Origin of the sequence: Chryseobacterium camelliae (assembly GCF_030818575.1) — a bacterium.
In the GTDB taxonomy this organism is placed as follows: Bacteria; Bacteroidota; Bacteroidia; order Flavobacteriales; family Weeksellaceae; genus Chryseobacterium; species Chryseobacterium camelliae_A.
In genome coordinates this window covers 403318-518660 of sequence record NZ_JAUTAL010000001.1, presented here as the reverse complement: position 1 = coordinate 518660, position 115343 = coordinate 403318, and the positions used below count along the sequence as shown (strand labels likewise).

Annotated in this window: 104 protein-coding genes and 1 riboswitch (2 of these 105 only partly in view); of the genes, 43 read left to right on the top strand and 61 right to left on the bottom strand. The window is 41.0% G+C overall.

The features are described from left to right. From QE404_RS02375 to queG, 11 genes are all read right to left on the bottom strand, one after another. Positions 1-3392, bottom strand: partial view of a CusA/CzcA family heavy metal efflux RND transporter gene (locus QE404_RS02375; RefSeq protein WP_307446001.1) — the 5' portion only. The gene continues 952 nt to the left of window position 1, outside the view; the window shows 3392 of its 4344 coding nt (coding positions 1-3392); it begins with the start codon at positions 3390-3392; the stop codon falls past the left edge of the window. 141 nt (positions 3393-3533) lie between these two features. Next, entirely contained in the window at positions 3534-3905 is a 372-nt protein-coding gene (locus QE404_RS02370; RefSeq protein ID WP_307453326.1) for a hypothetical protein, read from the bottom strand. 230 nt (positions 3906-4135) lie between these two features. Continuing rightward, a complete protein-coding gene (locus QE404_RS02365; RefSeq protein WP_307445999.1) occupies positions 4136-5437 on the bottom strand; it encodes a cryptochrome/photolyase family protein in 1302 nt (433 codons plus the stop codon). Then, entirely contained in the window at positions 5370-6116 is a 747-nt protein-coding gene (locus QE404_RS02360; RefSeq protein WP_307445997.1) for a lycopene cyclase domain-containing protein, read from the bottom strand. The genes QE404_RS02365 and QE404_RS02360 overlap by 68 nt, the downstream gene beginning before the upstream one ends. A gap of 1 nt (position 6117) precedes the next feature. After that, positions 6118-6576, bottom strand: coding sequence for a sterol desaturase family protein (locus tag QE404_RS02355; RefSeq protein ID WP_307445994.1), 459 nt, complete (start codon positions 6574-6576; stop codon positions 6118-6120). A gap of 5 nt (positions 6577-6581) precedes the next feature. Next, positions 6582-7043 carry an SRPBCC family protein gene (locus QE404_RS02350; protein ID WP_307445992.1) on the bottom strand — a complete coding sequence of 154 codons (462 nt, stop codon included), beginning with the start codon at positions 7041-7043 and terminating at the stop codon, positions 6582-6584. Between the two features lie 25 nt (positions 7044-7068). Then, on the bottom strand, positions 7069-7905 hold the full coding sequence (locus QE404_RS02345; RefSeq protein WP_307445990.1) for a phytoene/squalene synthase family protein: 837 nt from the start codon (positions 7903-7905) through the stop codon (positions 7069-7071). Position 7906: 1 nt separating this feature from the next. Beyond that, entirely contained in the window at positions 7907-9379 is a 1473-nt protein-coding gene (locus QE404_RS02340) for a phytoene desaturase family protein (RefSeq protein ID WP_307445988.1), read from the bottom strand. A 12-nt stretch (positions 9380-9391) separates the two neighbouring features. After that, complete coding sequence (locus QE404_RS02335; protein WP_307445986.1) at positions 9392-10069, bottom strand: MarR family winged helix-turn-helix transcriptional regulator; 678 nt, start codon at positions 10067-10069, stop codon at positions 9392-9394. A 301-nt stretch (positions 10070-10370) separates the two neighbouring features. Then, positions 10371-11048, bottom strand: a complete 678-nt coding sequence (locus QE404_RS02330) for a TIGR02117 family protein (protein ID WP_307445985.1) — start codon at positions 11046-11048, stop codon at positions 10371-10373. A gap of 222 nt (positions 11049-11270) precedes the next feature. Beyond that, positions 11271-12236 (bottom strand): tRNA epoxyqueuosine(34) reductase QueG, encoded by a 966-nt coding sequence (gene queG / locus QE404_RS02325; RefSeq protein WP_307445982.1) that lies wholly within the window; start codon positions 12234-12236, stop codon positions 11271-11273. Positions 12237-12347: 111 nt separating this feature from the next. On the opposite strand from queG, the gene QE404_RS02320 reads away from it, so the two are divergent. Next, positions 12348-12647 carry a rhodanese-like domain-containing protein gene (locus QE404_RS02320; RefSeq protein ID WP_307445980.1) on the top strand — a complete coding sequence of 100 codons (300 nt, stop codon included), beginning with the start codon at positions 12348-12350 and terminating at the stop codon, positions 12645-12647. A gap of 31 nt (positions 12648-12678) precedes the next feature. Then, positions 12679-13296 (top strand): HD domain-containing protein, encoded by a 618-nt coding sequence (locus QE404_RS02315; protein ID WP_307453686.1) that lies wholly within the window; start codon positions 12679-12681, stop codon positions 13294-13296. Between the two features lie 40 nt (positions 13297-13336). Here QE404_RS02315 and QE404_RS02310 read toward each other — a convergent pair whose 3' ends face one another. The 17 genes from QE404_RS02310 to QE404_RS02230 all read right to left on the bottom strand — a co-directional run bounded on the left by QE404_RS02310 (position 13337) and on the right by QE404_RS02230 (position 34430). Next, entirely contained in the window at positions 13337-14110 is a 774-nt protein-coding gene (locus QE404_RS02310; protein ID WP_307445976.1) for an alpha/beta fold hydrolase, read from the bottom strand. An 8-nt stretch (positions 14111-14118) separates the two neighbouring features. Beyond that, positions 14119-15063, bottom strand: coding sequence for an NAD(P)H-dependent flavin oxidoreductase (locus tag QE404_RS02305; protein ID WP_307445974.1), 945 nt, complete (start codon positions 15061-15063; stop codon positions 14119-14121). Positions 15064-15202: 139 nt separating this feature from the next. Beyond that, complete coding sequence (locus QE404_RS02300; protein ID WP_307445971.1) at positions 15203-16570, bottom strand: peptidylprolyl isomerase; 1368 nt, start codon at positions 16568-16570, stop codon at positions 15203-15205. Between the two features lie 87 nt (positions 16571-16657). Next, a complete protein-coding gene (locus QE404_RS02295) occupies positions 16658-17581 on the bottom strand; it encodes a PfkB family carbohydrate kinase (RefSeq protein ID WP_307445969.1) in 924 nt (307 codons plus the stop codon). 30 nt (positions 17582-17611) lie between these two features. Beyond that, positions 17612-18169, bottom strand: a complete 558-nt coding sequence (gene gldD / locus QE404_RS02290; RefSeq protein ID WP_307445967.1) for a gliding motility lipoprotein GldD — start codon at positions 18167-18169, stop codon at positions 17612-17614. Positions 18170-18213: 44 nt separating this feature from the next. Beyond that, on the bottom strand, positions 18214-19248 hold the full coding sequence (gene mutY / locus QE404_RS02285; protein ID WP_307445964.1) for an A/G-specific adenine glycosylase: 1035 nt from the start codon (positions 19246-19248) through the stop codon (positions 18214-18216). A gap of 37 nt (positions 19249-19285) precedes the next feature. Then, positions 19286-19738: a hypothetical protein gene (locus QE404_RS02280; RefSeq protein ID WP_307445962.1), complete on the bottom strand. Its 453-nt coding sequence runs from the start codon at positions 19736-19738 to the stop codon at positions 19286-19288. Between the two features lie 81 nt (positions 19739-19819). Next, entirely contained in the window at positions 19820-21181 is a 1362-nt protein-coding gene (locus QE404_RS02275) for a DUF5458 family protein (protein ID WP_307445960.1), read from the bottom strand. 21 nt (positions 21182-21202) lie between these two features. Beyond that, entirely contained in the window at positions 21203-21751 is a 549-nt protein-coding gene (locus QE404_RS02270; protein WP_371935110.1) for a hypothetical protein, read from the bottom strand. A 154-nt stretch (positions 21752-21905) separates the two neighbouring features. Then, positions 21906-24002, bottom strand: a complete 2097-nt coding sequence (locus QE404_RS02265) for a M13 family metallopeptidase (protein WP_307445956.1) — start codon at positions 24000-24002, stop codon at positions 21906-21908. A 202-nt stretch (positions 24003-24204) separates the two neighbouring features. After that, positions 24205-26262, bottom strand: coding sequence for a M13 family metallopeptidase (locus tag QE404_RS02260; RefSeq protein WP_307445954.1), 2058 nt, complete (start codon positions 26260-26262; stop codon positions 24205-24207). Positions 26263-26331: 69 nt separating this feature from the next. Then, positions 26332-29739 (bottom strand): polysaccharide deacetylase family protein, encoded by a 3408-nt coding sequence (locus QE404_RS02255; RefSeq protein WP_307445952.1) that lies wholly within the window; start codon positions 29737-29739, stop codon positions 26332-26334. 88 nt (positions 29740-29827) lie between these two features. After that, complete coding sequence (locus tag QE404_RS02250; RefSeq protein WP_307445950.1) at positions 29828-31078, bottom strand: CinA family nicotinamide mononucleotide deamidase-related protein; 1251 nt, start codon at positions 31076-31078, stop codon at positions 29828-29830. Positions 31079-31251: 173 nt separating this feature from the next. Then, positions 31252-31794, bottom strand: a complete 543-nt coding sequence (locus tag QE404_RS02245; RefSeq protein WP_307445949.1) for a lipocalin family protein — start codon at positions 31792-31794, stop codon at positions 31252-31254. Positions 31795-31947: 153 nt separating this feature from the next. Continuing rightward, positions 31948-32541 (bottom strand): IS1096 element passenger TnpR family protein, encoded by a 594-nt coding sequence (locus QE404_RS02240; RefSeq protein WP_307445947.1) that lies wholly within the window; start codon positions 32539-32541, stop codon positions 31948-31950. Positions 32542-32673: 132 nt separating this feature from the next. Further along, positions 32674-33705 (bottom strand): sensor histidine kinase, encoded by a 1032-nt coding sequence (locus tag QE404_RS02235; RefSeq protein WP_307445945.1) that lies wholly within the window; start codon positions 33703-33705, stop codon positions 32674-32676. A 47-nt stretch (positions 33706-33752) separates the two neighbouring features. Next, on the bottom strand, positions 33753-34430 hold the full coding sequence (locus QE404_RS02230) for a response regulator transcription factor (RefSeq protein WP_307445943.1): 678 nt from the start codon (positions 34428-34430) through the stop codon (positions 33753-33755). Positions 34431-34623: 193 nt separating this feature from the next. Here QE404_RS02230 and QE404_RS02225 point away from each other — a divergent pair, with 193 nt between their 5' ends. Beyond that, on the top strand, positions 34624-37416 hold the full coding sequence (locus QE404_RS02225; protein ID WP_307445941.1) for a TonB-dependent receptor: 2793 nt from the start codon (positions 34624-34626) through the stop codon (positions 37414-37416). A gap of 44 nt (positions 37417-37460) precedes the next feature. Further along, entirely contained in the window at positions 37461-38885 is a 1425-nt protein-coding gene (locus QE404_RS02220) for a hypothetical protein (RefSeq protein WP_307453683.1), read from the top strand. A 107-nt stretch (positions 38886-38992) separates the two neighbouring features. Here QE404_RS02220 and hemL read toward each other — a convergent pair whose 3' ends face one another. The 4 genes from hemL to QE404_RS02200 form a co-directional block, all read right to left on the bottom strand. Continuing rightward, positions 38993-40276, bottom strand: a complete 1284-nt coding sequence (gene hemL / locus QE404_RS02215; protein ID WP_307445937.1) for a glutamate-1-semialdehyde 2,1-aminomutase — start codon at positions 40274-40276, stop codon at positions 38993-38995. A gap of 134 nt (positions 40277-40410) precedes the next feature. Continuing rightward, on the bottom strand, positions 40411-41469 hold the full coding sequence (locus QE404_RS02210; protein ID WP_307445935.1) for a glucosaminidase domain-containing protein: 1059 nt from the start codon (positions 41467-41469) through the stop codon (positions 40411-40413). Positions 41470-41482: 13 nt separating this feature from the next. After that, a complete protein-coding gene (locus QE404_RS02205; protein WP_307453323.1) occupies positions 41483-42385 on the bottom strand; it encodes a 1-aminocyclopropane-1-carboxylate deaminase/D-cysteine desulfhydrase in 903 nt (300 codons plus the stop codon). Positions 42386-42431: 46 nt separating this feature from the next. Continuing rightward, positions 42432-42758, bottom strand: coding sequence for a hypothetical protein (locus QE404_RS02200; RefSeq protein WP_307453320.1), 327 nt, complete (start codon positions 42756-42758; stop codon positions 42432-42434). 40 nt (positions 42759-42798) lie between these two features. On the opposite strand from QE404_RS02200, the gene QE404_RS02195 reads away from it, so the two are divergent. The 3 genes from QE404_RS02195 to QE404_RS02185 all read left to right on the top strand — a co-directional run bounded on the left by QE404_RS02195 (position 42799) and on the right by QE404_RS02185 (position 45286). Then, positions 42799-42981 (top strand): DUF5522 domain-containing protein, encoded by a 183-nt coding sequence (locus QE404_RS02195; RefSeq protein ID WP_307445933.1) that lies wholly within the window; start codon positions 42799-42801, stop codon positions 42979-42981. Between the two features lies 1 nt (position 42982). After that, on the top strand, positions 42983-43507 hold the full coding sequence (locus tag QE404_RS02190; protein WP_307445931.1) for a DUF4136 domain-containing protein: 525 nt from the start codon (positions 42983-42985) through the stop codon (positions 43505-43507). Positions 43508-43747: 240 nt separating this feature from the next. Further along, complete coding sequence (locus QE404_RS02185; protein ID WP_307445929.1) at positions 43748-45286, top strand: endonuclease; 1539 nt, start codon at positions 43748-43750, stop codon at positions 45284-45286. Between the two features lie 69 nt (positions 45287-45355). Here the strand turns inward: QE404_RS02185 and QE404_RS02180 are convergent, their stop codons facing one another. From QE404_RS02180 to QE404_RS02170, 3 genes are read right to left on the bottom strand one after another with little or no spacing between them, the layout of a single operon-like run. Continuing rightward, positions 45356-45688: a CCC motif membrane protein gene (locus QE404_RS02180; RefSeq protein ID WP_307445927.1), complete on the bottom strand. Its 333-nt coding sequence runs from the start codon at positions 45686-45688 to the stop codon at positions 45356-45358. 17 nt (positions 45689-45705) lie between these two features. Then, positions 45706-46002 (bottom strand): DUF2752 domain-containing protein, encoded by a 297-nt coding sequence (locus QE404_RS02175; RefSeq protein WP_307445925.1) that lies wholly within the window; start codon positions 46000-46002, stop codon positions 45706-45708. 24 nt (positions 46003-46026) lie between these two features. After that, positions 46027-47079, bottom strand: coding sequence for an NADH:flavin oxidoreductase/NADH oxidase (locus tag QE404_RS02170; RefSeq protein ID WP_307445923.1), 1053 nt, complete (start codon positions 47077-47079; stop codon positions 46027-46029). A 106-nt stretch (positions 47080-47185) separates the two neighbouring features. Between QE404_RS02170 and QE404_RS02165 the strand changes: the two genes are divergently transcribed. The 3 genes from QE404_RS02165 (at position 47186) to QE404_RS02155 (ending at position 50980) form a co-directional block, all read left to right on the top strand. After that, the gene (locus QE404_RS02165) at positions 47186-47668 is read left to right on the top strand and encodes a cytidine deaminase (protein ID WP_307445921.1); all 483 of its coding nucleotides are present in this window, start codon (positions 47186-47188) and stop codon (positions 47666-47668) included. A 219-nt stretch (positions 47669-47887) separates the two neighbouring features. Then, positions 47888-48063, top strand: a riboswitch (cobalamin riboswitch). A gap of 31 nt (positions 48064-48094) precedes the next feature. Next, a complete protein-coding gene (locus tag QE404_RS02160) occupies positions 48095-49921 on the top strand; it encodes a TonB-dependent receptor plug domain-containing protein (protein ID WP_307445920.1) in 1827 nt (608 codons plus the stop codon). Between the two features lie 12 nt (positions 49922-49933). Then, positions 49934-50980, top strand: coding sequence for a hypothetical protein (locus tag QE404_RS02155; RefSeq protein WP_307445918.1), 1047 nt, complete (start codon positions 49934-49936; stop codon positions 50978-50980). Positions 50981-51212: 232 nt separating this feature from the next. Here the strand turns inward: QE404_RS02155 and QE404_RS02150 are convergent, their stop codons facing one another. The 9 genes from QE404_RS02150 to gldB all read right to left on the bottom strand — a co-directional run bounded on the left by QE404_RS02150 (position 51213) and on the right by gldB (position 58261). Continuing rightward, positions 51213-52634: a CCA tRNA nucleotidyltransferase gene (locus tag QE404_RS02150; RefSeq protein WP_307445916.1), complete on the bottom strand. Its 1422-nt coding sequence runs from the start codon at positions 52632-52634 to the stop codon at positions 51213-51215. 108 nt (positions 52635-52742) lie between these two features. After that, positions 52743-53291, bottom strand: coding sequence for an L-threonylcarbamoyladenylate synthase (locus QE404_RS02145; RefSeq protein ID WP_307445914.1), 549 nt, complete (start codon positions 53289-53291; stop codon positions 52743-52745). A 200-nt stretch (positions 53292-53491) separates the two neighbouring features. Then, on the bottom strand, positions 53492-53917 hold the full coding sequence (gene tnpA, locus QE404_RS02140) for an IS200/IS605 family transposase (protein WP_307445912.1): 426 nt from the start codon (positions 53915-53917) through the stop codon (positions 53492-53494). Positions 53918-53996: 79 nt separating this feature from the next. After that, entirely contained in the window at positions 53997-54377 is a 381-nt protein-coding gene (locus QE404_RS02135; RefSeq protein ID WP_307445910.1) for a hypothetical protein, read from the bottom strand. 71 nt (positions 54378-54448) lie between these two features. Beyond that, positions 54449-54952 carry a DinB family protein gene (locus tag QE404_RS02130; RefSeq protein ID WP_307453681.1) on the bottom strand — a complete coding sequence of 168 codons (504 nt, stop codon included), beginning with the start codon at positions 54950-54952 and terminating at the stop codon, positions 54449-54451. A 61-nt stretch (positions 54953-55013) separates the two neighbouring features. Further along, the gene (locus tag QE404_RS02125) at positions 55014-55460 is read right to left on the bottom strand and encodes a GNAT family N-acetyltransferase (protein ID WP_307445906.1); all 447 of its coding nucleotides are present in this window, start codon (positions 55458-55460) and stop codon (positions 55014-55016) included. A gap of 71 nt (positions 55461-55531) precedes the next feature. Continuing rightward, a complete protein-coding gene (locus QE404_RS02120) occupies positions 55532-56671 on the bottom strand; it encodes a cystathionine gamma-synthase (protein WP_307445904.1) in 1140 nt (379 codons plus the stop codon). Between the two features lie 84 nt (positions 56672-56755). After that, the gene (gene gldC / locus QE404_RS02115) at positions 56756-57082 is read right to left on the bottom strand and encodes a gliding motility protein GldC (protein WP_307445902.1); all 327 of its coding nucleotides are present in this window, start codon (positions 57080-57082) and stop codon (positions 56756-56758) included. Between the two features lie 198 nt (positions 57083-57280). Continuing rightward, positions 57281-58261 (bottom strand): gliding motility lipoprotein GldB, encoded by a 981-nt coding sequence (gene gldB / locus QE404_RS02110; protein WP_307453680.1) that lies wholly within the window; start codon positions 58259-58261, stop codon positions 57281-57283. A 467-nt stretch (positions 58262-58728) separates the two neighbouring features. Between gldB and nadE the strand changes: the two genes are divergently transcribed. From nadE to QE404_RS02085, 5 genes are all read left to right on the top strand, one after another. Further along, positions 58729-59520, top strand: coding sequence for an NAD(+) synthase (gene nadE / locus QE404_RS02105; protein ID WP_307445898.1), 792 nt, complete (start codon positions 58729-58731; stop codon positions 59518-59520). 79 nt (positions 59521-59599) lie between these two features. After that, positions 59600-60100 carry a ribonuclease domain-containing protein gene (locus tag QE404_RS02100; protein WP_307445896.1) on the top strand — a complete coding sequence of 167 codons (501 nt, stop codon included), beginning with the start codon at positions 59600-59602 and terminating at the stop codon, positions 60098-60100. Beyond that, complete coding sequence (locus QE404_RS02095; RefSeq protein ID WP_307445894.1) at positions 60100-60735, top strand: matrixin family metalloprotease; 636 nt, start codon at positions 60100-60102, stop codon at positions 60733-60735. The genes QE404_RS02100 and QE404_RS02095 overlap by 1 nt, the downstream gene beginning before the upstream one ends. A 1-nt stretch (position 60736) precedes the next feature. Continuing rightward, the gene (locus QE404_RS02090; protein ID WP_307445892.1) at positions 60737-61024 is read left to right on the top strand and encodes a barstar family protein; all 288 of its coding nucleotides are present in this window, start codon (positions 60737-60739) and stop codon (positions 61022-61024) included. Between the two features lie 191 nt (positions 61025-61215). Next, positions 61216-61812, top strand: coding sequence for a Crp/Fnr family transcriptional regulator (locus tag QE404_RS02085; protein WP_307445890.1), 597 nt, complete (start codon positions 61216-61218; stop codon positions 61810-61812). A 50-nt stretch (positions 61813-61862) separates the two neighbouring features. On the opposite strand, the gene pafA is transcribed toward QE404_RS02085, so the two are convergent. Then, positions 61863-63509 (bottom strand): alkaline phosphatase PafA, encoded by a 1647-nt coding sequence (pafA, locus tag QE404_RS02080; protein ID WP_307445888.1) that lies wholly within the window; start codon positions 63507-63509, stop codon positions 61863-61865. A 137-nt stretch (positions 63510-63646) separates the two neighbouring features. Between pafA and QE404_RS02075 the strand changes: the two genes are divergently transcribed. Continuing rightward, complete coding sequence (locus QE404_RS02075; protein ID WP_307445885.1) at positions 63647-64216, top strand: GNAT family N-acetyltransferase; 570 nt, start codon at positions 63647-63649, stop codon at positions 64214-64216. Between the two features lie 68 nt (positions 64217-64284). Here the strand turns inward: QE404_RS02075 and QE404_RS02070 are convergent, their stop codons facing one another. Further along, complete coding sequence (locus tag QE404_RS02070; protein WP_307445883.1) at positions 64285-64653, bottom strand: winged helix-turn-helix transcriptional regulator; 369 nt, start codon at positions 64651-64653, stop codon at positions 64285-64287. Between the two features lie 99 nt (positions 64654-64752). Between QE404_RS02070 and QE404_RS02065 the strand changes: the two genes are divergently transcribed. From QE404_RS02065 to QE404_RS02040, 6 genes are all read left to right on the top strand, one after another. Further along, positions 64753-65301: an NAD(P)H-dependent oxidoreductase gene (locus tag QE404_RS02065; protein ID WP_307445881.1), complete on the top strand. Its 549-nt coding sequence runs from the start codon at positions 64753-64755 to the stop codon at positions 65299-65301. A 69-nt stretch (positions 65302-65370) separates the two neighbouring features. Continuing rightward, positions 65371-65496 carry a bacteriocin-like protein gene (locus tag QE404_RS02060; RefSeq protein ID WP_294216642.1) on the top strand — a complete coding sequence of 42 codons (126 nt, stop codon included), beginning with the start codon at positions 65371-65373 and terminating at the stop codon, positions 65494-65496. A 964-nt stretch (positions 65497-66460) separates the two neighbouring features. After that, entirely contained in the window at positions 66461-66877 is a 417-nt protein-coding gene (locus QE404_RS02055; RefSeq protein WP_307445879.1) for a MarR family winged helix-turn-helix transcriptional regulator, read from the top strand. A gap of 1 nt (position 66878) precedes the next feature. Further along, positions 66879-67220: a hypothetical protein gene (locus QE404_RS02050; protein ID WP_307445874.1), complete on the top strand. Its 342-nt coding sequence runs from the start codon at positions 66879-66881 to the stop codon at positions 67218-67220. Between the two features lie 30 nt (positions 67221-67250). Beyond that, positions 67251-67772, top strand: coding sequence for an NADPH-dependent FMN reductase (locus QE404_RS02045; RefSeq protein WP_307445872.1), 522 nt, complete (start codon positions 67251-67253; stop codon positions 67770-67772). Positions 67773-67776: 4 nt separating this feature from the next. Then, entirely contained in the window at positions 67777-68661 is an 885-nt protein-coding gene (locus QE404_RS02040) for an NmrA family NAD(P)-binding protein (RefSeq protein ID WP_307445870.1), read from the top strand. 148 nt (positions 68662-68809) lie between these two features. Here the strand turns inward: QE404_RS02040 and QE404_RS02035 are convergent, their stop codons facing one another. Further along, positions 68810-69568 (bottom strand): amidohydrolase family protein, encoded by a 759-nt coding sequence (locus QE404_RS02035; RefSeq protein WP_307445868.1) that lies wholly within the window; start codon positions 69566-69568, stop codon positions 68810-68812. 1286 nt (positions 69569-70854) lie between these two features. Here QE404_RS02035 and QE404_RS02030 point away from each other — a divergent pair. Next, positions 70855-71622 (top strand): hypothetical protein, encoded by a 768-nt coding sequence (locus tag QE404_RS02030; RefSeq protein WP_307445866.1) that lies wholly within the window; start codon positions 70855-70857, stop codon positions 71620-71622. A 1609-nt stretch (positions 71623-73231) separates the two neighbouring features. Here the strand turns inward: QE404_RS02030 and acnA are convergent. Beyond that, positions 73232-76009, bottom strand: coding sequence for an aconitate hydratase AcnA (acnA, locus tag QE404_RS02025; protein ID WP_307445864.1), 2778 nt, complete (start codon positions 76007-76009; stop codon positions 73232-73234). 763 nt (positions 76010-76772) lie between these two features. After that, positions 76773-78026: a phage integrase SAM-like domain-containing protein gene (locus QE404_RS02020; protein ID WP_307445862.1), complete on the bottom strand. Its 1254-nt coding sequence runs from the start codon at positions 78024-78026 to the stop codon at positions 76773-76775. A gap of 709 nt (positions 78027-78735) precedes the next feature. On the opposite strand from QE404_RS02020, the gene QE404_RS02015 reads away from it, so the two are divergent. The 7 genes from QE404_RS02015 (at position 78736) to QE404_RS01985 (ending at position 84661) form a co-directional block, all read left to right on the top strand. Next, positions 78736-80949: a tail fiber domain-containing protein gene (locus QE404_RS02015; RefSeq protein WP_307445861.1), complete on the top strand. Its 2214-nt coding sequence runs from the start codon at positions 78736-78738 to the stop codon at positions 80947-80949. 318 nt (positions 80950-81267) lie between these two features. Then, entirely contained in the window at positions 81268-81885 is a 618-nt protein-coding gene (locus tag QE404_RS02010; RefSeq protein ID WP_307445859.1) for a hypothetical protein, read from the top strand. A 31-nt stretch (positions 81886-81916) separates the two neighbouring features. Then, complete coding sequence (locus tag QE404_RS02005) at positions 81917-82438, top strand: hypothetical protein (protein ID WP_307445856.1); 522 nt, start codon at positions 81917-81919, stop codon at positions 82436-82438. Between the two features lie 730 nt (positions 82439-83168). Then, positions 83169-83378, top strand: coding sequence for a hypothetical protein (locus QE404_RS02000; RefSeq protein ID WP_307445854.1), 210 nt, complete (start codon positions 83169-83171; stop codon positions 83376-83378). Positions 83379-83408: 30 nt separating this feature from the next. Beyond that, positions 83409-83855 carry a transposase gene (locus tag QE404_RS01995; RefSeq protein ID WP_307445852.1) on the top strand — a complete coding sequence of 149 codons (447 nt, stop codon included), beginning with the start codon at positions 83409-83411 and terminating at the stop codon, positions 83853-83855. An 80-nt stretch (positions 83856-83935) separates the two neighbouring features. Then, positions 83936-84217: a helix-turn-helix domain-containing protein gene (locus QE404_RS01990; RefSeq protein ID WP_307453678.1), complete on the top strand. Its 282-nt coding sequence runs from the start codon at positions 83936-83938 to the stop codon at positions 84215-84217. A gap of 129 nt (positions 84218-84346) precedes the next feature. Beyond that, positions 84347-84661, top strand: coding sequence for a hypothetical protein (locus QE404_RS01985; protein ID WP_307445848.1), 315 nt, complete (start codon positions 84347-84349; stop codon positions 84659-84661). Between the two features lie 462 nt (positions 84662-85123). Here QE404_RS01985 and QE404_RS01980 read toward each other — a convergent pair whose 3' ends face one another. The 8 genes from QE404_RS01980 to QE404_RS01945 form a co-directional block, all read right to left on the bottom strand. Further along, on the bottom strand, positions 85124-86167 hold the full coding sequence (locus QE404_RS01980; protein ID WP_307445846.1) for a hypothetical protein: 1044 nt from the start codon (positions 86165-86167) through the stop codon (positions 85124-85126). Positions 86168-87194: 1027 nt separating this feature from the next. After that, complete coding sequence (locus QE404_RS01975; protein ID WP_307445844.1) at positions 87195-88106, bottom strand: helix-turn-helix transcriptional regulator; 912 nt, start codon at positions 88104-88106, stop codon at positions 87195-87197. Positions 88107-89019: 913 nt separating this feature from the next. Next, the gene (locus tag QE404_RS01970) at positions 89020-90321 is read right to left on the bottom strand and encodes a HAMP domain-containing sensor histidine kinase (RefSeq protein WP_307445842.1); all 1302 of its coding nucleotides are present in this window, start codon (positions 90319-90321) and stop codon (positions 89020-89022) included. Between the two features lie 3 nt (positions 90322-90324). Continuing rightward, positions 90325-91002, bottom strand: coding sequence for a response regulator transcription factor (locus QE404_RS01965; RefSeq protein WP_307445840.1), 678 nt, complete (start codon positions 91000-91002; stop codon positions 90325-90327). 2 nt (positions 91003-91004) lie between these two features. Beyond that, the gene (locus tag QE404_RS01960; RefSeq protein ID WP_307445838.1) at positions 91005-91670 is read right to left on the bottom strand and encodes a hypothetical protein; all 666 of its coding nucleotides are present in this window, start codon (positions 91668-91670) and stop codon (positions 91005-91007) included. 70 nt (positions 91671-91740) lie between these two features. Then, positions 91741-92448 (bottom strand): hypothetical protein, encoded by a 708-nt coding sequence (locus tag QE404_RS01955; protein ID WP_307445836.1) that lies wholly within the window; start codon positions 92446-92448, stop codon positions 91741-91743. A 1576-nt stretch (positions 92449-94024) separates the two neighbouring features. Then, positions 94025-94927 (bottom strand): hypothetical protein, encoded by a 903-nt coding sequence (locus QE404_RS01950; RefSeq protein ID WP_307445834.1) that lies wholly within the window; start codon positions 94925-94927, stop codon positions 94025-94027. An 85-nt stretch (positions 94928-95012) separates the two neighbouring features. Further along, the gene (locus QE404_RS01945; protein ID WP_307453676.1) at positions 95013-95915 is read right to left on the bottom strand and encodes a hypothetical protein; all 903 of its coding nucleotides are present in this window, start codon (positions 95913-95915) and stop codon (positions 95013-95015) included. A 1022-nt stretch (positions 95916-96937) separates the two neighbouring features. Between QE404_RS01945 and QE404_RS01940 the strand changes: the two genes are divergently transcribed. The 7 genes from QE404_RS01940 (at position 96938) to QE404_RS01910 (ending at position 104408) form a co-directional block, all read left to right on the top strand. Continuing rightward, complete coding sequence (locus QE404_RS01940; protein WP_307445831.1) at positions 96938-97507, top strand: DUF4840 domain-containing protein; 570 nt, start codon at positions 96938-96940, stop codon at positions 97505-97507. Between the two features lie 84 nt (positions 97508-97591). Beyond that, positions 97592-98080, top strand: a complete 489-nt coding sequence (locus tag QE404_RS01935; protein WP_307445829.1) for a hypothetical protein — start codon at positions 97592-97594, stop codon at positions 98078-98080. Between the two features lie 171 nt (positions 98081-98251). Then, complete coding sequence (locus QE404_RS01930) at positions 98252-98875, top strand: RNA polymerase sigma factor (RefSeq protein WP_307445827.1); 624 nt, start codon at positions 98252-98254, stop codon at positions 98873-98875. Next, the gene (locus QE404_RS01925; protein WP_307445825.1) at positions 98865-100241 is read left to right on the top strand and encodes an outer membrane beta-barrel protein; all 1377 of its coding nucleotides are present in this window, start codon (positions 98865-98867) and stop codon (positions 100239-100241) included. Before QE404_RS01930 ends, QE404_RS01925 begins: the two co-directional genes overlap by 11 nt. 798 nt (positions 100242-101039) lie before the next feature. Next, complete coding sequence (locus QE404_RS01920) at positions 101040-101636, top strand: DUF6134 family protein (RefSeq protein WP_307445824.1); 597 nt, start codon at positions 101040-101042, stop codon at positions 101634-101636. A gap of 457 nt (positions 101637-102093) precedes the next feature. Then, on the top strand, positions 102094-103344 hold the full coding sequence (locus QE404_RS01915; RefSeq protein WP_307445822.1) for a hypothetical protein: 1251 nt from the start codon (positions 102094-102096) through the stop codon (positions 103342-103344). Then, complete coding sequence (locus QE404_RS01910) at positions 103335-104408, top strand: glycosyltransferase family 2 protein (protein ID WP_307445820.1); 1074 nt, start codon at positions 103335-103337, stop codon at positions 104406-104408. Before QE404_RS01915 ends, QE404_RS01910 begins: the two co-directional genes overlap by 10 nt. A gap of 47 nt (positions 104409-104455) precedes the next feature. On the opposite strand, the gene QE404_RS01905 is transcribed toward QE404_RS01910, so the two are convergent. The 3 genes from QE404_RS01905 to QE404_RS01895 all read right to left on the bottom strand — a co-directional run bounded on the left by QE404_RS01905 (position 104456) and on the right by QE404_RS01895 (position 109157). Next, complete coding sequence (locus QE404_RS01905) at positions 104456-105025, bottom strand: Crp/Fnr family transcriptional regulator (RefSeq protein ID WP_307445818.1); 570 nt, start codon at positions 105023-105025, stop codon at positions 104456-104458. Between the two features lie 143 nt (positions 105026-105168). Continuing rightward, positions 105169-108339: a bifunctional cytochrome P450/NADPH--P450 reductase gene (locus QE404_RS01900; protein WP_307445816.1), complete on the bottom strand. Its 3171-nt coding sequence runs from the start codon at positions 108337-108339 to the stop codon at positions 105169-105171. Between the two features lie 281 nt (positions 108340-108620). Then, positions 108621-109157 (bottom strand): hypothetical protein, encoded by a 537-nt coding sequence (locus tag QE404_RS01895; RefSeq protein ID WP_307445814.1) that lies wholly within the window; start codon positions 109155-109157, stop codon positions 108621-108623. 1023 nt (positions 109158-110180) lie between these two features. Between QE404_RS01895 and QE404_RS01890 the strand changes: the two genes are divergently transcribed. From QE404_RS01890 to QE404_RS01880, 3 genes are all read left to right on the top strand, one after another. After that, positions 110181-110528 carry a helix-turn-helix domain-containing protein gene (locus tag QE404_RS01890; RefSeq protein WP_307445813.1) on the top strand — a complete coding sequence of 116 codons (348 nt, stop codon included), beginning with the start codon at positions 110181-110183 and terminating at the stop codon, positions 110526-110528. 49 nt (positions 110529-110577) lie between these two features. Next, positions 110578-110874 carry a helix-turn-helix domain-containing protein gene (locus QE404_RS01885; protein ID WP_307445811.1) on the top strand — a complete coding sequence of 99 codons (297 nt, stop codon included), beginning with the start codon at positions 110578-110580 and terminating at the stop codon, positions 110872-110874. 61 nt (positions 110875-110935) lie between these two features. Beyond that, the gene (locus QE404_RS01880) at positions 110936-111316 is read left to right on the top strand and encodes a VOC family protein (RefSeq protein WP_307445810.1); all 381 of its coding nucleotides are present in this window, start codon (positions 110936-110938) and stop codon (positions 111314-111316) included. A 119-nt stretch (positions 111317-111435) separates the two neighbouring features. On the opposite strand, the gene QE404_RS01875 is transcribed toward QE404_RS01880, so the two are convergent. Next, a complete protein-coding gene (locus QE404_RS01875) occupies positions 111436-111600 on the bottom strand; it encodes a bacteriocin-like protein (RefSeq protein WP_307445809.1) in 165 nt (54 codons plus the stop codon). 554 nt (positions 111601-112154) lie between these two features. Between QE404_RS01875 and cyoE the strand changes: the two genes are divergently transcribed. The 3 genes in view from cyoE to QE404_RS01860 are tightly spaced (at most 32 nt apart) and all read left to right on the top strand, a layout consistent with a single transcriptional unit that may run on beyond the window. After that, positions 112155-113030, top strand: a complete 876-nt coding sequence (gene cyoE / locus QE404_RS01870) for a heme o synthase (RefSeq protein ID WP_307453674.1) — start codon at positions 112155-112157, stop codon at positions 113028-113030. Between the two features lie 32 nt (positions 113031-113062). Next, the gene (locus QE404_RS01865; protein WP_307453673.1) at positions 113063-113980 is read left to right on the top strand and encodes a cytochrome c oxidase subunit II; all 918 of its coding nucleotides are present in this window, start codon (positions 113063-113065) and stop codon (positions 113978-113980) included. After that, positions 113977-115343 carry the 5' portion of a cbb3-type cytochrome c oxidase subunit I gene (locus QE404_RS01860; RefSeq protein ID WP_307445803.1) on the top strand. 634 nt of this gene lie beyond the right edge of the window, so the window shows 1367 of its 2001 coding nt (coding positions 1-1367); it begins with the start codon at positions 113977-113979; the stop codon falls past the right edge of the window. Before QE404_RS01865 ends, QE404_RS01860 begins: the two co-directional genes overlap by 4 nt.

Sequence of the window (115343 nt, the reverse complement as noted above, 5' to 3'; positions counted from 1 at the left end):
ATGCTCTGGGCAACACCCAATTTAATGTCATTATAGGCACTGTTGATCTGGCCATAATCTGCAGAGATTGCGGTCTGAGGAATATCACGGGCTGATTTTATGAGTGCTTTTGAGTATTCGGACCTCAGCTTTTCGCTTTTAAGGTTTCTGTTATTCTGTAAAGCCATCTGTATGGCTTGATCCAGTGAAACCGTGGTTTGTGATTTTACCGGGATGGCCGTCAGCATGAATATGAGAATGATAACGGAAGCGGTATGGGAGCTTTTTTTCTTTTTCATTTTAAATCCTTTTTCAATGTTTACATATAACAGGGGCAGCACGAATAGCGTAAGGAAGGTTGCTACCATCAGTCCGCCAATCACTACCGTTGCCAAAGGGCGCTGGACTTCGCCGCCGGCACCATTGCTTACTGCCATCGGGATAAAGCCAAGAGAAGCTACAAAGGCAGTCATAAGCACGGGTCGAAGTCTGGACTCTCCGCCATCAATTACAATCCGTACAATATTCCTGATGCCGCTTTTATACAGCCTGTTGAATTCTGAAATCAGCACAATGCCGTTCAATACAGCAACTCCGAAAAGGGCAATAAAACCAATTCCCGCACTGATGCTGAAAGGCATGCCCCTTAATGCCAGTAAAAAGACCCCTCCGATAATGGAAAGCGGAATGGCCGTATAGATAAGCAAGCTCTCCTTTACGGAATTAAAGGCCAGGAAAAGCATCACGAAAATGAGTGCTAAGGCAATCGGAACCGCAATCATCAGGCGCTGTTTGGCATTGTTCAGATTCTCAAACGAACCACCATAGGTAACGTAATACCCGGCGGGAAGCTTGATCTGCCGATTGACTTTCTCCTGAAGCTCCTGTACAATACTCTGTACATCCCTTCCTTTGATATTGAATCCCACAACGATTCTTCTCTGCGCATTTTCGCGCTGAATCTGGTTCGGACCGTTCTTTACTTCAATTCGGGCTAGCTGCGACAAAGGAATCTGGTTTCCGGAAGGAGTTGGTACCAGTAGATTTTTAATATCACTGACATTTTTACGGTCACTGGCGGTAAGTCGTACCACTGTATCAAATCTTTTTTCCCCTTCAAAAACCAGTCCTGCACTCTGTCCGGCAAATGCCGTATTGATAACCCGGTTAATGTCTGCTACGGATAGGTGATACTGAGCAATCATCGGCCGGTTGTATTCTATAATCACCTGAGGCATCCCGGAAACCGGCTCTATGTAAAGGTTCTGCGTTCCGTCCACCGATTCGATGATTTTACCGAGCTTTTGGGCATTACTGACCAGGACATCCAGGTCATCCCCAAAAACCTTCACGACCACATCCTGCCTTGCTCCGGTCATCAGCTCATTGAAACGCATCTGGACCGGGTACTGGAAACTCACTGTAATTCCCGGCACTTCTTCAAGCTCACGTGTCATTTTATCTGCCAGTTCAGGAAATGTCTCTGCGGAAGCCCAGTCTTTTTTGTCCTTCAGGATCACCATCATGTCAGAAGCGTCCATCGGCATCGGATCGGTTGGGACTTCCCCGCTGCCTATTTTCGTCACCACTTTCTCCACTTCCGGAAATCTTGATTTCAGGATATGGGCTGCTTTCTGCGTGCTCTCTATGGTTGTATTCAGATTGCTTCCGGGCAGCACGCGGGTTTCCACAGCAAAATCGCCTTCCTCCAGCGAAGGGATAAATTCACCGCCCAGACGGCTTAAAATCAATATTGCCAGCACAAAAAGGATCAGGACAACACTGAAAATTATTTTAGGAATCCTGAGAACCTTAAGCAGGGTGCGAAGGTATAAAGCTTCAATTCGCTTCATCATCCTGTCGGAAAAAGAAGGTTTAAGGCTTCTTTTCTTCAGCAGCAGGGCGCTCATCATCGGGATATAAGTCAGAGAAAGAAGAAATGCGCCCAATAAAGCAAAAGCTACCGTCTCTGCCATCGGCTTGAACATTTTGCCTTCTATTCCCTGAAGGGTAAGAATGGGAAGATAGACAATAAGAATGATCATCTGCCCGAATACAGCACTGTTCATCATCTTGCCTGCGGAATCTGCCACAAGGGAATCCATCTTGTTCTGGGAAACAGTGGTTATATTTTTGAATTTTGAATGATGGCTGAACCTATGCAGAACCGATTCTACTATGATCACGGCTCCGTCAATGATCAGACCGAAATCCAAAGCCCCCAGGCTCATCAGGTTTCCGCTTACCCCGAAGAGGTTCATCATGCATATTGCGAACAGCATAGATAAAGGAATCACGGAAGCTACCAGAAGGCCTGCCCGGAAATTGCCAAGAAAAAGCACCAATACAAATACAACGATCAGGGCTCCTTCAAGGAGATTCTTTTCTACAGTCCCGATGGCATTATTCACCATTTTGGTACGGTCCAGGAAAGGTTCGATTACGACGCCTTCCGGAAGCGTTTTCTGTATGGATGCTATTTTGGCTTTTACATTTTTAATCACCTGGTTGCTGTTTTCCCCCTTCAGCATCATCACGATAGCTCCGGCTACTTCTCCCTGGTCATTGTAGGTCATGGCACCATAACGAGTTGCAAATCCTGTCTTTACTTCAGCTACATCTTTAATGAATAGCGGAATCTCATTGTTTTTAGAGGCAATGGCAATATTCCTGATATCCTCCATATTCCCTATAAGGCCTTCGCTCCTGATGTAAAGGACAGTAGGACCCTTTTCGATATATGCGCCTCCGGTATTCTGATTGTTGGTTTCCAGTGCAGTGAATACATCATTGATCGTGATGCCGTAAGCATTAAGGCGGTCCGGGTTGACTGCAATTTCGTATTGCTTCAGTTTTCCCCCGAAACTGCTGACTTCAGCAACTCCTTTTACTCCCAGCAGCTGCCTACGGACAATCCAGTCCTGTATGGTACGGAGTTCCGTAATGTCATATTTTTTCTCGAATCCCGGTTTAGGTCGTACCACATATTGGTAAATTTCCCCAAGCCCTGTAGAGATAGGGCCCAGTTCCGGAGTTCCGATTCCCTGGGGAATCTGTGTCTGTACCTGCTGGAGTCGCTCGGCAACCTGTTGCCTGGCCCAGTAAATATCTATTCCATCATCAAACACGATGGTTACTAGTGAGAGCCCGAACCGGGAAAAGCTCCGGATTTCTTTCAGCCCGGAAATATTGCTGTTGGCCTGCTCAATGGGAAAGGTCACCAGTCTTTCAATATCTGTTGCACCAAAAGACGGTGCTACGGTAATTACCTGGACCTGGTTGTTCGTAATATCGGGGACGGCATCAATAGGCAATCGGGTAACCTGATAGGATCCTATTCCTATCAGTCCCAAAACCAGCAATGCAATAATGAGCTTATTCTTTACAGAAAACTCTATGATCTTTGTAAGCATAATGATTTTGTTAATCGTATTGGTAGAAAAGTCCGGAAACATATGGATCATACCGACTGCCAAAGCAGCAGTATCCACCTGAATTCCCAATAGAAGAATACTCAGGCTATTTTAAATCACCGGATAATTGAATAGGAAAGATTAACAAAATTTTGGCGGCTGCCAGATAGAATTCAGGATTTCTTTATTGTAAAAAATACTTTTGTACAGTGTCTGTGCAGACTGAATGGCATGGACAGGCTTTCCTGCAAAGGGAATGGAAAGCAGAGGCGTTACGGTAAATACGACTATCAGATGCTGTGCATGAGAGACAAACGGGAGTTTCTGATCTGTCTGATAATCGGAATCTTTTACCGGATTTTCATAATGCATCCTGAAAAATGAGTGGATTGTCATTTCAGGATTCTTCTCTTTATGATCGATGTAATGCTCAATGAGAATAGGGATCTTCAGAAGCTGATACAGCTCGCTGGTAGAAACCAGATACAGACATAAAAGCAGTATGGAGATCATTTTTTTCACACTGCAAAATTAGTAATGTTTCCGGAACTGCAAATGAAATTCGTGGAAAAGTTTTTCCGTGGAACCCTTTTTTCACAGTTAACTCATCTGATTTTTTGTTTGCGTCAGAAGCAGCAACTGTGTGTTACATTATCTATTAATTTATGTAATCCTGCATTTTCAGTTTAAGAATAATCATGCCTACCAGAAGAAAATTCTTATCTGATCTTAAGAGATGAGTATTAAGAAACCGCTTTTTTATAGACTTTCAGTGCGCGTTCCCTCGCTTCTTTATGTTCTACAATAGGCTTTTCATTATAGTCTTCCGGGATCCATTCCCTGATGTATTTATGGTCTTTATCAAATTTTTTCACCTGTTCTTCAGGATTGAACACCCTGAAGTAAGGTGAAGCATCACAGCCGCAGCCTGCGACCCACTGCCAGTTACCGTTATTGGAAGACAGCTCATAATCCAACAGTTTTTCGGCAAAATAAGCTTCTCCCCATCTCCAGTCAATCAAAAGATGCTTGGTCAGGAAACTGGCTGTAATCATTCTTACCCGGTTATGCATAAAACCAGTTTCATTCAGCTGCTTCATACCGGCATCCACTATGGGATATCCCGTTTTGCCTTCACACCAGGCTTTGAATTCTTTTTCATTGTTCCGCCATTCTATATTTTCATATTTCTTTTTGAAACAATGCTTGACTACTTGCGGAAAGTGAAAGAGGATCTGCATGAAAAATTCCCTCCAGATCAGCTCATTCAACCAGGTTTCATTATTTTTAACAGCATATTGGACACATTTTCGTACGGAAATGGTACCGAAGCGAAGCGCCACCCCTAAATGGGTCGTATGATCCATTCCCGGGAAGTTCCTGTATTTGCCATAATCACTGATGATCTCTTTTTCCAGCTTGGGTTCCACCAGATCCAGATCCGTTTTTTTGAATCCTATGGTCTCAAGGCTGATCATGTTCTCCGGTTTCAGAGGAAGGAAGTTTTTAAAATCGGTCTTATGGCTCTGAACAGATATATCCTTCAGCTTTTCTTTCCACTTTTTAGCGTAAGGAGTATAGACCGTATATGGAGTATTATCATTCTTCACTACTTCATGTTCCTCAAAAATAACCTGGTCTTTGCAGGTCCTGAAACTGATTTCATTTTTTTCTAAGAACGCTGCAATTTCTTTATCACGTGCTATGGCATCCGGCTCATAATCTTTATTGGCAAAAACGGCTTCAATATCATAGTTTTCAACCAGATTCTTGAAGATCTCCATAGGTTTTCCATGAAAAACCCTGATCCCGCTTTTGTGCTTCTGCAGCTCCTGATGCATTTTGGAAATGGCCTGATGAATATAATCTACCCTCTTATCTTCCTTATTGTGAAGTTTGTCGAGGATTTCCGTATCGAAAATAAAAACAGGCAGTACAGGATATTCAGATTGTAACGATTCATGCAACGCCGTATTATCATCCAGCCTCAGGTCTCTCCTGAACCAGAATATATTGATCTTTTCCGTCTTTTGTGCTTTGCTCATTTTTAGAGAATTTTTTAAATAAATAGATGTTCCACAGAATCAGCTCGTAACCATAGGCAGTATCTTCAAGCGGAATCGTCAGCAGACGGATTCCCATAAAGGTTCCGGGGGTATAATTAACAATTGGTGACTCCAGACCTGTGCCCGTAAGTATTCCGTTAACGGCTAAAAAGCCTGGCATGAGTAAAAGATAAATCAGTGATGCTTTCCCTATCCACCGTACTTTCAGAACAAAATACAAGACAAAAAGGCTGATTGCAGTTGTCAGGAAAGTCACAAACGTATAGATACGGCCGTTGAAATACAAAGCTATTCCCAGAGCAGCTGCAATGCTTAAGATAACGAAGATCTTTTCCGGAACCGGTTTCCAGTCGAGCCGGAAAAATTTATCCAGACAGAAATAGGTAAACAGGCATGAAAAGGGGATGCAGATAAAGAAAAGGATTTCTTCAATGGGCAAACCTAAAATTCTCATTCCGATCAGGTAATCATCATTGAACCACCAGACACCTCTTTTGGTAAACCAGGCATCCCAGATAATAAAGACAACGGCAACGATTACCGAGCCTCCTAAAAACGCTCCAAAATGCCTGTTGAATTTTATCTTATGGTGGAAAGAAAATAAAAAGCAGACGATAACTGTGAAGAAATTGATCAGTAGATAGGTATATTGCTGCATATCAGGCTTTTTTCTTGTTAAAATACATCCTGAAATATTTTACGGGCACCCATAAAAACCCGAAACATTCCCCATGCTCTTTTCCCGTATGTTTATGATGCTGCTTGTGGGCCCTTCTTATGGCCAACAGATATGGATTCTGGGTATCCCTTAATACTTTGATCCGCTGGTGAATGAATATATCATGAACAAAAAAGTACGCCATTCCGTAGAGTGTAATTCCCAGGGCAATATAAAAGTAGAAATTAAAGCCCTGCATAGTCCCCAGATACATCAGGACAATGGTGGGAACCGCAAATATGACAAAGAAATAGTCATTTTTCTCCATGTGACCTTCATTGCTGTGGTCGTGATGGTCCTTGTGCAGTTTCCAGAGCAACCCATGCATAATGTATTTATGAATGAGCCATGTAATGCCTTCCATGGTAAAAAATGTAATGACAACAATAAGAAAATTCATGACCGTTATTTTTTATTAAACATTTCTTCCAGCACCCGGTGACGGTAACTGAAAATATTTTCCACTTTCTTCCTGACAAGAATGTTGTGGGCAATTTCTCCCAGGAATCCCATCGGAAGTTCATAGTCTACCCTGTCTTTCATCAGAACGCCATGTTCATTTTCTATAAATTCGTGGTGGTGCTTCCACAATTTGTACGGACCTTTCTTCTGGAAATCGGTAAAGCTTTTATGGTGCGAAACCTGTGTAATTTCCGTCTGCCACTCCATTTTGATCCCAAAGAGCGGAGACACATAATAATCTATGATCATCCCTTCATAAATCTCATCATTCTCCAGCTGTGTCCGTACAATGAAGTTCATGTCTTTCGGGGTAATTTTAGACAGGTTATGTGCAGAGGAAAAAAACTTCCATGCAGTTTCTATATCACAGTTCAGCTGCTGTTCCCTTACCAGTGTGTGTACCATTGTTTTTTCCTGAGTTTAGATTATGCTATAAAAAAGATGTTTTATACTGAAGGTAGCAACCCATCATCAGGGAAATTTTCCTTCCGTTTGAAATCCGGATACGCTGATTGATAATCTTGGCTGCCGATGTCCTCCTGATCTTCCTGAATAGCGAAATATAATACCGGTAAGCCAGGTATACTCCCAAACGTGAAGAACCGGGCAATTTTCTGATGCCTTCCAATGCCTCACGGAATTCCTGCTCGATGTCCTTCTCGATGCTGGATTTTACAGAATTATCAAAATAAGAAATATCCACATCCGGGAAATAACTCCTGCCCAGGATCTGGTAATCGTCCTTCATATCCCTAAGGAAATTAACTTTCTGGAAAGCAGAGCCGAGTTTCATCGCAAAAGGCTTGAGCCTTTCATATTCTTTTGTATTGCCTTCCACGAAGATTTGCAGGCACATCAGTCCCACTACTTCTGCTGAGCCCAGAATATATTCTTTATAAAGATCTGAATCATAATCGATTTTCTGAAGGTCCATTTCCATGCTTTTCAGAAACTGGATGATCAGTGAGCGGTCTATGTCATATTGTTTTACCGTCTCCTGAAAAGACTGTAGAATAGGATTGAGCGAAATGCCGTCTTCCAGTGCCTGAAAAGTATCTTCTTTAAATTTAACGAGAAGCTTTTCTTTATCATACCCATGAAAACTGTCTACGATCTCGTCTGCAAGCCTCACGTATCCGTAAATGGCATAAATGGGATTCCTGATTTTGGGAGACAGGGCCATAATGCCCAATGAAAAGCTTGTGCTGTACTGCTGGGTAGTCTGTTTGCTTATTTTATAAGACAGTTCATCAAATAATTTTTTCATATCAACTTATTTTGGTGGCTTCTCTTGCAGCAATTTTACCGGAGATAATGGATGGTGGCACTCCAGGTCCCGGTACAGTAAGCTGCCCTGTATAGAAAAGGTTTTTTAGTTTCTTGTTTCTGAGCGAGGGTTTCAGAACGGCTGTTTGTGATAAGGTATTGGCCAGTCCGTAGGCATTGCCCTCGTAAGCATTGTAATCTTCTTTAAAATCACGGATGCAGTAGCTTTTTTTATATTCCATCTTAGACAATAAGCCCTCTGTTCCGGTGTGCTTTTCCAGCCTGCCTATCATTTCGCGGAAGTATTTTTCCCTGATCTCTTCATTGTCCTCTATCCCTGTAGCTACCGGCATCAGCAGGAAGACATTCTCACATCCTTCCGGTGCTACATCCGGATCGGTTTTGGAGGGACAGCAGACATAGAACAAAGGTTCTGCAGGCCACTTTTTATCCGTATAGATCTCATGGGTATGGAGATCCAGGTCATTTTCAAAAAACAGGGTATGATGTTTAAGTCCTTCAATCTTTCCTCGGAATCCGAGATAATAAATAAGGCAGGATGGGGCAAAAGTCCGTTTCTTCCAGTATTCCTCCGTGTAATTCCTGAACTCTTCGGGAAGAAGCGCCTTCTCGGTATGATGGTAATCTGAGGAAGCGATAACGGTATCAAATTCAGCCTCACCGTTGCCGGTTACCAAAGCTGTCACTTTTCCGTTTTGTATACTGAAACGCTCGACGGCACTGTTAAAATGAAAATGGACACCCTGTTGCCCGGCAACCTCTTTCATAGCGTCAATGACTTTGGAGAAACCGCCCATCGGATACCAGGTACCCAGTTTATATCCACCATAATTCATTAAACTGTACAAAGCAGGGATATCTTTAGGAGCGGCACCCAGAAAAATTACGGGGAATTCCATCAGCATGATGAGCTTCGGATGCGTAAAATATTTTCTGACAAAACGGTGGAAATTGGTTAAAAGGTCCAGTTTCAATGCACTCTTTGCAATTTTCGGAGACATGAATTCAAACCATGAATAGCATGGCTTATTTACGAAATCTTTCATTCCTACTTCATATTTATACTGTGCATCTTTCATGAATTCATCCAGTTTCTTTCCTGCTCCGGGCTCCATCTTTTCAAACAAAGCTTTCATTTCGCTGTATTGCTGAGGAACATTCATGGTTCCATCTGAAAACACCATTTCAAACTGGGGGTTCAGAGGAACCAGTTGATAGAAATCCGATGCTGTCCTGCCGAAATCTTCGAAAAATGACTCCATAATATCCGGCATCCAATACCAGCTCGGGCCCATATCGAATACATAGCCATTGTCAGTCCTGAACTGCCTTGCCCTGCCTCCGGCGCTGCTGTTTTTTTCAAAGACATGAACCTCATGCCCTTCTTTAGCAGCATAGGATGCAGCAGACAATCCTGAGAATCCTGAACCTATAATGGCTATTTTCTTTTTCATATATTAATTTTTTCAAAAGGGATAATCCCTGTAGACGGTATCAATAAGGTTCCTGGGATCTATATTCTCATGATAAATAGGATTGTGAAATTTATCCAGTTTATCCAGCAGGCGAATCAGGTCCAATTTTTCTTTGTGATTCAGGTTGCCGGCAACAATATGCGTGGCTTTACGGATTTTATGCATCTGGTTTTCCAATGCTTCCTTGCCCTGTTCCGTAATCCTGATTACTTTCGTCCTGCGGTCTGTTTCAGAATCGGTCTGCTCTGCCCAGCCCTGCTTGATCAGCCTGTTAATGATTAAAATCCCGGCAGGCTTTTCATGCACATTTTTCTTGATCAGCTCCATTTTGGTCATAGCCCCAAAAGCTTTCAGGCTGATCAGGAAAATAAAATCTTCCTGTGTAGCAAAACCTGAACCTGCAATGGCCGACCTGGAATAAGCCTTGGCATATCTGTTAAGATGTACCAGCAGTGTACTGATTACACTTTCTGCTGTCCTGCCTCCGGATTTCCCTTCCCATTCTGCTTCAACAGCATTTACATCAGCAGTGTTTTCAGAGGATATTGTTTCAGCAATCCAGTTTTTGAACCCTTTAATATCGGACGTATATCTTCCAGCCGAATTATCAGTATGAAACTGTTCAAGGAGGATCAAAGTATCTTTTAGAATGGAAGTTTCTATTTTCATAACTCAAATAGTTAGTATACAAATATACATTTAAATTGAACATTAAGTATATTCATAAACAAATTTTAAAATAAAAACTTCAAGGTTATTCAGTCCATCAATGTAAAATTTTCAACTGTAGAGTTCCGTTTTAACATTGGAATACAATTTATCTGCCAACCGGTTCATAATTCGGCATGTTGTGAAATTATCCCACCACATTTCCCATAATCATTTCAGGGGGCTTGAATTAAATGTAATAGGCTGTCATAGAAAAACCATTCAATAAGAATGGTTTTTATAAGGTTTTTGGCATCAGATCTTATTTGTAATGCTGGAATATCCCGAGATCAGAGGCTGTCCATAACGCCGCTTTCTGCCCGGCTGCTTTCAGCGCATTATTAGTCCATGTATTGCAGGTATACGCAAAGCTATAAGTTCCTTTGGCATCATAGAACGCATCGCTGTCGCCGTAGACTGCATTGGTAGGAACATACATAAAGTTTCCGTTTTTATCCCGGTCAAATTTATCTTCTACAAAATGGATAAGTGCCTTATACTGCTCTTTGCTGATCATGATCTTTTTACAGTCGGCACCCTCTTTCATGGTCTTGTAATAGGTGCAGTGCATGGCAGATTCACTTAGCCAGAAGGCTGCTTTGAAAGCTGTTGAAAATTTAAGGTCTGCCCAGGTGGGTGTATCCAGATAAAAGCCTTTGTCTCCCCAGCCGATACCAATATAACTGTAATCATCTTTTTTTGATTTTGTATTGCTGTAAGGAATGATTGCACTCCAGTCCTGCAGTTCGTTTTTTACCGGCATTACAATATCGGTATGCACCCCGTTCGTATAGATATATACCGGAACTACTTTCGGATTGCCATCATCTTTTGCCCTGACTTCTATATATGGAAGAGCCAGAGCCAGGATGACATACAGCACGACAATCCCCACAATGCCTGCTAAAACTTTAAGTATAAGTATAAGCACTTTTTTCATATTTATGTTACAATGAGTTTAATAAAATTTAATATTCATTTTTTTGCAAAACTATTTGTTTTAATCGGAAAAATAGCTAAATTTAAGTATCAAATATGAAATAGTATGCACAAAAAGTCCAAATCAATGAAGAGATTCACTTTAAGAGTAAAGACAGCTCCTAAAAGAATCCAAAAAAAGCACTGATTTTCTGTGGGATCACCGGTCTCCTGAAAGTCATTTTTATTTTAAGGGCAATGAGTCGCTCTTGGTTCCGGAAGACTGTTCAAGGAATTCTATATTGCGTTTGAGCCCTGCAAATTTGGTTCTCTTCACCGGAGATTTCCTGAAAATTTCTGAAAAAAGCTCCTGGGTGAGCTCTTTCCACTCCCCCTTTCTGAAGTTCTTCAGGGCTTCGTTAGGCCTGAATCTGGTCTGAAGGTTGGGAGCTGCAAATCTGTTCCACGGGCATACGTCCTGGCAGATGTCACATCCGAACATCCAGTCGTCCATTTTATTTTTGAAATGAACAGGGATTTCATCCCTTAATTCTATCGTTGCATACGAGATGCATTTGCTGCCATCTACAATCTTATCAGAAACAATGGCCTGCGTAGGACAGGCATCCATACATTTGCGGCAGGTCCCGCAATGATCTGTTGTGGCATGATCCGGTACCAGCTCAAGGTCACAGATGATTTCTGCCAGGAAATAAAATGATCCGCTCTGCCGGGTAATCAGATTGGCATTCTTGCCTACCCATCCTATCCCGGACTTGCGTGCCCAGCTCCGCTCCATGACAGGGGCCGAATCCACAAAAACCCTGAAACCGAACTCCCCGATTTCTTTCTGCAGATCTGCTACCATTTCGCGGAGGATTTCTTTGATTACCTCGTGGTAATCTTCCGCATAAGCATATTTTGAAATCTTAAAGTTTTCCAGTGCAGAAATTTTTTCTTCGGGGAAATAATTATAGGAAAGCGAAATCACAGATTTTGAACCTTCCACCAAAAGCCTCGGATCAAGCCTTTTGTCAAAATGATTCTCCATATACTTCATCTCGCCATGGAAATTGTTCTTCAGCCAGGTTTCCAATGGGCGGGCATCTTCTTCCAGGAAATCGGCTGCCGAAATGCCACAGTTCTGAAACCCGAAGCTTCTGGCTTTGGATTTAATGAGCTGAGAATATTTTTCGGCGTTTGAATTCATAATTTCACCTTGCAAAACTAAGATTATTTTATAAATTTGTTAGTGTTTGGGCACGTGAATCATTTCATTTACCTTTACGCCATCATTTTAACTTTAAAATCTACAACAATTATGTCGTTAGCAGAAGTATTACAGTCAGGAAATTATGAATTGATCGATGTCCGTGAGCCTATGGAGCTGGAAATGGACGGAAATATAGAAGGTGCTACCAACATCCCGCTGGGTGAAGTGGAAGACAGACAGGATGAAATCCTTTCTCTTGAAAAACCTGTGGTTATTTTCTGCAGAAGCGGAAACAGAAGCGGAAAAGCTCTGGAATACCTGAATAGCCAGGGTCTTAAAGAAGGATATAACGGCGGAGGCTGGGCTGAGTTGAAAGCCGCTATCGAAGCAAATCAGGGAACTTTTTAAAAGTTCCTTTTTTTATCCGAATCATCAGCAAATGAATATACAGGAAAGGTTTGTACAATGCTGCCTTCAGTCTACGGAGGATCGTCAGCTTATCGGAAACTTATGGACTGAATTAGAGAAAAAATACACTGAAAAGGGCAGGCATTACCACACGCTTGACCATCTTGATAGTATGTTCCGTGAATTGGATGCGGTGAAAGACAGCATCCGTGATTTTGATCTGGTTTCATTTTCAGTATTTTATCATGATGCGATATATGATGCTTCCTCTAAATCCAATGAAAAGAAAAGTGCCGCACTTGCCGACAAGAGACTCCGGCAGTTACCGTTGAGCCCTTCATCCGTCCGGCGGATTGCCGAACAGATCATCGCCACGCAGCTGCATGAATTTTCTGATGATACAGACACCAACTATCTTCTCGACGCCGATCTTTCCGTTCTCGGCAGCGATCCTGCAACATATACAGAGTATACCTTGAATATCAGAAAGGAATATTCCGTTTATCCGGATTTCCTGTACCGGCCGGGCAGGAAAAAAGTGCTCCGCCATTTCCTGGACATGGATCGCATCTTTAAAACGGAGGAATTTACCGTGAAATATGAAGAAAAGGCCAGGGAAAATATTAGAAAAGAATGGGAAACGCTTTGAAAAAAGATGCATCCTGATAGCAGCATGTCTTCATAGTACTTTATCCCTGTAATCTCTGTATAAATTCTGCTGCCTTGTTGATTACCTTATCAGGAACTTCTTTATGCGGACTATGCCCGATGCCTGGGATACTATATTTTTCTGCTATTCCGGTTACCTGAGAAACTGTTTTTTCAACCTGATCCATCGTTCCGTATTCGTCAGCTTCTCCCTGGATAAAGAGTAAAGGGCAGGCAATGTCCTTCAGCAGATATTCTATGCTCCAGTTACAGAACCTTTCGCTCAGCCAGATTTCCGTCCAGGCCCTGAACAGCATTTCCACTTTCTCTCCATGGTATTTGCGGAGCCGTACTGCCAGATTTGTAGTGCGGTAAGCCTGTAAAGAGTCCCGCACCCCTTTTATTGTAATATCTTCCACAAAGATGTGCCCTGCTTCACAGATAACAGCTTTTATCCTTTCCGGATACTTTGCAGCAGCAATCAGGGCGATAGTTCCGCCATCGCTGTGCCCGAACAGAATGGCATCGGAGATTCCCAACTTTTCCAATAGACCGTTCAGAAGATCTGCTTCCAGCTCCATATAATCATTTGTACGGTAATGATCCTCCATCGGATGAGATTTTCCGTATCCTAAACGGTCATAAAGCAAAACATTGCATTCCGCTGCCTGTGAAAGTTTTTCAGGAAAGCCCCTCCACAGCTGTGCAGAACCGAGCGAATCATGCAGGAAAACCAGTACCGGCCTCCCTTCAAAAGTATGGGTGTATTCCGTATGCAGTTCCTTACCGTCAACGGTAACGAGTTTTTCATTCATATGAGCCATTAAAAAGACGGCATCCTGGCTTCGTCAAATTCCTTCAACAGAGTATTGAAAACAGTTTCTACAGGAAGTACATCATCAATCAGGGCGGAAACCTGCCCGATTTCCAGTTCTCCTTCCTCCATATCACCTTCAAACATTCCGCGTTTGGCCCTGGCACGTCCTAAAGCCGTAATTAAAGCCTCGGTATTCCTTCCGGTGGCATAAATATCCTCCAGCTCATTAAAGAATTTATTTTTGACCATCCTTACCGGGGCGAGTTCTTTCAGGGTAAGATGGGTATCCCCTTCCTGAAGTTCGGTAATTTTCTTTTTCCAGGTGTCATGGGCACTGGCTTCAACGGTAGCCGCAAAGCGGGACCCGATCTGTACGCCATCGGCCCCTAGGATCATAGCCGCTTTCATCTGGGCACCCAGAGCGATTCCGCCTGCAGCAATCAGGGGCTTTGATATATGCTTCTTCACATTCGGGATCAGGCAGAACGTAGTGGTCTCATCCCTTCCGTTATGGCCGCCCGCTTCAAATCCTTCAGCAACAATAGCGTCTACTCCGGCATCTTCACATTTAACGGCAAATTTTGTGGAAGAAACCACATGCGCCACTTTGAGGCCTTCTTTCTGGAGGGTTTCAGTGTAGGTTTTAGGATTTCCTGCCGAAGTAAAGACAATCTTCACACCTTCTTCCAGGATGATGTTGATGACTTCCTCCATATTCGGGTATAGCATGGGTACGTTCACCCCGAAAGGCTTATCGGTAGCCAGCCTGCATTTGCGGATATTCTCCCGTAAAACATCAGGATACATGCTTCCTGCGCCTATCAGGCCTAAACCTCCGCAATTGGATACGGCAGATGCCAGCCTCCATCCGGAATGCCAGATCATCCCCGCCTGTATGATGGGATATTGTATGTTAAAAAGTGCGGTGACCCTATTGCGTTCCTGCTGCATATCGTGAAATTTTTTAGCTGAATTAAAATCTATAAAATTACTCATGACGTAAAAATACTAAAAACAGAAGTTTTCAGGAAGCGGGATCTGAATTTTAGGCATAAAAAAACCTTCAGGAAGTCTGAAGGTTTTTTTATTATTATTTTTTGATGGATTCTTTTTTCCAGTCTCCCTTAAAGTTGCAGGAGTCGTAACGCCCATCGATGGAGATAAAGGTTGTAGGAAGCTGTTTGTTGACGTATTTCTCAACCATTTCGCTTTTCTTTTTGTTAAGGGCCATCTGCTTGATCCTGTCATAATCGGTTTCCAGGGTAATCTGGTGGGCCGGGATCACATCTTCAATCTTAACGATCTTCACTACTTTCCTTTTTCTTTCATCCATATCTTCAAAAGCAGTCGTAATATCATTTTTGTTCAGTCCGGCAAGCTCATAGCTGATGGTTCCCGGAATCGTTTCTTTTTCTATCTTGCTGGAACCATCTGCTCCGGGAATCAGTCCCGCATTGAATTTGGTCCTTTTATCATCTGAAAACTTAAATGCGGCATCTTTGAATGTCATTTTACCGTCTAAGATAAGCGTCCTGATACTGTCAAGCTTCTTTTTCGCTGTAGCCACCTCTTCATCAGTAGGCGTAGCAAGAAGCAGGATATGCCTTGCATCATACATCTTCCCTGATTTTTTAACCAGCTGAATGATGTGGTACCCGAATTCAGACTCTACCGGGTCTGAAATCTCACCCTCCTGAAGGTTCAGTGCTGCTGCCTCAAAAGGCTTTACCATCTGTCCTTTGGAGATATTCTTCATCAGTCCTCCGTTTGATGCGGAACCCGGATCTTCGGAATATATTCTGGCCTGGCTCTCAAACGTTTCTCCTCCCTGGATGTCCTGCTTGATTTTTTTAAGCTTATCGATCAGTTCCTGCTTATGGGCTTCCGTAAGCTTCGGGAACATCATGATCTGCCCTAATGATACCTCATCCTTGATTTCCGGCAGCTGCATTTTATACATATTGTAGAAATCCGTCACCTCATTCGGGGTTACGTCTGCCTTATCTGTGATTCTCTGGTATTTGGCCTGCCCGTAATAGGTATCGGTATCAATCTTTTCGATTGCATTCTTCATTTCGTAGGCGGTCCTGAATTTATAAGCGGCCAGCATGGATTTTTCATCCGGGAACTGGGAAAGCATCTGGCTGTATTTGGCGTTCGCCTGCTCTTTAATTGCCGCGGAACGGTTTTCAATCAGGGTATCCTTTTTGGCCTCGTATACCAGGAGCTTATTGTTCAGGAGGTTTTCCAGGAATTCGCATTTATCTATATTGGAAGCACCCTGCTGCTTTGCGTAATTCATCTGCTCATTAACGTCAGATTCCAGGACGATCTCATTCCCTATTACCGCTGCAATACCATCCACAAGTTCTCCCTGTTTCAGCTGGGCATTCATTGAGGCTGAGAACAGCATCATGAAAATTCCGAACAGGAAAGTGACTTTTAGTCTATTTATCATTGTATTATTTTAACAAGTTGCAAATTTAGAATTCTTAACGAATTACACTTAATTTTTTATTATAAATATTTCTTAAAAAAGAGGGATTTACTGAAGTTCCATATCAAAGGTTGTCAACTCCTTAAACTGTCTCAGCCTGCTGAACATATCAGCTTCACTAACTTCCTGGATACGTTCAGTCCCGAATTTCTCTACCGTATAAGAAGCCATGGCAGATCCTACGATCAATGCGGATTTCATGGTTTCAAAATCCACTTTGCCTTTTTTAGCCAGATAAGCGGCAAAACCTCCTGCGAAAGTATCTCCGGCTCCGGTTGGATCGAAGACCTCTTCCAGTGGCAGTGCGGGGATCGCAAATACCTTGTGGTCATGGAACAGCAGAGCTCCGTGCTCCCCTTTTTTAATGATAACATATTCAGGACCCATTTCATGGATCTTTTTTGCAGCTTTTACCAATGAATACTCACCGGAAAGCTGTCTTGCCTCTTCATCATTAATGGTGATCACATCGGTTTTTGCAATCATCTCCATTAAAATATCCCACGCAGTATCCATCCAGAAATTCATGGTATCTAGGATAACCAGCTTAGGACGCTGATTCATTTTTTCCAGTACGGAAAGCTGCACGCCGGGGTGAAGGTTCCCTAACAACAGGATTTCTGAATCCTGCATGGAATCCGGAATCTTAGGATCAAAGTTTTCCAGTACATTCACTTCGGTGGCCAGTGTATCTCTTGTATTCAGGTCGTTGTGGTATTTTCCAGCCCAGAAGAATGTCTTCCCTTCTTTTACGATTTCGATTCCCTCAATATTGATATCCCTTCCGGTAAACATGTCCAGGTATTCCTGCGGGAAATCCCCTCCAACTACAGAAACGATTCCGGATTTTACGCCTAAAACGGATGAAGTAATACCGATATACGTGGCAGCCCCTCCTAAAATCTTATCGGTTTTCCCAAATGGCGTTTCGATTGCATCGAATGCAACACTTCCTACAACTAAAAGTTTCATATTTTTTTTCAAAGTATTATTAAAAGTAAATCAGTTTTTCCATTCAAAGGTATCCAGCAGGTGTTTCATATCTTTTTTGATATAGTCCACTGCAGGTGCCAGAGAATCCGGCTTCGGCCTGGAATTGAAATATAGGTATGCGGTGACGAAATGCCTGGTGCTGTCCGTCACATAAAACTGAAGGTTGGAGGCAGTCTGCCCTTTCAGCTCGTAAAAATTGCCGTATACTTTTCTGTCCGGATATTCGAAAGATTTGGTATCGATGGCACTCGCTTTAACGGTATGTTCATAAACCATCTTCTCTGCTTCACGGATGTGATCTGCAAAATCATTTTTAATCGGATAGTAGGTCACGAAAATTTTCGCTTTCATCTTCGGATAGTTCAGGTAATACCAGCATGGCTTTTTGGCATTGGTAATTCTGGCAAAATCTGAATATTCGAAGGTATAAGCACAATTGTTTTCAAATTTCTGATATTTCGGGGCCGGATATTCCAGGCGCAGTTCACCGCTGGGTTTAGGGACCGGGTCTTTCCCGCAGGATATCAGAAGTGCCGAAACGAAAATAAAAATGATGTTTTTAATCATTTTGCAAAAGTACAAATTAGATTTCAGATTTAAGAGGACAAATTTCAGGCTCTCAGCCACTTTTGAATATATGTTTCTAAAGGTTTGGGAAATGATTTTTCATGCGAAGCTTCCACATCCGTTACCATATATCCGTTTTCTGCAATAAAACTGTCCCATGCTTCGTCTGAAGTAATTTCCACTTCATAGATTTCTATACATAGATTTTTATGGGTAAGCTTATGGCCGATGATCTGTAGTCCTACGATATACTTCTCAAACTCCTCGGGAATTTCCGGAGGGAATTCAAAAAGTTTTTTCCAGATAAAGTCATCTTTGCGTTGCTGAATGAGGAAATGTCCGTTCCTGTGCACAAAGTAATACCTGAGCTGAAGGTTTTCCGTTTTTACTTTTTTAGTCTTTACAGGAAATTCGGATACTTTACCGAGTGAATAGGCCAGGCAGTCTTCGCTGACCGGACAGCTATGACACAACGGATTTTTAGGCTTGCATATTTCCGAACCCAGGTCCATCATTGCCTGGTTAAAATCCCCGACATTATCGGGCATGATGAGCTTTGACAATTCTGAAAAATAGGCAAATGCACCGGAACCGGAGATATCATAGTCATCCGCAAAAAGCCGGCTCAAAACACGGTAAAAATTGCCGTCAACGGCAGGCATTTTACCATTAAAGCAAATGCTGGAAATGGCCGCTGCGGTATATTTTCCCACGCCTTTAAGCTTCATGATCTCCTCATATTCCGAAGGAAAAATGCCATGGTAATCATCCATGACCTGCTGTGCCGCCTTGTGGATATTGATCGCCCGTGAATAGTAACCCAGGCCTTTCCAGTACAACAGGACTTCATTCTCATCTGCCGCCGCAAGAGTCTGCACATCCGGAAAACGGCTGATAAAATTATTATAATGGTTCAGGCCCTGGCTGATCCTGGTTTGCTGAAAAACGATTTCGCAGATCCAGATCTTGTACGGATCCCGGGTCTGCCTAAAAGGGAGGTCTCTCGCATTTTTCTTATACCAGCTGAGCAGCTTGTTTCCTACATGGAGAAATTCTGAAATTCTGTTTTGATGTTCCAACAGCTGAAGTAATCTAAATTAAGGGTGCAAAGATACGCTATTTATCTTTCTGAACGGAGTATACGGAGGCACCTCTCAGCCACTGGTATTTAAGATTTTTTTCCTTGGCCAGAAATCTATATCCTTCCAGTTTTTTAAGGTAGACATATACAGAAGAGTCTTTTCTAAACTTCAGTTTCTGGGGGGAAATAAATTCCAGCGGATATTCCACTACGGAATCCCTGGTCGTTTTAAGCAGCTCACCGCTGTTGATTTTATAAATGAATACGGGTTTCCCTCTACCCTTTGAACTGTCTGTAAGTTTTAATGCGGATGAACTGATGACCATGTCACTGTTATCAAAACATTCTTTTCTATCCATCACATAAGCTTTTCCCTCCTGTCTTTCGTCTGCAAAAAGGTCAACTTTGTAATGGTCCGGCCTGCGGTATTCTTTTTCGCAACCGGTGAAGAAAGCGGCGCAAAATACCGGCAGAATGCTTCTGAACATATTTTTTTTAATGCTGATTTTCATAACGGGATAGAAAAAACCGACACCCAGGCATCGGTTTTAATTGTATGTATCGGTAAGTTAATCCTGTGTATATTCTGCATCCCATTCGTTACCATCATCTCCTTTATGTCCGTCCAGTTTAATAACGAAACTTTTGGTAGGGAAATACGGGGTAAGACGGATATCCAGCCATACTCTGTCTTTATTCACTTTATCCTGCTCAAAACGTACGATCTTGAATTTTTCAATCAGTTTATCAGGACCTTTGATACCGTCCAGGAAGGTGACGATCTGTCTTCTCAGGTCGTCCTCATTTCTCGCATTCCAGTTTTCGAAGGCTCTTCTGTTGAGGAAATCAAGAAGTACTTTGGTTACGTAATCAAATACACGGACTACGGAATAAGTCTGAAGACCGATATTGTCTCCGGTGAACAGGGTTTTGGCAGAGAATGCCATGATTTTACCATATTCATTGACCATCGGAACCAATCCCATTTTTTCAAGCTGGGAAATCTCACTTTTCTTAAGCTCAAATTTCACGGCATCCACTTCATTGATGTTTCCGTGTTTTTTACCCGCAGCCACCTGTGACATCAGGGTTTTATGGATTTTCCCGGCAAGTGATGTAGATGGCGGAAGCTCTACGTTTTCCTCTTCTCCCACCTCTTCTGCTTTTCCACGGCCTACGAGCCAGTTGCAGGTCATAATGACGTTACTTCTGTGCAGCTCTCCGCCGGTAAGGTTAGCAGAATGGAAAAGGTCTACCACATCATCCGGTTTGTCAAGGTTGGCAAAATCCGTTACCATCATCACTTTGTTCTCATTACAGATCTTGGCCCATTTTTCAACCACTTTGTTGGATCCCAGATATCCCGGGATGGCCAGAATGGAATAGTTATCCCTCAGATCCAGGCGGTCATAGTAATTTTTGAATTCTTCGCCGATAGCCTCGATGAAGATCGGATTGTCCAGGTCTGAAACCTGGTCAATGCTGGCATTCACGATGCTCACATTATCCACTTTGTCGAGTTCGGTATTTTTATAAAACTGCGCTACAGTCCTGTAGTTGGTTTCCAGCATACGGACAGCATCCAGTGTATTTTTAAGATTCCTTTTCAGGCTCTGATCTGCCTGCTGTGCTTTGTTTTTGCAGGTTTCAGCCATAGCGTCGGCTGATTCATTGCCTTCCAGAAGGCTTACCCAGAGGTTTATTTTCTGAAGCAGTTCTTTTCTTTCGTCAGCTTTATTGCTGTCGTTAAGGAAAATTTCTTTTCGGGCTTTTCTGGTAGGGTTCATATTGGCGATCCCGTCCACTACAGATTCTACGAATCCGAATCCGCCTATTTTATTGAGTTCCGCAAGTGCGTTCCCTTTCTGTTGTGCTGAGTGCTGCTGTTGGCCCTGTTGCTGGCTTTCTGCTGCCTGTAATTTACTATCCATGATTGTGTTGGGGTCTTTAGGTTATTTTTCAAGTTCTTGTGCCACTTCTTTCAGTACTTCTACAAAAGCAGCCCTGGTCTGCTCATTCTCCAGCATATTGCGAAGGATTTTATTCGTTTTAAGCTGGCGCACAATTTTGTTGTACTGCTCCTGTTCCATGCTCAGCTTCTGAAGATATTCTGAGTTTTGGGTAAGATTTTTGGGAGTGAAGTCTCCAAGGTTCTGAAAACGGAATTCCTCTTCCACCACATCGCCATCTGCCGTTTCGTGCTGTACTGCTACAGTAGGCTGAAAGTGTCTGAAGACGTCTTCCACGGTTTTTAACCCTGTTACGATTTCGGGAGTATAGGATTCTTCTGTTGTAAGCTGGCTTACAATCATTGTTTTATTCTCCTGTATTTGCTGAATAGCTTCGTTAGCATCTACCTTTACCTCGTTTCCGCCAACGCCGTAATTAAACATTGCCATATTATTGTTATTTTGAGATTTCTTATTTTGGTGTAGACCGGTTTTATCTGAATCAAATAATTGACCAATCCAATGTTTAAATTTATAAAAAAACTGTAACATACAAAATTTTGTGAAAGGTTTTTATTGGATATTCCTGATAATTAATGTGCTCTATTAACCACAGATGCTTTTATACGATCACTAAACTATGAAAAATTAATAAAAAAACGCATCAGTGCGATGCGTTTTTATTTTAATTTATTCAGGTAAGTTCCTACCAGATTTTTATCCTTTCCTCAGGAGCCTTGTACATTTTGTCTCCCGGTTTGATATCGAAGGCCTTGATGAACGAATCCTGGTTCACCAATGGTCCATATGCCCTGAAAACTCCCGGTGAATGCGGATCGGTCTTTACCTGGTTCACCATGTACTGGTCTGTGGATTTGGTTCTCCACACCGTTGCCCAGCTCATGAAAAACCTTTGGTCCTGAGTAAACCCGCTGATCGGTCCAGGGTTTCCGTGGTCCTTCAGATACATCTGCAAAGCATCATATGCTACAGCTACTCCTCCTAAGTCGCCGATATTTTCCCCACTGGTAAACTTACCGTTGACAAAGCTTCCTTTTACCGGCTCATACTGGCTGTATTGGGCAGCAAGCTGTCCTACTTTGGCATCGAAGTTCTTGCGGTCTGCATCTGTCCACCAGTTATTCAGGTTTCCGTCGCCGTCAAACCTGGAACCGCTGTCGTCAAACCCATGGGAAATTTCATGCCCGATTACAGCACCAATTCCCCCGAAGTTCACGGCGGCATCTGCCTTAGGATTATAGAACGGCGGCTGAAGAATGGCAGCAGGGAATACAATTTCGTTGTTAGATCCGCTGTAGTATGCATTTACGGTCTGAGGTGTCATTCCCCATTCGGTTTTATCTACCGGCTTCCCTACTTTATCAAGATTTCTCTGGTACTGCCATGCTGCCACATTCTGTAGATTGGAATAAAGGGTAGCACCCTGTTTAGGAGATTCCACCTGTAATGCGGAATAGTCTTTCCACTTATCAGGATAGGCAATTTTTACGGTGAATTTTGATAGTTTTTCCTGCGCCTTCACTTTGGTTTCAGGCGACATCCAGTCCATATCATTGATGTGCTGCTTGAAAGATTTCAGGATGTAGTCAATGTACGTTTCCATCTGGGCTTTGGCTTCAGGAGTGAAATATTTTTCCACATAAAGTTTCCCGAACGCTTCTCCCAATACACCATTAACAAGGGAAAGACCTCTTTTGTTCATCGGCCTCTGCTCTTTTTGTCCCTGAAGGTATCTGGAATAGAAATCAAACCTGATCTGCTCCAGGTTGTTATCCAGATTGCTTGCGTTGCCATTGATCAGGTGATATTTCAGGTAGTCCTTTACCAGCGGGAGGTTTTTCTGGTTCAGGAACTGATCCATGTTCTGGTAGTATTTCAGTTCCCCTACAATAACCTTATCGGTATTTACGCCTGCTTCTTTAAGGTACTTGGCAAGGTTGATATTTTTAACCAGCCCTGAAAGTTCAGATACGTTTTTAGGATTGTACCTCAGATTGGCATCCCTGTTCTGCTCAAGCGTTAAAAGATAGTTAGCCAGCTGCTTCTCAAAAGCGACTACATTCTGAGCAGCCTGTGAAGAATTCTTGTAACCGAGTACCCCGAACAGCTTTCCTACATAATTCTGGTATTCCGCAAGCGTTTTCGTATTGGCTTCGTTTACTTTCTGGTAGTAATCTCTTCCGAGCCCCAGATCCGGGCCTCCCAGATATACCGCATTCATTTTGGAATTCTTCATATCTGCTCCTACCCTCCATCCGTAGAATGAATTATCACCCACTTTTGTAGCTTCCAGAAGGTATTTCTGAAGGTCGTTCAGGTTTTTAATAGCATCAATCTTCGCAAGATCACCTTTGATGGGAGCCAGGCCTTCTGCATTTCTTTTATCGACATCCATGAAAGAAGCATACAGGTTCTGGATTTTCTTTCCTTCGGATCCGTCTGAATAACTTTCAGAAAGGATTTTGTTCAGGATATCAAGGGAATTGTCATCCACATTTTCTCTCAAAGCATTGAAAGAACCCCAGCTAGCTTTATCAGATGGAATCTGAGTGGTTTTCACCCAGTTCCCGTTTACATAATTGAAAAAATCATCCTGCGGACGCACGCTTTTATCCATATAGGATAAATTGATTCCCTCTTCTTTTGCTTCCTCCTTCACCGGTTCTGCTACCACTGCTGTAGCTTCAGGCTGCTGAGATTTGTCAGCGCCGGCCTTAGTGCCACATGAGTTTAAAAATACAATCCCGCAAAGGGCAAGTATTCCGATATTCAGTTTTTTCATTAAAAAATTTATTTTATTTACACAATGTATCAAATATACAAATTTTGATGGATAATAGTAATTTATACAGCATTTGATATGATGTATTTATTGACACAGCGCTTTCATTTTCAGAAATATAACCTGTGTGTATTTCAGCAAAAACAATATGGCATAAAAAAACCGCTCATTATTGAACGGTTTTGACTTTATACTGATGAGATTACCAGATTTTGATCCTGTCCTGCGGCGCTTTGTAAAGCTTGTCTCCAGGTTTAACATCGAAAGCTTTGTAGAACGCATCAACATTGGTTAACGGACCGAAGCTTCTGAAGTATCCCGGTGAATGCGGATCGGTTTTCACCTGATTGATCATATATTTTTCGCTGGATAAGGTTCTCCATACGGTAGCCCAGCTCAGGAAGAATCTCTGATCCTGAGTATAACCGCTGATAGGTCCGGGGTTTCCGTGATCCTTAAGGTACATCTGTAATGCATCATAAGCGATGTTTACCCCGCCTAAATCTGCGATATTTTCGCCATTGGTAAAGGTTCCGTTTACCGTAGTCCCTTTTACCGGCTCATATTTGTCATACTGTGCAGCCAGTGCTTTGGTTGCCTTTTCAAAATTGGCTTTATCTTCCGGTGTCCACCAGTCTACCAGGTTTCCGTCTGCGTCAAACTGCGCTCCTGAATCATCGAATCCGTGGCTCATTTCATGACCGATTACCGCACCAATCCCACCGAAGTTCACAGCGGCATCCGCTTTAGGATTAAAGAACGGTGGCTGAAGGATCGCCGCAGGGAATACGATCTCGTTGTTTACCGGATTGTAATAAGCGTTCACCGTCTGCGGTGTCATTCCCCACTCGGTTTTATCCACCGGTTTCCCGATTTTTTCCAGGTCTTTGTTGTACCGCCATTCTGCAATATTCTGAAGGTTGCCATATAAGCTTCCACCTTTGGATTCAGGAATAATGTTCAGCTTGGAGTAGTCTTTCCATTTATCCGGATAGGCTACTTTCACGGTGAACTTATTCAGCTTCTGCATCGCTTTTTCTTTCGTTACGGCAGACATCCAGGTAAGGTTATTGATATGCACTGCGAAACTTTTTTTCAGGTAGTCGATCAATTCAACCATCTGGGCTTTAGCTTCTGCAGGGAAGTATTTGTCAACATACAGTTTCCCGAATGCTTCACCCAAACTTCCGTTGATCAGCTCATACCCTCTTTTGTTCAGTGCCCTTTGCTCCTGCTGGCCTCTCAGGTATTTACCATAGAAAGCAAACCTCATGTCGCCCAGCTTTTCGCTCAGGTAACCAGCACTTCCGTGGATCAGGTGGAACTTCAGGTAATCTTTGATGACAGGAAGGTTCTGTGCATTGATGAACTTATCCAGATTTTTATAGTAGCCAAGCTCCCCGATAATTACCTTATCGGTATTTACGCCTACTTTTTTCAGGTATCCCGGAATATCGACATTTTTAACCAATGCAGAAAGCTGTGCCATCGTTTCAGGGTTGTACTGAAGCGTGTTATCACGGCTCTGCTCATTGGTCAGGTAAGTCTGGGCAATGCTTTTTTCATAGTCAACAATCCCTTTGGCTGCTGCATCAGCATTTTTATATCCCAGTTCTTTCAGCATGGAGGATACATACTTGGTGTATTCTGCCAATGCTTCTGTATTTTTCTCATTAACCTTCTGGTAATAGTCTCTTCCTAATCCCAGAGAAGCATCGCCAAGATATACCACGTTCATATTGGAATCTTTCAGGTCTGCACCTACTCCCCATCCGTAGAAGATATTTTCCCCGTCTTTGGTTACAGAGATCAGGTAATTCTGAAGATCCTGAAGGTTTTTAATGGCATCGATCTTATTCAGGTTGGCCTGGATCGGCTTAATCCCATCTGCATTTCTCTTCTGCATGTTCATGTATGTAGCATACAGGTCCTGGATTTTCTTGCCTTCTGTTCCGTCTGAAAATTTATCTTTCAGAAGAGAGTTGAGGATGGTCATTGAATTGTTGTCCGTGTCTTCTGCCAGTTTATTGAAGCTCCCCCAGGTAGGTTTATCTGAAGGGATTTTAGCGGTTTTCATCCAGCTTCCGTTTACATAGTTGTAAAAATCATCCTGCGGACGCACCGATTTATCCATCATACTAAGGTCCAGTCCTTTATCGGTAAGGTTCATTGCTGCTGTATTGGTTTTAGACTGAGCCGTCACTACATTCAGTGAAGAGACTCCTGCTAATAAAAATAAAGAAAATGTCAGTTTTTTCATTATGATAACACTAATTTATATAATAAGTATATTTTTTTATGGATTTGTTACCGGCCTGTCGATAATTTTTTATGATATCCGGGAAGCATTGATTTCTGTTACATTTCCTGTTCGTTTCAGGAATCCCCATGCCTGCATCTCTCCCTTCAGCGCACGCCTCAGGCTCCTGAAAAGGACGATGTACATCAGCCACCGGTACCCAAACCGCTGAGGCACAATGTAGATGAGGTTCCACATTTTTTCTTTCTGCATAATGAAGGCAACGATGGCGAGTGATGCATCCACGAGAAGGAAAAGCAGGTAATATACCAATATTTTACTGCCGTTCCCCGACAACAGCCCGAAAAACATGATCAGGTCAGCCATCGGTGAAAAAAACGGAATGATATACTGGAACAGCAGGATATTCGGCATCGCCCAGAGTCCTAGCCCTTTGTATTCAGGGTTCAGGAAGGTTTGTTTCTGTTTCCAGAACATCTGCATGATACCATAGGTCCATCTGAAGCGCTGTTTGAGAAACTGTTTTACGGTTTCGGGTGCTTCGGTAACGGCAACAGCCCTGTTTTCATTGGCGATTCGGTAGCCTTTTTTCAGCATTTTGACGGTAATATCACAGTCTTCCGCCAGCGTATCGGAAGAATAGCCTCCCACTTCATCCACTGCTGCTTTTCTGAATGCTCCTATGGCTCCGGGAATAACGGTTATCGCATTGATATATGAATAGGCAAGGCGGTCAAAATTCTGGCTGGTGGTATATTCTATCGCCTGCCATTTGGTGAGCCAGTTAACCGGGTTTCCAACCTTTACGTTTCCTGCTACAGCAGCAATCTTTTCTTCCGGAGCCGCATTAAGGAACCTCGCCATCAGAAATTTCAGGGCATCCCGCTGGAGCTTGGTATCCGCATCAATACAGACTACGTATTCTGCATCAGTCCGGGATATTCCATAATTTAATGCCGTAGCTTTTCCGCCGTTGGATTTCGTGAAGATCTTGAGCTTCGGATGGCCGGCAAATGCCTCCTGGGCTTTCTGATAGGTGGAATCTTTGCTTCCGTCGTCTATCATGATCACATCAAAATTAGGATAGGTCTGATTCAGAAGATTTCCCAGTGATGAGACGATGTTGACTTCTTCATTATAAGCGGGAACCATGATGGAAACCTTAGGATAGGCATCCAGTACCGGAAACCTTCCTTTCTCTTTGTCTCTTCTTTTTTCCTGTACTGCCCAATAAGCCATCAGGATCAGCCTTATGATACCCAATGCAATAAATACGGTGAAAAGCGCAACCAGGAAATGGCTGATGCCATAAATCACGGTTGCCAGCACCAGATTCAGCTGCATGACATAATATGCTCTTGTTTTAGGCACTTCGGGCATGAGTTCGTTTTTGCTTTTGTGAAGAATGCTGGTCAGATTGGTAAAATGATACCCCTGTTTCTGGAGTGCGGGAATCATGATTTTTAGGGCCTTTACCGTTTCTTCCCTGGTATCGCCACCTGCATCATGCAAAAGGATGATATTTCCTTTTCTCTGATGAAGTCCTTCCATGACCCTTTTTACTATTTCATCTGCTTTGATCCCCGGCTGCCAGTCTTCAGGATCTATATTTTCCCCGATATCGAGGTAATTCTGCTTTCTGGCGAGTGCCACCGGAATGATTTCTTCAGGAGTGGTAGGTTCTGAATCGGCATTGTACGGCGCCCGGAACAGTATGGTACTGTGACCAGTTACGCATTCAATCAAAAGCCTGGTCAGCTTAAGTTCCAGAAGAGCCCTTTCCGGGCTTACCCTGGCCACATTTTCATGCGTGAAGGTATGGTTTCCTATTTCGTGCCCTTCCCTGTAGATCCTTTTTACCAGTGGAAGGTTTTTTTCCGCGTTCAGGCCTACGAGGAAGAAGGCTGCCGGAACGTGGTATTTGGATAAAACATCGAGGATCTGCGGGGTATAGGTTTCATCCGGACCGTCATCGAAAGTAAGCACCAGTTCCTTTTGCGGTGCTTCGCCATATTTTTTTACTTCATAAGAGCTGGGATACGTTTTATAGGTTTCATCCGTGATGATTTTTTCCTTTGGATCCGTTTCCAGGACTATCTTTCCGTCATGCGGGGTATTCAGGACATCCAGCACTTCCCCATCCCCGATATAATCGACCATGGTCTGGCCTTTAACATTTTCAAGATCTTTGAAATTGATTTTGGACATTCCTGCAGACGTAAGGTCTTTATCATAAAAATTCCATACCCGGCTGTCCTCGCTTCCTAATCTCCATAATGCGGTTCCTGCTAGAGGATACTCGGACGAGAAACGCATGGTATTAAAGATAGACGCCGCATCATTAAAAAATACGGTATGCGTATTGTTTTTGGCGTCAGTATAGGAATAGTCCAGGTTGAATGTATTGTCATCAAAGTTAATCGTGGCTTTACTGGCACTGGCTTTTGTAATAGCCTGCATATACGTTACGGAAGTATTGTCATCAGGATTCGTACTCCAATCATACCCGTAGGCCCCCAATCCTAAAATAATTTTTCCGGGTGTAGTTTTCTTCAGTATTTTACCGGTCTGTGCCTCAATCCATTTCTGGGAAGATACTGGTCCTGCATCACTGTCTGCGGAATACTCATCGTACGCCATCAGCACAAAATAATCTACATAGGGATCCAGCTTACGGATGTTATAATCATCGTTATCCGTCATGATATCCATGGTTATCATCAGTCCGTTCTTTCTGAACGTTCCTGAAAGTTCTTTCATGAATGCAATAAGGTATTCATCGGAATCCAGACCGATGTTTTCAAAGTCTACATTGATTCCCTTGAAATGAAATTTAAGACACTGGGCCATTATTTTATTGATCAGCTGCGTTCTCTTCTGCGGATCCTTCAGCACCTGAGAAAGCCCTTCTGAACGGAACTCACGGTCGGCATTATTACTCAGCATAGGCATAGCTGCAACACCGGTCCTCCTGATGATTTTGTATCCTTCCGGGTCTACATTGGTCTTTAGATCTCCGGATTTGGGGTCCAGGAAAAACCATTCCGGAAATACCAGGTTCACATGCCGGATATTCCTTTTGAGCGACATCAGCGACTGCGGGTCCCAGGCCACATAAAATGCAGAACGGATGCCTCCCGGAAACTGTGCCCAGTTCCGGTTCTGGTTTTTGAAGCGTTCTTCTTTTGCCTTTTCTATTTTGGCAATATTGGTATGGATATTTTTTTCGGAGATAAAGCTTCTGAATCCTTTATATTCTTTGGATATCTTATTTTCCTGAAGGTAAGGCCGGCTGGCTGTTATTACGGCCTTGTAATCTTCCTTAAAGGGAATTTTTGGACTTCTGTCCAGCTTCATCATCAGACCCAGCGCAATGAAGAGCAGTACCGCGAGAAAGATAAAAATTCTTGATCCCCACTTTACATTCCTCCAGCGTTTTTTATTCTCAGTCTGAAAAATTTGTTTTGAGTGTTCCACCTTCTGATTTCTTTATGCAAAGCAACGTCAAAAAGCATGAAAACACCCCGTAAAACCTATTAAAATAAAATTAAAAATAAAGTGGCTTTTAGGCACTTATCAACAGCGAAACAAGGTCCTGAAGAATTTTTTGAGAAACAAAATGCATGAAGTCTAACCTGTCCAGATGCGGCAGGAAAAGCCGGGACGTTTCTTCCCGTTCCCTGATCCTGATGGTATAAAATACGGTACCCACTGCCTTGCCGTCTTCGCCTTTTCCGGGCCCGGCAACCCCTGTGGTGGAAAGAGCAATATCAGTCCTGAACAATTCACGGCATCCTGCAGCCATTTCCTGAGCAACTTCAGCACTGACTACGGTATACTCATCTATGGTTTTCTGAGACACTTTAAGGATTTCGGTTTTCTTTTCGGTGGCATAGGAAATCATTCCTCCCATATAGTATTTTGAGCTCCCGGAATTGGATGTCAGCATTTTAGCCAGTTCTCCGCCGGTACAGCTTTCTGCCGTGGAAATGGTCATACCCTTTTCATCCAGCAGCTCTGCCAGTATTTTCTCGATTTTATCTTCTGAAGTGGCAATGATATGGTCCCCGATTATCGGGAATAATTTCTGTATTTCCTGTTCAAGCTGCCTGTTCAGCAATTCTTCCACAGCTCCTGTGGCTGTAAGCCTCATTTTGACACGGGTCCCGACTGGGAGATAGGACAAGGTGATATGTGCCGGCAGCGCCAGCTCCCATCCTTCTATGGTATCTGCAAGTATGCTTTCCGGAATGCCGACTACGGAAACAATCCTGGAAACAATATGGTTTAGGCTGAATCTTTCTTTAAGATACGGAACAATCTGATCTCTGACCAGGGGTTTTACCTCATACGGGACGCCCGGAAGGCTGAACGAGAGTTTTCCCTGCTGCTCCATCATCATGCAGGGAGCCGTTCCGTAATGGTTCTGAAAAACAGTGGATTTCTTCGGAACAAAAGCCTGTTCCCTGTTTCTTTCCAGAATTTCTATCCGGCCGCGCTTTTCCATGTATCTCCTGAGGTGTTCAAAGGTAGCCTCATCCAGTTCGATTTCATCATCAAAGAATTCGGCTAAGGCTTTTTTCGTTTTATCATCTCGCGTAGGGCCCAGTCCGCCGGTTGTTATGACCAGGTCTCCTGTTTCAAAGGCTGATTTCAGGGTTTCTTTGATGGTTTCAATTTCGTCCGAGATCGTAAGGATCTGTATCACTTTTATCCCGATGGCTTTAAGCTCTGAAGCTATAAAATTAGAATTGGTATCTACCGTATTTCCGGAAAGGATTTCATCCCCGATGGTAATCAGAACCGCTTTTTCCATATCAACATTCTTGAAAAATTCCTTATACAAATGACGTGAAAAAGTCTCTATCTGCAAAATATTGCAGAGGAAATTTAAAATGGATTAAAGATGGGATGATCAGCATATTGTTATGCCAAAAACCCTTTAGGAAATGAATTCCGAAAGGGTTACTTTTTTAAAGTACCGTTATATTACTGATTATGTTTCACCCAGATCAGCTCATCCGTGTTATATCCGATGCTTTTTGCCTTTTCAAGGAATTTCTGACGTATATGTTCAGGAATAGTGGTCGTACGGGAAAGGATCCAAATGTATTTGAGATTGTTACCCACCACTAAGGCGTATTGATAATCGTCATCGATCTCAATGACGTTATAGCCTGCCCAGATCGGCTTAAAAAATGAAACTTTGAGCCTCGCCTCTGTCTGGTCATTCACAAACCTGGCTTCCCCAATAGATTCTTTCCATTCTTTTTTCACGTAATTGTACCCTCTGTTGTCAACTTTAATGCTTCCATCAGGATTTTTAGAATACGTTGCCGTTACATTATCCATATCTTTTTCAAAACGGTAATCGAACCGGGCAATTTCATACCATTTTCCCAGATAACGGTCTGCATCAAAGTTTTTTACGGCTGTAGCTCCTTTGGGAATCCCTACCGAACATGAATTCAGCAGCACCAATCCGATTATTCCCAGTGAAACGGGAATGGCTATTCTTTTCAGGTTTTTCATTGTATATGTATTTTATGATGGCTTTTAAGCCTTCAAAAACAGTGCCCCGGGGAAGTTGCATGTATTTATCATAGGGGCTTTTAAGCAAAAAAAATCAGAATAGGCCTTCCTATTCTGATTAATATATTGTATCCGTATGTCGGGATCGGGGATTTACTTTTCATCGTCGTTGTCATCTTCTTCATCGAAGATGTCATCGTTGTAATCTTCCTCTTCATCATCGAAGGTATTGTCATCCTCTTCAAAATTGCCTGTAGCTGCAAAATCGTCATCAAAGCTGAAGTCATCTTCCAGTAAAGGCATGGCAGATCTCTTTTTGGATCCTCCGTTACTTCCGCTTTTGGCAGGAGCTTTAAGGGGAACATTACCAAAACGGTATACGGTGATGGGATAGTTAACTCCTTTGGTTTCCTCAATGACTTCCACCAATTCACAGAAAAATTCCCAAAGATCGAGAAACCCGTACTGGAACTGGGCTTTATTGCCTTTAGTTTCAAAAGCTTCATCGATATACACATCCGACATGATTTCGCCGTCTCCGTCATCGCTCATATCCTCTAACGGAACACTTTTTATGATGGTACCGTCATCTTCCAGCAGGTTAAAAGTGGAAAGCTCATCACCCTGCAGGCTGAAGGCACTTTTAATTCCTAAATGTAAGTTCCATAGCGTCTGTTTTCCCTTAACCTCAATATCACGGAAAATATCTTCTTTCGCATCTAATATTACGCGGATTTTATAAACCATATCAGTTTTTTAGTTACTTTTTGCCTTTATTATTATGATAAATTTCTGTTGCAAATATATAATAAATGAGATTCGACAAAAAATATTTTGGAATTTTTTAAAACATTTTTTTTTCATACATTTTCAGGGCATTCATTTCCCTTTTTCAAGCATGAAACTGAACTTTGTTCCTTCTAAATAAACGCTCTCTACGGTGATATTTTCATTATGGGCCTCAAGGATATGTTTCACAATGGCAAGGCCAAGACCTGATCCTCCTTCCCTGCGGCTTCTGCTGGCTTCAACACGGTAAAAACGTTCGAAAATACGCGGGAGTATCTCAGACTTAATTCCCATTCCGTTATCGATTACCTCTATGAGCACTTTATTTTTCAGGACGCTGGTTTTTACGGTAACCCGCGCTTCCTGCCGGTTGGCATAATGAATAGCGTTGGATATGAGGTTAATGAATACCTGTGATATTTTTTGTTTGTCGGCATCCACAAGGATCTGCGGCTGCAGGGTCTGGATCTGTAGTGTAGTATTATGCTTTTCCGCTTCGAGGTCGAGCAGGTCAAAAATTTCCTTGATCAGGAGGTTGACATCGAACCGGGATATATTAAGATTGATCTCTCCGGCTTCCAGCCTGTTGATCATATCCAGATCGGTAACGATGGCAATGAGCCTTTCAACGGATTTATCAATTCTTTCCAGGTACTTATCACGGATCGTCAGGTTGTTGACGCCTCCGTCTCTAAGGGTTTCCACGTAACCCTGGATTGAAAACAGAGGTGTCTTAAGCTCATGGGAAACATTCCCGATGTATTCTTTCCGGTAACTCTCCATTTCCTTCATCATGTCTATTTCGGTTACTTTACGCTGGTTGAGGTCGGAAAACCGCTCTCCCAGTTCTTTGATGGTAATGTTTTCATCCTGGTCGTGAACAATTTCCTGGGGCAGGATCTGGGAAAGGCCACGAACCTGTTTTCTTCCATAATAACTGAAGAGCAACTCCAGTACTACGTAATTGATCATGAAAATAAAGACAAGGCAGATCAGAAGCCCTATCTTAAAAAACGGAGTCTGGTAATAGATATCTTTTAAAGCATCAAAGATAATAACCAGCAGAAACATCACCAGTGTCAGCAGACATGAGGCGAGCAGGGTAAGTCTGTAAAATTTCAATTTTACAAGGATTTAGAGGTTGTAGTAAAGGTAGGCTTTTTATGGCGTTAGACAATAAGCTTGTATCCGATTCCCTTCAGGGTCTGGATGGTGCTAATCCCTAATTTTTCTCTCAGCCTTCTGATATGTACGTCGATGGTTCTTTCTCCGACAATAACATCATTGCCCCATACTTTTTCCAGGATCTCCTCTCTTTTAAAGACTTTTTCCGTGTTGGAAGCAAGAAGATACAGCAGGTCAAATTCTTTTTTAGGCAACAGGAATTGCTGACCGTTTTTAGACACCCTGAAATTATCTTTATCAATCACCAGGTCTCCTATTTCAATAAGCTTGGCATTGTCTGAAACCTGTGAGGTAAGCTGTAGAAGGGCATTGACTTTGGAGATAAGGATCTTCGGTTTGATCAGCTTCACCACATAATCATTGGCACCTGCCTGAAAACCTGCCAACTGTGAGAACTCTTCACTCCTTGCTGAAAGGAAGACAATAAGGGTTTTCTGAAGTTCTTTGATTTTGCGGAGTTCCTGACAGGTTTCGATACCGTCTTTTTCAGGCATCATGACATCCAGCAGGATAAGATCAGGAATAATTTCCTTGGCTTTTTCAATGCCTTCATTACCATTGGTAGCAGTGAAAATATCGTAGCCTTCTTTTTCCAAATTATAAGACAGAATCTCTAAAATATCCAGTTCGTCGTCTATTAAGAGTATTTTCTTTTGGTTCATCTTTATTTTTTCCTGTTCCAAAGTTAATGATTTTTAAATGACAGATTAACGCTCTGATAATCGTTCACATAAAGTTAACAATAAAATCCATTTCTTAATATTTAGTTAAAAAAAAATTAAATTTTACTAAACCATTTCCCCTGTTATTCTTTCATTTCTTTGCAGCGAAAGAATTTTAGTAAGATAAAGAAAAATGAAAAAACAACTCCACAAGAGCATTATGCTGCTTGCTTTGTTTTCTGCTGGTTATGCTTTCGCACAAAGCCAGGTTCTGGAAGGTAGGGTACTGGACGAGAAAGACAATACGCCTATTGAGGGTGTAAAAGTAAAGGTAAATGACCAGGAAGTCACTACTGACATTTCGGGAAATTACTCCCTAAGTCTTCCACCAGGCACCAATTATGTTGTTACTGTTACCTCTAACGGATACAACAGAAAAGAAATAAGCGAAGTTATTGTAAAGAACGATACCAACACTCATCTTGATATTGTTCTTAACAAGCCGGCCACCAAAGAAAAAGAAATTGAAGGGGTTGTCATTCGATCCAACGCTAGAAAAGAGACTATTGCCTCCACGATTGGCCTGCAAAGAAATGCTGGGGTTGTTTCACAGGTTATCGGTGTAGAGGCTATCAAAAGGAGCCCGGACCGAAATACAGGTGAAGTTCTAAAAAGGGTATCAGGAGTAAGTTTGTTTGACGGAAGGTATATTGTTGTAAGAGGTTTGTCTGACCGCTACAACCAGGCTATGCTTAACGGTATTCAGCTTTCCAGTACGGAGCCGGACAGAAAAACATTTTCCTTTGATCTCTTTCCTGCTAACGTTATTGAAACACTGGTTATCAATAAAACATTCATCCCTGAATACAGTGGAGAATGGGCTGGAGGGCTGATCCAGGTAAATACGAAAGATATTCCAAACAAAAACTTTTTCAATCTGCAGTTGGGTGTTGGAGGAAACTCCATTACGACGAATCATGAATTCCATATGCAGAAAGGCGGTAAGTGGGATTTTCTTGGTTTTGATGACGGTTATAGAAAACTGCCTACGAGTATGCCTGCGAAGAATGCTTTCAGCATTTTGGATGAAGCTACAAAAACCGCTATCGGCCAGCAATATGTTAAAAACCTTGGCTACAGCAGTATCGGATACCCGGAAAATTTAAGCCTTCAGTTAGACGGTGGATTCAATACAAAAATATTCGGAAAAGATTTAGGAGTTATTGCCGTATTGAACTATAGTAATAACAAAAGGAGAACAGAATCTAAAAACAGCTTCTTTACAATCAATGACCAGATCGCAGATACGAATTTTGACTATTTCACTGAAAAATTCAGCAACGACGTTATCCTTGGCGGTTTATTAAACCTGACTCTAAAACTTAACAACAATAACAAAATTTCCCTGAAGAACATTATTACCAACAATACGGTTAACCATATGTCTTTCAGAACCGGAAAAGATTTTGAATTTGATCCTATCAACGGAACCAATATCATTGCACGGGAAATAGGATTTAAAGAAACCACATTCTACAATTCCACCCTTAATGGAACTCACAAGATAGATGCTTTAGGCGGACTTACCGTGAACTGGTATGGAAGCTTTGGAATACTGGATCAGTATATCCCTTTACTTCAGCGTTTACAATACAACCAATACCCTGATATAAACGGCAGTCCTTACTTGGCACTTATCTCAAACGGCCTATCTCAGAAATCTGGAAGTGTATTCTACTCCACGCTCAGCGATTATCTGTATAATGCCGGCGGAGATGTATCCAAAACTTTTGAAATGTTCGGACAGAAACAGACTATTAAAGGAGGTTATTTATTCCAGGTTAAAGACAGGATTTATAATTCCAGGCCATTCTCTGTAAGACTTTCGGGATATAATCAACAACTGCTCTCCCAGCCGTTTGAAACCATCTTTGACCCTTCAAACTTCGGAACAGGAGGAAACAAATTTACGTTTGACGAAATTGCAGGTAACCAGTACAGATATATTGCCAATACCATTCTTAATGCCGGGTACCTACAGTTTGACAACAATCTTACACCATGGCTGAGGGCTGTTTGGGGATTAAGGGTTGAAAACTTTGATCAATTGGTAGGAAGTACAAAAAGAAGCGACGACCGCTTCGTAAATACAAGGGTAACGGATTTCCTCCCGGCTCTTAACCTGACTTTCAAAGTAACCAATAATATGAATATACGGGTTGCCGGTTCACAAACCGTAGTAAGACCGGAATTCCGTGAGGTATCTCCACTGGCTTATTATGATTTTGATCTGGGAGCAACTGTAATTGGAAATAAGTTTATCCAGAGAACCAAGATTACCAATGCAGATCTTCGTTGGGAGTGGTATCCTAGGAACGGAGAAATCCTCTCCATAGCAGGGTTTTACAAAAACTTTAAAAATCCGATTGAGCTATATTTTAACCAGTCCGGGGTTGGAACCAGTAATACCTTCAACTACCTGAACGTAGATAAGGCAGATGCCTATGGTGCTGAGCTTGAATTCAGAAAAAAGCTTGATTTTGCAAGTGCTCTTAAGAATTTTACCGTTGGCGGTAACTTTGCTTTGATCAAAAACAGGGTGACAGATGAAGCTACAAAAGTGGACAGGCCTATGCAGGGACAGTCTCCTTATACGGTAAATTTAAGCCTTCAGTATGACACTGAAAAATCAGGATGGTCCTCTACCGTATTATTTAACATGATCGGGCGAAGAATCCTTTATGTAGGAAATGACCAAGTTCCGCCAATCTGGGAGAATCCTAGACCGCTTCTCGATTTCCAGGTGGCTAAGAAAATCTGGCAGAACAAAGGCGAGATCAAGCTTAATTTAGCTGATATACTGAATAGGCATGCGAAGTTTTACCATGACCTGAACAATAACAAAAAGTATGATAGTAAAGATGCACTGGCCATTGACAGAGTAACGGGAACTAACATCAGCTTAACACTCGGCTACAGCTTTTAATCATTTCAATCTAATATCTAATAAATAATTTAAGTTTTAATATAATGAGAAAATTTGTTTTACACGCACTAATGCTTGGTACTATAGCAACTACAGTAACAGCATGTAGAAACATAGAAGAAGACGGGCAGACGATCGTTCAAAACGGCGGCTCGGGAACCGGGAATACAGAAAATCTTATCCTATCAGGAAAAATTACATCAAGCCTTACTCTTAAAGCTAACAATACATATAAATTAAGAGGACTGGTCTATGTAACCAATGGAGCAACGTTAACTATTGAGCCCGGAACAAAGATTGTGGGGGAGGCAGATAAAAACGGAGCGCTAATCATTACCAGAGGAAGTAAAATCATGGCAGAAGGAACTGCTAACAATCCGATTATATTTACTTCAGAAAAGCCAAGTCCTAAAAGGGGTGACTGGGCAGGTCTGGTAATCTTAGGAGGAGCACCTACCAATGCTACATTTAACGGGCAGACTGGTGTAGGCGAAATAGAAGGAGGAATCAACAACACAGAAGGTCTTGGTCTTTACGGAGGAACCAATGCTGATGATAACAGCGGTGTTTTAAAATATGTACGTGTAGAATATGCAGGATATGCATTTTTACCGGATAAGGAAATCAACGGAATTACCTTTGGAGGTGTAGGAAGAGGTACAGTGGTAGATTATGTGGAAGTTGCTTATGCTAATGATGACAGTTTCGAGTGGTTCGGAGGAACAGTTAACTGCTCTCACCTGATTGCTTATAAAGGCCTTGATGATGATTTCGATACGGACAACGGGTTCTCAGGAAAAATCCAATTTGGTATTGCTGTAAGAGATTCTCAGGTAGCGGACGTCTCAGGGTCCAATGCATTTGAATCTGACAATGATGCCAACGGTTCTTCCTTGGCTCCTCAGACTTCAGCAACGTTCTCAAATATGACCATCATTGGTCCAGTAAATTCTTCAAGCAGCAGCACCAATGTAGGTTCTATCAATTCTTTATTCCAGAATGCCTTACAGATCAGAAGAAATTCATCCATTTCCGTATTCAACTCTGTTTTTACAGGTTTCCCGGTAGGGCTGTTTATTGATGCTACCAAAGGAACGCCTACAGATAATAATATTGCCAATTCAAATCTTGCATTCCAGAACAATATTTTAGCAGGAAATATTACTCCTCTTAAATATGGGGCATCAACTTCATCTTCTACAGGATACAGCCTGGCGGATCTTACCAGCTGGTTTAACACAGGAGGAAATACCATCCTTACGTATACATCTGATGTTAAACTTACCGGTGCCTGGGCGCCTGCAGGAACTACACCTAACTTCTCTCCTGCTTCAGGTTCTCCGCTGTTAACAGGAGGTGTATTTACCAATGCTAAATTATCTTCATGGTTCACTCCTGTAACTTACAGGGGAGCCGTTAAGGATTCTAATGATACATGGTACGCAGGATGGACAAACTATAACCTATAAGACAATAGTTAGTTTTCTTCATATCAAAAATCCCCCGGAATTTTATTTCGGGGGATTTTATTTAGTGATGATTAAAAAATCATTATGATCCTTTAATGCATGTTTATTTAAGAATACTCAAACTTCCTCACTGCTTCCAGCGTCATATCCAGTTCACGGTCTTTGATCGCGTCGCTGATAAAGTAGGTTTCATAGCCGCTTGGTGGAAGGTAGATCCCGTTTTGCAGCATCTGGTGGAAGAAATTATTGAAAAGGGAATGGTTGGCCTCCTGTGCTTCGTCAAAATTAGAAACACGGTTGATATGGAAGAATACCGACATCATGGAACCCTTACGGTTGATCTTGTGGGCAATCCCTTTTTCATTCAGAATCTTTCCGATCTCGAAATCCAGGGTTTCTGTGGTTTTGGCCAGTCTGTTGAAAAACTCAGGGTCATTTTTAATGATCTGGAGTGTTTTCAGTCCTGCCCTCATGGCCAGTGGATTTCCACTTAAAGTTCCGGCCTGGTAAACGGCCCCTTTCGGAGCAAGACAGTCCATAATTTCATTCCGGCCTGCAAAAGCACCTACCGGAAGACCGCCTCCGATTACTTTCCCATAGGTAACCAGGTCAGCTTTAACGCCGAATAATTCCTGTGCCCCTCCGAAAGCCAGCCTGAAACCAGTCATGACTTCATCAAAGATCAGCAAAGTACCGTTTTCATCGCAGATCTTTCTCAGGTCCTGAAGGAATTCGTTCTCAGGAAGCACGCAGCCCATATTTCCTGCCACCGGTTCGATGATGATAGCGGCAATTTCACCCTGGTTATGGCGGAAAAGATCCTGCACTTGCTCAAAATCATTGTATCTTGCCAAAAGGGTATCCTTAGCCGTACCCTGGGTCACACCCGGTGAGTTCGGATTCCCGAAAGTAGCGGCACCGCTTCCGGCCTTAATCAGGAATGAATCTGAATGCCCATGGTAACAGCCTTCAAACTTAATTATTTTTTCTCTTCCGGTATATCCCCTGGCCAGCCTGATGGCACTCATGCAGGCTTCAGTTCCTGAGGAAACCATCCTGATCTGGTCTATATTCGGTACGTTCTCTACAATGAATTTTGCAATTTCAGTTTCCAGTTCCGTAGGCGCGCCGAATGAAAACCCTTTCTCAGCCTGAATTTTCAATTCTTCCAGCACTTCGGGATGGGTATGCCCCAAAATGGCAGGCCCCCAGGAATTGATGTAATCGATATAGGTATTGTCATCCGCATCGGTAAGGTAAGCTCCTTTGGCAGATTTCATAAAAACCGGCACTCCCCCGACGGATTTGAATGCCCGGACCGGAGAATTAACTCCCCCGGGAATGTATTGGTACGCTTCATCGAATAAAGCCGAACTTCTCTGGTATTTCATTTCTATTTTTCTTTATCTGTTTAACCTCCTGGTTTAGCCTGAAGGTTTTGCATTGCTTATAATAACAGGTCTGAAACCCCGGTAGTTTTCTTACCGGAACATCTTAACGAACCTGTTTTGGATCGATAATCAGATTAATGTCTTGGCTTTTTATCGATCAGGTAGATCAATTGCCCTGCAGAAGGCTGCTGACCTTCATCCATCCTGTTTTTAGCATAAAGCTTGCTCAGCTTGATCCCGAATTTCTGTGCAATATCATGCATATCTTCGCCGGAAGCGGCTTTGTAGGTAGCGGTATTGCCTGCGGAATTTTTAGCTTCCAGGAAAACAATGTCATTTTTCTTCAGCATATCGCTTTCCAGTTCATTCCATTTCATCAGCCTGCTTTCACTGATCTTAAATTTTTCCGCAATGAATTTAACATTGGTATCTTCAGGAATGACGATATATTTCAGGCCTTCGTTAGGATGGCTTTTAATAAGGATGGAGTTTAACGTTTCAGCCCTGTTTTTTATTTTTTCTACCCTCTTCTGTTGCTGTGCATAAGAAGTCTGCTGGTAAGGAACTTTTATGGTTACCGGATCTTTGGCTTTTTTCGTATACTTTTCCGGTTCCAGCTGAGCCATGAAAGAACGGTCGTCTTTCAGGTTAGGATACATTTTAAGAACGGCGTACAATACCTCATTGGAATTGGTATTATCAAATTCGTACAGCCTGTATTTTTCTATTTTGCTGATGAGTATTGAGGCATACCTCGGATTGGTGGCATAACCTGCCTTTTTCAGTCCATAGGCCCAGGCGCGGTAATCCTTCATATCCAGGTTGAAGAGATTGGCGTAGTATTTCCTGGTCGAAAGGAAGATGGAATGGTCTTCATAGGATTGCCTAGGATCTTCATACACCCGGAAGCATTCATTGGGTGCATCATCCGTATGTTTCATGGTCTTCCCCGTCCAGTCTTCTTTACACTTGATGCCGAAGTGGTTTTTACCTTCCAGGGCAAGACGGCTCTGTCCGCCTCCAGTTTCCAGAAGTCCCTGTGCCAGGGTAATGGAAGCCGGGATTTTATATTTCTCCATCTCTTCCACTGCATATTTGGCGAATTTCTGTATGTACTGATCTTCGGTAGCCCAGGTCTGGGCTGAGAATCTTGATAAAACTAAAAGGCTTACGAGTAAGACAAGTCTTTTCATTTTTTCAACGTATTTATGTGATTAAATTTCTGTTCTGTTTTTTCAAAAGCAGATTGGCCCCCTCAATTCCCTGCAAACCTCCGGTATGAAAGCACAAAATCCTGCTGTTTTCAGGGAAATATCCCTGTTCCGCCAATTCCAAAACCTTCTGCATCATCTTTCCTGTATAGATCGGGTCTAAAGGAATCCCGTAACGGCTTTTGAAATCATTGATAAAACGGATGTTTTTATCTTTTATTTTACCATAACCTCCGAAAGCTGAATCTATTAGGTCAAAATTCCTTTTTGAAGTCAGCTCTGCAATCTTGCTCTCCAGGGAACTGTCACTAACCACTTTCAACCCTACAACCCGCTGATGATCTTCGCAATATGAAGAAATTCCAGCAAGCGTTCCTCCGGTTCCAACTGCTGTGCAAAGATAGTCAAAATCTTTGGTTTCGTTATTGAGCATAAAGCCGACCCCTTTTACGGCATCTGCGTTGGTTCCCCCTTCCGGAATGATCAGTGCATCGGGAAAGTCAGCCTGGAGGCCAACGGTAAGCCGATCCTTATGCCTGTATTGCTCACGGGTAACGAATTTCAGGCCCATACCGTTCTTGTCAGCAAAAGCAAGTGTGGGATTATCCTGCCACTGATCATGCAGCTCTTCTCCACGGATAACTCCTAAAGCCGGAATACCGAATTGTTTTGCCACTGCCGATACTGCCGCAATATGATTGGAAAAGGCACCCCCAAACGTGATAAGGTAAGGTTGTGAATGGTTTTTATCCAGGTAATGATTGATATTATAAAATAGTTTCCAGTATTTATTGCCGGAAATGCCGGGATGGATCAGGTCTTCTCTTTTCATGAAGAGCTGTATATTGCTTCCCACCGGAATTTTAGTTATGGGAATATGAATATCTGGAATGTTCATGCCTGCAAATTTCCTGAATTTATTTGATATGGAAATGTTGAACAGATCATCTGTATTGCAGAAAAGCCCAAAATGTTCTTTTCTTGAGATAATCCGGGTTGCACTCATTCGCATAAGCTTCTTTTTCAAACGAAATATTCCTGTAGGCCAGATGCGGATTTTTAAGCTTCCATAAATGATAATAATATTCAGCCAGGTAAAAAATATAAAAGAAAATGATGAGGAGTTCAAGCTGCTGCCTCAAATGTATTTTTTCGTGATTGACCAGTACTTTATTTTTCTTATCTTCGGGTCTGCTGACAAAGATGAAGGGGAAAAGTGCTATTCCATTAATTTTTAGCTTCTTCAGAAGTTTTTGGCATACAATTATCATCATAACAAATATAAAAAAGTTTTATTTTAAGATTTAACTTATGGCCCATTTCGATATCAAAGAGCATGAAGACTTTTACTACAATGAGCAGGGATATAAGGTTTTTACGGAAAAGTTTCATCTGAAAAGGGGGTATTGCTGTAAAAGCGGCTGTAAGCACTGTCCTTACGGATACGATAAAAAGACGGATACATTTATTAAAAACGATAAAAAAATTAAATAAAATGAAGAAATATATTTTTATTTTGCTTGCAGCGACTCTGGGTTTAACTTCCTGCAGCCCTTTCAATGTACGTTCAGACTATGCTGAAACTGCCAACTTCAATACGTACAAAACCTATAAGCTTCGTATTGATGACCTTAAATTGAATGATATCGATAAAGACCGTGTGCTGAACGAACTTTCCAGACAGCTTCAGAGCAAAGGTCTTACCCCAGGCGAAAATCCTGATCTTATTATCAATGTAAAAGCGAACCATAAGAAAGTTACCGACATCAATACCACTTCTCCTTACGGAATGTGGGGATGGGGAGGGCCTTTCGGATGGGGAATCGGGATGAACAGGACATGGTCCAGCAATTATAATGAAGGAGCACTGATCATCGACCTTATTGATGCCAGAACCAATAAACTGGTATGGCAGGGAATCGGAAGCGGTATTTCCGTGGATTCCCCGAGGGCAAAACAAAGACAGATCCCTGAAATCATGGCGGAAATCATGGCTAAATATCCTCCTCAGAGAAAATAATATAATCAAATATACCTATCCGGCGGCTTCTTCGAAGCCGCCGGATTTTTTTTGCATGACAGTTAATAGGTTATCAAGATAAGCATCTTTTTCAATTAATAGCCACGAACCCGGACGTATTCAATTGTTATTCTAATCATAATAATTAACGGCCAAATTTCCCATCGGATTATTAAAATTAACAATCATGTAATTTCTTATTCGTAAAATTACAGTATTCTTACCAAAAACTTTTTTAATATGAAAAAACTACTACTTTGTATCATGACGGGAGGACTGGCCTACGCGCAGGCTCCTTCGGGATACTACAGTTCTGCCAACGGCCTTTCAGGGGCTTCGCTGAAAACGGCATTGAGCAACATTATTACCAACGGCCATCAGGATAAGGGCTACAATGGGTTATGGACGGGTTACAAAACCACAGATATTGACAAAAATTACGAAAACGATGGCTCCATCCTGGATATCTATTCAGAAAAGCCCAATGGAACAGATCCTTATAAATTCACTCCCGGAACCAACCAATGCGGAACATATTCGGTGGAGGGCAATTGCTACAACCGGGAGCACCTGGTACCGCAGAGTCTTTTTAATGAAGCTTCACCAATGGTCTCGGACATTCATTTTATCCGGGCTACCGACGGAAAGGTAAACGGGATGAGAAGCAATTATCCGTTCGGAAAGGTCGGAACAGCTACATTTACTTCCAAGAACGGATCCAAACTCGGGAACAGTACTTCGTCAGGGTATTCCGGAACTGTTTTCGAGCCGATCGATGAATTCAAAGGCGACATTGCCAGAATGATCTTTTATTTTGTAACCCGCTACCAGAGCAAGCTTTCATCTTTCTCTTCAGGAAATATGCTGGGGAGTTCTGCTTATCCTGGATTACAGACCTGGGAGCTGAATGTGCTGCTGGCATGGCATAACCAGGATCCGGTGTCGCAGGCGGAAATCAACAGGAATAATGCTTCGTATAGTTTCCAGGGAAACAGGAATCCGTTTATAGACAATCCGGATTATGTGAACCAGATATGGGGATCCGGATCATCAGGAGGCGGTTCGGGAAGTACTCCTCCTACATCGAGTACCTGCGTGTCTGAAACTTTTGAGACGATCCCTTCATCGGATGTCTCTACGTATACCACCAGGAACTGGAGTAACGGTGGTATGAGCTGGACAGCCACCGATGCCAGAACAGACCAGACGATTTCCAATAAAGCTATTACCATCAGAAACGGATCGGTTCAGTCCGGGACTTCCGCTAACGGAATAGGCTCGCTTACAGTAACCACACAGCTTAAGTTTTCAGGAAGCACAGGAACGCTTGATGTCCAGGTAAACGGAACCAAAGTAGGAACCGTTCCTTACAGCAGTAACTCGGTAACGACTACCCTCAGCAACATCAATATTTCCGGAAATGTTTCCGTAAGCCTGGTTAATACGACATCCGGCAACAGAGTCGCCGTTGACAACCTGAGTTGGACCTGCTATTCGGGAACCTCCAGGCAAAGCATGATGACGGTTACCCCAGATAAGGCAGCAGAGCCACAAGTACTCCGTATTTATCCTAATCCTGTTACAGGACAGGAAATCTCGGTAAAAGGCAATACCGCCAATATCAGCAAAGCGGAAATTTACGATTCCCGTGGGAAACTTGTGCAGACCATTGAAAAACCATTCAGGGACCAGGGCAATTCCATCAGGATTAAAAAGCTTGAACAGGGTGTTTATATACTCAGATTAGGTGAAACTGTCCTGAAATTTATTGTTCAGTAGACCTTAAATGAATATGAAAAAGCCGTTTCAGAAATCTGAAACGGCTTTTTTATCTGAGCATCGGTATGCTTATCTTCCCTGAAGCTCTCTGATTCTCTCCTGCATCAATTCCGGATCCGAAAGGGCATCCGCTCCGACTACGGTAATGACAAAAATAAAATAAATAACGGCAAGAACACTCAGTACGATTCCTATAATGCTCAATATCCTTCCGGTATTCAGGTTATTATAGTTAGAATACATACCTGGATTCTGTACATACAGGGCATTGTCTTTTTTGTAAAGCACCAGCCCTATGATTCCTGCTATAATTCCGGGAATTCCGTAGCAGCAGCAAGTAACGATTGATAAAATCCCTAATACGAGCACTGCCGTAGCATTGGGTAATTTCTGTTGGTCCATAGTTTATGATTTTAATGTTAAATGTTCATGTACTGAAAAAAATGTTTATAAAAATAAGAAAATACCATGACTACTGAATTAATAATGGCCAGAAAGATGAGTACATTTCCATAATTTCTTTTGCGGTCTGCAAAATTGAGCACGGCAGTGGCTATAAACAGCAATAAAGTATATACGGCGGGAAACATATGGAATGCCTCCGAGAACCTTCCTTCAAAAACCATTACCATGGCCCGCTGCGCACCGCAGCCGAAACATTCGAAACCAAAAAACTTTTTGGTCGGACAGGGCAGCATGAAGTCTTCAATTTTCATAAGGATATTTTAAGCCTGATAAAATTAAGAAGAAATTTTAGCTCTGGCATACTGATGCGGGAAGAAACAGCTTTCTTTTTTCTCAAAGGCGCCATGGACGGCAGTATAAGGATTCCTCAAAATTTCCCGCGCAATGAAAATAAGGTCTGCTTTGCCGCTCTGCAGGATACTTTCAGCCTGATCTACTTCAGTAATCAAACCCACGGCTGCCGTCTGTACGCCGGCCCCGTTTCTTACTTCGGAAGAAAAAGGCACCTGGTACCCCTGATGGACAGGGATCTTGGCTCCGTGGATATTTCCTCCGCTGGATACGTCTACCAGGTCTACGGAATGCTTTTTAAGTTCGGCAGCCAATCGGGTGCTGTCTTCCACATCCCATCCGTTCTCGGCATATTCGGTACCGGAAATCCGTACAAAAAGTGCAACCTCCTGGTCCAGCTCTTCATTTACGGCATCTACGATTTCAAGCAGGAAACGGATGCGGTTTTCAAAGCTTCCACCATATTCATCGGTCCTGATATTTGACAATGGTGACAGGAACTGGTGGACCAGGTATCCGTGGGCCGCATGAATTTCAATAACATCGAATCCTGCGGACACCGCCCTTCTTGCCGCTTCTTTAAAATACTGTACCTGTTCGCGGATCTCCTCTTTCGTAAGCGCATGCGGGATCCTTTCTGAAGGATGATAAGGAATGGAGCTTGGCGCAACGGTTTCCCAGCCTTCTTCAAGCGGGATCTGCACATTGTTCCAGGTAGATCCTTTCCTGCCGGAATGGGCCAGCTGAATCCCGATTTTACTTTCGGAATAGAAATGCACGAATTCCACAATTCTCTTCAGGCGTTCTGCCTGTTCATCATTCCAGATGCCCATACAATGATTGGTAATCCTCCCGCGCGGTTCCACTCCCGTAGCTTCTACGATCAGGAGCCCCGTTCCGCCCTGTGCCCTGCTTCCGTAGTGAACAAAATGGAAATCGTTGGCGAGGCCGTCTTCACAGGAATACATGCACATCGGTGACATGACCCAACGGTTTTTCAGTTCTACATTTCTGAATTTGATAGGTGTATACAACATGGTTTAATCTGAATTTAATTTTAAAACTCCGGGCAAAGAAGTAATGTTATTGCCCACGTGATCGAAAAAAGCTAATTTTATGCCCCTTTTTTAATTCAGGGACCCTATGAAAAAAGAAACCCATATTCATTACGAATATTTTAAGGACAGAAGCGAGCTGAGCGGCATGGAGCAGCAACTGCTGGATAAAGCCAAAGAAGCCCGTGCCAAAGCGTATGCACCCTACTCTAACTTTCTGGTGGGCTGCGCCGTACTTCTGGAAAACGGGGAGATCTATATGGGCAACAACCAAGAAAATGCAGCTTTTCCTTCAGGACTATGTGCGGAAAGGACTGCCCTATTCTGGATTTCCGCAAATTTCCCGGATATCCGGGTGAAAAAAATCTTTGTGGTGGGCGGACCCAAGATCACTCAGGAAGCCCACCCGCCAATCCCTCCCTGCGGAGGCTGCCGCCAGAGCCTGATGGAGTACGAAACCAAGCAGCAGGAAAACATAGAGCTCTACTTTGCCAGCATGAACGATGAGGTCTATAAAGTAGATGCCATCAAAGACCTTCTTCCTTTTTATTTTGACGGGACATTTTTATAAATCATATTCAACGGGATACGGATATTTGTATTATGCACGCCAACACTAGCCCAGATAGGAGCGGTTACCCCGCAGCAAAACGGGCTTGTGCGGCAGCGCGAGGAGTATGAGCGGATAGCTGGAAATAGCTCCTGATCCTTTTTCGGATCTATCACTGCATGGTTTGCCTCAGTATTTTTCTTTCATGGCTGCATCATTTTGAATTTCAGCTTAAAAGTTTATCTTTGCAAAAATTTTGGTTTCCAATGTTTTGGAATTAATAGGGAATCGGATGAAAATCCCGAGCTGTCCCCGCAACTGTAAATCGCACAAAAAGTTCTGCACTACAGCCACTGTAACCACGGGAAGGCGCAGAATGCGAAAGCCAGGAGACCTGCCAGAATTATAATTAACAATCTATTGCTTTCGGAGGAAAAGCGAATGAGTATGAATATAAAAAAGTCTTTAGTAATAGCCTTTTCGGCTTACGGATGTTTTCTTTTCGGGCAGGAGAAAACCATAGATACTGTTTACATCTTCGACAGCCAGATGAGCAGGGTGAAACGTTTTCACCGGGTAAATGCCATCAGTACTGAAGACATCAGGAAAAACTCTTCCAGCCTCTCTGAACTTTTACGATTCCAGTCTCCCGTTTACATCAAAGAAAACGGACGCGGCGCCGTTTCTTCCCCTTCTTTCCGGGGAACGAGTGCAGGCCATACCGCCGTCGTTTGGAACGGCATCAACATCAATTCCAATTTCCTGGGTCAGGCAGACCTCAACAATATCCCTCTTTTCGGGTATGATCGGCTGGAAGTAAAATCCGGCGGCGGAAGCGTACAGTACGGAAGCTCAGCCATAGGCGGAAGCATCCACCTGAATGACCAGCTTGAATTCGGAAAAGGATTTCAGGGAAGCCTGTATTCGGAAGCAGCCTCATTCGGCACGTACATTAATTTTGCGAAAGCAGGGTTCAGCAATGACCGCTTCAGCTTTAAGGCATCTGCCAATTATTCCATCAGCCAGAATGATTATGAGGTAAAGGAAAAAGAGTATATCAACCGCAACGGAAGGTATTATAATACGACCTTCAACCTCGGGACTTCATATAAATTAAGCAGCCACCACATTATTTCCTGGCAGAGCCAGATGTTTGACGCATCCCAGCGCTATCCTATTTTTGTTGAAAACGGGAACAAAACAAAATACAACGCGCAGACTTTGCGAAGCCTTGTGGCGTGGGATTTCCGTCAAAGCAGCTTTACCAACAGCCTGAAAGCGGCTTATACAGAGGATAATTTCCAGTATTTCGGGGATATAGACCAACCGAAGACCAGCGGTGCAGACGGAAAAAACTACATCATCAAAAATGATCTCAATTATTTCATAACACCTAAGATCAACGTGAATGCCATCGGGGAATTCCAGGTGAATACAGCGGAAGGGTACCAGTCGGGCCTTGGCAGCATCAGAAGGAATATGGGTTCTGTAGCAGGGTTGTTGCGCTACTTCCCTACTGAAGACCTCCGTTTTGAAGCCGGTGTTAAAAAAGATTTTGTAGAGGATATCACTTCTCCCGTCCTGTTTTCATTTTCAGGAAAGTGGAATGCTGTGAAATGGTATAGTACCGGCATGAATGTTTCAAGGAACTTCAGGATCCCTTCTTTTAATGACCTGTACTGGAAACAGGGCGGAAACACGAATCTGGTTCCGGAAACTTCACTGAATGTGGATATGGACCATGAATTCAGGTTCGGAAGTTTAAAACTTACCCTGAGTCCATATTTTATGCATATCAAAAACTACATCAGCTGGCTGCCGACTCCTTATGGCTACTGGGCTGTCTTCAATACCTACAGGGTAGATTCATACGGGCTGGAATCACAGGTTACCTATGAAAAGCAGTTCGGAAAGCATGGATTAAAGCTGAACGGAGGATATACCTATGCCAGGTCCATCAACAAGCAGACGGACAAGCAGATGGTGTATGTTCCGATCCACAAAGCCGTAGCCAATATCGATTACCGCTATGATTTTCTCAGAGTATATGTCCAGGGACTGTTCAACGGGCTTACCTACACTACAACAGATGAAAAGAAAGCCGATGCACTGGACCCGTATTTCGTCCTCAATGCAGGGGTGTCAGGGACTCTGAACAAAAAATATACATTAGGGCTGAAGGTAAACAATATTACTGATACGGTTTACGAAACGGTATCTTATTACCCCATGCCTAAAAGGAATTACAGTATTTACGCAACCATTAATTTTTAAAATTTTAGTATAATGAAAATAACAAGACTCTTACAATTTATTTTTGCCTTCACCATCCTGTTTGCCGTATCGTGTAGCAGTGATGATGAAATAACCCAGGAAATCTACTATGGAAACGGATTCCTGCTTGCCAACGAAGGAAATTTCGGAAAGCCTAACGCTGATGTAACCTATGTAAGCAGCGACCTAAGCCTTAAACAGGACAACCTTTTCTCCAGCAACAACGGTGGAAGCAACCTTGGGGATGTACTTCAGACCATTGTATTCAACGGTGAAAATGCTTACCTCGTACTGAACAACACCAACAAAATCCAAATCGTTAACCGATATAATTTTAAAAACACGGGTGAAATCACCAACCAAATCAACCAGCCGCGTTATATGGCCTTTGCCAACAACAATATTTATGTAACCAATGACAAGTACGGCGGTGAAAAATATGTGACCATTTATAAAGCGGCTGACCTTTCTTTTGTAAAGAAAATTTCTTTTTCCAGCACTGATGCAGCCGAACGAGTGGTTGCTGCCGGAAATAACATCTTCGTGCAAAATGCATCTTACGGGTACGGAAACAAGATCACTTACATCAATACTTCCACCAACGATGTACAGGCAACGATCAACCTGCCGAATGGAAATATCAACAAGATCATTTCCGACAACCAGAACGTCTATGCCATTGCAGCCGGAACCTCAGATTCGTACATCTATCAGATCTCTGCTTCAGGAAGCATCACCAAGACGATCACGCTTACAGGTGTATCCAATGCGACCAATCTGGAAGTTGAAAAAGGCAAATTTTATTTTACCTCAGGAAACAATGTGTACACCATGGATATGAACGCTACAGCAGTACCTGCATCTCCCCTGTTCACGGTAGCCAACAGTGTTGACCAGTATTCTAACCTGTATGGATTCAACGTGGTTGACGGTAAGATTTTCACTTCCGATGCCAACGGATTTACGCAGGACAGCAAGATCAGCGTATACAATACTTCCGGATCGCTTATCAAAACCTTTACAGCAGGTAAAGCGACCAACGGATTCTATGCAAACTAAGGATAGCAGGTATTCCTGCTTGACTGCATTTTTTTATCATTTGTGTTTTTCCGGGCGGCTTCTTCGAAGCCGCCCGGATATTTTTGGCTGAGGACAATACCGCTGAAAGCCAGCCAGTGCAGAATGATTTTCGGACTAGGTGAAAGTCTGTATACCTGTCATGCGGAAGTTTTTAAGCATAAAAAAGCCCCTCATATTATGAAAGGCTGTGTGATCGATTATAATTTGTGAATTATACCACAGAAAGCCCTAGTTTTTCGGCCTCTGCAATCACAAATTTTCTGGCCTCTTCTTTTTCGTTGGAAATTTCACCTTCCAGGATGGCCTCCTTTACTTTTTCTTTTAAAATCCCGATTTCACGTCCCGGCTTAAGATTGAACATCTCCATAATCTCCTCTCCCGAAATGGGCGGTTGGAAATTCCTGACCTGGTCCTTTTCCTCCACTTCTCTGATCTTTACCGCAACATATTCGAAATTCTTCTTGAAACGCTCCTGCTTTCGGGCATTTTTCGTTGTGATGTCTGCTTTGCAGAGGATAAATAAGTCTTCCAGGTCTTCGCCGGCATCAAACAGCAGCCTCCTGAGTGCTGAATCGGAAGCATCATCGGTGACCAGGGCAATAGGGCGTGAAGAAAGCTTCACCATTTTCTGAACATATTTCATATCGTTCCCTAATGGCAGCTTCAGACGCTGAAAGAGTGTTTTCACCATCTTCGATCCTAGGAACTCATGGCCATGGAATGTCCATCCGGTGCCTTCAACAAATCTCTTGGTGGGTGCTTTTCCGATGTCATGCAGCAGTGCGGCCCAGCGCAGCCATAGGTTCTCCGTATGTGCGGAGATATTGTCTACGACTTCCAGGGTATGGTAAAAATTATCTTTATGGGTCTGTCCTTCCACTTCCTCAATGCCTTTCAGGGCAATCAGTTCCGGAATAATGAGCTGCAAAAGCCCGGTTTCCTCCATTAATCCTAATCCGACGGACGGCTTTACGGAAAGCATAATTTTATTGAACTCTACCATAATCCTTTCCATGGAAACGATCCTGATCCGTTCAGCTTCCTGCCGTATCGCATTCAGGGAGTCCGTCTCAATCCGGAACTGAAGCGTGGAGGCAAAGCGTATCGCCCGCATCATCCTGAGCGGATCATCGGAATACGTCTGCGAGGGTTCCAGCGGAGTCCTCAGCGTCTTATGTTCCAGGTCTCCTATTCCGTTGAAAGGATCGATCAGCTCACCGAAATTATCTTTATTCAGGGAAATGGCCATGGCATTGATGGTAAAATCGCGCCTTTTCTGGTCGTCTTCCAGGGTTCCTCCTTCCACTTCCGGCTTCCGGCTGTTTTCATGGTAGCTTTCTTTTCTGGCTCCTACAAATTCCAGTTCCAGGTCTTTATACCGGATCATGGCAGTTCCGTAGGTTTTAAATACGGAAACTTTCATTTTGGGATCGATTTCCGCAGCCACGTTTTCAGCCAGCTCAATCCCGCTTTGTTCCGTAACAAAATCAACATCTGTAGATGCTTTCCTTTTCATCAGGAGATCACGGACATAGCCGCCGACGATGTAAACCGACTGGCTGTTGCGATGGGCAACTTCGGAAATGATTTTAAACAGTTTAAGATTTTTATTTTGATTGAGGTTAATGAACATGTCTACGGATTAATTTAAAACCATTAAGGAATCAGGATACTGCGGTGTGCAGGATTCCCTGATGCCTTAATGGCTGAATTATGGTGCAAAGATAAGAAAATCTGTTTTTTACTCGCGAAGAACTTTAATCCTGTTATCGTTCCAGATTTTAATCACGGACGAGCCTGAGTATGCGGATACTTTTTCACGGTCTTCTTCCACGGCATAGTCTACCAGGCTGATGATTTCAGGAGAAATATCCGAAAACTTCATCGGGCTTTTATCTCCGCTGAAATTGGCCGATGTAGATACCAGCGGCCTGTTCAGTTTGGTGATCAACTTTTTACAGAAATCATTTTTTACAAGCCGTATTCCGATACTTCCGTCTTCTGCCAGCAATTCCTCTGGCAGCCCTCTCGGGTTTTCATATACGATGGTGACGGGCTTCTCGCTAAGGTCAATGATTTCCCAGGCCATTTCAGGAACATCCACCAGATCCTGGAGTCTTTTTTCAGATTCCACCAGGATGATCATGGATTTGTTCTTTTCCCGTTTCTTGATCTCAAAAATTTTATTCACGGCTTCCACATTGGTAGCATCGCATCCGATTCCCCAGATCGTATCAGTCGGGTAAAGAATGGTTCCGCCGGATTTTAATATGCTGATGATGTTTTCCATAAGTGAGTAATACCGGACTTCAGCCGGTTTTCAAAGATAAAAAATCTATGGATTTACGCCAAATGAATACCTTAAAAACAAAAGGAATGAAATTTCGTTTATGACTTTTGTTTGGTTATAATACTGCGAACTATGTATATCAATAGAACGGGCTTTAGCCCGTTTACCAAGAGAATTATTCCACCGGCTTTAGCCAAAACTTATTCAAAACCGTATTTCTCCTTAAACCTCAGGTATTCTTGTTCAAAAGTCTGTTTTGTATGGTGGATTTCCTGATTTCTGATGTAATTCCGTACCAGCTCAACCATAGATTTGGAAACGGAAACGGCAAAATATTCATCCTGCCAGGCAAATTTCTCCCGGGTCAGTTCATTTTTATTGATCCAGAAAGAAGACTCCCCTTTGATCAACTGAACAACTTTTTCTATATTCTGATTTGAGCCCAATGAAATTAAGCAATGGCAATGATCAGAAAATCCATTAACCATATCCACATAAATTCCTTTTTCCGAAGCATTTTCTTTAATGTGTTTCCAGACTTTGACCCTTACTGCTGAAGTATTGAAAAACGGAATTCTGTTTTTCGTCGAAAAAACAAGATGGATGTAAATTTTAATAAAAGGCATTTGTGTTATTTTGCCAAAAATATAAATTCTTTTTAAATTTTGGCTAAAGCCTGATGAATGGCATTACTGGGAAAACGGGCTAAAGCCCGTTCCTATTGATATTTTTTGAAGTCCAATTTTTTAATTTCAAATAAATTGAAGAAAATGCAGCAAATAAAATTGCTACCAGCCAAAGAAAATACCCTGAACTTAACTCAATAATCGGAGCGATTCTTCCGCTTTTGGTCATAGTCAAATTTTCAAAAGTAAGAAACAACAAAGCCAAAACAGAAGAAACAATAAGTGACAAAACAGCAGTATCAACTTTTTTCTTGTGCAGTAAAAACAAACCTGTAAAATAAAAAGGATTGGCCAGCCAAATACAACCTTCTGAAAGTCCTCCGCCTCCAAAATGCATCCAGCCGAATAATAAGGCGTAAAATGACGGATACTCAACCGTTCTGAAATATTGATAGGTCATACAATCTTGTGTCAGTGATATTAAAAATATGACTAAACTGATGAGGATTGCAATATGAATTTTACAGAATTTCACAGATTCGGCAAATACCTTTCCTCAATAATATTCAAATGATGCAGGTTGTGACCGACAATCAGTTTGCCAATGGTTTCAGCAGAAATCTGGTTTCCATTGGCAGTTCCGACAGTATTTAAAGCGGAAGCTTTCATCGTTTCCAGTAAAATTTGGGAGGACTTCCTGATTAACTGATATTCTTCAAGCAGGGAATCCAAATGCCTTTCATTAGCGAATGACCGACTGGCGTAAAGCTCTTCATCAAAGCCCGGTAATTCATTTTTGTCACCTCTACCAATGGCCAAAATGCGGTACTGGAAAATTCTTTCGGTGTCGGAAAGATGTAAAAGCAGTTCTTTCAATGTCCATTTTCCTTCGGCATAGGCAAAATGGGATTGCTCTTCCGAAAGTTTTGAATAGAGGGCAACCGTTTTTTCACCGGATGTTTGTAATTCTTTCACCCAGTCACCAGATGGAACCAAGTCTAAATATCGTTGGATATATTTTTGAAAATCTGTCATGTTTTAATAATTGTTAATGAGCAATGGGCAATGAGTAATTTTAAAATTCAGAATTGATCATTTAATCTTTATAATTTGTCCATTCGTAAAAATTGACTTCATCATAAAGTTCAAAGCCGCAGCTGGGATATAGTTTGTTTCCGATGTCGTTTGATTTTCCGGTTTCCAGAAGAATTCCGCAGGCATCCGTTGATTGTGCCATTTCTTTTGCCTGCTCAATCAGTTTTTTTGAAAATCCCTTTCCACGGTAACTTTCATTAACAAATAAATCGTTCAGCAGCCAGTAACGCTTCATTCTGGTAGAAGAAAACAAAGGATAAAGCTGCACAAAACCGACCAGTCTCTCTTCGATTTCAGCAACAAAAATTTTGGAATCTCCGTTTTCGATTCTTTCCGTTAAAAACTGTTCAGCCGCCGGAACATCTGAAGTTTTATGGTAAAAAATCCTGTACTGATCGAATAATTCAGACAGCTGCCCGATATCCTGAAGGGTTGCTTTTCTTGTCATGGTATAGGTAAAACTTTGTCAAAGTTATAAGCGGTAAAAATATAGCTTTGACAAAGTTATTAAGTTGTATATTAAGAAAATGCTCTTTCCAGATCAGCGATCAGGTCTTCTGCATCTTCGATACCTACACTTAAACGTACCAGGTCATCGGTGATGCCCAGCTCTGCACGTTTTTCAGCCGGAATGGAAGCATGCGTCATCAATGCCGGATGGTTGGCCAGGGATTCTACTCCTCCCAATGATTCGGCAAGGGTGAATACCTTCAGCTTCTCAAGAAAAGTAATGGCATCCTCTTTTTTTCCGGATTTAAAGGTAAAAGAGACCATGCCTCCGAAATCTTTCATCTGGGATTTTGCCAGTTCATATTGCGGATGGGATTTCAATCCCGGATAAATCACTTTGTCTACAGCAGGATGGGATTCCAGGTATTCCGCTACGGCCATTCCGTTTTCAGAATGCCGCTGAACCCTTAATGCAAGGGTTTTAATCCCTCTGAGCACCAGGTATGAATCATGCGGTCCAAGGATTCCGCCGCTTGCGAATTGGATAAAGTGCAGTTTTTCGCCGAGTTCGGCATCTTTTGCAACCAGCGCACCCGCAATGACATCGGAATGCCCTCCCAGATATTTGGTCGCGGAATGCATCACAATATCAGCGCCCATATCAATAGGCCTCTGAAGGTAAGGCGTAGCAAAAGTATTGTCCACAGCAACCAGGATATCTTTTCCTTTGGCAATGTCTACCACGGCCTTAATGTCTACCAGCTTCATCAGCGGGTTGGTAGGCGTCTCTACCCAGATCAGACGCGTTTTTGCGGTAATTTTATCCTCAATTTTTGAAACATCATCAAAATTCACGAAAGTGAACTTCAGCTGATACTTTTCAAAAAGACGGGTAAACATCCTGTAAGTACCGCCGTAAAGGTCATCTACAGCGATAACCTCATCTCCGGGATTAAGCAGTTTAAGAACACAGTCGATCGCGGCTAATCCGGAACCGAACGCCAGTCCTCTTGCGCCGTTCTCAATGCTGGCCAGGGAATCTTCCAGAGCCTGTCTGGTAGGGTTGGCCGCTCTTGAATATTCGTAACCGGAATGTACTCCGGGACTTTTCTGAGCAAATGTTGAAGTCAGGAAAACGGGAACATTAACGGAACCGGTTGCCGATTCGTGGTGCTGTCCCCCGTGTATTACTTTGGTGTTGAAATTCATTACTTTATAATTTACCAATGTATCCATGTAACAGTCGAGCAATCATCGTTACATTATTACATTTTTAGATTGTTATATTAATATTTACATTTTTATTGCTGATTTTACAGCAAATTCCTCTGCAATCTCCTCCATCCACTGGGCTACATCTTCTTCCCCGGTGGCGCGCTGATAGGTATTCCCGAGAGATACAAGGATCTGGTGAATGAACATCTTCATCTGGTCCACCGGCATTTCCTTGGTCCATAAGTCGATTCGTAGAGCTTCCATGGTTTTGTCATCCCACACGGAAATCATGGTGGCTTTCGTTTCTTCCTTTTCTACTCCTCCGTCCTGCGCATTCCAGGTAATATTTTCAGGGATGTGGTTTTCATCCAGCTCAACATCTATCGTTATCTGAGTCTTTCTCATATCCAATTTTAAATTTAAGCAAAGTTAAATACTTCTTGAGCTTATCCAAAATTTCCACGGGATTATCTTTACCTGTAAAATCTGTTAGAAAAGAAATTTTTCATCGAAAATAGTCCGGTATAAAGGTCAGGTTACCGATCAGGATGAATTCTGGACATAAAAAAAACCTCCGTAAAGGAGGTTATTATTATAGTAGATTTAATTTTTAGGCTTGTATCCGGACGCATTAAAGATCGTAGTGGCATCCAGTTTCAGGAAATCGGATAACTGGGTATCCGGTTTTTGTTTCAGATAGGCTTTACAGATCTGCCATCCGGTGAAAATCCCGATCTGGGGGGAAGATTCATTATCAATTTCGGTGTAGAATTTCGAAAAAGGCCCCGGAGAAATAAAGCGTCCTGCCAGCCTGGGATCTTCACTGAAGATCAGGTTGCTTTCCACAAAATAGTTCCATATGTTGGCTTCGTTGCTTTTTGCCCATTCATACTGTTTCTGCGTGTAGTTTATTTTCAGGTAATCCGGATAACCGGGAAGGAAAGCATCCTGCAGGATCATCAGTTTTCCGTTGTAGACGAGCTGATCGATAAATTTCTGATGATCGGTTGACGGCGGAACGGTATTTTCAGCAAAAATCTGGGAAACCTTAGGAACGATATTCTGCGGATTCATAGATTTCTGGAAGTATAGCTCAAGTCCCTTGTAGTGAGCATTCCCATCTCCCATAAAGCCTGTGATGTCAATGAAGATCTGGTTCCCCTGAGCATCATAAATAATCGGATCCTGCACCATCTGGAGCGCAGATGAAAACAGGTACACTTTAGGGGCACTGAATTTCGGGAAATAATAGCGGATATGGGAAAATAGTTCTCCAAGATCTTTCTGAAGCTTCTGCTGGTCTATTTTAGCCACCGCTTCTTTGTAGATCTTAATTTCGTTGGCATCCGACCTTCTTTTGACGTAATCCTCATCGGTAACCGTTCCCTGAAACCATGGAAATTCTGCTTTAAACTTTTCCAGAGAGATATTAGGATCATAAAATTCCTTTGAAATATCGGTCACTTCTACTTTTTCAACCGGGTTTTTCAGTTCTACCTCCCATTGGTTACCGGATTCTTTTTTGCAGGAAACCAGTCCGGAAGCAATAAGTAATGCAAGTGCGGAAATTCTTAAAATTTTCATGAGTATGATAAACATTTAAGGCGCAAAAATACATATTAAGCATCATATAATGCTAAAAAATAAATTTTTCTCACCCTTGTCTTGCTACTGATTTCAAAAGCTTAGTGATCATGCATTTCTTTTACCTTCTTTCAGATTAAAATTGCCTTGCAGAACAAAATTTTGCCCCGTCACTACAAGGATAATTGAAGACTTAGCAGTATATTTGAATGGAAAAAAATGGTTCCGGAATATAATGATTGCTAATAAATGAAGAATTATTCTGATCGGAAGGTATGAAAAATGAGCGGCATATTTTTACCTGGGTTGAAAGAGATTGATTACGGGCACCTCTTTTAATTCGGTTCAGCATTACATCACAGCCGGTACCAGAGAATTTTGGCATTCCTTTTCCATTTCATTTTCTATGGTAGAATGAGACATGACGGAGCCGTAAAATTTAAATCAATATAAAACATAATTATATAATGCAGACACAGAAAATAATAGACCATATTGTCAACTGGCTGAAGGATTATGCCGTAAAGGCGAATGTGAAAGGATACGTCATCGGAGTTTCCGGAGGAGTAGATTCCGGGGTGGTTTCCACGCTTTGCGCGATGACCGGACTGGATGTACTCGTTATCGAAATGCCCATCCGTCAGAAGCCAGACCAGGTGAACCGTGCCCAGGAACATATTGAACATCTTAAAAAAAGGTTTCCCAATGTTCAAGGCCACACGGTGAACCTGACGCCTGTTTTCGAAAGCTTTGAAGGAATTGTGAGCGACCATGCAGAAGGAAATGCCAATAACAACCTGGCTCTTGCCAATACCAGGTCCAGATTCCGGATGCTGACGCTGTATTATTTCGGCCAACTTCACGGGCTGCTTGTATGCGGTACCGGAAATAAAGTGGAGGATTTCGGAATCGGGTTTTATACCAAATACGGCGATGGCGGCGTAGATGTCTCCCCTATCGCAGATCTTTATAAAACGGAAGTATATCAGCTGGCCAGAGCACTGGACCTGATTGAAAGCATTCAGAATGCCATTCCTACCGACGGGCTGTGGGATGCCGAGAGAACGGACGAAGACCAGATTGGTGCTACCTACCCAGAGCTGGAAAAAATACAGAAAGAGTACGGCACAAAAGCCGTTGAAGAATATGAAGGCCGTGACAAAGAAGTGTTCATGATCTTTGACAGAATGCATAAAGCTGCACGCCACAAAATGGTACCCATCCCGGTTTGTGACATTCCTGAAGAATGGAAGCAGTAGGCAGATATGTGGTATCTGTATAAAAGCTTGACAAAAATCCAGGAAACTGCTATATTGCCTTACTTTTAATAAAAAGCACATGAACAGTAAAATACGGTCACTTTTCTTTATACTGGCGGGATTTGCAGTGGGAATGCTGCTGATGTACGGTATTACTTCTTTTAAAAACGGAAGAACAAATCATTCCCATACCGCTTCTGTTGAATACGGAAGCGCATCCGGAACTTCTGAAACCAATACGGGTACTCAGCAATCTATTGAGGAACTCACAAGGGACCAGACCGTTACGCAATATGTAAAACAGAACCACCGGCTTCCCGACTTCTATATCACCAAGAAAGAAGCCAGGGCAAAAGGATGGAACCCCTCCCAGGGAAATCTCTGTGAGGTTTTGCCAGGAAAAGCGATCGGCGGGGACCGTTTCGGCAACCGTGAAGGAAGCCTTCCTCAGGGAGCAGACTATTATGAAGCAGATGTCAATTACCGGTGTGGCGGCAGAAATGCTGACAGGATTGTTTTTACCCGGGAAGGAGACGTTTACCTCACCAAGGACCATTATAAAAGCTTTAAGAAGCAATAATGATACGGAACTCTATCGCGTCAGCCTTCAACCGGTGGCTGTATGCAGGAGCATATTGCTGCCTGATTGTACTCCTGTCCTGTTCCGGAAAAGCTGAAAAAGCAATACCGGACCATCCCTTAAGCATTCTGGTTCAGCCGTTTGCAGATATCGATCCTGCCAGGGTTGCATTTGTTACTTCGGAGCTGAAAAAAGTGTATCCGCACGTAAAGGTACTGCAGCCTATAGATTTGCCGGATCATGCTTTTTATCCTGAAAGGAACCGTTACCGTGCAGATTCCCTCATCAGGTTCCTTCACGACAGGACTCCGGCAGGCAGAGTCACGATCGGACTTACTTCTAAAGACATCAGTGCCGCCAAAGGAAATATCAGAGATTACGCAATCATGGGCCTGGGCTACAGGCCCGGAAATGCCTGTATAGCATCTGCTTTCCGGCTTAATAAAAATAAAAAGGATGAACAGCTTTTTAAGATAGCAATTCATGAACTGGGGCATACGCAAGGATTAAAACATTGTCCTGTAAAAACATGCTTTATGAGAAATGCCGGAGGCAAAAACCCTACTGATGAGGAAACCGGTTTCTGCAGTAAGTGCCAAACTTTTTTAATGAACAAAAAATGGAAATTTATCTGATATGAAGAATATATATATTGATTTCAGCGACATAGGAGATGATGAAGACTTTTATGCGCAACTGAAGGAAAAATGTCCGCTCCCTGAGTATTTCGGGAATAACCTGGATGCATTGTACGATGTTATCACCGGCGGACTGGAAATGCCCCTGAACCTGGAATTTGTGAATATGACAGTTGACCAGCTGGAGACTTTTGAAGATCTTCTCACTACGCTGGAAGAGGCGGAGGAAGAAGTAGAAGGCTTTACTTTCAGCTATTATCTTGAACAATATGAAGATGAAGAATAATTCATATAGTCAGCTTTAGCAGGCAAGCGGTTTTCCAGTCGGGGAACCGCTTGCTTGTTTTATAGAAAGACAACTGTGTAAACCTGCTTTAAAAGGGAAAATTTTACAGTTAAGAAGCCTTTTTGTGGTACATTATTATTTGGTTAACATAATATTTATTTAATACCTTTATAGAAAATAATATAACACTTATGGTTATTTGTGAAAACTTGCTGTTTTCTCATGGAGCAAAAATTCAGAATTATAAATCAGGTGAATTTATCTTTCACGAAGGAAGCTCTACAAAATTTTATTTTCAGATTAAAACCGGAACGGTAAAACTCACCAATTTCCATGAAGATGGTAAAGAATTTATCCACGGGCTTCCTTTTGAAGGCCATTGTTTTGGCGAAACATATCTTTTCACCGATAAGGAGTACGCCGTTAATGCTATTGCGGTAACGGAATGTGACATCATTAAAGTGGAGAAAAGCAGGTTTCATGATCTTATTTCCCAAAAGCCGGGCCTGATGCTAAGCATCTATAGATACACTGCAGACAGGATGCATTATAAATATGTGATGTCTGCTCCCCTTTCTATGATGAACCCTTTTACCAGGTTGAAAAAATTCTTTGACCACATTAAGGTATATTTCGGGTACAAAGAACCGTACTCGTTCTTTATTCCGTATACCCGGCAGCAGCTGGCTGCAATTACGGGATTACGCACCGAAACCGTGATACGGACCATCAAAAAAATGGAACGGGAAAAGCTGGTGAGGCTTGACAACAGTAAAATATATTATTAAAATAAAAAATCCTTAACTGTTAAAGCTAAGGATTTTTCATTGAGTATCTATTACCTGCCGATCACTTCCGTAATCGGATTACCGATGCTTCCGCTCGGAAACTGGATTTTAAGCAATGCAGAAACCGTAGGAGCAATATCGGTCATGTTATAGGCTTTGTTGCTTTCACCATGTTCAATTCCCCATCCCATAAAGATCAGAGGAATGTGTGAGTCATAAGAATTCCAGACGCTGTGAGAAGTTCCGGTCTTCGCATAGGAAGGCAGCATGGAATCGTGTGCAACCAGCTGGATATCCCCGCTTCGCTGCCTGTTGATTCCGTTGATAATCCTTTGCTTGATCGGTTCCGGAATGGTAGCCTGCTGCACTTTCAGCACCGATACAGCGTAGAGGTCTGCAGGGTCTTTCTCGATCTCAGTTACGGCAAAATCCACGACATCTTCAAGTTTCAGCTGATGCTCTGCCAGCAATTTGCGGTCAAAATAAATCTGATAGTTATCAATGGCATTGATGAGGTTGTCTACCCCGAATTTTTCTTTCAGCTTCAGGTTGATGTCCTTCTGTATTGTTTCCCCAAAGAATCCCGTGTTGATTTTATGTTCCAGCAGGAAGCCTTCTGAGTGGGCTCCACCGTGGTCTGCGGAAAGGAAGATGGTATATTTCCCCTTACCTACTTTCGTATCCAGATAATTAAAGAACTCTGCGAGGTCACGGTCCAGCCTCAAGTATACATCTTCCACTTCAATGGAATTAGGGCCGTATTTATGGCCTGCATAATCGGTAGAGGCAAGATTGATCGCCAGGAAATCGGTAATCTGATCCGCACCCAGCTGTTCTCCTGCAATAGAAGCCTCTGCCAGCTTGAGGGTAAGGGTGTTCCCGAAAGGAGTATAACGGATGTTGTCTTTTTTAGTCTGATAATCTTTCGCCAGGTTAGTGTAAGGAAACGTCGGGGTTTTAGCACTTCCCAAAAGCCCTTCCCAGGAGGAGTTATCCGGGCTGCTCTCGGTATATTCGCTGATCGGCAGCAAGGTATTCCAACCTTTGGCAACCAGCTGGTCCGGAAGGTTTTGAGCATTGAACGACTTGATCCACTGAGGCAGGTCATTCATGTACCAGGTACTGGTCACGAAATTCCCGGTAGAATCATCAAACCAGAATGCACCATTCGGCGTATGGCCTGCCGGAAGGATCGATGCCCTATCCTTTAATGACACCCCGATTACCTTTCCCTGAAAATTGGTCGCCAGCTTCAGTTCGTCGGTGACTGTGGTGGACCATAGGTTTTTCGGGGAATGGCTTCCTATTTTTGTATTGGTGGTACCTACCGGCTTTACGTTTTCATCGGTGGTACAATATACATTCTTTCCGGTTTCCTTATCGGTCCAGTCGTTCCCGGCAATCCCGTGAATAGCCGGTACAGAACCTGTATAAATACTGGTGTGGCCTATCGCCGTTACGGTAGGCACATAATTGATGTGGACATTATTTAATGAATATCCTGTATTTAACAATCTTTTGAAACCGTCGTTACCGAATTTATCGTAAAAACGGTACAGATAATCCCAGCGCATCTGGTCCACCACCAGACCAACCATCAGTTTCGGCCTTTCCAGCTGTGTATTTTTATTCTTCTGAGCATTAATTGTGATTACGGACAGTACAGTGGCCGCCGCAAACGAAATTTTCCTAAGCATCCCGTATATTTTTTTATTGTTCCGCAAATTTACAGGTTTTACAAGTTTATAAATGTGAAATTTTATTTAAATTTAGGGCCAGTATTGTACCGCTTTATTTAAATACAAGACAGGAGGTGTCCTGTCAATCCATCATTATGCACGCACATAAAATTGATCCGGAAGGATTTCTAGACATCAGGTCATTGGGGAAACTCAATTATGATCCTTTGCCCGATTGGGGGCTGAATGGCTACAAAACAGACAAAATCCTTGCTGTATGCAGCATAGAAACCCCCAATGAATTTGAATTGATCTTAAGGGAAAAGAAGCAGTCCTATCAAAAAGACTGGAAACAACAGTATGACATCGAGATGCTGAATGCCATAATCAGTGAAGGCCACTCTTTCGGGGCATTTTACCAAAGTGAGCTCATAGGCTGGGTCATCTGCCGGTTCAGGGCAGACAACCGAAGCCTGGTCATAGAAAATATGCTGGTGAGCGAACCCTTCAGGGGGCAGAACATCGGAAGAATGCTGATCAAGGCTGCTAACCGGGAAGCACGCTCTCTAGGCTGCCGGATGGTAGAACTGGAAACGCAGAATACCAATTACCCTGCTGTGGAATTTTACCGTAAATGCGGTTTTTCCATTACGGGATGGAATTCAAAACGCTATGAAGACGCTACTGAAACCGCGGTTTTCATGAGCTATGACCTTATAGACTAACTTTATTTACTGCCTATCGAAACAAAACGACTCTGAACCCAATTCCATAAACAGCCTGCAGAATACTCCTATTCTGTAAAGGAGCCTTTTTCTTCTGCAATCCGGTTTCCCCATTGTGTAATGGCATCAAGGACCGGGACAAAGGTTTTCCCAAAGGCAGTGAGTGAATACACCACTTTTATGGGCGGCTTTTCCCCGAAAACCTTCCTGGAAATCAGGCCATCCTTCTCCAGCTGCTTCAGCTGGAGGCTCAGCGTCATTTCCGTGACGGAAAAAAGTTCTTTCCTGAGTTCACTGTATCTCTTCTCTCCATCTTTCAGATGGTAGAGGATAACGGTTTTCCACTTCCCTCCTACCAGATCCATGGCAAGGCTTACCGTGCAGGGATATACTTTCTCTCCTAATTTTACCTGGTTGCCGGTACATTCTTTTTTCATGTTTTCCCACCTATCCAATTGGATAGTTATTGCAAATGTAACCGACTCAAAATAATTTTGCAACTATCAAATATATAGTTATCATCTAAATTTTACACTATGGCACTCCTTATCCTCGGGCATCCCGATATAGAAAAGTCACTGGCGAACAGGACGATTATTGAAGAACTTAAAAGCAGTCATCCGGCACTGGAGATCAGGAACCTGAGCATGCTTTATCCTGATTATAACATCAATGCAGTGGCAGAACAGGAAGCCTTGTTGCGGCACGATGTGGTGATTTTCCAATACCCGTTGTACTGGTATTCAATGCCGGCTATTTTAAAGCACTGGTTTGATGTGGTGTTTGAATACCAGTTTGCTTACGGTTCCCAAGGCGATAAGCTCAAAGACAAATATTTCATCCCAAGTTTTACGGTGGGTGCTCCTGAACGTGAATACAATGCTGTGGGGGAACATCATTTCAGGGTACATGAATTCTGCAAAAACCTGGAGCAGACTGCCTATTATACCGGAATGAAATATGTAGACCCAATATATTTCCACGGAACCTCTGTAAATGCGGGATATACCGAAGAAAGCATCAAAGCCAAAGCAAAAATCCATGCACTGGCACTGGCAGAAAAACTGACTGAATTCCAAAATTAAATCACATCACTATGGATTAATTGATTTTTTGTTTATATTAGTGATCAGCAAATTAAAATATTAATCAATATGAAAAATCTAAAAAAATTAGACAAAAAAGAATTGTCTGCGATCAAAGGTGCAGGTCCGTACTGCATGGAACCTAAAAGAATTTGTGAGGAATGGGAAACAGGCTGTGGATGCGTTTACCTTTAAAATTCCAGTAAGAATTAGAGGGCGGTTTTTACCGCTCTTTTTTTATGGTTTCCAGGTAACAGAAGTAAGTATCGGATATTGTTAAAGATTGATTTTTAAAACTACTGTGCTCTTCTGTTTTCAAAGCTTTTATCTTCAACATTCTTATGTGTTAAAAAACTTTTGCAACTGTTGTGGTTTTATTCTTACCCTAATTCTACTATTCTCTGCCCGTATGTTCAGTAGCCGAACCTTTAAATCAAAGATATTGAGTTCATTGATGCTCGCAGATGAGCAGATCAAGCAGATTCTTTATCTGCATTAAAAATATACGATTTTTAAAACTAATGTGCTCTTGTGTTTTCAAAGCTTTTATCTTCAACATTCTTATGTGTAAAAAAACTTTTGCGACTGTTGTGGTTTTATCCTTACCTTAATTCTACTATTCTCTGCCCGTATGTTCAGTAGCCGAACCTTTAAATCGAAGATATTGAGTTCATTGACGCTCGCAGATGAGCGGATCATACAGATTGTTTCCCAGCATTTAAAATCTACGATTTTTAAAACTAATGTGCTCTTCTGTTTTCAAAGTTTTTATCTTCGTCATTCTTATGTGTCAAAAAACTTTTGCGACTATTGTGGTTTTATCCTTACCTTAATTCTACTATTCTCTGCCCGTATGTTCAGTAGCCGAACCTTTAAATCAAGGATATTGAGTTCACTGACGCCCGCAGATGAGCAGATCACAAAGATTGTTTCCCACCATTTAAAATCGTAGATTTTTAAAACTGATGTGCTCTTCTGTTTTCAAAGCTTTTATCTTCAACATTCTTATGTGTCAAAAAACTTTTGCGACTGTTGTGGTTTTATCCTTACTCAGCCCCACTCCTACATTCAAATTCATTGATTTTCTTAAAAAAACAATTTTTTATTTAGCCGGCTAAATAAAAATAAGTATATTTGTGATGTTATTCATTACAAAACTATGGAATATATCGGCAAAGAACTCCTGTATCTGAGCAAACAGCACCGTGCACTACTGGCCAAAAGGCTTTCCGGCATTCAGCTTTTCCCAGGGCAGGACGGGCTACTGTACTATCTTTCGCTCCAGGACGGGCAGTCTATGAGTTCTCTGGTAGAAAAGCTTCAGATACAACATGCTACCCTCTTTAAAATGGTGGAACGGATGACCAAGGAGGGTCTCCTGAAAAAATATAAAGATGCTGCCGATATGCGTACATCGGTTATTTATCTGACTGATAAAGGAAAGGTCAAGCTGGAAGAACTGGCCATCATATGGAAAGAGATCGAGCTGACCCTGTCCAACGGGCTGTCTGCAGAAGAGAAAAAAAGCTTTTTCAAAATTTTACATAAGATCAGCAATAACATCAATCATGCTTAATATGAAAACCTTCATATGCCTTTTAAGGACAGAGCCCGAACGCCTGACACAGACACAGATCGAGAAACTTGGCAGCCTATGGAAGATGTTTATCAGCAGGATGATACAGAATAATCAGCTCCTGGAAATAGACATTTTTCGTGAGCCCGGAGCAGTCATACGGGAAGATCACCGTCCATTTTTTGGTTATTATTCTGATGAATACAAGACTTCTGTTACCGGGTTTATAAAGATTTCCTGCGAAAACCTGGAAGCTGCCATAGCGTTATGCAATATAATGCCAACCATTTCGGCAGGCGGAACTATTGAGGTAAGGGAATTGCAGGAAGCAAAAATTTTTTGAGCAAATACTTAGCCGACTAAATAAAAAATTATGATACTACTTTTTGCAGGAAGCAACAATCCTTATTCCATCAATCATACCGTACTAGAATGGATTTCGGGACTGATGGACACCAACCGTACTGAGCTGATTAAACTCAGTGATTATGATTTCCCCATGTATTCCCTGATTGCGGAAAAAACGGGATTTCCGGATAGCCTCCGCAGGATCAGAGAACAGATAGAGCTGGCATCCGCACTGATCTTGGCAGTTCCCGAGCATAACGGTTCTGTACCGGCTTTCTTTAAAAATATGCTGGACTGGTTATCGCGCTATCGGCCAGAATACAGAATTTTTTCCGGTAAAAAAGTATACATCCTCAGTGCATCGCCTGGTTCAGGCGGTGATAGTGCCGTGCGCCACATGAAAGATATCCTTGCCAGGATGGGTGCAGTGGTAGAACATTCTCTGGTTATCCCTGATTTTTACCGCCATATTGAAACAGACGGAAAAAGCAACTTACCGGATGATGCCCTGAGACAACAGTTATTAACATTCATCAATAAAATCTAAAAAAATGGAATATCAAGCTAACCCATCTCCCAATATTGCCATAATGGGAGCTACCGGTAAAGTAGGAAGCCAAATCATCAACGCATTATCCAGGGAAAAAATTCCGGCAAAAGCACTTTCCAGGAAAGCAGCCCGACTTGAACCTGTGGAACACATTACCTGGATGCAGGGAGATATAGAAAATCAGGAAAGCATCAAAAGGTTTCTGGACGGTGTCGACAAGCTGTTTTTAAATTCGGGTGTTTCAGAGCAAATGGTTGAGCAGCAGTGTTCGGTCATCGATATTGCCAGGAGTTCCGGCGTCCGGCATATCATAAAACTTTCCACTCCTGAAGCCCGCAAACCATCCAAATCCCGCACCGGCGAATGGCATTGGGAAATCCAGGAATATTTAAAACATTCAGGAGTCCACTGGAACAGCCTGCAGCCCCAATCCTTCATGCAGAACTGGACAGATACCCTGGCGCCATCCATTAAGGCAGAAAGAAAAATCTATTCGGCCGCCGGTGAAGGAAAAAGAGCCTTTACCGATACACGGGATATTGCCAGAGTAGCAGTAACACTTTTCAGAGAACCCGGAACCTGGATCGATGCCATTATCCCATTATCCGGAGGCAGCCTGGTCAGCTACAGGGATATTGCAGAGGCCTTTACAAAAGCATTGAACGAAAAAGTGGAATACATAGCCCAGTCGCCAGAGGAAGCCAGACAAAGGATGCTCCGGCAGGGTATGCCGGCATTTATGGCAGAGGTTACGCTCATGGTAGAAACCAATCAGAAACTGGGCCTTGTAGAACACCTTCTCACGGATAATGTGGAGAAAATCACCGGCAAAAAACCGTATACTATCGAGCAGTTTGCAGAAGATTATATTGCTTACTTTAAATGACAGCATCGGAAAGTATCAGCTAAAACCATCTGAAAACTAAAAATGAAGAGGCTGTCCACTATTGCGCAGCCTCTTTTATTGCTTCATCATAAGAATCACAAAAGTATCTGTGTTTGTTGATAGATACCTTTGAAAGTATTGTCAGTCGTTACGAATCTAATTTGTTCATTCCGTACCACTCCGCTGCATTGGTAAAGAAGATTTTTTCCTGTTCCCCGGTGGAAAAATGATCCCTGATGATCTGAATATCTTTTTCGTTAAAAGGTATTTTTGCTCGGGTAGAAGGCAGGTCGGTCCCAAACATCAGCGCATCGGGATTGATGCTGTAGATTTGTTTCATTACCGGTATCGGATCAAAATCTATCCTTCCGAACCCTGTCGCTTTAATTTTAATGCCTTTTTCAACCCAATGATACAGATCTTCTAATCCTTCCCGGGAAAGACCTAAATGGTCAATAGAAAATTTCGGAATATTGCCCAGTACCGTTTTCAGGTCTTTTAAATCTTTGCTGTCGACGTACAATTCTGTGTGCCAGTTCAGCTTTTCGTACAGATAATTGGACAGTTTTTCAATATGTTCCGGCTTTTCGGAGCCTCCACGTTTAATGTTGAACCGTACTGCAACAACACGGGCTTTATCCAGAGTTTCCAATTCCTCGTCACTGATGTTGACCGGTATATTCGCTACACCGAAAAAATTATTGCCTAACCGTTCCAGAGCATCCTTGAGGTATTCCTGATCAAAAGCCTGGAAAGAACCGGAAACTACGGTACCGCCTATGATATGGTTTTCTTTTCTGAATGCTTCATAATCCTCTACCTTGAAAGCCGGAGGCAGATAGCCATTATTTTCCACCAATGGAAAGTCGGGATTGATAATGTGGAAATGTGAATCAAATATTTTCATTTGGTGTTTTTGTACAATATTACTTTTTTATCGGCTAAAACACGATGTTTCTCTGTTAAAATTTGCGGTCTCACCATTACCATTAAGCTGTAAATGTTAGATTTTCCCACAGCTTTTACCTACCTCCAAAGATTTTAAGTACACATAAAAACCGTAGGTTTTTAAAAACTTCTGTGCTCTTCTGTTTTCAAAGCTGGCTTCTTAAAATTCTTAAGTGTCAAAAACTTTGTGACTGTTGTGTTTTTTTTAATCTCTCGTGGATTAGCAGATTATTTTTCCTAAGTGGATCACACCACTTTAATCCTTATTAAAAACCACCCCGTCAAAAATTCTCTGAATTTTCGCCACCCCTCCGAGGGAGGGGAATTTTGCAGCTGGTATTTTTGCAAGCTGCAAAGATTTTACGTGCACGTAAAAACCGTAGGTTTTTAAAAACTTCTGTGTTCTTCTGTTTTCAAAGCTATTTTCTTTATAATTCCTATGTATCAGAAGCTTTTGTGACTGTTGTGGTTTTTTTAATCTCTCGTGGATTAGCAGATTAAGCAGATTATTTTTCCCAAGTGGATCACACCATTTTAATCGTTATTAAAAACCACCCCGTCAAAAATTCTCTGAATTTTCGCCACCCATCCGAGGGAGGGGAATTTTGCAGCTGGTATTTTTGCAAACTGCAAAGATTTTACGTGCACGTAAAAACCGTTGGTTTTTAAAAACTTCTGTGTTCTTCTGTTTTCAAAGCTGGCTTCTTAAGATTCTTAAGTGTCAAAAACTTTGTGACTGCTGTGGTTTTAATCTTACTCAAAATACGCTCCCACTCTCAAACCCTCCGACACTCCAACCCTCCATCATAAATCAAGACCGTCAATCCACGACTCTCATACTCATTTTGAAATCCTGACCTATGCCAAAAGTACATAATAACTCTTTTTATGACAGCCGTAAAAAATGCCTTGACAATTCAATCATAAAATGCAAAAATTACCTAATTCTCAAATTCCACACAAACTAACCTTTATATTAACAATATTTAATATTGTTTTATCTTTATTTGATAAATTTGTAGATTTATATCTACAAACCGTGTGTTATGGATAATGATATAATATGTATCTTTGCGGAAATATTATACTTTATGGAGGATCTATTACCAATAAATACCCCCTAAAAAGTTAACGCGCAAAAACATATATACTAAAAAAACATTTCTTATTCTACATTATATCTGACGAATTTTGAGGAGTAAAATGCTTTACATTTAAATAATTATTAATTTTAAAATAGACAACATGAGATTAAAACTTTTACTTCTTTACGCAGTTATTCCGGTATCGTTATTTTCACAGGTAGGTATTAACACCTCAAATCCTCAGAATACATTTCACATAGATGCGGGTAAGGATAATGCATCAACCGGAACACCTACGGCTGCCCAACAGGCTAATGATGTCATTGTAACTTCTGCTGGAAATGTAGGCATTGGGACAGTATCTCCGTCTTCCAAACTTGAAATCAACAATGGTACAGTAAACGGAGCCATAAAAATCGTTGACGGAACGCAGGGGGATGGAAAAGTACTGACATCAGATGCAAATGGCTTGGGAACCTGGAAAAGCACTACAATTACCAATGTAACCGGCGTTACCCCGAATTCAAATACCCCTTATGGGACAACCGCTGATAAATACATGAATGCTTATATTGATGTTCCGCAAGGGAATTGGTTTGTATTTATAGGATTGCTGGTGAATGGGGCCAATGCGGCCAATACAAATTATGCATCCAGGCTTACCCTTTCTAGTTCCACAACCGCACTGGAAGAGAATAACTTTTCCTTTATCAGCGGAAACCGGTTTGTACTTACCCAGATATCCAACGGAAGCGCTGGTGCAGTAACTTTTGGAATGTTTTCATCAGGAATCGTGAGAGTGAGCGTATCGGCTTCAAGTGTAAGATTGTATGTATGGGATAATGCCTCTAGATCGTATGGAAATACATCCTCCACATCATTAAATGCCAATGGAGAAAACTACATTTTCGCCATCAAGGCCAATTAACCGTATGCTTTTGTTACATATTGCTTTAATGGACACACTTTTCTTTGATTTTACAGACTCATAAATAAGGTTTGCGATTAAAGCATAGGTAAATTCCATTCCCGGGATAAGTTGTATCTCGGATAATAAAATTAAGAGTATTGTACTCTAATATCACCTCACTCTTTTTGCTATAATTATTTTTCGAAATGTGGGAAAATCATTTGGCTTTCGTCTTTGATTTTTCCACGTTTCTGTAAAAGAAGTGCAGGTTTCGATTCTGACGTAAATCTCATACTCGTTCAGATTGAAATACAAATACAGAATTTTTATCGTACAAATCTCTCACAGATTTTTCGCTGTATTTTAAAAATCTTAAATTTTTAAAAACTTATGTGCACTTCTATTTTCAAAGTTACCTTTTCATGATCCTTATGTGTCAAAAGCTTTTATAACTGTTGTGGTTTTTTATTCTCTCGCAGATACGCAGATCATGCAGATTTTTTCACGCATTTAAAAACCGTAGATTTTTAAAAACTTATGTGCACTTCTGTTTTCAAAGCTGGCTTCTTAAGATTCTTAAGTGTCAAAAACTTTGTGACTTTGTAGTTTTTTAATCTCTCGTGGATTAGCTGATTATTTTTCCTAAGTGGATCACACCACTTTAATCCTTATTAAAACCACCCCGTCAAAAATTCTCTGAATTTTCGCCACCCCTCCGAGAGAGGGGAATTTTGCAGCTGGTATATCCGCAAGCTGCAAAGATTTTACGTGCATGTAAAAATCGTAGATTTTTTAAAACTTATGTGTTCTTCTGTTTTCAAAGCTGGCTTCTTAAAATTTTTAAGTGTCAAAAACTTTGTGACTTTGTAGTTTTTTAATCTCTCGCAGATGCACAGATCATGCAGATTTTTTCACGCATTTAAAAACCGTAGATTTTTAAAAACTTATGTGCACTTCTGTTTTCAAAGCTGGCTTCTTAAGATTCTTATGTGTCAAAAGCTTTTGTGACTGTTGTGGTTTTTATTCTCTCGCAGATGCACAGATCACGCAGATTTTTTCACGCATGTAAAAATCGTAGATTTTTAAAAACTTATGTGCTCTTCTGTTTTCAAAGCTGGCTTCTTAAAATTCTTAAGTGTCAAAAACTTTGTGACTGTTGTGTTTTTTTTAATCTCTCGTGGATTAGCAGATTATTTTTCCTAAGTGGATCACACAACTTTAATCCTTATTAAAACCACCCCGTCAAAAATTCTCTGAATTTTAGCCACCCCTCCGAGGGAGGGGAATTTTGCAGCTGGTATTTTTGCAAGCTGCAAAGATTTTACGTGCACGTAAAAACCGTAGGTTTTTAAAAACTTCTGTGTTCTTCTGTTTTCAAAGCTGGCTTCTTAAGATTCTTATGTGTCAAAAGCTTTTATAACTGTTGTGGTTTTTATGCTCTCGCAGATGAGCAGATTATGCAGATTTTTTCACGCATGTAAAAATCGTAGATTTTTAAAACTTATGTGCTCTTCTGTTTTCAGAGCTGGCTTCTTAAAATTCTTAAGTGTCAAAAACTTTGTGACTTTTGACTCCGTCGAACTTTGGTTTATAGTTTTCATTTTCTCACACATTTAAAAAGTGAACATTAAGATTTCTTTAGAAATCGTCTCAGGACGTACTGTAAAATACCTTCGTTTTTGTAATACTCTATCTCTATCTGAGAGTCCAGCCTTGCAATCACACGGAACTTCTTCATATGACCGTCAGAGTCTGTAGCAATAATCTCAAGTTCTTGAAGAGGCTTTATATCATCTGATAAACCGTTAATGGTGAACTGTTCCTTACCGCTAAGGCCAAGGCTCTGCGCATTTTGTCCCTCCAAATACTGCATAGGCAAAACGCCCATGCCTACTAAATTACTGCGGTGTATTCTTTCATAGCTCTCGGCCAGTACGGCTTTAATTCCAAGTAAAAAAGTTCCCTTGGCAGCCCAATCCCGTGATGAGCCGCTGCCATATTCTTTACCAGCCAGTACGATCAGCGGTATTTTAGCTTCTTTATACTTTACGGAGGCATCGAAAACACTCATTTCTTCACCGGTAGGTAAAAATTTAGTATACCCGCCTTCTTTATCAGCAAGTTTATTTTTGATCCGTACATTCGCAAATGTACCACGAACCATAACTTCATCATGCCCGCGACGTGAGCCATAAGAGTTGAAATCAGCTTTTTCCACACCGCGGTTCCGGAGGTAGAGGCCTGCTGCCGAATTCTCTCCGTAAGAACCTGCAGGTGAAATATGATCCGTAGTAATACTGTCACCAAGATCTAAAAGGACATATGCATGATCAATATTTTTTAAAGGCTGTGGTTCTTCGGGAAGATCCTTGAAGAAAGGTGCTTCTTTGATATATGTTGATTTCTCATCCCAGACATAATTTTTTTCGGCAGGTATTTTCAGCTCTTGCCAAATTTCATTGCCATCAAAAATGGTATCATAGCTCTGGGCATAATGGGTAGGAGAAAGTACACCCTGCATGATGGACCTGATCTCATCGTCACTTGGCCAAATATCCTTTAAATATACAGGCTGCTGATTAGGATCGTAACTGATAGGCTCATTAATCAGATCAATATCTACACGGCCGGCGATAGCATAGGCTACAACAAGCATCGGCGACATTAAGAAGTTCATCTTGATCTGCGGATGAATCCTCGCTTCAAAATTACGATTGCCTGATAATACTGACGCTGCAACAATTTCGTTTTCTTCTATCGCCTTTGCGATGGATGGAGGCAATGGGCCGGAATTTCCGATGCAGGTAGTGCAGCCATATCCTACAATATGAAACTTCATAGCCTCGAAGTCATCCAAGAGATCAGCTTTAATAAGATAATCGGTTACAACTTTGGATCCGGGCGCCAATGAAGTCTTAACCCAGGGCATGACGTCCAGACCATGTTCACGGGCTTTCCGGGCCACAAGCCCTGCTCCTATCATAACATATGGATTAGAAGTATTGGTACATGATGTAATTGCTGCAATTACTACTGAACCGTCTGAAAGTATAAATTGTTCATGCCCCTGGGTGATGGCAACAGTTTTCATTCCATCTTCCATTTTTCCCTCGATTTTTGTGTCAGGCTGCATGTCCGTTTTGTGATCTATCGGAAGCGCACTTCCTCCTTCCGAATACCAACGGGTAAGCTGTTCCTGCGGCTTGACATAAGTACGACCAAATGAGCTGTGCAGAAGGTCTATAAATTTGGGCTTAAAATCTTTGAGTAATATCTTATCCTGAGGCCTTTTGGGACCGGATACGGTAGGTTCTATAGTTGAAAGATCCAACTCTATGATATCTGTATATGTAATATTTTCATTATTCGTACGCCACAGCATATTGGCTTTACAATAGTCTTCTACAAGCTTTACCTGTTCCTCTGGCCTGTTGGTTGCGCGCATGTACTCAAGTGTTTTATCATCGATAGGAAAGTAAGTAACGGTACAGCCAAATTCAGGCGACATATTTCCAATTGTGGCCCTGTCCGGCACCGTAAGATAATCCAATCCACTTCCGAAAACTTCTACAAACTTACCCACGACACCGTATTTTCTCAGTACTTCGGCAATGGTTAAAACCATATCTGTGGCGGTAGAACCTAAAGGAATTCTACCTGTTAGTTTAAGGCCTATAACTTCGGGCATAATAAAGTAGACGGGCTGTCCTAAAATTGCAGCTTCTGCCTCTATACCCCCTACTCCCCAACCAATAACTCCAATACCATTTACCATCGGTGTATGGCTATCTGTACCGACAAGTGTATCAGGAAAGATTTCACCATTACGCTCCAAAACACCTTTAGAAAGATATTCCAGATTCACCTGGTGACAAATCCCCATACCCGGAGGAACAACATTGAAATTACTAAACGATTTTTGTGCCCATTTTAAAAATTGGTACCGTTCACGATTACGCTTATACTCCATCTCCATATTACGATCATAGGCATACTCCGTCCCAAAATAATCTACCTGAACCGAATGGTCTATGACTAAATCCACAGGAATGAGTGGATTGATGGTATCCGGATTTTTGCCCTTACGGGTTACTTCAGCGCGCAGAGACGCAATATCTACAACAGCTGGTACCCCAGTAAAATCCTGCATTAAGACGCGTGCAGGCTTAAAAGGAATATCTTTGCCGGTAGACTTGGGCTGCCAGTTCAATAGGGTTTCAATATTTTCTCTGGTAACAGCAAAATCATCAAAGTTCCGCAAAACATTTTCTAAGAGTATGCGGATAGAAAATGGAAGTCTTTCAATATCAAACCCCTGTAATTGCATTTCAGCAAGGCTATAATAGGTGAAAGTTCCATTTTTTGTATTGAGTAATTTCTTAATCGTATAAATATCGTTTGACATAATATTAGGTTTACAATGGTGTATTGATCTGTTGGATGGAAATAAAGTGTTAACAAATCCTTGATTTCAGGATCATATTTAGTACTCTGGCCCATTATATCAGGCATATGTAAGATTTCCATAAAAATGATTAAATGACTAATGATCATTTAAAATTCATGGTATGGAAAAAAAGAAAGGATCTTACAAGTTCGAGATTATAATTCCAGATTTTTTCATTCTATGTTCAGTTTAATATTATTGAACAACCAATCAAAGCTGGTGTAGCGGGCAGCCCTAAAATCCAGCGCACAATGGGTCTTTGTTTTCAATTTTAATTTCTGTCATATCATCAATATTTTGTTTCTAAGGTATTGCAATGTAGCTATAATAATCAGACGGATGAGAGTAATGGGATATATTTGTTTTAGACATCATTAATGTACGAAATAAATCAAAATGACAAGTCAAATTCATTACTAATTTAGATTCATAAAACAAATTGCATCTGATTGACGTTGTGAATTGCTTTCTAAAATTATTTGTAGATCAATACAGAACCTTGTCTGCCCTTCTGCTTTCAAAGCTGTACTCTTCATGATTATAAAGTATGGCTGAGAGCCTCAGCCACCGGCTTATCGCAGAACTTTTGTGAATATTATGGTTTTATCCTCACTCAAACTCTCTCATTCTTAAACTCTCTGACTATCAAGATAAGAATCCCCTGAGGACCGGGTGGTCGCCACCGGCAGCCTTTCCTTTGTAAAACAAAGGCATGTCATCCCTAAGAATGTGGCAATTGAATATGGGCAGGATATTGGCTGTGAATATGGTTAAAATGATTACTTAAGCTTACTATCTTATCTTTGTCAAAACGATTGATGTACTTTAAAAACATTTGTTCCGAACTGTGACCTGTAGCGCCTATTAGAAGCGGTGTTGGAATTTTCCCATAAAAATTTGTAGAAAAACTTCTTCTCCCTATGTGGCTGGATAAAACTTCCCATTTTTCTACAATAAGCTCTTTCACCCTATGTCCAATTCTCTTTTTAGCTTTGATATTATTATTGATTTTACAAATCTTACCAATTTCTTTGATATTCCGGTTATATAATTCCTTATTAATTAATGTAGGAAAGTCGTTTTTACTTTTTCTGATGATGTCTATTACGGCAGGATGCAGAGGCAGCAAAATGGTTTTACCTGTTTTTTTCTGGACAAAATTAATGCATAACCTATTTTCAATTTCAAGCAGTTTGTCTGCTGAAAAGCACATAAAATCCGAAATACGCTGTCCTGTATAACAACTAATTAGCAGCCAATCTTTTGCATCCTGTAATGCTGTGGGAACTTCAGTTTTCTCAATCAATAGGAGTTCATCGTCATTTAAGGTAATGATCTCTGTCTCCGCTTTATCTCTTTTATATTCAAACTCCCTAATGCTTGTCGAAATTCCTTTCTTTTCTGCAAAATTCAGAATAGTTTTGATAAAGTTTAAAGTACGGTATATTGTGCTCTTACTATACATTTCTTCATTTCCGAAAATATTGAAATCTTTAATAAAGTTAGAATTAAGATCCTTCACATAAATCCTATTTTTAGTAAATCCTTCAAATCTTTCCAGAAGCCTGAAAAATACATTGTAACGTTTGAAGGTTGAGTGACATACTATCTCTTTACGGGACTCGATATAAAGACTTGCGAAGTATAATAATGTCCCATCTAATTGCGCACTATTTTTAAGCAATATTTCATTCTGCATCAAAGTTTCTAGCCGTTTTGCGGTAATTTTCTTCTTCTGAGATATAAATGTTTCAATATAATTTGTAAAATTAACCTTTATTGAATCAATAATCCTGTTAATAATCTTAGAATTTTTCAGATATATATTTTGAGGACGCTGCTTCTCTTCGTCCCATTGATCTGGCGAAATTTTTAATGGAGTGAGAATATGTATTTCTTTAAAACGATAATCACTGATAGATAAAAAAATATGACTACTTGTTCCTGTTTCAGATAGGGAAAATTTGAAGTTCATTTAGAGTAAATTTATGATTATCAGTAAATATAAGGCGAAAAAGTAGTCCAATCAAGACTACTCTTATGCACAAATATAGATATAATTTCCGATTTACCAAATTAATTAAAATATTGTTTTTCAACACATTAATAAATCATGCATAACTGATTATTTTTACCGATTCTATCTGGTTTGTTATTGTTTTAACATAAATGTCACACAAAAGCACTATGTAATTTATTGAACTGTAAATCAATTAATTATAAAAGTAGTCTTGATTGGACTACCTTTAAAATTAAGATAAAAAAGTAACATTTTTGATTTAGTATTTCTTCTTATTACAAAAACAGTAACCACGTATAAAACCATTAAAATTAAATGTAAACATGATGATTTATTAAATGTAAAACACAAAAGACGCACATGATGAAAAAAAGAATTTTATGATCATTTACAAGAATTAAAAGGAGACATAGATATTTCTAACCACAAAATTACAATAGCTAATTTCAAATCCTGACTTCTAAAAAGGAAACTCTATATGAGGTGTTTTCCAAGAGTGTGCAGATAAATTTATTATTCTTAAAAAAGGATAAGGTTTGCGGTACCCAAAAATCAGAAATTTCAGTGAATAATAAAAGTCTTAAAAAGACCAACTCGTCTATAACTGCTTTGCATATAACCGAGTTTTAATTATTTAATAAAGCAAATTTTATAAAACTTTCAAATGAAAAAAATTTTACTAACGGCCGGTATTATTTTATCGGGCCTTGTTTACAGCCAGGTGGGCGTAAACAATCAGACACCCTCTACCACTTTTGATGTGAGAGCTAAGCGCGATGCTTCAGGTAATATTACCGATAATACCCAAACCATCGGGATGCAGGCACCACGCCTGACGCGAGCAGAACTCACAGCCAATACGGCAAACTACGGAACTAACCAGAACGGCGCCCTAATCTATATCACCGATATATCGGGAGGTGATGCAGCATCTGGAACACAGCGTGAAAACATAACCAGCGTGGGCTATTATTATTTTGATGCCGCCGCAGCATCGGGTGCAGGCAGATGGATCAAAATGGCGGTAGGTGATGGTGGCAGTCCCTATACCGCCAACAATGGACTTACGATGACTGGTAATAACACGAAGTTAGGTGGCACGCTGATTGAAAATACCACCATCGCACAGGATACCTATACTACCAATTTTACCTCCGCAGCTACAACCGGCACCAGTCATTTTACAGTAGATGGCACTACATTTAATGTGGATGCTGTGAACAACAGAGTGGCAATAGGTACCGCTACCCCTTCAGCCAAACTGGATGTACAGGGTAACCAATACATCAACGCCGCTATAACTTCAGCAGCGTCTAAAAATGCACTTGATATAAACATTGGTCAGCCCTCCTACTCTTACGGCAATAGAGTTGAAAATTTTGGGATAAATATGAGAACCAATACCGATTCAGGGGGAAGTCAAATTGCCAGAATCAATTTTGGTGATGAGAGCACCGGAACTCTTAATGGAACCAGATATCTCTCCTTCAGTGTAGGAAATCCTGTTCTTAATGAGCTAATGTATCTTACAAGCTCAAATAATGGCAGAGTCGGAATTGGAACCACTACTCCTGCCGGAAGATTACACATTGTAGAAAATGGTTCCACATCAGCTATTACTGCATCATACAACACACCTGGAATATTGCTTACAGGACCTTCATCCAGCAATGGTTTGTCGGGGCCAGGTCTTTATTTTGAGGCATTGGGTAATCCTACAGGCCAGCGAGTGATGAAAGTGAATATGACCACCGACGGGACTAATGGTTTTCTGAATTACCAGTCGGTTTCCAATGATGCCTCGGCTTCAGTGACTACTATTATGTCTGTTGTATCCAATGGAAGAGTTGGTATAGGAAATTATAATCCAGGAGCCAAACTGGAAGTGAATAATGGGAACACCAACGGAGCGATCAAAATTGTGGATGGAACACAAGGTTCCGGCAAAGTACTTACGAGTGATGCCAATGGGCTTGCAACCTGGCAAACCATTCCCAGTGCCACGCCTTATACGGCAAGTAACGGTCTTACAATGGCATCCAATAATGTAAAGCTTGGCGGTACACTAACCGAAAATACCACCATAGCTCAAGGTAATAATTCCGTGACTTTCTCGGGGAACAGCAATGTCAATATTACTACAACCAACACTTCAGGTTATCCTTTGTCTATAGTTCATCCGCTATCAAGCAGCATATCGCAGCCGGGCCTGCAGATTGGAGGTGCAACGGGTACAGCTGCAACAGGGCAGGCAGCCTTTATTGGATTTAACCCAAACAACGGCCAGGGGGCTTGGCCTATATCTGTGGGAGCGCAATACATCAGTGGATCCTCAGGACAGGGTGCTGCTGATTTTTTTGTAGCGACATCCAGCGGGGGAGCTGCCGACAAGAAATTGATCGTTAAAAATAACGGTGATGTAGGAATAGGAACTACGGCCCCGACGTCGAAGCTTTCCGTTAATGGTACAGCAGACAAACCAGGTGGCGGATCTTGGGGTACCTTTTCTGATGCGAGGGTAAAAAAAGACATCCGCGACTATCAAAAAGGGCTGAAAGAAATTTTAGCCATCCGTCCTGTGACTTTTGAATATAACGGCAAATCACCATTCAAGGCAGACGGAAAAACATATGTTGGAGTTATTGCACAGGAAATTGAAAAAGTGTTGCCATCTACTGTTACGAAAACAAAATATAAAGATTTCGAAGATCTGAGGGAATATAACGGTTCTGAACTTACTTATACACTTATTAATGCTGTAAAAGAACAGCAGGCAGAGATAGAACAACTGAAAAAAGATAATAAAGAGCTATCCTACCTAAAAGTTCTTATTAAGAATCTGCAGGCAGAGGTGGAAGGAATGAAGAAGAATAGATAACCTTTCTTTATGCACGCTTGCCAATGTTAGAAAGTGGTATGAGTTATATGTTATGAGATACGAAAAAAACGCATCTTCTGACAAAGTTCTACTGGTTTTAAAACAGTCCTTTAAGGATATCCATTTAATACCTCTTTAAATGTATATCTAAAAGTCCCTTTAGATGTTCGTGTTATATATCATTGATATCCGTCTAAAAAGTATGTATATCTCAATCTCCTTTCACCTCTTTTACAGATATTTTGGATCAAAGATTTGATTCGCAGGTCGGATGCCAACTACAGTATCAACACTTTAATAATATAATCAATTCAATAAATGATGAAACCATTACTAAACACAAAAAAAAGAATCCTGGCAGCCAGCCTGCTTATTTCAGGCTTTGCGTATAGCCAAGTCGGTATTAATACAAGCAACCCCACCAAAATCCTGGATGTCAACGGGGATATGCGGGTTAGAACCCTCAACACCATCTCTGCACCTAATATTGCTTACGTCATCACGGCAGATACAGATGGCAACTTGCACCGGAGCACACCACTGGATACGATGTACTCCACAGGCATCTATGTCAAATCTACATCGGTCAACAATTGGAATAACATCAAGGTAGGTGCTAAAGGAACCAAATTCGATTTTACCGGGAGGGCTGCAATAGGCAGCGGGATAGATTTCACCTTTTCCGTGTTCTATGATTATGGTTCAGGATTCTCCGTAGTAGGGACACCGGTTTCGCAAACCAGCACCAGCATCACGGTTTCCGGCACCAGCAGTACCACTTTCACCGTGGCCCTAACGGTTTCCGGCACCACCTACAATTTTGTCTATACCGTTACCGACCCGGTCATACCTTCTACAGGGCTTGGTAGCATCAGTGTAACCAATTCGGCCTCCATTGGAGTGACCGGCTCATTTGTTTCATTATACCATTCATAAGATGAGAAGACTGACGATTTTATTATTGATAATGACGGGCCTATCAATGGATGCCCAGGTCGGGATCTTAACCACCTCCCCAACCCGGATCCTGGATGTTAATGGTGACGCGCGGGTACGGGTGCTGTCCGATATCCTGATGCCCAACGTGTCACAGGTGCTGGTGACGGATACGAGTGGATTACTGCAACAGGCAACCCCTATAGATGTGCTCTACTCCTCCGGATTGTATAACCGTAATGCAGGCTCCAATAATTACTGGACGGGCATCTATGTGGGCAGCAAAGCCTGCCGGCTGGATTTTACAGGCAGGATCGCCGATTATTCTACAGATTTTACCTTTTCGGTCTTTTACAAGATTGGTACCGGCTTCCAGATGGTCTCCCAGAACGTGGTAACCATCAACCCCAATGATGCAACTTCTTTTTATGTCAACTGGGGAAGCGTTAATTATCTTTTCCGATTTACGCTGACTGGCAATACTGCTTCTGTGCAGGCAACAAATGCAGGATGGTGCCAGGGAACATTCCGGAGCATTCCTATAATGGATTAAATATTATCCATCATTGAATTTTTAGCTGCAATCATTCTTTTTCATTTTATAATGATGAAAAAAATTATTGAAACTGGAGGTTGCAGCTTTTTAGTTAAATCACAGATATATTCTAGAGTTTATGAGAGAGTATGATTAATATTCAATACAATTGATAACCAAATATTTAGATTAAAAAAAAAGATTCTAATATGAAATGTTAGGACACACAATATTGAAGAAGTTGTGATAAAAATTTACCAGATTTATATGACTTCTGCAATTCTAATCATCTTTCTGATCATGATGGGAAAAAATAATCAAAAATCAAGAGTAATATAGCTCTATACAGGTTAGCGGCCTAGCTTAATAATAAATTTGACAATTAGAAAACTGTACGTAGCGCTGCTGTATGTGATAAAGTAAGAAATTATGTTGTTTTTAATCCATAAAGAAGGGAAAATATCAATGCTTTTGTTTTCTAAACCTGAACATTATTAAAATTATGAAAATAGATAATAAGCGATTTATCAACCGTTATTTGTTCTTAATTAATATTGGTCTTCTTCTTTGTATCTCATTAACACCTATTATTTTCTTGCTATGTCAAATTAGGATCTCTCTGTTCATATTCATCGCTATTTTGTTGCTGATATTTTTACAGTTATTTCTAATATGGGACTTACGATATGTAGAAGTTATTAATAGTAGCATGTTTCTGTCAATCAGGAAATATCATCCTTTCAAAAAAATGGATTGGAAAAAGCAGTTAGAGTTACCCTTCAGTGATATCATACGAATGAAATTCACTGGTAATCAGTTTAATCGTAAGCTGACTATTATTTTACAGCGTCCAGCAAACAGAAAAAAAATAATTAAGCTTGGTATGTCAGGTTTAAGCAATATAGACATAGAGAAATTTACTTCATCTGTAGATATGAGCCTAAATGATAGAAAATAGAATTATTTATAAAATAATAATGGATCATTAATGAACTTTAAACAAATACACATTGGAAAACTGATCGAGCAACGCGTACAGGAAACTCAAATAGAACTTACGAGGATTTGTAAATTCTTTGACTGTACTGAAAAAGAAATTGCGCAAATGTATGAAGCTGAAAACCTCTACGCGGATTTCATCCTGAAATGGTGCAAACTGCTGGAGTACGATTTCTTTAGGATTTATTCTCAACATCTTATCCTATATGCTCCTATCGATAACCAAAAATATGAAAATAAGAAGACAGGAAAGCTTGCCCTTCCTTCTTTCCGCAAGAATATTTACACAAAGGAGATTATCGAATTCGTTATAGAACTCATCCGAAACGAAACAAAGACAACAAGCCAGATTACAGAGGAATACAATATACCAAAGACCACTTTGTATAAATGGTTGCAGAAATACAGCACAATAAGAGATCGTAAAATCTCATAAAAATTCTACTAAATTTTGAATCTAATTAAGTCAATTATTATTTTATGAGCCATCCGAACTATAAAAAAATTTACACTGATATGATCACCATTAAACATCCTGATAAGCTTGAAGCATGTAGTGATATTTTGCAAAAATCAAAACTAAATACTTTTGATGTAATCAATCTTCAAAAAAAAATCTTCGGTTCGGAAAATGCTTCTATAGGACAATTTAATCAACGTCATAAATCTTACGACAAATCTACAATTATAAAGATCCTGGATTACCAAAGAAAAAATTCTTTGAATAACAGCGAACTGGCCATACATTTCAGGCTTAGCAGAAATACCGTGGCCAAATGGAAAAAGCTGTTCCTGTAATGTACAACTTTAAAATTTATCTGGTCAATGAAATTAAAAAGACCATAATTTGGAATGAATAGCTAAGAATCTAAAGCAAATCACATCTTAAGCATGCCTCACAACAAATGTCTAACTTTGATAAGAGGAATGAGGATTTGTTGGGCGGCAAAATTGCAGATTGGCCTTATTGTCCGGAAACCGATACCATCCAAAATCCCTCATGGTATCTTAAACGGTATCAGTTTTCTGCTTAGCCTGAACTCCGGTAATTCGATTACAGACTATTTCTCCACAGTGAATGACCCGAACGCCATTATCATGGTGGCCGGACACAGCCTGGGAGGAGCATTATCACGGGCACTTATCCTTTTTGTACCCAGACTCTTTATTCCAAAATACCTACACGGGCCAAAAGCCAAAACTGGACAACAAGAACCTATGCACTCACAGGCACGGATGTAGGCAACAGCGATTATGTGGATTACCTGCACACCACTTTCCCACCACAGGCTGAAGAACCTGCCCTGAAATAGCAGCAATATGCAATCTCCAAACATAGAATTTTCCCATCTGATTCATTGCAGCAGAAAAACATGAAAAAATCAAAAGGCCATCTTACCTCATAAGATGGCCTCTTTCATAAAATTCCCTGTAGCAGTAGGTACTGTGACGAGTGTATCAGAGATTCTCAAACTACAGTTTTCGACCGATATACCTTTCCTGATATAGAGAATTTTGTTTTTAATAAGTCTGAATATGTAAAATTGTGTTTCCAGAAGGTTAAGAAATTTATGGTATTAAATCTTTATTCTATATTTTTTGCATCTATTGATAACCTTACAGAAATACAGAAAGAGAAAATGACGTTCAAAAGTTCTGTATCCCACCGAATGCCACGCCTCCCAAAACAGGTTTAATATCATATTAAGGTACAGGGGATGCTGAGGCTGAAGATGTGTTAGATCCTCCAAGATCAAAGGTAGCATCGGAATTGTTGACTACCTGATTATTTCTTATAATCATCGTATAAATAGTCCAGTTTCCGTTTGGTGTGCCTACAGATGTCCCTGTATCTCCCAAAGAACTTGTGGATGGGAAATCTGCTGTAATCCTCCACGTCCCATTGGATTTAAATGCAAACACATTCTGCGGAGTAAACCTGTTCCTATTGGGGTTACCTGTATCAACAGCCAGAAATAGATTAAAATAGGAACCTACGATGATTAACGTATAATCTGAAGTCGAAATCTTAGTATCAAAATTACTAATATAATCACCGTTTACATTATTTAAATTGTATTTTTGATAATAGAAAACCTTCTCAGACTGTGCTCCTTTATAGAATTCTCCCGTAGCATTGTCTATGGTAAGATAAGCAGCATTGGCATTGGACGGCTGACTGCTGATACTATTCACTTTTATTGAAGGTGTACCGATCGCTGAATTATTGATCTCAAATTTAGCGGAGGGCGAACTGGTCCCTAATCCGAGCCTGTGATTAGCCGCATCTACTGAAAGCGTGCTTCCGTCTACAGAAAAAGCATTTGCTGAAGTTCCCGTAAAGGCTAATGTATTTCCGTTCTGGCTAACGGTGGTATTTCCGGACAGGCTTCCACTGCCTTTATAGATGCTGGTATCTGCTCCCACACCTATCTTTTGCCACAAGTTTCCGTCAAAATAATAGTACCCTTCAGACGTAATGTTTGCCGTTTTGGCACTTGCGGAATTAACGGCTGCAGTGGCATATACAATAACTCCTTTCTGGTCAGAAAGATACTGTCCGTCAGCAGATTTTATCTGATCACCGGTTAATTTCGGTGCGATAATTCCTTCAGGCCTGGTTCCATCCGTTGTTTTGGCTGTTACATCAAGTGTTGCCTTCGGAGAAGTTGTATTAATGCCAACTTGTCCATACATGCATCCTGTTATCAACAGGAATACTGTTGCTAGATTTTTTTCTTTTCGCATTTGTATTTTTTTTTAATCATATTGTTGTTCAATCTGTCTTATTTACCGGTGATCTGTGATCAGGAATTTCCTTGGTATCGCTGCATTTTACTCCTGCATGTATTGATCATATGCCTTATAATACATAAACAAAAGCAGACTCTTTACTTTTTTGTAATCATAAACTTCTCATCAGTTAAGAAAGAGAAAATATTGTTCACAGTCCGATCTTGTATTTTCAATCGGAAGGCTTTAAAAAACCACCTGACTAATACGTGTAACAAAGTAATTACATTTTTTTTCAGAAGCGATAAATATGCTATCCCTCAATGGTACTACAAACGTAATTTTACCATCTGAATGAAAGATCCGCCCATACTTCAATCATACTTCAATTTAAAAATCTAACATATAAATCACTGAAAATCAATACTTATACTGTACTCGCCCATATACAAGAGTAATACTGAAGAAAAGCTGATTTTAAAATTCTTGACCCTACTGAACGGTCTCTATTTCAAAAAATCAGGCTTGAGAAATACAATTCTTCAGATTGTGGCAGCTATGAAGAATTGTATTTTTTGAGAAATTCATATTACTATTATTGTTACATCCCTGAAAAGCCATCTAAACGATGAGCAGGTTTGAGAGTCAATCGGTAAAAAATATCTGTCAAGGAGATTTAGAGATGAAAGAGTATACAGAGGGAAAGACTTTTAAGAATGGTAACAAACCACATTCTCAGTACCGAAATTGCAAAAGATTTCATGCTGGAAAATTGAGTTAAGAAAGATGGTGTAATTATAAAAAGCTATAATCCTATGAGGGCTAGACTCTGTTTTGTACCTTCCGGATGACAGAATACGGAGTAGCGATACCTTTTCATCGTAGGCTATAATGGATTGACCAATGGTACTTGCCAATATCGATATCAGGTGACATCTTATAAAGGGTGGAAACGTAAAAAACACCAATACAATATGTATCAGTGAAAGAAAACTCATTAAAAAATTCAATTTTTATGACATCATGCAATAGTAAACAGGATTTAGCCTAAGTTCATCATCCAGAGATTTAGATCGGCATCAGAAGGGATGTTTAATTGCTTTCTTAACCTTGTTTTTCTTGTCTGCACCCCTTTTATGGTAAGGCGGTGGTAATGCGCCACCTCTTTAGTGGAGAAATTCAGTCTCAGTAAGCAGCAGAAACGGATCTGAGCTATCGTTAAGTCAGGATATCTGGATAATAAATTCTGATAAAAAACAGGATAAACTTCTTTAAACCTGGGAATAAATGCCGGATCATCACTTTTGGCCAGCTCTAAGACTTCACTAAAAGAATTGTTTATCTGTTGGCTGAGTTCTGAAAGCTGTTCATTATTTTTTTCAATGGTTTTCCTGTTACTTTTTACCTGCTTCATATATATCATCCCTAAACAGATGATCAACACCATAGAAATGACTGAAAATACAAGTAAATTCCGACTCTTTTTTGAAACTTCCATTTCAAAGTCCTTTTGGTTCAGCTCTGCTTTGGCCAGCAGCTGAATGAGCAATTTCTTTTTGAATAATTCATTGGTGTAATTCTCTTTATTATGATAGTATTCAAATAGCTTCTCACTTTTCTTTGCAGCTGCTGTATTGCCGGTTTCAGTATATATTTTGGTCAAAAGCTGGTAGATTTCGGCAATGTCCCTATAGCGTTTATTTGAATTATTCTCCTGGTAGTCCAGAGATGTATTGGCGTAATTGGTCGCATCCTCAAACCTGCCGTGAAGAAATGCCAAGTGTGCAAGATTACAGTATCCCATACCTTTTAAATTACCGGTACTCACTTTGAGAGATTTTCTATAAAAAAATTCCGCCTTATCAAGTTCACCCAGAGTTTCGTATGTACTTGCAACATTTAAGTAATTATAATCGTAGCCGAAAGGTTTTCCTGCTTTTTCCAGAAGCTTCATCGCCTCTAAATTTATACGTAATATTTGTTTCCATTCCGGATTTAAATAAGACATACAAATGGCTTTGTATACCAACAATTTTCCCTTTGCACAATTTCGTTTTTCATATTGTTGTATAGAATTAGAGACCGTTAAACCCTGATTAATAAAATTAAGTGCAGAGTTATACAGACCAGCCTCCTTGTATATGGTTGCTTTCTGCAGAAATATAAAAGCAAGTACATATTTGTCATCATACTCTTTTGCCAATTTTTCCGCAGCAAAAGTGTATCTGACCATATTTTCATTATCACCATGCATTCTCGCCGTTACTCCAAGAAAAAAGTTTCCATACAGCTTTCCCTTCTCATAATTGTTCAGTTCTGAAAATTTTAAAATTTTCTCAGCATTTTGTGTTATATAATCCACATTATTCTCATACAACTGATCATCTGTTACGGAAATTAAGCTGTCAATAGAGGTAATAGAAATATTTGCCTTACAAGAAGAATATAAAAAAATAGCAAGAAGGAGAAATTTCAAATTATACATGCAAATACATTATTGTTGTTAAATTTTTTTCAATAATCAGCAATATAAATTTATTAAAATGAATCCTTTCTTACAAATTCCGCAGGTATTTTGTTATCAGTCTAAATTATTATGCCAAAAGGATTGTTAACATTCTGATTACTATACTCCGACTGCTTTACAGAATGCAGATATTTAAGCATGTTATTTCTTAATTCATCCTTTTTGGCTGATGTATCCAGATACACACTGATTATCAAAAAAGTTAAAATTTTAATATTTCAACTGATTTACTTTCGAGTAGGATGATGTTAAAATGGAATATGAAATGGAAGTAATCATCGGATCTCATGGAATAGAACAGTCATATGATCAGTCTACATGTATAAGTCAATCTAAACTTTTACACCTCATCAAACACTATTGTTGCAGAAAATCTTTCATCCGCAGAATCGAGCGACAGTTTAGCTTTGTTTTTCCCGCTCAGGATATCAGAGATCCAGAGGCCCAGGCCGAAACCGTCTTTATGAAAGGTATCCCGGAGGAACTGCCCTTTCAGCTTTTCGGGATTTTCTATGGTTTGGCTGACGGAATTGGAAATCACGATGCCTTTGTGCTGATTCTGGAAGACTCTGATGTCAATGACGGGATCACCTTTAAGGTATTTTACAGCATTTGAAATCAGGTTTTTAATGATCACTTCTACCTGACTCTTATCTGCTAATACAGTAAAATCGCCATCCACCGGTGAAAATTCAATCCTGAACCGCTGGCCGTTGAGGGCCATCTGCTTCATAAAGCTTTCTGAAAGTTCCAGCACCATTTCTGCAATATCGATTTCAGACCTGTTGGTCCGCAGGTTCCCGGATTCGATCTGGCTCATCCAGAGAAAATTGTCTACCAGTGCCTTCATGCGCTTCACTTCCTGCTCCTGATTGTCCAGCAGCTTTTGGGTATCTTTATCCAGCAATTCCCGATCGAAAATTTGAAGCTCTGTAAGCATGGTGCTGATGGGCGTCCGCAGTTCATGGGAAGCCGTTGTGAAAAAGGCCGTCTGCTGCTTCACCTGCTCATCGATCCGCATCAGCATCCGGTTCAGTGCATCGGTAAGATGGTAAAATTCGTCCTTGGTCTGCGATTTAGACAGCAGGCTAATATGCTCCAGATCCACGGTGTTCGCATTACGGATAATCCGGCGTAGCGGCCTGAGGAAGAAGCCGGAGAGCAGGTAGCCACCCAGAAAAGAAACTAAAAAAGCAACCGGAAGGTAAATGTACAGCAACCGCCGCAGCTTCTGAATCCCGGAATGGTAGTTTTCTGCCGACAGTGCAAAATCCACCGAGATGCTGCCGCCGTTTTCGGGATATTTTTTCAGGGAAACCATGCGCCATTTTTCTCTGTCTGCGACATCTCTCGGAAGGGTATTGATCAGCTGGGTTTTCGTTACGTGATTATCATAGATGATCCTGAAAAATTCCCCATTTTTAGGCAGCGGAACAGAGATCGGGTTGATATCGGTTTTCTGGAGAACCGCATTGGCCGCAGACGATAACTGGAGCGAGAAACTCCGGTCAAGCTCCGTCTTGGCATTGTTGTACAGGGAATATACGATGACGCTGACGCACAGGAACAGCAGCGAATTGAACAGCAACCCGAAACGGAACCTTAAGCTCTGATAAAAAAAAGATCTCGGCTGGCTTTCCATGCGTTATTGTTTTTCGCCTTTAAGCATGTAACCGGCCCCGATCACGGTCTTGATCAGCTGTTTCTCAAATCCTTTGTCGATTTTCTTCCTGAGTTGGTGCATGTAAACTTCCACAATATTGCTTTCCGGATCGAAGTTCATATTCCATGCATTTTCCAGAAGCTGGTTTTTGGTGAGGACGAGGTTGGCATTCCTGACCAGATATTCCAGCAGCACGAATTCTTTGGAAGTCAGTTCAATTTCAGTATCTCCCCTTTTCACTTTCCGGGAAGGGATATCGATTTCCAGATCCTCAATCCTTATTTTCTGCTGTCCGTTCGAGCCGGAAAAACGGCTCACGGTACGTATTCTGGCCAGCAGTTCTTCCCATTCAAAAGGTTTCCTGATATAATCTGCTGCACCCAGGTCCAGCCCCTGCACCACCTGTTTGGAATCTGCAATGGCACTGATGATGATCACCGGCGTTTCTGCCCCGAAGGCCCGCAGGTTCTTCAGGAAATCAAACCCATTGATTCCCGGCAGCATCAGATCCAGCAGGATCAGGTCAAAATCATTCTTTACGGCCATTTCCAGGGCTTCAGAACCGTCATTGCAGACTTCTGTCTGGTAGCCTGCCTGTGACAGGCCCTGCTGTATAAAACCTGCCAGCTTTTTTTCGTCTTCGGCAATCAGTATTCTCATAGTCAGCGTATTTTATAAACAATACTGTCAATGGTGATCTCCTTCACCTTCACCGGCGGAAACTGAAGGGTATTGATGGTCCCATCGTTTGCATCCCGTTCCAAAGCGGTTACTTCCACCTGTTTAGCCTTGATCAATAATGGTGCTAATATCCTGCTTTCTTCAGGATTCAGCATCACCGTTTTCCGGCCGATCACAAATCCGGTGGTTTCGTTCTGACGGCTCCTGATCCATCCTGAAACAGTTCCCTTAATCCGGATTTCCTTTCCCGGACTGGGTTTCGGCGGGGGTATGCCCCGGGTGTCAAAGGTGTTTTTACCATCTTCCGATGCAAGGGAGATCAGCTCATAACCGCGGTCTCTCTGGTCCACTTTTAGTTTAACGAAAGTATTAAGCTGCGCAATATCCAGGATCTGCCTGGCAAGATGGGGCGGAAAATGGATTTCGGATTTCTGTTTCCCCTGATCCAGGGTCATCCTGTCTATATTGCCTTCAGGATTGGTTTCATAGGCTGTTACCTTGCCATTTAGCCGGATTGTTTGTTTAGTTTCCGGAGGCGAAACAGGTGGCGGTAACGGCGGCTTTCTATCACAGCCGCCAAGGCAGAAAACAGCCCAAAAAATAAAAATTATTTTCGATATATGATATGTTGCCTGTTTAAAAACCATAGGGTAATAATGCAAAACCTGAGCAAATTACGAAAATCTGATCAGGTTTTACTGTTGATTCAATGAGATTTTACAGTGAATATTCCTTGCCGTTCACGCTGATCGTTCTGGCATGTACGATGTTTAATTTCCGCTCTGCCACTTCACCGGAATTATCCGGTTTTTTAAACCCTGTGAAAGAGATTTTCGCTCCTTTCACCAAGGACTGTCCTAGCTGCTGATAGATGTGCGGAGGCATTTTGAGAAGGGTTTGATCCACAAAGATCCCCACCACGGCATCGCCCTCTCTATTTTTCTGCAGGTCTGTGATGGTTCCGCTTTCCGTAACAGCAACTTCCTGGGGAGGTGTCTCCGGAACAGCCGGCGGCGTATCTTCAATGGTTTTTCCATTGGCTGAAATACTGTTCATACGGAAGGATTTTTCGCCATTAGGTGCAACATCTGCAATACCTTTGATGCTGATCTGGCTGCCCTGTTTAGCAAGAGCTGTTATCTGGCTTCCCAAATGTGGCGGGAACTTGACAAGGACTGATCCTCCATTGCTGTTCAGATAAAATCCGTCATAAACAAAATCATCATTGGTAACCATTTTGGACACTGTTCCGGAGAGTGTGGTAATCTCTTTCAGTGCATCAGGTCCCGGTCCCGGTCTTTCTATTCCCGGACGCGGATCTTTAGGGGGAACCGGAGCCTGAGCCTGAGCGTTTACCACTACGGCAGCCATTAAAAATACCGCTGCTGCCAATTTTTTTCCTTGGTTTAAAACATTGTTGTTCATCTTATTAAAATTTACATTATACATTTTGATTGTTTTTCTGTAACAAATGTATCATGACCTTATTAAGATGATATGAGGGTGAAATTAATTTTTCTTAATGTCCAGGAACCGAAAGAAATGAAGATCGGACAACACCATCCGCGGCACAAGGCATTCCGGAAGGCTTCCCGTTCAATCTTCATCACGGAAACAGATATTGGACATGGAATCCCTGTTGTTCCCGTTGAAGAGATTCCTGATCCTATGAGGACAATTTTTTATACTTGTAATTTATTTTTGACAGGGAATCATTTTTAAAATGCATAATGAGTACATATTCCTTTTTTTTATGCGTGTTGACAAAATATTTCCATCTGTTTTCTGAAACAAAAGATATACTATTTTTTTCAAACAATTTAATAATGTCACTTTTACTTCTTCCTTCCAATTGATTATTGATGATGATGTCATAAATATAAACCGGCTTACCATCAATGGGGATCTGCCAGAAATATTCTTTCGGAAGAAAAGCTCTTAAATACTTAATCAAAAAATTAATTATCATACTGATTTATATAGTTTTGTACTAATGTATTACTCCGGTTCAAGTTTTAGGAATTTCATGCTTTAAAAAACAAAAATCAAATGTATTGCACCACATGCCTGATTGAAACCCTGAATTTTATCGAATGTTATGATCCTGCAAAAGATATCTGAATCACCCCCCTATCTTTTACAGGATTATGTACTGTTCAATTATATCATGGTTATTCTTGGCCTTAAAAAAAGGCTCTGGACAATAAAATAACTCCGGTCCGGTTACTGTTATTAGATCCGTTATTTCCTGTAAAATTTATCCTCTCTACGGAAACTGTCAGCCTGGTTGAAGTTCCGTTATTGGCAGCGTTTACTAACGATGAAGTAAACACATCGAGAAGCATGAGTTACTTCCGTCAGAACAGGATGCCAATCTCTGAGATCAAAAGGATTCTCTGAAATTCATAATAATGATCATAAATAATTTGAAATATGAACAACCATTACCTCCGTATACCATACGTCTAAAGAACCATTAACTCAAGTATGCCGGCATATATTGTTTTACTAATGCCAACCTGTGCGTTAGTAAACATCATACATAAAAAAGTACTGGAAAAAATTTCATCATGTTTAATATAGTTTTTGGGTAGTTGCAAACATATTAATTTTTTTTATCAACATACCACACGAATAGAAATATTTAACATAAATATGATCTAAATCATTGTTTTGAACAATTAATCTGTGTAATAAGTAAATAAATTTTGAAATCAATAGTTCAAAAACCTGCTGAAGATTGTAGAAAATAAAAAAGCTTTACATTTAGCCGTTGGCAATGATTTCATTAAAATTATCTTGATCCCACAGGCATTTTGTTCATAACCTGACAGAAAACCCTGATGATACTGCTGTGCAAAATAACATAAGGAAAAGCCGTCACCACAATTGGGTTAACGGCTTTAATAGGTTGATTATGATGAGTTACTCAGTGAATAATCTAAGGAACACCCTGATTTTTTTCAGGTAAAAATTATGGTCTTCTTTCTTGAAATATGCTTTAATTCTTGCTATACACCTTCGCAGTACTTTGAATACCCCAGATATTCACTGCATTAGGTGCAGAGCCCAATTCCCCTTCTCTCACCACCTGTATATTAAAGGTATAGGTTCCGGGAGCTAAATTTGAAATGGAATACGCTGCCGGAAACGTAAATCTGATCCTGGATACTCCTGTGTTTGTAACAGCCCATGAAGTCATTGAGGTAGAAGTATAGGTTGCTGCGGATGTTCCTGACTGAGTGATCTGAAACCGCAATGAACCCATGGATACCCCAGTATGGTCCACGTCTCCCCAACCGTCAAAATTAAGCGTCACAATAGACTGGTTGTATCCCGGGGGTACGGTAACCGTCACACTGCTCCCGGTGATCGTCTGATATGTGTTACCGGTGGCTATGGCCTGTGCTGCATTGAGAGTACCGTTAAAATCATTGTTTGTGATTTTCCAGCTGGTATCCGGAATGGTATTGACAGCGAGATCAAGATCCCAGCCATTGGTCGCATTGGCGGTAAGGATACCCAGTACACCGGGAGATAAAATATATGTATTATTTGCCGTGTTACCCCCTCCAATCCGTATCGTCTGGCCGGAGACCGCGGCTAAAGTAAGATTAGAACTCGAGCTGTTATTTTTTATGAAATATTTTCTTCCCCTGAAATCTGAGGCGGAGCCGTCTGAGGTTGACATTTGAGGCAGACTTGCCGTTGCTGCGGATGTACCTGCAAAGGATACATGATAATCTGTAGCGGATAAAGTACTGTTAGCGGTGATTTCACGGTAACTTCCTTCCAGTGATCCTCCAATATCCAGTGTGCTTGAAGGCGTATTATTATTTATTCCAACCTGCGCGTTTGTGATCAAAATTATTCCCAAAAAGGGCAGTAATAAAACTTTTTTCATATGAATATTATTTTTAAGTATCGTGTATTTAATGGGGCTGTGCCTAATCAGTTAGCGTATGCATACAACAACTGTATGGTAAACATTAATTTTTACTGTATACTTCCGCTCTGCTTTGAACTCCCCATATAACAACTTCATTGGGTGCTGAACCTGCCTCCCCTTCTCTTACAACCTGTAAGTTAAAAGTGTAGGTTCCCGGAGCCAGATTAGAAATAGAGTACGCTGCCGGAAAGGTATACCTGTAGTAGCCTGATGTATTGACCGGGGCTGCCCAGGAGCTCATGGTGGTAGAGCCATAGGTCGTAGCAGCTGTTCCCGTCTGGACGATCTGGAACCGCAATGAACCCATGGATACACCTGAAAAATACGTATGCCCCCAACCGTCAAAATTAAGCGTCACAATAGACTGGTTGTATCCCGGGGGTACGGTAACCGTCACACTGCTCCCGGTGATCGTCTGATACGTAGTGCCGGTTGGGATAGTCTGTGATGTATTCAAAGTACCGTTAAAAGCATTGTTCGTGATCTTCCAGCTGGTATCCGGAATGGTATTGACAGCGAGATCAAGATCCCAGCCATTGGTCGCATTGGCGGTAAGGATGCCCAGTACACCTGGAGATAAAATATACGTATTATTTGCCGCATTACTTCCTCCGATCCGTATCGTCTGGCCGGAAGCCGCGGCTAAAGTAAGATTAGAACTCGAGCTGTTATTTTTTATGAAATATTTTCTTCCCCTGAAATCTGAGGCGGAACCGTCTGAGGTTGACATTTGAGGCAAATTTGCCGTTGCTGCGGATGTACCTGCAAATGATACGTGATAATCTGTAGCGGATAAAGTACTGTTAGCGGTGATTTCACGGTAACTGGCTTCCAATGATCCCGCAATATCCAGCGTACTTGAAGGGGCATCAGTCCTTATCCCTACTTGTGCTTTAGTAATTAGAATAAACCCGAGTAACGGAAGTAATAAAACTTTTTTCATTTGTTTTTTTTATTTGATTCTACAAAATTTCAATACCTTAACAAATATAACGAAAAATATTAAACATGATTACAATCATATTAAAAAAATATTTTTTTTGATAAATTTTCTTTTTTATCCTATATCTCTGATAATAAATTACCGGCCAGCACAGGATTTTTCATCCATTCTGTAAAGTTTTTCCGGTTAGACTCTTTAAAAAGAAATGGGAGAGATTCTTCTATCAAGCAGTAAAGATGAAAAAAAATTAACATCCGGGCATACCAAAATCAGGCATCAGACAACTTCGGTTCATAGATAGCATCACTAATAATTTTGCAATGCTTTGAGAAACTTAGCCAAAAGATGGCCGTCATAATATCGATCTGATGATACAGCAAGTCAAGGTTTAAAAATTTTTGTGACTTGTGGGCTCTGTCGAACCTTCGGTTTGTAGTTTTTAATCCTTGCCAAAACAAGCTCTTTCACGCTGTACGCTCCCCCTTCCCCATCACATCCCTATTTATCAACCGAGTTTTCCTATTCCTCAGTTAATGGTTTTACTTAGTCATCAAAAATATGCTTTACTCCTTTTGTGATATTAAAGAAAAATTACACAGTAAAAATAATTACTACATCAGCACTAAATCACACCATTTGATCTTTTGATAATTTATTCAGGTGTTACGGTCAGGTTTTGGGAGGCATTATCCTTATTCATAAATAAGCAAAAATTTATAGGTAGGCGCAAAATTGTAAACGTCAGCACATTCATATTATCTGATCTAAAAATTGATTATTAAGTCTAATTTGTTTGAGTTAGGTATATCATGGCAAAAAGCCTAGGTTACATACAGATTTTATCTGCATACAAAAGTATTGGTCCAAAGACAAACAGTCATCAACATAAAAATAAAACCCTGATTTACAAATAATTAACATATTATATGTTTTTTTTCATGCAAGGTTTTCAAAAATATCACATTTACTAAATGAGTACTCGAAATAAGGACATTAATTAAAATATTTAAAGAATTTAAAATATGAAAATTGTATCAATATCAAAAACTGTAGCTGCAGTCTTAGCATTAACCATCCTTTTCTTAACCTCATGCGAAAGAGATGATATCATTAGGCCAAAAGACGTAACGGCAGTAGGCGGGCAATATTCGGGTGAACTTAATGTAACCGGTACAGCTACCAAAAAATATTCAACCAAATTCGCTATTGGTGGTGTGGGCATAGAGCTTGGCCAGATGCCATTAGATGAGATCATACCATTAGTGATAAAGGATAGCCAACAGGCGCAGACCGCACTTGCCAAAACGCCTTTTGGACTACTCAAAATGGATTATTCGGCTGTATCAACAGAATCAGGGATTATCAATGTCTTCGCTACACCAGAGCAGATGAAGTTTGACGTTCTTGAAGACGGGAAAACTAAGAATGTAAATGTATCCTTCAATGTAACCAGCCAGCCGGTATATAGCATCTCCAAAAAGACAATCAACTTTGAAGTGCAGGCAACCCAGATTTCAGTGGACGGAAAAGTAGTCGCTTCTTCACCTATTCATTTCAAGTTTGTACAATGCAAAAATCTGAGTGCCAAATAGCACAGATATTTTACCGTGCTCTTCGCATCATTGCCCAAGCGTACTAAATGATCATTCTAGTTTAACAATATTAATAGTAAAAGCATGAAAAAGACATTTTTATTTGCTGTCCTTGCAATAGCAATCAGCACAACATCAACATCTGCACAGGTTGCAGCTAGGAAAAAAGAAGCTCTATCAACTATGGATAGCAGAACAGGCAGAGCAGTAAGCATAACGTTTCGGGAAGCAAAAAATTATTTCACCAACAATACGGCTAAGCCTGCAGTAGTAAAAATTGCCACACAGGAAGAATTTGACAAATACTTTGGGGCAGCAGCAACAATGAAGTCCAAACCAACTGAAATTGATTTTTCAAAGGAGTACGTTTTAGCGGTCATAGGCCAGGAAAGCAAGAACAACATATCAATGAAAGCACAATCAGTCGTTAAAAAAGCAGATGGGAAACTGGTGATCAACTATAGAAAGTCTGTCGGTAAAAAACAGACCTATACAATCATCCCAAGCATTGTCCTTATTGTAAATAAACGCACCGCTGGTGAAGGAAGCTTAAGTGCAGTGGAGATTAAGTAATGTGAGATTAATGTGGTTATGAAGGGGGGGACAGCATCCAAAGTGATGCGCCCCTTTTTAGCATTTCAATTGATGAAAAAATCAACTTGAAAACGCATTAAACTCAAATTTAATGAAGTTTTTATGAATTTATCTTTGTACGACATCAGTTTTACTCTTAATAACCTAAATTTGTCATTAAAATCTAGTGATGATCAGCCTATGCCTGCCAATCCTTTAAAAGTAATTATTTCCGATGAACAGGAATTGGTAAATGACCTTCTAAAAAAGGAAAAAAATGCCTGGAAATATTTTTATAATTTGCATGCCAGGGATCTCATCCGGATATGCGGACGTTACATCAGTGATCGTGAACAGATCGGCGATATCCTACAGGAAGGATTCGTAAAGATGTTTCAGTCCATTGATAAGTTTGAGTACAGAGGAGATGGTTCATTGAGAGCATGGATGACTCGGATTATTATTAATGAAGCCTTAGCTTACCTGCGGGCGTCTACTAAAAATATGGAAGAATCTGTTGATCCCCAGGAAATTCCTGATACTGGTGATCATGATGAACCTGAAGTGGAAGCTGTTCCAGAATCTGTATTGTACTCAATGATTCAGGAACTTCCGGATGGCTACAGGACCGTCTTCAACCTTTTTGTATTTGAAAATATGGGGCATAAGGAAATAGCAAAACGTCTTGGTATAGCGGAGAGCTCTTCAGCATCCCAGTTTCACAGGGCAAAAAAGATTCTGGTAAAAAAAATTACCGATTACAAAAACAGTAATAAAGGAGGCTATGGAAGATAAATGGTTAAATAAGCTGCGAGATAAGGTTAATGATCATGATCCGCAATATGAAGATGATTTTTGGGACGCTATAGAAGCCCGCATTTTTCCGGAAAATAACGAAAAAATTGTGCCGGTCAAAAAAGCGCCCATCATCAGGTTAGTTACTCTGGCAGCATCAGTGGCTGCCTGCTTATTGCTTTTTTCCGTCTTATTCTTTCTTTTAAAAGATAATCCTTCGCCATCCGAAAAAAATTCAATTGCAAGCAGGAACAAAACGGCTGATAAGCCCTCTGAACTTCAAAATGAAAGCATGTCTCAGGATTCACAGTATCCCAATGACCGACAGTTATTGCAGGCGACAGCACCGGTTAGTACAGGTACACCAGATATAGAAGAGAATAGTTCTATCGGTAAGGAATCTGAAGAGCATTTTGCCGATAAAGGGACTGAACCCGATCAAGTAAACGCTTTATCTTTAGGTACATCCATCTCAAACGCAAAAGTGCCTTCAGTAGCCATCGATGACACTGTAATAAGGCCAGACTTAACAAATACAAGTCCAACTCAGGAGCTAGTGAAAGCAGCTGAGCAAAATGATGAAATTATTACAGCAGACAAACTTATTGAAGACATCAATATAAAGCGAAAAATTCTTGCTAAAAACAAAAAGCCCAGTATTATTAAAATCTTAGGGGGAAGTTTATTATCAGCCGGAATCATTCCAGGCGCAGCCTCAGTAGCAAGTGGCTATGCTTCATTCAATGATACTGGATTTGGTTCTGATCCATCTTCTGTAGACAGTCCGGGCTCCGGCTACCTTGATGACATTGTTGTTGGTAATCAAAACCAGCAGGTCAGTTCAACCATCAGAAAAAACAAGGCATTATCTGTAGGTATTTCTATAAATACAGACATTTCAAAAAAATGGAGTATAAGCTCAGGAGTTTTTTATACAAAGCTCAGTTCTACAGTTAATGCAGGATCTGATGAGTATAATTATTCTACAAAGCAGGTAGTCCATTATATTGGTGTTCCTGTGCAGCTTAATTACCGATTTATTAACAAGCCCAAATTTCTATTGTATGTTGGTGCCGGCGGGCAGGCTGATATAGCTCTGGCATCCAAAAGAACAGATAAGTATGAAATAGCCGGAGAAAAATTTACAGAGAACGACCCTTCCTACAAACCGCAAAGCATCCGTTTTTCCCTGGCCGCTGCCCCGGGAGTGGAATATCGTTTCAATAAAAATTTTGGGGTGTATATAGAACCGGGCGTACGGTACTTCTTTCCTGAAAAAAACGAATATGGGACCAATGTTGAAAAAAATCCAGTTAATTTCAGTTTGCGGACAGGTTTAAGATATACCATTAATGCAAAAAATTAATGCATAATATCATTACTTAAATTGACAAGATTTGTATGATTTAGAATTTTACATAAATGAATCCATTGCTATAATGATCTTTGCATATATAAAATTATATTTTAATTAATTACCAAATTTACTTTCACCTCTTTCTACAGCGCATGTTATAGTTTCTAATACAGCATAAAACAATCTCTTATCATTACCGAATAGCATAAGCATAAGTAGGTATTGCATTGAATAAACCCTCTATTCATTGATCGTAAAAAGGCGCGATCCGTTTTTACGGGTCTTATATGCATGGCGTATAATCAAATCATCTCTATGAACACGCAGTCTAATTTTAGCAAGTGATCTAATATTCAGTATGATACAATATGAAATTATTCCAAAGTTTTTTTTAGAGTTTCAGAATATGAAATAATTCTCCAGGTACTCAACAAATTTTACATGAACTTTTTGTAGTGAATGATAAGAAAGCAGAATAATGCAATGTAACTTAAATTAAGATACTGATCTCCTGATAATTAAAAAATTAATTGAAATATATTCAATTTTCCACGCAAGGTTTTCGCAATACTGTATTTAGTAAGTGAGCACCTGAAGTAAAAAGTAATATATCATGATGATTAAGCATCCAAACCTAAAGACGCCAACAGACAGAATTAGAGGAACTTTTGCAAAAGTCAGCACAAAAAAATAACGACTTCAATGTCAGTTTTTACATCAGCATTGAGCCTCACGCTTTAAAATCCTTAAGATCGGTCCCAACACAACGATAATGATATTGAATCGGAAAATAAACAAGAAGATTATATGAATAACTATTGTATTTCAGCACTGGCATTTTTAATGTTCATTTCAACAATGTCTTACGGACAAAACACCGTTCAGTATTATGATGTTATTCATAATGATAAGATAGTGGGCAGTACAATTGTGAAAAAAACAGGAAGTGATCAAAACTTCGTTATCACGCTGAACTTTTCTGCGGATATTACATTTTTAATTAAAAGAGTCGTGATCCTTGGTAAGGAACATGCTCTTTTTGAAAACGGAGTTTTGAAATCCGGTTCCGTCTTCCGACAGGCTAATGATAAAATTAAAACAGACAATTCAATAAAGTACCTGGGAAATTCTTATACTGTGCATGACGGCCATCAGTCCCATGCTTTGCCGATAGGTGAAATACGCAATAATATGCTGAGCCTGTTCTTTAGCGAACCCCGGAAACTTACCTCCATATATTCCGATAGCCAGCAGAAATTAGTCAATTTAAAGGAAGTAACTCCCCACAGATATGTGATTCCGGGAAATAATGAAAGCAGCAGCACCTATATTTTCCAAAACGGACAATGCAGCAGGATTATTTTGAAGAGTGATCTGTTATCTATACAGCTGGTCAGAAAGTAAGATATATGCCGGCTTTTAAATATAAAAGTTTACATCACCATTTTGAACATCTGTACCGATGAAAATAAAAAATACTTGCCCTCGTATCTCTGATCATACCGAAAAGATCAATGATGAAACGAACAATTATGCTCAATATCCTAAGCAACAACCTAAATATAAGATTTATGTGAAGTCCTTATTGATGCCCAGCGCTGTGTTTTTTAAAGTATATATTCTAAATATGGAGATTTTGAGTGGCTGGGAGGGATATTATGAAGCAAAGAGTAAAGCATTTGAAAGATTCCTTTGCTACTCTAAATACATAGAATCGTTAAAAATCCATCATAATCCAGAGGACAGCAAATAAGAAATGAAATACAACCTGCATTTGCATTCTGACTTAATACAGCATAATCTACCCGTTTTCCTAAACTACTTTTATATATAAGATTCTTACATACTTCTAATACAAAATATGATGTACAAGACATTTAGACTTAAAATAGCATCGTGTTCTTTTATCATACTAGCTATTATATTAGCCTGTTCAGAAATAGAAGAGCCATTTTTTCCTGAAAATGTACCTGTTGTTCCAGATAACAATAAGGAATACACCGGAATTATAGATTACTTTACGGATAAGGGAATGATTAATATAAAAACTTTTGCCAATGCCAACCACCCTGGTGAAAATGACCTTTCTCTGATTAAAGATATCAGTAATCCTAATTTCAGCTACTGTCATCCTGATGTAGAATATTTCCCTAATGGATTCAATGGATATAAATACTGGATGGTATTCACGCCTTATTTTGGTGCTGTTGAAAATGTCCAGATCTCTAAAAGATACGAAAATCCTACTGTTGTTGTTTCTAATGATGGTTTAAACTGGACACCTCCTACAGGTAATAGTGGTGGGCCGATACAGATGACCCCGGGAATTCATGAGAGTTTCAGAGAAAAAAAAGGTGAAGAAATACAAGGTTTTTGGTCTGATGTGGACTGGAATTATAACAACGGGAAATTTTCCCTTTATTACAGGGGCAGCATGATTAAGGCTGAAGCATTAAAGAAAAGAGGAGAAAAAAGCTATAACAACTATAAAAAGCTAATGAGAAACGCACAAAGGACAATAGTACGGCAGACCTCGACAGACGGAGTCTCCTGGACCCCGCTGGAGGTTGCCTACACCAGTAACCCACCCTATTCTCCTAAAAATAATCACGTTATCTCTCCTACTATCGTGTATAATGGTGCCCAATATATAAGCTTTGAAGTTCAGAATAATATCAGCTCCAACTTTCCCGGTAATAAGCCTTCCTACATAATCAGAAGGACTTCAGTAAATGGTCTGGATTTCTCAGAGTTCAGACAGAGTAAAGTTGTAAATTTCATTAATGAACCTTGGATAAAAGTGAACACCCAATATGCTCCCTGGCATGTACAGGCTACTTATGCAGAAGGATATTATTTCCTGTGTATTGCCGCAGGAGATGTTAAGAAATGTACCTCAGAAATTCTTTATTTAGCCGTTTCTAAAGATGGCCTTAACTTCAAGGTTTTTCCCAAACCTCTGGCAGATAAGAATGCTTACCGATCTTGTGTATTTCCCATGCATAGCAATGCTGAAAAGATTGATTTCGGCGCTGTGATCGGATTTAAAAATGGAGTTTTTACCTATAGGGAATTCCATCTAAACAAACTAAACCTTAACCAATGGCTATAAATAAAACTACTGACAATAAGAATAATTTTCTGGTATCCGTAATTATCCCCATATTCAATACAGATCAATTTTTGTCAGAAACAATAGAAAGTGTATTGAATCAAAGCTTAACGGATTTTGAACTTATCTTAATAAATGATGGAAGTACTGATAATTCTGGCAATATCTGTCAGGAATTCATGAGAAATGATAATAGGATAAAATATTATTACCAGAGTAATGCGGGAGTTTCCGCTGCAAGAAATTTAGGGCTAACGTGTGCTACAGGACAATATATCTTCTTTCTGGATTCAGATGACACCATTGATAGAGAGTTTCTTGAGACAGCGTATGTTGTTTCAATGTATCAAGACAATGACATCACTATATTGGGCAGTTATTTCTGTAATAGGAATGTTCCTATCCCGGCATTACCAACCTGTGCTCAGTTTTTAAAAAGGGATTTTCTAGAATCATATAAAGACATCCAATTTCCGAAAGATATACAACCTTGTGAAGACGGTCTATTTTCTCATCAGTTACTCGCTTTAACTTCCCGTATCGGGGAAAATCCCAAGGCGATCTATCATTACAGAAAGCATGAGAATCAAAATCACATAAAAATTAATCAACACTGTGATCGTATTTTAATTCAGATCTATCAATGGAGAGCTATTCTGGAAGATTTTTATGTAAAATATGATTTATATCCTGAAAAAAATCTACACTTAGCCCTTTTCATTCAGCATGAGCCTTTTGAATTAAGATATTTGGGAATGCCATTCGATGAAGAACAAAGATATTTGTTGCATAACCTTATTAAATGCTGGGCGTTTCTTCTGATTCAAAATTTAACCAAACAGGAAATCAAAATGCTGTCAAAACCATTTTTGTACTTCATTTCTACTGATACCCCCACTGATTTTGAGCGATTCTTTAAAAAATACCGGTATTGGAGAAGAGTAAAAAAAAATATACTGTTATTTTTAATTCGTTTTATTGTTGTGAAACGAATAAGGAGAAATTTAAGACAGAAAATTACTGCTGATTTTAGAAAGGATGAAGATATGATGCATGCAGGATAAGGCTTTTTTTAATAGAATCTTACAGCTCATTAATCTGTATTCTTAATTTATGATTTCCCATATTCTGCCCGGATGACACTAAGCGTCTGCTGCGTGATGCCAAGGTAAGAAGCAATATGTCCCAGAGGTACACGCAGGAGGATGCCCGGATAATTTTGCAGTAAAATCTTGTATCGCTCCTGTGCCGTCTGAAACTTGATGGAATACAGCTGGTCTGAAAGCTGCCTGATAGCAGATACGGCCAGAAAACGTGACAAACGTTGCAGTTGCGGGTCTTTATCCACATAGGGTTCAAGCACGGAAAAATCAATACTTCTGATTACGCTGTCTTCCAGCAGCACCAGGTTAAACGGATAATATTCGTTAAAAAAAACGTTTTCAATAGGGGTATATATGGAAGATTCATTAAGAAAGAAATGGGTGATGTCTTTTCCTTCTTTAAGGTAATACAACCGCATCAGGCCGCTTTCAAGATAGAAAAACTTCTTAGATTTGCTGCCCTCAGCCAGCAGTTCATATCCTTTTGGAAGCGCCGTTGTTTCGAATAGGTCATCCAATAACCTGCTCATATCATTGGTAAGGCTAAGATGTTCGTTAAGGTAATCAGTAAGTTTCATGTATCTGTCATGCGGTTATCAATGGCTGAAAGCCGGTCATTTTACCATCACCGGCCATCACCTGTATGATCACGATTACAGCAATATCTGTTCCTTCAATACGCTCGGTGTCAAATAATTTAAGACCGTTAAAGATTTACACATCATTCAAAAATATCGGTAACAAATCTATGCTTTTTCTCAACCTCTTCTTCCCAACGGTGCCATGAAGTTTCGAAATCTGTACGGATGATCTCCTGATATATTTTTATAAGTGTTTCACGGACTGCCGGAGCCATATAGCTACCATCGCCACACAGGTAGATGATTGCTCCATTGTCCAACAAGCGTTTTATTTCGTCCCTGTGTTTCCAGACACTGTGCTGTACGTAGACCATATCATGATCTGGACCAGCCGAGAATGAAGGATAAACGGAAACTACCTTTTCTTTTTCCCATTCCTGTAATTGCTGGTGATAAAGATAGTCTGCGTTTTCTGCGCGGCAACCGAAAAAGAGGAGCATTTCTCCCACAGTTTCCCCACTCGATTTCTGAATAGCACGCTCCTGAATAAACCCACGAAACGGAGCAATACCGCTTCCTGCACCAATCATAATGACAGGCCTGTTGATATCCTGGGGGAGATGAAAGGTTTCGGGCGACGGTTTTACCTGCACAATAATCTTCGAGCCTGCTGCAAGACCTGCCAGGTAAGTTGAGGCAGTACCCTGATATCGTCCCAAACCGGAAAATGCAATTGCATCCGTCACAGCTACGGTTAGTGTGCAGTGTTCTTTATTCCACAGCGGAGAGGAAGAGATCGAATACCGGCGCGGCTTCATGGCGGGTAACATTTCAAGAAATACCTCAAACGGGAGTTCACAGGCGGGATTAAGCTTCAACAGATCCAAAAGGTTGAGCCTTTTACTTAATACCTCTTCATTATATTGTTTATCTTCGGCATATTGCAACAGCCTCATTTTTTCCGGTGGACAAAGCGTATATTCTCCCAGGAGGTGAATTTGCTTTTGGGTGGCGATCTGATTAAGCTCCACATACTGGCTGAGCAGGTCACCAGCTTTCACCGGATATCCTTTAGGCAATGGTACGCTTGCATCGTCTGTATTGATGATCATTTCTGAATCATACTCCAAATGAAATCTTTTTAAAAGCTCCAAAACTTTCGCTCTTGGATTTAATGGCAATACCGACAGATAATCCCCTGTACGATAGCTCATGCCCTGCGGCAGTTCTATTTGCAGGTGCCTTTTTGAACGGATACCCGGCTGAGCGCGGTCGGTCAATTCTTCATTGATGATTACAGTACCCACCCGCATATCCGGTTCATTTAAAATATGCGCGCTAATGTCGTTGACTATATCTATAGCATAGCTACCCGGCCTTTTTATGGTATTTACCTCTACAGAAAAATGATGGGCAAGTTCTGCCCAGAGCAATTCGTACCATTGGTCAAAACTTCCGAACAGGTCATGTTTAGCATCTCCTTCACCCCTTTGCATAAGCCGTTTTGCGCCCAATTCGGTTAAGCGATGGTCTATATAGGTTGGCACTGCCTGGTAGGTTTTCGTCCAATCTGTATTTCCACATCCGAATACCGCATACCGGACATCCTGCAAATTTTTATCCTGTGCAGACCTCAGCCAGTTGACAAATTTCCTGGCATTATCCGGCGGAAGCCCTTCATAGGACGCGGTGACAATGATAACGGCTCCTGTTGCCGGCAGGTTCCCGGAAAAACTATCTAAAGAGGCCATCTTTGTATCATATCCGTAAGTGGTTCCGTCTTTAGTGATCCGGTACGCAAAGTCCTGGCTGGTTCCGCTGTTGGAACCGAATAAAACCAGCAATGGCGTATGATGCTTGTTGACAGAGGCTATTGCTTTAGATTCTTTTACGGTTTCTTCAGAATGAACAGAAATAGCATCTGAATCCCTATTTCCTCTTTCGCGTTTGGCAACTTTAATGAAAAAACCATCCGGTTTAAGAGTGAGGGACTCTTTGATCTTCAGTTGATAACCGGGATCATGCTCATATATATTGAAACGCTGGAGCATCATAGCCAGGACTATGGTTGCTTCCTGCATGGCAAAGGGACGGCCGATACAGGCACGCTGCCCGTTTCCAAAAGGCTTATAGGCATTGGGCGGTACTGTATTCATGTTTTCGGAATCAAACCTTTCCGGCTCAAATGCATTCACGTCCCCTTTCCAGGTTTTGCTGCTTCGGTGCAATGAAGGTAAAAGCACCAATATGGCTTCATTCTTTTTGATTTCATACTGACCTCCGATTACGGTATCCTCATAAGGGTAAAGCCCAAACAAGGGAGCAGTAGGCCATAAACGGAGGCTCTCTTTAAGAACCTGGTCTATATAAACCAGTTTGTTCAGGTGCTCAAACCGCGGTTTTTCATGTCCCAGTACCCGGTCTACTTCTTCCTGTGCCTTGCTTAGCTTATCAGGGTTCTTCAACAAAAGACATAAGGCAAAGGACAGCATTCCGCTGGTGGTTTCATGACCGGCAATAAGGAACGTCAGCATCTGATAGGTGATATTACTGTCATCCAGCCCTTCTCTGGATAATGGATCTTTACCGCGGAGCATCAGGGACAGCAGGTCATCCGGCCATTGTTCGGGAGGTAATTTCCTTCGATCTTTGATGATATCTGCTGCAACGGTATTCATCAGCCCAATTTCCCGTTCGTAGTTCCGTTTCGTGACCAGCTTCAGGCGATTGATCATAGGAAGACGCCTGATATGAAGGCTGGCTTCCTGCAAAGCATTGATCATCGCATCCACAAAAGGGTGCATCTTTTCGTTATAAAAACTGTTGAACCGGAAATCGAAAGCACAAAGCGCTATCGTATCCAGCGTAAGCCTCGTCATATTATCAGGAACATCCAAAACCGCCTCAGGGCCTAATCTTTCCCATTTAAGCAGTAATTGTTCTGCAATATCCAGCATTTGCGGAAACATGGTTTTTACAGCAGCCGGACCAAAGGCCGGAACCAGGATCCGGTGCGCCTTTCCCCAGTTCTCTTCTTCAGTATACGCTGTAAAAAGCCCATCGCCCCCGAAGTCCCTTATTTTTTCAAGAGGCTTATGGACCTTTTTATCGAATCTTGATTCATCACAGACTTCATTGACCAGATCCGGATCGGAAATAACTACTGAAGTCATATTACCCACCTGGAATTTATAGATGCCGCCATAGGTATCGGCCAGGCGCATCAAACTCTGAACGGGGGATTCCGTATCCAACTCCAATACGTTCTTCACGATAGGATACACTTTAGGTTGTGGTATTTGCTTAATCATTATCTCATATTTTCAGTAAGATAAAGATGGGAACATCACCACATAAAACTTTTAAGATATCTTAAAAAATAAAACTTCCACACTCTGTATTCGTAATCTGATATAATGATCGTGTAAAATCCAGGCACTTCCTCCCTCCACCACCGTTTCCACATCGTTTGTGACTGGCATGGCTTCCCTCCCACTCTTCCACACACACTCTCTCCCTCAAACCCTCAAACTCTCCCACCCTCTCACTCTCTCAAACTCTCAAACTCTCCCACCCTCTAACTCTATAACTCTCAACCCCTCCCACTCTCCCCTTCAACCCGCTCCAAAACCACCCAAGCCGCATCCAACATTTTGTTCAGGGATATAAACGGCGTCACCACATTCCCGCCCGGCTGCCCGTCATACACACCGAGGGAAAAATAGGATACTTCGGCAATGAAACGGTCGAAGTCTTGGATGTCATGGTCCCGGAAGGCGTTTTTGAACACCCGGAAAGGATGTGCATATTCCCGCTCCGAAAGTGAACCCAGCACCCGGCAGGACGTAATCTCTTCCGGTGTATTGAGCATCCATTTCTTATGCCTGAACTGAAGCAGGTAACATCCGCGGATAAACGATTTAACCGACAGGTAAAAATCCAGCACGGCAGAAGGTTCCGGGCGGATCCAGGTGTTGCGGTTCATGGCGCTGGAGGTGATCTCTGACAGGATATTTTTAGCTGACACGAGGTCATGGTCCCTGAAAAATCTCTTTATGAGCTTCAGCCCGGAATGTTTCTTACTGGCTTTCCTGAAACTTTGGTGCTCCAATGTTGAATGCTTGTTCATGATGCGGTGGATTTTGTTTGGTTTAACCGGTTGAAATTAGCCGCGTTTGGCAGCATGCCTGGAATCCCGGTTCCCGGATTGGGCAGGACTGAAACCGCTGTTTTTGGGACAGGGCGGTGACTGCAAAAGTTTTTTTTCATACTTTTGAAAAGGTTTATACTATTAAACACCCGGCTCTTTCTGCGCAGCGTCAACTTTTTTTGCAGGAAGGGCCTTTTTATTTTTCCAGGAATGATCGATTTAAAAAGCTTTCCAGGTGCCCATTGTAGAGAATGAACTTTGGGTAACCGAGGACAAAAGCAGGGCCCGCAGGGCACCGGAAAGCATGAAATAGACACGGCTGCAACAGCCGGTACATAAAAAAACACACCAATCACTCAATGCTAAACAGCTCCTTGACCTTCTGTCCTATGCTGACCGTCCATTTTCCTTTCATCCTGAAAAATAATTTGGAATATTAAAAGAAAGCCAGTACTTTTAATGGGTGAGTTGAAGCGTAGTTTGGCTTTCCTTTTGGATAAAAGGAATTTCGGGTGGCGGCGGTTTGAAGTGAAGTTATCCTCTACTTCCTGCATGGACAGGCAGTTTTGGTATGGAGCTGTAATCTGTTACGCTGTGAGGCTCCGGTTATTCCGGTGGGCCGATCAACAGCAGGGTTGAAAATGTCGTTCTCATCTGAATATGTTTTTATTATGGAACGATGCTTTGAAGTATGAGCAGGAAGATGCAAAAATAGCATGGAGCGGCCTCACACTTTAGAACCATGGGCGACCAAACCCACCTTAAACCGTAGTTTAAAGTTTCCATCTAAAGCATACGTGAGAACCGCCCACATGCCGTATGCAAAAGTAAGGAACTTTTCGACATGGAGCGATTTCACGAGTTTCTCGATGGAAAATTGGTCATTTTGGTTCGAGATAACATCGTTTTAATTTGCCTTTATAGGCTCATTATCAATTCGCTGATACAAATATAATAATATTTTTTAAATATCCAACCAGTAGGATAAATTATTTATAATTAATGGAGAAAAAATTCACTTTCGAAACAACGCAATTTGATTTTGACTTAGCTAATCATATTAAAAACTTAAGAAAATCAGCGGGTCTATCTAAAGAAGAACTAAGTTTCAAAATGGGTGTGGCAAAATCTTTTGTAGGCAATGTAGAATCACATACACAACGACACAAATACTCCACCCGCCATATTGCATTGCTGGCCAAAGCCTTCGGTTACAAAAATATTTCTCAGCTGATGGACTTCCCTACCCCGGAATATGACCGTATTAAAGTTACAGTTAAGCAGGTATATAATGAGGGTGGGACAAAGGTGATGGAGAGTGAGGTGGTGAAGATTGAGGGAATTGAATAATATAATTAGAAACTCCAAAACTTTTAATGCAATAGGTCACTTTTATTTAATGGAAGATATTCAAGATAAATATTTTATCGCTATTGCTGATTATGTTAAAAATTTTATCGATGAAGAAGGAATCGATGTAGCAGATTTAGCAGCAGCAGCAAATGTTGACAGGAAACAAGTTTACAGACTCATCAAAAAAGAAAATATGCCCAGATTATCTACCTTGCTAAAGATTTCATTAGCAGCCGGAATCGAACCCTCGAAGCTGTTCTCCATTGAATTTGATTTCAAGATATACATGAAAGAAAATAATATATTGAAAGCTAGTTCTAGAAAGAAAGCGGGACAAAGGTGATGGAGAGCGAAATCTTGAAAATTGAAGCTGTTGAATAAAATTGGTATAAAATATTAACATTATGATTATCAAGAATATTGATCATTTGGTTTTAACCGTGGCAGACATTGATGCAACCATAGATTTCTATAAAGATGTTTTGGGTTTTGGTGCTGTTACCTTTGGTGACAACAGAAAAGCACTCGTTTTCGGAAATCAGAAAATTAATCTGCATCAAAAAGGAAAAGAAATTGAACCGAAAGCAGAGCATCCTACTCCAGGATCTGCCGACCTGTGCTTCATTGCAGAAACGAAAATTGAGGAAGTCCTGAAGGAATTAAAAGAAAAAAATATAGAAGTACTTGAAGGTATTGTAGACAGGACCGGGGCATTAGGAAAAATAAGATCAATATATTTCAGAGACCCCGATTTCAATCTGATCGAGGTAAGCAATTATCAGTGATACCGGAATAAAAATCACGCAATCCTACTGAGCAACACATACATGCAATTGCAGGCCGGTACTTATATGAAAAGTTCCTCCAGGGAAGAACTTTTTAAATGTAATCAGTGAAATGCTGCTCATTCTACGGGTATATCCGGTACAATAATATAGCATTCTGCATTGATCGGAATGCATACGGCGGCTTCAGGACAATAATAATTCCCGGGAGGACATTTTGAATCAGATGCCGCTCCTTTAATGGTTTTCAGTTCTTTTCTTGACAGGAGTTTTAAATTCTTCATAATAATAATTTGGTTTAGTTATAAAATTTTATAATTCATATGCTCAAATTTAGCAAAAATTTTATCCCATAAACTTTTATTTATCAAATATCATTCACATCCTTACCATAATGATGCGGTATTTATTCTTTAGAGATTCTTGCTGCCGCACACTAATAAAGTAGTCCTTCCGCCGGATGCACACCATTTACTTTTAGTTTCCTTTCATGGCCTGTTGATATCCTGTGGGAGATGAAAGGTTTAGGGCGATGTAAATCCTAAATATTTCAGATTCATTATTCACTGCATTAGTCTCATAAAATCAGAATACACAGAAATCTATTTGATACACTTTATTAATCATTATTTTCAAAATTTTAATATAAAGCTGGACAAATTTTAGTATTTTTATTATTTCACAGGTATTAATGTGTTGATAAGAATGCACCGGGATTAGCCTTCAATTTGCACAATATCAATAAATTAAACAGGCACATTCATACTTAATCTATTGATTGTAAGTAAATTGTTTTTATTAAGCATTAAAAGATTTCTGTTGGAAAATTATTACAAAATTGAAGGTAAAGGTCAAAGATTATTATCATCTTTCTAAGCCAGGCATTGTAAAGGGGAACCTTATGGCGGTCTGTACAGGCTTTTTCTATTCGGCTCAATTACCCATCCACTGGATTCATTTCTTTTTTCTTATTCTGGGCAGTTCACTGATCATATCTTCAGCCTGTATTTTTAATAATATGTATGACAGGGATATTGATGAGCTGATGAAGCGCACCCAATATCGCAGTACCATTTTTTATAGAAATCCTTTACGGGAAATCCTTTTTTCAGCAATCTTCATTTTCTGTGCGGGGGTGATTATTTTATGGAAATTTACAACGGTTTATACTGCTTTAGCGGGGGTCGCCGGTTTTTTCTGCTATCTTATTTTGTATTCGGTCTTTTTTAAGAGGAAACATTATATGAGTACTGAAATTGGTGCGATAGCCGGATCATTCCCTCCTTTAATGGGATATTTTGCCCTTAAACCTGTGATCAATGGTGATGCAGTGCTGCTTTTTCTTATTTACTTTTTCTGGCAGGTTCCCCACACCTATGCGATAGCGCTCTATAGAAAAGCGGAATATGATCATGCAAAAATCCCTTTATTTCCATTGGTAAAAGGAATTTCAAAGACCAAAATCCATTTATTTATCTACATCAGTCTATACATCCTCAGCTGTGTAGCTTTATTTTTTTCAGGAAAGTTCAATATTCTTTTATCCTGTCTTTTCCTATCTTTTTGTACGGTATGGCTGCTATCTGTTTTTAACATCAAAAAAACGGAAGAACAACTATGGGCAAAAAAAGTTTTTTTATTGTCCCTGTATACCATGTTATTGCTTTCCGTAACGGTTTTCTTCAATTTTATTTTAGTTATTTTAAAAAATTAATTATTTAAATCATTCCTAAAAGCATGAAAAAGATGAAGAACTTTAACTATATTTTTTTAGTAATTCTTTTATTTCCTATCTGTCTTTCTGCAGAAAGCCACAGTTTCCTACAGCCCATGGGCGATATTGCCGCAGAACAGAAAAAGCATTTCTTTCGGGTGATACTTATTACGATGGTTGCTATTTTGCCCGTTTTAATAGGTGTCCCGATCATCATTTATAAATTTAGAAAGAGAAAAGACGGCAGCACAAAAGGAAAATACCTGCCAAACTGGGAATATAACAGTAAGCTGGAGCTTCTAATGTGGGCAATCCCGGTACTTATTGTAATGATACTCGGTTTCTGGCTCGCCAAATCAACGACAAAACTCGATCCTTATAAACCCTTGGGCAAAGACGCTTTGGTTGTTCAGGTAGTCGCATTGGACTGGAAATGGCTTTTCATTTACCCGGACCAACATATTGCTACTGTAAATAATTTAGTTATTCCTGAAAACCGCCCTATACAACTTGTTTTAACGTCTGATACGGTGATGCAGAGCTTTATTGTCCCTTCTCTTGCCGGCCAAATCTATGTGATGCCCAGTATGACGAGCCGGTTAAATTTTATCGCCAATACAACAGGAACCGCAATGGGCGAAAATACACAGTACAACGGCGATGGTTTTTCATCCGAAACATTTACCGTAAAATCCGTTACTGCTGATGAATGGAAAAAGTGGATCAAAAATTCTTCCGGTACAAAAAACGCTTTGGATTTTAAACTGTATGAAAAAATTTCACAACAAAGTACTGCAGCTACACTCCGTAAGGAATTAAATGTGAGCAATCTTACGTTTACCCTAAATGAACCGATGCTTTTTAAAAGGATCATCCAGCAATATCATAACGGGAAACCCATTCCGCCTACAAAACAGGCCGGATCACCCAATCAAATAATAAATAAATGATGAACCCTATTTTCGGAAAATTATCCTGGAATTCTTTTCCTTTCTCTGCGCTGATCAAGGAACCCAGCCTCAACAACTGGATCGCCTGCGGAGGAGCCTTTGCCATCATCATGGGATTTGTGTCCATTATATTTATCCTTATCCGGTATAAATTATGGAAAAATTTCTGGAACAATTGGATCAAAAGCCCTGACCATAAAAAAATCGGGATCATGTATCTTTCGATAGCGATCGTTATGCTGATAAGGGCGGTGATGGAAGGAATCATCCTAAGGGTACAGCAGATGACCTCGCTGCACGGCGGAATCATAGAGCCTGATCATTTTTCTCAGATTTTCAGCACGCACGGTACCATTATGATATTTTTTGTGGCAATGCCGCTGATTATCGGATTGATGAATTACATCGTTCCTTTACAGATCGGTGCGAGGGATGTTGCATTTCCGGTTCTCAACCAGATGAGTTTAGGATTTACACTCGCCGGAGCCTCTTTAATGATGATGTCTTTGGTTATCGGCCGGTTTGAGACCGGAGGCTGGACCGCCTACCCTCCTTATACCGGTATTGATTTCAGTCCGGACGTTGGTCCCGATTACTGGATCTGGTCCGTTTTTATTTCCGGAGTCGGTTCATTAATGTCGGGAATCAATTTTACTGTAACGATATACAAGTTAAGAACTCCGGGTATGACGCTGATGAGGATGCCTTTGTTCACCTGGACAGCTTTATGCTCATCCATTATGCTAATCTACGCAATGCCGGCTATCACAACTTCCACTTTGATGCTTGCTGCGGACCGTTATCTGGGATGGCATTTTTTCACCAATGATCTAGGCGGAAATATGATGAACTATGCCAATATTTTTTGGATGTTCGGCCATCCGGAAGTTTATATTCTGGTGTTACCGGCCTTTGGTGTCTTTTCAGAAATTTCAAGTACTTTTTCCTCTAAAGTATTATATGGTTACAAATCTTTAGTTATTGCGACCATGTCGATAGCAGTCATATCTTTTACAGTCTGGCTCCACCACTTTTTTACCATGGGACAAAGTGCGTATGTTAATGTAATTTTCGGAATTGCCACCATGGTCATTGCTATTCCTACAGGAATCAAAGTCTATGACTGGATGGCTACGCTGTACGGAGGAAAGATCCGGATGACGACTCCGATGATCTACCTGATCGGGTTTTTTATCCTTTTTGTTATCGGGGGACTTTCAGGAATCTTACTGGCCAATCCGTCGATTGATTTCCAGGTGCACAATTCGGTTTTTCTGGTAGCCCATTTTCATAATGTAATTATTCCGGGGGTATTGTTCGGCCTGTTGGCGGGTATCCATTACTGGTTTCCGAAGATGTTCGG

Bases quoted from the DNA above. Each gene is read 5' to 3' on its own strand.
- tnpA (WP_307445912.1), bottom strand. From the start codon at position 53,917: ATGCCTTTTATTAAAATTTACATCCATCTTGTTTTTTCGACGAAAAAC.
- QE404_RS02230 (WP_307445943.1), bottom strand. From the start codon at position 34,430: ATGAACCAAAAGAAAATACTCTTAATAGACGACGAACTGGATATTTTA.
- QE404_RS02135 (WP_307445910.1), bottom strand. From the start codon at position 54,377: ATGACCTATCAATATTTCAGAACGGTTGAGTATCCGTCATTTTACGCC.
- QE404_RS01890 (WP_307445813.1), top strand. From the start codon at position 110,181: ATGGAGAAAAAATTCACTTTCGAAACAACGCAATTTGATTTTGACTTA.
- QE404_RS02280 (WP_307445962.1), bottom strand. From the start codon at position 19,738: ATGTTCAGAAGCATTCTGCCGGTATTTTGCGCCGCTTTCTTCACCGGT.
- QE404_RS02330 (WP_307445985.1), bottom strand. From the start codon at position 11,048: ATGAAAAAAGTGCTTATACTTATACTTAAAGTTTTAGCAGGCATTGTG.
- QE404_RS01940 (WP_307445831.1), top strand. From the start codon at position 96,938: ATGAAAATTGTATCAATATCAAAAACTGTAGCTGCAGTCTTAGCATTA.
- nadE (WP_307445898.1), top strand. From the start codon at position 58,729: ATGCAGACACAGAAAATAATAGACCATATTGTCAACTGGCTGAAGGAT.
- QE404_RS02050 (WP_307445874.1), top strand. From the start codon at position 66,879: ATGAAAACCTTCATATGCCTTTTAAGGACAGAGCCCGAACGCCTGACA.
- QE404_RS02270 (WP_371935110.1), bottom strand. From the start codon at position 21,751: ATGTTACAGTTTTTTTATAAATTTAAACATTGGATTGGTCAATTATTT.
- QE404_RS02015 (WP_307445861.1), top strand. From the start codon at position 78,736: ATGAAAAAAATTTTACTAACGGCCGGTATTATTTTATCGGGCCTTGTT.
- QE404_RS02090 (WP_307445892.1), top strand. From the start codon at position 60,737: ATGAAGAATATATATATTGATTTCAGCGACATAGGAGATGATGAAGAC.
- QE404_RS01900 (WP_307445816.1), bottom strand. From the start codon at position 108,339: ATGATTAAGCAAATACCACAACCTAAAGTGTATCCTATCGTGAAGAAC.
- QE404_RS02275 (WP_307445960.1), bottom strand. From the start codon at position 21,181: ATGGATAGTAAATTACAGGCAGCAGAAAGCCAGCAACAGGGCCAACAG.
- QE404_RS01865 (WP_307453673.1), top strand. From the start codon at position 113,063: ATGAAGAACTTTAACTATATTTTTTTAGTAATTCTTTTATTTCCTATC.
- QE404_RS02145 (WP_307445914.1), bottom strand. From the start codon at position 53,291: ATGGAAAACATCATCAGCATATTAAAATCCGGCGGAACCATTCTTTAC.
- QE404_RS02240 (WP_307445947.1), bottom strand. From the start codon at position 32,541: ATGGTTTATAAAATCCGCGTAATATTAGATGCGAAAGAAGATATTTTC.
- QE404_RS02305 (WP_307445974.1), bottom strand. From the start codon at position 15,063: ATGCAGCAGGAACGCAATAGGGTCACCGCACTTTTTAACATACAATAT.
- QE404_RS02055 (WP_307445879.1), top strand. From the start codon at position 66,461: ATGGAATATATCGGCAAAGAACTCCTGTATCTGAGCAAACAGCACCGT.
- QE404_RS02365 (WP_307445999.1), bottom strand. From the start codon at position 5,437: ATGAGCAAAGCACAAAAGACGGAAAAGATCAATATATTCTGGTTCAGG.
- QE404_RS01875 (WP_307445809.1), bottom strand. From the start codon at position 111,600: ATGAAGAATTTAAAACTCCTGTCAAGAAAAGAACTGAAAACCATTAAA.
- QE404_RS02005 (WP_307445856.1), top strand. From the start codon at position 81,917: ATGACGGGCCTATCAATGGATGCCCAGGTCGGGATCTTAACCACCTCC.
- QE404_RS02125 (WP_307445906.1), bottom strand. From the start codon at position 55,460: ATGACAAGAAAAGCAACCCTTCAGGATATCGGGCAGCTGTCTGAATTA.
- QE404_RS02340 (WP_307445988.1), bottom strand. From the start codon at position 9,379: ATGAAAAAGAAAATAGCCATTATAGGTTCAGGATTCTCAGGATTGTCT.
- QE404_RS02265 (WP_307445956.1), bottom strand. From the start codon at position 24,002: ATGAAAAAACTGAATATCGGAATACTTGCCCTTTGCGGGATTGTATTT.
- QE404_RS01925 (WP_307445825.1), top strand. From the start codon at position 98,865: ATGGAAGATAAATGGTTAAATAAGCTGCGAGATAAGGTTAATGATCAT.
- QE404_RS02220 (WP_307453683.1), top strand. From the start codon at position 37,461: ATGAGAAAATTTGTTTTACACGCACTAATGCTTGGTACTATAGCAACT.
- QE404_RS02120 (WP_307445904.1), bottom strand. From the start codon at position 56,671: ATGAATTTCAACACCAAAGTAATACACGGGGGACAGCACCACGAATCG.
- QE404_RS02225 (WP_307445941.1), top strand. From the start codon at position 34,624: ATGAAAAAACAACTCCACAAGAGCATTATGCTGCTTGCTTTGTTTTCT.
- gldD (WP_307445967.1), bottom strand. From the start codon at position 18,169: ATGATTAAAAACATCATTTTTATTTTCGTTTCGGCACTTCTGATATCC.
- QE404_RS02040 (WP_307445870.1), top strand. From the start codon at position 67,777: ATGGAATATCAAGCTAACCCATCTCCCAATATTGCCATAATGGGAGCT.
- QE404_RS02150 (WP_307445916.1), bottom strand. From the start codon at position 52,634: ATGTTCATTAACCTCAATCAAAATAAAAATCTTAAACTGTTTAAAATC.
- QE404_RS01950 (WP_307445834.1), bottom strand. From the start codon at position 94,927: ATGAAAAAAGTTTTATTACTGCCCTTTTTGGGAATAATTTTGATCACA.
- QE404_RS02205 (WP_307453323.1), bottom strand. From the start codon at position 42,385: ATGAACATTCCAGATATTCATATTCCCATAACTAAAATTCCGGTGGGA.
- QE404_RS01910 (WP_307445820.1), top strand. From the start codon at position 103,335: ATGGCTATAAATAAAACTACTGACAATAAGAATAATTTTCTGGTATCC.
- QE404_RS01965 (WP_307445840.1), bottom strand. From the start codon at position 91,002: ATGAGAATACTGATTGCCGAAGACGAAAAAAAGCTGGCAGGTTTTATA.
- QE404_RS02155 (WP_307445918.1), top strand. From the start codon at position 49,934: ATGAAAATAACAAGACTCTTACAATTTATTTTTGCCTTCACCATCCTG.
- QE404_RS02320 (WP_307445980.1), top strand. From the start codon at position 12,348: ATGTCGTTAGCAGAAGTATTACAGTCAGGAAATTATGAATTGATCGAT.
- QE404_RS02085 (WP_307445890.1), top strand. From the start codon at position 61,216: ATGGTTATTTGTGAAAACTTGCTGTTTTCTCATGGAGCAAAAATTCAG.
- QE404_RS02065 (WP_307445881.1), top strand. From the start codon at position 64,753: ATGGCACTCCTTATCCTCGGGCATCCCGATATAGAAAAGTCACTGGCG.
- QE404_RS02310 (WP_307445976.1), bottom strand. From the start codon at position 14,110: ATGAATGAAAAACTCGTTACCGTTGACGGTAAGGAACTGCATACGGAA.
- QE404_RS02060 (WP_294216642.1), top strand. From the start codon at position 65,371: ATGAAAAATCTAAAAAAATTAGACAAAAAAGAATTGTCTGCGATCAAA.
- QE404_RS01945 (WP_307453676.1), bottom strand. From the start codon at position 95,915: ATGAAAAAAGTTTTATTACTTCCGTTACTCGGGTTTATTCTAATTACT.
- QE404_RS01955 (WP_307445836.1), bottom strand. From the start codon at position 92,448: ATGAACAACAATGTTTTAAACCAAGGAAAAAAATTGGCAGCAGCGGTA.
- QE404_RS01990 (WP_307453678.1), top strand. From the start codon at position 83,936: ATGATCACCATTAAACATCCTGATAAGCTTGAAGCATGTAGTGATATT.
- acnA (WP_307445864.1), bottom strand. From the start codon at position 76,009: ATGTCAAACGATATTTATACGATTAAGAAATTACTCAATACAAAAAAT.
- QE404_RS01980 (WP_307445846.1), bottom strand. From the start codon at position 86,167: ATGCGAAAAGAAAAAAATCTAGCAACAGTATTCCTGTTGATAACAGGA.
- QE404_RS02030 (WP_307445866.1), top strand. From the start codon at position 70,855: ATGAGATTAAAACTTTTACTTCTTTACGCAGTTATTCCGGTATCGTTA.
- pafA (WP_307445888.1), bottom strand. From the start codon at position 63,509: ATGCTTAGGAAAATTTCGTTTGCGGCGGCCACTGTACTGTCCGTAATC.
- QE404_RS01960 (WP_307445838.1), bottom strand. From the start codon at position 91,670: ATGGTTTTTAAACAGGCAACATATCATATATCGAAAATAATTTTTATT.
- QE404_RS02070 (WP_307445883.1), bottom strand. From the start codon at position 64,653: ATGAAAAAAGAATGTACCGGCAACCAGGTAAAATTAGGAGAGAAAGTA.
- QE404_RS01905 (WP_307445818.1), bottom strand. From the start codon at position 105,025: ATGAAACTTACTGATTACCTTAACGAACATCTTAGCCTTACCAATGAT.
- QE404_RS02355 (WP_307445994.1), bottom strand. From the start codon at position 6,576: ATGAATTTTCTTATTGTTGTCATTACATTTTTTACCATGGAAGGCATT.
- QE404_RS02130 (WP_307453681.1), bottom strand. From the start codon at position 54,952: ATGACAGATTTTCAAAAATATATCCAACGATATTTAGACTTGGTTCCA.
- QE404_RS02180 (WP_307445927.1), bottom strand. From the start codon at position 45,688: ATGGACCAACAGAAATTACCCAATGCTACGGCAGTGCTCGTATTAGGG.
- QE404_RS02020 (WP_307445862.1), bottom strand. From the start codon at position 78,026: ATGAACTTCAAATTTTCCCTATCTGAAACAGGAACAAGTAGTCATATT.
- QE404_RS02200 (WP_307453320.1), bottom strand. From the start codon at position 42,758: ATGATAATTGTATGCCAAAAACTTCTGAAGAAGCTAAAAATTAATGGA.
- QE404_RS02210 (WP_307445935.1), bottom strand. From the start codon at position 41,469: ATGAAAAGACTTGTCTTACTCGTAAGCCTTTTAGTTTTATCAAGATTC.
- QE404_RS02035 (WP_307445868.1), bottom strand. From the start codon at position 69,568: ATGAAAATATTTGATTCACATTTCCACATTATCAATCCCGACTTTCCA.
- queG (WP_307445982.1), bottom strand. From the start codon at position 12,236: ATGAATTCAAACGCCGAAAAATATTCTCAGCTCATTAAATCCAAAGCC.
- QE404_RS02045 (WP_307445872.1), top strand. From the start codon at position 67,251: ATGATACTACTTTTTGCAGGAAGCAACAATCCTTATTCCATCAATCAT.
- QE404_RS02000 (WP_307445854.1), top strand. From the start codon at position 83,169: ATGGATTGGAAAAAGCAGTTAGAGTTACCCTTCAGTGATATCATACGA.
- QE404_RS01970 (WP_307445842.1), bottom strand. From the start codon at position 90,321: ATGGAAAGCCAGCCGAGATCTTTTTTTTATCAGAGCTTAAGGTTCCGT.
- QE404_RS01935 (WP_307445829.1), top strand. From the start codon at position 97,592: ATGAAAAAGACATTTTTATTTGCTGTCCTTGCAATAGCAATCAGCACA.
- QE404_RS02160 (WP_307445920.1), top strand. From the start codon at position 48,095: ATGAATATAAAAAAGTCTTTAGTAATAGCCTTTTCGGCTTACGGATGT.
- QE404_RS01995 (WP_307445852.1), top strand. From the start codon at position 83,409: ATGAACTTTAAACAAATACACATTGGAAAACTGATCGAGCAACGCGTA.
- QE404_RS02190 (WP_307445931.1), top strand. From the start codon at position 42,983: ATGAAGAAATATATTTTTATTTTGCTTGCAGCGACTCTGGGTTTAACT.
- QE404_RS02195 (WP_307445933.1), top strand. From the start codon at position 42,799: ATGGCCCATTTCGATATCAAAGAGCATGAAGACTTTTACTACAATGAG.
- QE404_RS02100 (WP_307445896.1), top strand. From the start codon at position 59,600: ATGAACAGTAAAATACGGTCACTTTTCTTTATACTGGCGGGATTTGCA.
- QE404_RS02245 (WP_307445949.1), bottom strand. From the start codon at position 31,794: ATGAAAAACCTGAAAAGAATAGCCATTCCCGTTTCACTGGGAATAATC.
- QE404_RS02345 (WP_307445990.1), bottom strand. From the start codon at position 7,905: ATGAAAAAATTATTTGATGAACTGTCTTATAAAATAAGCAAACAGACT.
- QE404_RS02335 (WP_307445986.1), bottom strand. From the start codon at position 10,069: ATGAAAATAGAAACTTCCATTCTAAAAGATACTTTGATCCTCCTTGAA.
- QE404_RS01880 (WP_307445810.1), top strand. From the start codon at position 110,936: ATGATTATCAAGAATATTGATCATTTGGTTTTAACCGTGGCAGACATT.
- QE404_RS02250 (WP_307445950.1), bottom strand. From the start codon at position 31,078: ATGGAAAAAGCGGTTCTGATTACCATCGGGGATGAAATCCTTTCCGGA.
- QE404_RS02185 (WP_307445929.1), top strand. From the start codon at position 43,748: ATGAAAAAACTACTACTTTGTATCATGACGGGAGGACTGGCCTACGCG.
- QE404_RS02095 (WP_307445894.1), top strand. From the start codon at position 60,100: ATGATACGGAACTCTATCGCGTCAGCCTTCAACCGGTGGCTGTATGCA.
- QE404_RS01885 (WP_307445811.1), top strand. From the start codon at position 110,578: ATGGAAGATATTCAAGATAAATATTTTATCGCTATTGCTGATTATGTT.
- gldB (WP_307453680.1), bottom strand. From the start codon at position 58,261: ATGAAAATTTTAAGAATTTCCGCACTTGCATTACTTATTGCTTCCGGA.
- QE404_RS02170 (WP_307445923.1), bottom strand. From the start codon at position 47,079: ATGTTGTATACACCTATCAAATTCAGAAATGTAGAACTGAAAAACCGT.
- QE404_RS02295 (WP_307445969.1), bottom strand. From the start codon at position 17,581: ATGAAACTTTTAGTTGTAGGAAGTGTTGCATTCGATGCAATCGAAACG.
- QE404_RS01915 (WP_307445822.1), top strand. From the start codon at position 102,094: ATGATGTACAAGACATTTAGACTTAAAATAGCATCGTGTTCTTTTATC.
- QE404_RS01975 (WP_307445844.1), bottom strand. From the start codon at position 88,106: ATGAAGCTTCTGGAAAAAGCAGGAAAACCTTTCGGCTACGATTATAAT.
- QE404_RS02300 (WP_307445971.1), bottom strand. From the start codon at position 16,570: ATGATAAATAGACTAAAAGTCACTTTCCTGTTCGGAATTTTCATGATG.
- hemL (WP_307445937.1), bottom strand. From the start codon at position 40,276: ATGAAATACCAGAGAAGTTCGGCTTTATTCGATGAAGCGTACCAATAC.
- QE404_RS02370 (WP_307453326.1), bottom strand. From the start codon at position 3,905: ATGATCTCCATACTGCTTTTATGTCTGTATCTGGTTTCTACCAGCGAG.
- gldC (WP_307445902.1), bottom strand. From the start codon at position 57,082: ATGAGAAAGACTCAGATAACGATAGATGTTGAGCTGGATGAAAACCAC.
- QE404_RS01985 (WP_307445848.1), top strand. From the start codon at position 84,347: ATGAGGATTTGTTGGGCGGCAAAATTGCAGATTGGCCTTATTGTCCGG.
- QE404_RS02175 (WP_307445925.1), bottom strand. From the start codon at position 46,002: ATGAAAATTGAAGACTTCATGCTGCCCTGTCCGACCAAAAAGTTTTTT.
- QE404_RS02315 (WP_307453686.1), top strand. From the start codon at position 12,679: ATGAATATACAGGAAAGGTTTGTACAATGCTGCCTTCAGTCTACGGAG.
- QE404_RS02360 (WP_307445997.1), bottom strand. From the start codon at position 6,116: ATGCAGCAATATACCTATCTACTGATCAATTTCTTCACAGTTATCGTC.
- QE404_RS01895 (WP_307445814.1), bottom strand. From the start codon at position 109,157: ATGAACAAGCATTCAACATTGGAGCACCAAAGTTTCAGGAAAGCCAGT.
- QE404_RS01920 (WP_307445824.1), top strand. From the start codon at position 101,040: ATGAATAACTATTGTATTTCAGCACTGGCATTTTTAATGTTCATTTCA.
- QE404_RS02075 (WP_307445885.1), top strand. From the start codon at position 63,647: ATGCACGCACATAAAATTGATCCGGAAGGATTTCTAGACATCAGGTCA.
- QE404_RS02260 (WP_307445954.1), bottom strand. From the start codon at position 26,262: ATGAAAAAACTGACATTTTCTTTATTTTTATTAGCAGGAGTCTCTTCA.
- QE404_RS02165 (WP_307445921.1), top strand. From the start codon at position 47,186: ATGAAAAAAGAAACCCATATTCATTACGAATATTTTAAGGACAGAAGC.
- QE404_RS02350 (WP_307445992.1), bottom strand. From the start codon at position 7,043: ATGGTACACACACTGGTAAGGGAACAGCAGCTGAACTGTGATATAGAA.
- QE404_RS02010 (WP_307445859.1), top strand. From the start codon at position 81,268: ATGATGAAACCATTACTAAACACAAAAAAAAGAATCCTGGCAGCCAGC.